Origin of the sequence: Nocardia puris (genome assembly GCF_036051655.1) — a bacterium.
In the GTDB taxonomy this organism is placed as follows: domain Bacteria; phylum Actinomycetota; class Actinomycetes; order Mycobacteriales; family Mycobacteriaceae; genus Nocardia; species Nocardia puris.
In genome coordinates this window covers 6,236,874-6,350,491 of the sequence record NZ_CP107943.1, presented here as the reverse complement: position 1 = coordinate 6,350,491, position 113,618 = coordinate 6,236,874, and the positions used below count along the sequence as shown (strand labels likewise).

113 protein-coding genes and 1 pseudogene (1 of these 114 only partly in view) are annotated in these 113,618 nt (G+C 69.7%); 63 read left to right on the top strand and 51 right to left on the bottom strand.

Annotation, left to right across the window (positions count from 1 at the left end; all coding sequences use genetic code 11):
- Positions 1-469: 469 nt before the first annotated feature.
- Complete coding sequence (locus tag OHB21_RS29405) at positions 470-1,135, bottom strand: hypothetical protein (protein ID WP_328436198.1); 666 nt, start codon at positions 1,133-1,135, stop codon at positions 470-472.
- Positions 1,136-1,561: 426 nt separating this feature from the next.
- On the opposite strand from OHB21_RS29405, the gene OHB21_RS29400 reads away from it, so the two are divergent.
- Positions 1,562-2,727, top strand: a protein-coding gene (locus OHB21_RS29400; protein ID WP_195124259.1) for an IS3 family transposase whose coding sequence is annotated in 2 segments (ribosomal slippage) — positions 1,562-1,846 and positions 1,849-2,727 — 1,164 coding nt in all. Because the reading frame shifts where the segments join, the coding sequence is not laid out codon by codon here.
- A gap of 696 nt (positions 2,728-3,423) precedes the next feature.
- Entirely contained in the window at positions 3,424-4,764 is a 1,341-nt protein-coding gene (locus tag OHB21_RS29395; RefSeq protein ID WP_195124258.1) for a competence protein CoiA family protein, read from the top strand.
- Between the two features lie 465 nt (positions 4,765-5,229).
- Here OHB21_RS29395 and OHB21_RS29390 read toward each other — a convergent pair whose 3' ends face one another.
- A complete protein-coding gene (locus OHB21_RS29390; protein ID WP_195124257.1) occupies positions 5,230-5,658 on the bottom strand; it encodes a hypothetical protein in 429 nt (142 codons plus the stop codon).
- Between the two features lie 304 nt (positions 5,659-5,962).
- Here OHB21_RS29390 and OHB21_RS29385 point away from each other — a divergent pair, with 304 nt between their 5' ends.
- Genes OHB21_RS29385 through OHB21_RS29370 form a run of 4 tightly spaced genes read left to right on the top strand, consistent with a single transcriptional unit; the run spans position 5,963 to position 8,535 of the window.
- Positions 5,963-6,715, top strand: a complete 753-nt coding sequence (locus tag OHB21_RS29385; protein WP_170160717.1) for a GTP pyrophosphokinase — start codon at positions 5,963-5,965, stop codon at positions 6,713-6,715.
- 46 nt (positions 6,716-6,761) lie between these two features.
- The gene (locus OHB21_RS29380; RefSeq protein WP_067501430.1) at positions 6,762-7,652 is read left to right on the top strand and encodes a siderophore-interacting protein; all 891 of its coding nucleotides are present in this window, start codon (positions 6,762-6,764) and stop codon (positions 7,650-7,652) included.
- Between the two features lie 38 nt (positions 7,653-7,690).
- Complete coding sequence (locus OHB21_RS29375) at positions 7,691-8,083, top strand: ankyrin repeat domain-containing protein (RefSeq protein ID WP_067501433.1); 393 nt, start codon at positions 7,691-7,693, stop codon at positions 8,081-8,083.
- A gap of 38 nt (positions 8,084-8,121) precedes the next feature.
- Positions 8,122-8,535 carry a nitroreductase family deazaflavin-dependent oxidoreductase gene (locus OHB21_RS29370; protein ID WP_195124256.1) on the top strand — a complete coding sequence of 138 codons (414 nt, stop codon included), beginning with the start codon at positions 8,122-8,124 and terminating at the stop codon, positions 8,533-8,535.
- Positions 8,536-8,823: 288 nt separating this feature from the next.
- Here OHB21_RS29370 and OHB21_RS29365 read toward each other — a convergent pair whose 3' ends face one another.
- Complete coding sequence (locus tag OHB21_RS29365; protein WP_067501439.1) at positions 8,824-10,197, bottom strand: FAD-dependent oxidoreductase; 1,374 nt, start codon at positions 10,195-10,197, stop codon at positions 8,824-8,826.
- A 165-nt stretch (positions 10,198-10,362) separates the two neighbouring features.
- Between OHB21_RS29365 and OHB21_RS29360 the strand changes: the two genes are divergently transcribed.
- Positions 10,363-10,671 (top strand): hypothetical protein, encoded by a 309-nt coding sequence (locus OHB21_RS29360; RefSeq protein WP_067501442.1) that lies wholly within the window; start codon positions 10,363-10,365, stop codon positions 10,669-10,671.
- A 122-nt stretch (positions 10,672-10,793) separates the two neighbouring features.
- Positions 10,794-11,483 carry a hypothetical protein gene (locus tag OHB21_RS29355; protein WP_067501445.1) on the top strand — a complete coding sequence of 230 codons (690 nt, stop codon included), beginning with the start codon at positions 10,794-10,796 and terminating at the stop codon, positions 11,481-11,483.
- 3 nt (positions 11,484-11,486) lie between these two features.
- On the opposite strand, the gene OHB21_RS29350 is transcribed toward OHB21_RS29355, so the two are convergent.
- Positions 11,487-11,966 (bottom strand): carboxymuconolactone decarboxylase family protein, encoded by a 480-nt coding sequence (locus OHB21_RS29350; RefSeq protein WP_067501448.1) that lies wholly within the window; start codon positions 11,964-11,966, stop codon positions 11,487-11,489.
- Positions 11,963-13,042 (bottom strand): NAD(P)H-dependent amine dehydrogenase family protein, encoded by a 1,080-nt coding sequence (locus OHB21_RS29345; protein ID WP_067501451.1) that lies wholly within the window; start codon positions 13,040-13,042, stop codon positions 11,963-11,965. Before OHB21_RS29345 ends, OHB21_RS29350 begins: the two co-directional genes overlap by 4 nt.
- Positions 13,043-13,460: 418 nt before the next feature.
- On the opposite strand from OHB21_RS29345, the gene OHB21_RS29340 reads away from it, so the two are divergent.
- From OHB21_RS29340 to OHB21_RS29330, 3 genes are all read left to right on the top strand, one after another.
- The gene (locus tag OHB21_RS29340; protein WP_195124255.1) at positions 13,461-15,743 is read left to right on the top strand and encodes a hypothetical protein; all 2,283 of its coding nucleotides are present in this window, start codon (positions 13,461-13,463) and stop codon (positions 15,741-15,743) included.
- 312 nt (positions 15,744-16,055) lie between these two features.
- On the top strand, positions 16,056-16,865 hold the full coding sequence (gene erm / locus OHB21_RS29335; protein WP_195124254.1) for an ErmE/ErmH/ErmO/ErmR family 23S rRNA (adenine(2058)-N(6))-methyltransferase: 810 nt from the start codon (positions 16,056-16,058) through the stop codon (positions 16,863-16,865).
- Positions 16,866-16,950: 85 nt separating this feature from the next.
- Positions 16,951-19,197, top strand: a complete 2,247-nt coding sequence (locus OHB21_RS29330; protein ID WP_067502088.1) for a serine/threonine-protein kinase — start codon at positions 16,951-16,953, stop codon at positions 19,195-19,197.
- Between the two features lie 429 nt (positions 19,198-19,626).
- Here the strand turns inward: OHB21_RS29330 and thpD are convergent, their stop codons facing one another.
- From thpD to OHB21_RS29240, 18 genes are all read right to left on the bottom strand, one after another.
- A complete protein-coding gene (thpD, locus tag OHB21_RS29325; RefSeq protein ID WP_407675264.1) occupies positions 19,627-20,520 on the bottom strand; it encodes an ectoine hydroxylase in 894 nt (297 codons plus the stop codon).
- A gap of 19 nt (positions 20,521-20,539) precedes the next feature.
- Entirely contained in the window at positions 20,540-20,932 is a 393-nt protein-coding gene (locus tag OHB21_RS29320; protein ID WP_067501461.1) for an ectoine synthase, read from the bottom strand.
- Positions 20,929-22,239, bottom strand: a complete 1,311-nt coding sequence (ectB, locus tag OHB21_RS29315) for a diaminobutyrate--2-oxoglutarate transaminase (RefSeq protein ID WP_195124253.1) — start codon at positions 22,237-22,239, stop codon at positions 20,929-20,931. Before ectB ends, OHB21_RS29320 begins: the two co-directional genes overlap by 4 nt.
- A 10-nt stretch (positions 22,240-22,249) precedes the next feature.
- Entirely contained in the window at positions 22,250-22,789 is a 540-nt protein-coding gene (gene ectA, locus OHB21_RS29310) for a diaminobutyrate acetyltransferase (protein ID WP_195124252.1), read from the bottom strand.
- 118 nt (positions 22,790-22,907) lie between these two features.
- Positions 22,908-23,618: a response regulator transcription factor gene (locus tag OHB21_RS29305; RefSeq protein WP_067501467.1), complete on the bottom strand. Its 711-nt coding sequence runs from the start codon at positions 23,616-23,618 to the stop codon at positions 22,908-22,910.
- A gap of 135 nt (positions 23,619-23,753) precedes the next feature.
- Positions 23,754-24,098 (bottom strand): hypothetical protein, encoded by a 345-nt coding sequence (locus OHB21_RS29300; RefSeq protein WP_067501469.1) that lies wholly within the window; start codon positions 24,096-24,098, stop codon positions 23,754-23,756.
- A 76-nt stretch (positions 24,099-24,174) separates the two neighbouring features.
- On the bottom strand, positions 24,175-24,570 hold the full coding sequence (locus OHB21_RS29295) for a hypothetical protein (protein ID WP_067501472.1): 396 nt from the start codon (positions 24,568-24,570) through the stop codon (positions 24,175-24,177).
- 110 nt (positions 24,571-24,680) lie between these two features.
- Positions 24,681-25,220, bottom strand: a complete 540-nt coding sequence (locus OHB21_RS29290; protein ID WP_067501475.1) for an AAA family ATPase — start codon at positions 25,218-25,220, stop codon at positions 24,681-24,683.
- A gap of 24 nt (positions 25,221-25,244) precedes the next feature.
- Entirely contained in the window at positions 25,245-25,994 is a 750-nt protein-coding gene (locus tag OHB21_RS29285; RefSeq protein WP_067501478.1) for an FHA domain-containing protein, read from the bottom strand.
- A complete protein-coding gene (locus OHB21_RS29280; protein WP_067501481.1) occupies positions 25,994-27,280 on the bottom strand; it encodes a vWA domain-containing protein in 1,287 nt (428 codons plus the stop codon). The genes OHB21_RS29285 and OHB21_RS29280 overlap by 1 nt, the downstream gene beginning before the upstream one ends.
- A gap of 19 nt (positions 27,281-27,299) precedes the next feature.
- On the bottom strand, positions 27,300-28,457 hold the full coding sequence (locus tag OHB21_RS29275) for a phosphatase (RefSeq protein WP_113975005.1): 1,158 nt from the start codon (positions 28,455-28,457) through the stop codon (positions 27,300-27,302).
- Positions 28,454-30,718 carry a serine/threonine-protein kinase gene (locus tag OHB21_RS29270; RefSeq protein WP_228788645.1) on the bottom strand — a complete coding sequence of 755 codons (2,265 nt, stop codon included), beginning with the start codon at positions 30,716-30,718 and terminating at the stop codon, positions 28,454-28,456. Before OHB21_RS29270 ends, OHB21_RS29275 begins: the two co-directional genes overlap by 4 nt.
- 26 nt (positions 30,719-30,744) lie before the next feature.
- The gene (locus OHB21_RS29265; protein WP_195124250.1) at positions 30,745-31,905 is read right to left on the bottom strand and encodes a hypothetical protein; all 1,161 of its coding nucleotides are present in this window, start codon (positions 31,903-31,905) and stop codon (positions 30,745-30,747) included.
- Between the two features lie 11 nt (positions 31,906-31,916).
- Positions 31,917-32,891, bottom strand: coding sequence for a glutamate ABC transporter substrate-binding protein (locus tag OHB21_RS29260; RefSeq protein WP_067501489.1), 975 nt, complete (start codon positions 32,889-32,891; stop codon positions 31,917-31,919).
- Complete coding sequence (locus tag OHB21_RS29255; RefSeq protein WP_232331575.1) at positions 32,888-34,159, bottom strand: hypothetical protein; 1,272 nt, start codon at positions 34,157-34,159, stop codon at positions 32,888-32,890. The genes OHB21_RS29260 and OHB21_RS29255 overlap by 4 nt, the downstream gene beginning before the upstream one ends.
- Positions 34,160-34,289: 130 nt before the next feature.
- On the bottom strand, positions 34,290-35,150 hold the full coding sequence (locus OHB21_RS29250; RefSeq protein ID WP_195124249.1) for an SDR family oxidoreductase: 861 nt from the start codon (positions 35,148-35,150) through the stop codon (positions 34,290-34,292).
- A 178-nt stretch (positions 35,151-35,328) separates the two neighbouring features.
- Positions 35,329-35,976, bottom strand: a complete 648-nt coding sequence (locus OHB21_RS29245; RefSeq protein WP_195124248.1) for a pentapeptide repeat-containing protein — start codon at positions 35,974-35,976, stop codon at positions 35,329-35,331.
- Between the two features lie 64 nt (positions 35,977-36,040).
- The gene (locus tag OHB21_RS29240; protein WP_195124247.1) at positions 36,041-39,286 is read right to left on the bottom strand and encodes an acetyl-CoA carboxylase family protein; all 3,246 of its coding nucleotides are present in this window, start codon (positions 39,284-39,286) and stop codon (positions 36,041-36,043) included.
- 49 nt (positions 39,287-39,335) lie between these two features.
- On the opposite strand from OHB21_RS29240, the gene OHB21_RS29235 reads away from it, so the two are divergent.
- Positions 39,336-39,956 carry a TetR/AcrR family transcriptional regulator gene (locus OHB21_RS29235; RefSeq protein ID WP_195124246.1) on the top strand — a complete coding sequence of 207 codons (621 nt, stop codon included), beginning with the start codon at positions 39,336-39,338 and terminating at the stop codon, positions 39,954-39,956.
- A gap of 66 nt (positions 39,957-40,022) precedes the next feature.
- On the opposite strand, the gene OHB21_RS29230 is transcribed toward OHB21_RS29235, so the two are convergent.
- Positions 40,023-41,432, bottom strand: coding sequence for an aminotransferase-like domain-containing protein (locus tag OHB21_RS29230; RefSeq protein ID WP_195124245.1), 1,410 nt, complete (start codon positions 41,430-41,432; stop codon positions 40,023-40,025).
- Between the two features lie 63 nt (positions 41,433-41,495).
- Between OHB21_RS29230 and OHB21_RS29225 the strand changes: the two genes are divergently transcribed.
- Complete coding sequence (locus tag OHB21_RS29225) at positions 41,496-41,816, top strand: cupin domain-containing protein (protein ID WP_067501504.1); 321 nt, start codon at positions 41,496-41,498, stop codon at positions 41,814-41,816.
- 260 nt (positions 41,817-42,076) lie between these two features.
- Positions 42,077-42,205 (top strand): SRPBCC family protein, encoded by a 129-nt coding sequence (locus OHB21_RS29220; protein ID WP_267465108.1) that lies wholly within the window; start codon positions 42,077-42,079, stop codon positions 42,203-42,205.
- Position 42,206: 1 nt separating this feature from the next.
- On the opposite strand, the gene OHB21_RS29215 is transcribed toward OHB21_RS29220, so the two are convergent.
- Together OHB21_RS29215 and OHB21_RS29210 are read right to left on the bottom strand one after the other, a co-directional pair.
- Positions 42,207-42,980 (bottom strand): phytanoyl-CoA dioxygenase family protein, encoded by a 774-nt coding sequence (locus tag OHB21_RS29215; RefSeq protein WP_195124244.1) that lies wholly within the window; start codon positions 42,978-42,980, stop codon positions 42,207-42,209.
- Between the two features lie 111 nt (positions 42,981-43,091).
- On the bottom strand, positions 43,092-44,591 hold the full coding sequence (locus OHB21_RS29210; RefSeq protein ID WP_195124243.1) for a flavin-containing monooxygenase: 1,500 nt from the start codon (positions 44,589-44,591) through the stop codon (positions 43,092-43,094).
- Positions 44,592-44,800: 209 nt separating this feature from the next.
- Between OHB21_RS29210 and OHB21_RS29205 the strand changes: the two genes are divergently transcribed.
- Both OHB21_RS29205 and OHB21_RS29200 read left to right on the top strand, forming a co-directional pair.
- Entirely contained in the window at positions 44,801-45,946 is a 1,146-nt protein-coding gene (locus OHB21_RS29205; protein WP_067501516.1) for an LLM class flavin-dependent oxidoreductase, read from the top strand.
- Positions 45,947-46,073: 127 nt separating this feature from the next.
- Complete coding sequence (locus OHB21_RS29200) at positions 46,074-47,483, top strand: amino acid permease (protein ID WP_195124242.1); 1,410 nt, start codon at positions 46,074-46,076, stop codon at positions 47,481-47,483.
- A 275-nt stretch (positions 47,484-47,758) separates the two neighbouring features.
- On the opposite strand, the gene OHB21_RS29195 is transcribed toward OHB21_RS29200, so the two are convergent.
- On the bottom strand, positions 47,759-49,150 hold the full coding sequence (locus OHB21_RS29195) for a phenylacetate--CoA ligase family protein (RefSeq protein ID WP_147265760.1): 1,392 nt from the start codon (positions 49,148-49,150) through the stop codon (positions 47,759-47,761).
- A 213-nt stretch (positions 49,151-49,363) separates the two neighbouring features.
- On the opposite strand from OHB21_RS29195, the gene OHB21_RS29190 reads away from it, so the two are divergent.
- Both OHB21_RS29190 and OHB21_RS29185 read left to right on the top strand, forming a co-directional pair.
- Positions 49,364-49,972: an HAD family hydrolase gene (locus OHB21_RS29190; protein WP_195124240.1), complete on the top strand. Its 609-nt coding sequence runs from the start codon at positions 49,364-49,366 to the stop codon at positions 49,970-49,972.
- A 139-nt stretch (positions 49,973-50,111) separates the two neighbouring features.
- Positions 50,112-50,300 carry a DUF6355 family natural product biosynthesis protein gene (locus OHB21_RS29185; protein WP_067501522.1) on the top strand — a complete coding sequence of 63 codons (189 nt, stop codon included), beginning with the start codon at positions 50,112-50,114 and terminating at the stop codon, positions 50,298-50,300.
- Between the two features lie 55 nt (positions 50,301-50,355).
- Here the strand turns inward: OHB21_RS29185 and OHB21_RS29180 are convergent, their stop codons facing one another.
- A complete protein-coding gene (locus tag OHB21_RS29180) occupies positions 50,356-51,426 on the bottom strand; it encodes a substrate-binding domain-containing protein (RefSeq protein ID WP_324191960.1) in 1,071 nt (356 codons plus the stop codon).
- Between the two features lie 423 nt (positions 51,427-51,849).
- Positions 51,850-52,320, bottom strand: coding sequence for a hypothetical protein (locus OHB21_RS29175; protein WP_195124238.1), 471 nt, complete (start codon positions 52,318-52,320; stop codon positions 51,850-51,852).
- A gap of 211 nt (positions 52,321-52,531) precedes the next feature.
- Here OHB21_RS29175 and OHB21_RS29170 point away from each other — a divergent pair, with 211 nt between their 5' ends.
- From OHB21_RS29170 to OHB21_RS29160, 3 genes are read left to right on the top strand one after another with little or no spacing between them, the layout of a single operon-like run.
- Positions 52,532-52,897, top strand: a complete 366-nt coding sequence (locus OHB21_RS29170; RefSeq protein ID WP_067501531.1) for a GntR family transcriptional regulator — start codon at positions 52,532-52,534, stop codon at positions 52,895-52,897.
- Entirely contained in the window at positions 52,894-53,790 is an 897-nt protein-coding gene (locus OHB21_RS29165) for an ATP-binding cassette domain-containing protein (protein WP_195124237.1), read from the top strand. Before OHB21_RS29170 ends, OHB21_RS29165 begins: the two co-directional genes overlap by 4 nt.
- On the top strand, positions 53,787-54,503 hold the full coding sequence (locus OHB21_RS29160; protein WP_195124236.1) for a hypothetical protein: 717 nt from the start codon (positions 53,787-53,789) through the stop codon (positions 54,501-54,503). Before OHB21_RS29165 ends, OHB21_RS29160 begins: the two co-directional genes overlap by 4 nt.
- A 62-nt stretch (positions 54,504-54,565) precedes the next feature.
- Here OHB21_RS29160 and OHB21_RS29155 read toward each other — a convergent pair whose 3' ends face one another.
- The 5 genes from OHB21_RS29155 to OHB21_RS29135 form a co-directional block, all read right to left on the bottom strand.
- Positions 54,566-56,845: an ATP-binding cassette domain-containing protein gene (locus OHB21_RS29155; protein WP_067502111.1), complete on the bottom strand. Its 2,280-nt coding sequence runs from the start codon at positions 56,843-56,845 to the stop codon at positions 54,566-54,568.
- A 208-nt stretch (positions 56,846-57,053) separates the two neighbouring features.
- Entirely contained in the window at positions 57,054-57,383 is a 330-nt protein-coding gene (locus tag OHB21_RS29150; protein WP_228788445.1) for an LLM class oxidoreductase, read from the bottom strand.
- Positions 57,384-57,459: 76 nt separating this feature from the next.
- Entirely contained in the window at positions 57,460-57,753 is a 294-nt protein-coding gene (locus OHB21_RS29145; RefSeq protein WP_067501543.1) for an LLM class flavin-dependent oxidoreductase, read from the bottom strand.
- 67 nt (positions 57,754-57,820) lie between these two features.
- Positions 57,821-58,021, bottom strand: a complete 201-nt coding sequence (locus OHB21_RS29140; protein WP_067501545.1) for a hypothetical protein — start codon at positions 58,019-58,021, stop codon at positions 57,821-57,823.
- Between the two features lie 10 nt (positions 58,022-58,031).
- Positions 58,032-59,075: an NAD-dependent epimerase/dehydratase family protein gene (locus OHB21_RS29135; RefSeq protein WP_067501548.1), complete on the bottom strand. Its 1,044-nt coding sequence runs from the start codon at positions 59,073-59,075 to the stop codon at positions 58,032-58,034.
- A 108-nt stretch (positions 59,076-59,183) separates the two neighbouring features.
- On the opposite strand from OHB21_RS29135, the gene OHB21_RS29130 reads away from it, so the two are divergent.
- The 4 genes from OHB21_RS29130 to OHB21_RS29115 all read left to right on the top strand — a co-directional run bounded on the left by OHB21_RS29130 (position 59,184) and on the right by OHB21_RS29115 (position 61,790).
- Positions 59,184-59,795: a TetR/AcrR family transcriptional regulator gene (locus OHB21_RS29130; RefSeq protein ID WP_067501551.1), complete on the top strand. Its 612-nt coding sequence runs from the start codon at positions 59,184-59,186 to the stop codon at positions 59,793-59,795.
- Between the two features lie 83 nt (positions 59,796-59,878).
- Complete coding sequence (locus OHB21_RS29125) at positions 59,879-60,193, top strand: nuclear transport factor 2 family protein (RefSeq protein WP_067501554.1); 315 nt, start codon at positions 59,879-59,881, stop codon at positions 60,191-60,193.
- A 42-nt stretch (positions 60,194-60,235) separates the two neighbouring features.
- Positions 60,236-61,378 (top strand): alkaline phosphatase family protein, encoded by a 1,143-nt coding sequence (locus OHB21_RS29120; protein ID WP_195124235.1) that lies wholly within the window; start codon positions 60,236-60,238, stop codon positions 61,376-61,378.
- Between the two features lie 97 nt (positions 61,379-61,475).
- On the top strand, positions 61,476-61,790 hold the full coding sequence (locus OHB21_RS29115; RefSeq protein ID WP_067501560.1) for a hypothetical protein: 315 nt from the start codon (positions 61,476-61,478) through the stop codon (positions 61,788-61,790).
- Positions 61,791-61,808: 18 nt separating this feature from the next.
- Here OHB21_RS29115 and OHB21_RS29110 read toward each other — a convergent pair whose 3' ends face one another.
- Together OHB21_RS29110 and OHB21_RS29105 are read right to left on the bottom strand one after the other, a co-directional pair.
- Positions 61,809-62,231, bottom strand: coding sequence for an MmcQ/YjbR family DNA-binding protein (locus OHB21_RS29110; RefSeq protein WP_067501563.1), 423 nt, complete (start codon positions 62,229-62,231; stop codon positions 61,809-61,811).
- A 118-nt stretch (positions 62,232-62,349) separates the two neighbouring features.
- The gene (locus OHB21_RS29105) at positions 62,350-63,903 is read right to left on the bottom strand and encodes a succinic semialdehyde dehydrogenase (RefSeq protein ID WP_067501566.1); all 1,554 of its coding nucleotides are present in this window, start codon (positions 63,901-63,903) and stop codon (positions 62,350-62,352) included.
- A 316-nt stretch (positions 63,904-64,219) separates the two neighbouring features.
- Between OHB21_RS29105 and OHB21_RS29100 the strand changes: the two genes are divergently transcribed.
- The 6 genes from OHB21_RS29100 to OHB21_RS29075 all read left to right on the top strand — a co-directional run bounded on the left by OHB21_RS29100 (position 64,220) and on the right by OHB21_RS29075 (position 68,551).
- Positions 64,220-66,526 (top strand): sensor histidine kinase, encoded by a 2,307-nt coding sequence (locus OHB21_RS29100; RefSeq protein WP_195124234.1) that lies wholly within the window; start codon positions 64,220-64,222, stop codon positions 66,524-66,526.
- Positions 66,523-66,918, top strand: coding sequence for a roadblock/LC7 domain-containing protein (locus OHB21_RS29095; protein ID WP_067501571.1), 396 nt, complete (start codon positions 66,523-66,525; stop codon positions 66,916-66,918). Before OHB21_RS29100 ends, OHB21_RS29095 begins: the two co-directional genes overlap by 4 nt.
- Positions 66,915-67,289 carry a DUF742 domain-containing protein gene (locus OHB21_RS29090; RefSeq protein ID WP_067501574.1) on the top strand — a complete coding sequence of 125 codons (375 nt, stop codon included), beginning with the start codon at positions 66,915-66,917 and terminating at the stop codon, positions 67,287-67,289. The genes OHB21_RS29095 and OHB21_RS29090 overlap by 4 nt, the downstream gene beginning before the upstream one ends.
- On the top strand, positions 67,270-67,884 hold the full coding sequence (locus OHB21_RS29085; RefSeq protein ID WP_067501577.1) for a GTP-binding protein: 615 nt from the start codon (positions 67,270-67,272) through the stop codon (positions 67,882-67,884). Before OHB21_RS29090 ends, OHB21_RS29085 begins: the two co-directional genes overlap by 20 nt.
- Before the next feature lie 104 nt (positions 67,885-67,988).
- Positions 67,989-68,189 carry a hypothetical protein gene (locus OHB21_RS29080; RefSeq protein ID WP_067501580.1) on the top strand — a complete coding sequence of 67 codons (201 nt, stop codon included), beginning with the start codon at positions 67,989-67,991 and terminating at the stop codon, positions 68,187-68,189.
- Positions 68,190-68,344: 155 nt separating this feature from the next.
- Complete coding sequence (locus tag OHB21_RS29075; RefSeq protein WP_147265757.1) at positions 68,345-68,551, top strand: hypothetical protein; 207 nt, start codon at positions 68,345-68,347, stop codon at positions 68,549-68,551.
- A gap of 11 nt (positions 68,552-68,562) precedes the next feature.
- On the opposite strand, the gene OHB21_RS29070 is transcribed toward OHB21_RS29075, so the two are convergent.
- The 3 genes from OHB21_RS29070 to OHB21_RS29060 form a co-directional block, all read right to left on the bottom strand.
- The gene (locus OHB21_RS29070; protein WP_067501585.1) at positions 68,563-68,979 is read right to left on the bottom strand and encodes an NUDIX hydrolase; all 417 of its coding nucleotides are present in this window, start codon (positions 68,977-68,979) and stop codon (positions 68,563-68,565) included.
- 124 nt (positions 68,980-69,103) lie between these two features.
- On the bottom strand, positions 69,104-69,856 hold the full coding sequence (locus OHB21_RS29065) for an ABC transporter permease (RefSeq protein WP_324191958.1): 753 nt from the start codon (positions 69,854-69,856) through the stop codon (positions 69,104-69,106).
- A gap of 67 nt (positions 69,857-69,923) precedes the next feature.
- The gene (locus OHB21_RS29060; RefSeq protein ID WP_067501590.1) at positions 69,924-70,883 is read right to left on the bottom strand and encodes an ATP-binding cassette domain-containing protein; all 960 of its coding nucleotides are present in this window, start codon (positions 70,881-70,883) and stop codon (positions 69,924-69,926) included.
- A gap of 102 nt (positions 70,884-70,985) precedes the next feature.
- Here OHB21_RS29060 and OHB21_RS29055 point away from each other — a divergent pair, with 102 nt between their 5' ends.
- Positions 70,986-71,738, top strand: coding sequence for a TetR/AcrR family transcriptional regulator (locus tag OHB21_RS29055; protein WP_067501593.1), 753 nt, complete (start codon positions 70,986-70,988; stop codon positions 71,736-71,738).
- Positions 71,739-71,776: 38 nt separating this feature from the next.
- Here the strand turns inward: OHB21_RS29055 and OHB21_RS29050 are convergent, their stop codons facing one another.
- Positions 71,777-72,238 carry a VOC family protein gene (locus OHB21_RS29050; RefSeq protein WP_067501596.1) on the bottom strand — a complete coding sequence of 154 codons (462 nt, stop codon included), beginning with the start codon at positions 72,236-72,238 and terminating at the stop codon, positions 71,777-71,779.
- 97 nt (positions 72,239-72,335) lie between these two features.
- Between OHB21_RS29050 and OHB21_RS29045 the strand changes: the two genes are divergently transcribed.
- Positions 72,336-73,310 (top strand): helix-turn-helix transcriptional regulator, encoded by a 975-nt coding sequence (locus tag OHB21_RS29045; protein ID WP_195124513.1) that lies wholly within the window; start codon positions 72,336-72,338, stop codon positions 73,308-73,310.
- On the opposite strand, the gene OHB21_RS29040 is transcribed toward OHB21_RS29045, so the two are convergent.
- From OHB21_RS29040 to OHB21_RS29015, 6 genes are all read right to left on the bottom strand, one after another.
- The gene (locus tag OHB21_RS29040; protein WP_195124233.1) at positions 73,293-73,502 is read right to left on the bottom strand and encodes a hypothetical protein; all 210 of its coding nucleotides are present in this window, start codon (positions 73,500-73,502) and stop codon (positions 73,293-73,295) included. The two genes, OHB21_RS29045 and OHB21_RS29040, sit on opposite strands and share 18 nt — an antisense overlap.
- A gap of 128 nt (positions 73,503-73,630) precedes the next feature.
- On the bottom strand, positions 73,631-74,737 hold the full coding sequence (locus OHB21_RS29035) for a winged helix DNA-binding domain-containing protein (protein ID WP_067501606.1): 1,107 nt from the start codon (positions 74,735-74,737) through the stop codon (positions 73,631-73,633).
- Positions 74,738-75,148: 411 nt separating this feature from the next.
- Positions 75,149-76,093: a M56 family metallopeptidase gene (locus tag OHB21_RS29030; protein ID WP_067502114.1), complete on the bottom strand. Its 945-nt coding sequence runs from the start codon at positions 76,091-76,093 to the stop codon at positions 75,149-75,151.
- 300 nt (positions 76,094-76,393) lie between these two features.
- Entirely contained in the window at positions 76,394-77,923 is a 1,530-nt protein-coding gene (locus OHB21_RS29025; protein ID WP_067501609.1) for a tripartite tricarboxylate transporter permease, read from the bottom strand.
- Entirely contained in the window at positions 77,911-78,549 is a 639-nt protein-coding gene (locus tag OHB21_RS29020) for a tripartite tricarboxylate transporter TctB family protein (protein ID WP_195124232.1), read from the bottom strand. The genes OHB21_RS29025 and OHB21_RS29020 overlap by 13 nt, the downstream gene beginning before the upstream one ends.
- The gene (locus tag OHB21_RS29015; protein ID WP_067501623.1) at positions 78,546-79,526 is read right to left on the bottom strand and encodes a Bug family tripartite tricarboxylate transporter substrate binding protein; all 981 of its coding nucleotides are present in this window, start codon (positions 79,524-79,526) and stop codon (positions 78,546-78,548) included. The genes OHB21_RS29020 and OHB21_RS29015 overlap by 4 nt, the downstream gene beginning before the upstream one ends.
- Before the next feature lie 159 nt (positions 79,527-79,685).
- Here OHB21_RS29015 and OHB21_RS29010 point away from each other — a divergent pair, with 159 nt between their 5' ends.
- Both OHB21_RS29010 and OHB21_RS29005 read left to right on the top strand, forming a co-directional pair.
- A complete protein-coding gene (locus tag OHB21_RS29010) occupies positions 79,686-80,987 on the top strand; it encodes a sensor histidine kinase (RefSeq protein WP_084537246.1) in 1,302 nt (433 codons plus the stop codon).
- Positions 80,988-81,188: 201 nt separating this feature from the next.
- Complete coding sequence (locus OHB21_RS29005; RefSeq protein ID WP_195124231.1) at positions 81,189-81,905, top strand: response regulator; 717 nt, start codon at positions 81,189-81,191, stop codon at positions 81,903-81,905.
- 4 nt (positions 81,906-81,909) lie between these two features.
- Here OHB21_RS29005 and OHB21_RS29000 read toward each other — a convergent pair whose 3' ends face one another.
- Positions 81,910-82,287 carry a BlaI/MecI/CopY family transcriptional regulator gene (locus OHB21_RS29000; RefSeq protein WP_084537198.1) on the bottom strand — a complete coding sequence of 126 codons (378 nt, stop codon included), beginning with the start codon at positions 82,285-82,287 and terminating at the stop codon, positions 81,910-81,912.
- A gap of 159 nt (positions 82,288-82,446) precedes the next feature.
- Complete coding sequence (locus OHB21_RS28995; protein WP_067501633.1) at positions 82,447-83,322, bottom strand: alpha/beta fold hydrolase; 876 nt, start codon at positions 83,320-83,322, stop codon at positions 82,447-82,449.
- 151 nt (positions 83,323-83,473) lie between these two features.
- Here OHB21_RS28995 and dinB point away from each other — a divergent pair, with 151 nt between their 5' ends.
- Both dinB and OHB21_RS28985 read left to right on the top strand, forming a co-directional pair.
- Positions 83,474-84,706, top strand: a complete 1,233-nt coding sequence (gene dinB, locus OHB21_RS28990; protein ID WP_195126661.1) for a DNA polymerase IV — start codon at positions 83,474-83,476, stop codon at positions 84,704-84,706.
- Positions 84,707-84,857: 151 nt separating this feature from the next.
- A complete protein-coding gene (locus OHB21_RS28985; RefSeq protein ID WP_067501640.1) occupies positions 84,858-85,232 on the top strand; it encodes a PLD nuclease N-terminal domain-containing protein in 375 nt (124 codons plus the stop codon).
- Between the two features lie 252 nt (positions 85,233-85,484).
- On the opposite strand, the gene OHB21_RS28980 is transcribed toward OHB21_RS28985, so the two are convergent.
- Positions 85,485-86,501, bottom strand: a complete 1,017-nt coding sequence (locus tag OHB21_RS28980) for an alpha/beta hydrolase (protein WP_067501643.1) — start codon at positions 86,499-86,501, stop codon at positions 85,485-85,487.
- 128 nt (positions 86,502-86,629) lie between these two features.
- Between OHB21_RS28980 and OHB21_RS28975 the strand changes: the two genes are divergently transcribed.
- The 6 genes from OHB21_RS28975 (at position 86,630) to OHB21_RS28950 (ending at position 91,304) form a co-directional block, all read left to right on the top strand.
- Complete coding sequence (locus OHB21_RS28975) at positions 86,630-87,301, top strand: MFS transporter (protein WP_195124229.1); 672 nt, start codon at positions 86,630-86,632, stop codon at positions 87,299-87,301.
- A gap of 280 nt (positions 87,302-87,581) precedes the next feature.
- A complete protein-coding gene (locus tag OHB21_RS28970; protein WP_232331577.1) occupies positions 87,582-88,130 on the top strand; it encodes a FecCD family ABC transporter permease in 549 nt (182 codons plus the stop codon).
- Positions 88,084-88,221 carry an iron chelate uptake ABC transporter family permease subunit gene (locus OHB21_RS28965; RefSeq protein ID WP_195124228.1) on the top strand — a complete coding sequence of 46 codons (138 nt, stop codon included), beginning with the start codon at positions 88,084-88,086 and terminating at the stop codon, positions 88,219-88,221. The genes OHB21_RS28970 and OHB21_RS28965 overlap by 47 nt, the downstream gene beginning before the upstream one ends.
- The gene (locus tag OHB21_RS28960) at positions 88,221-89,066 is read left to right on the top strand and encodes an ABC transporter ATP-binding protein (protein WP_195124227.1); all 846 of its coding nucleotides are present in this window, start codon (positions 88,221-88,223) and stop codon (positions 89,064-89,066) included. Before OHB21_RS28965 ends, OHB21_RS28960 begins: the two co-directional genes overlap by 1 nt.
- Positions 89,063-90,067 (top strand): ABC transporter substrate-binding protein, encoded by a 1,005-nt coding sequence (locus OHB21_RS28955; protein WP_195124226.1) that lies wholly within the window; start codon positions 89,063-89,065, stop codon positions 90,065-90,067. The genes OHB21_RS28960 and OHB21_RS28955 overlap by 4 nt, the downstream gene beginning before the upstream one ends.
- Before the next feature lie 25 nt (positions 90,068-90,092).
- Positions 90,093-91,304, top strand: a complete 1,212-nt coding sequence (locus OHB21_RS28950; RefSeq protein ID WP_195124225.1) for an MFS transporter — start codon at positions 90,093-90,095, stop codon at positions 91,302-91,304.
- Between the two features lie 44 nt (positions 91,305-91,348).
- Here OHB21_RS28950 and OHB21_RS28945 read toward each other — a convergent pair whose 3' ends face one another.
- Positions 91,349-92,224, bottom strand: a complete 876-nt coding sequence (locus tag OHB21_RS28945; protein WP_228788443.1) for a LysR family transcriptional regulator — start codon at positions 92,222-92,224, stop codon at positions 91,349-91,351.
- Between the two features lie 120 nt (positions 92,225-92,344).
- Between OHB21_RS28945 and OHB21_RS28940 the strand changes: the two genes are divergently transcribed.
- The 5 genes from OHB21_RS28940 to OHB21_RS28920 are packed head-to-tail and all read left to right on the top strand — an operon-like array spanning position 92,345 to position 97,238.
- On the top strand, positions 92,345-93,787 hold the full coding sequence (locus tag OHB21_RS28940) for a form I ribulose bisphosphate carboxylase large subunit (protein ID WP_067501652.1): 1,443 nt from the start codon (positions 92,345-92,347) through the stop codon (positions 93,785-93,787).
- An 11-nt stretch (positions 93,788-93,798) separates the two neighbouring features.
- Positions 93,799-94,221, top strand: coding sequence for a ribulose bisphosphate carboxylase small subunit (locus tag OHB21_RS28935; RefSeq protein WP_067502124.1), 423 nt, complete (start codon positions 93,799-93,801; stop codon positions 94,219-94,221).
- Positions 94,211-95,218, top strand: a complete 1,008-nt coding sequence (locus OHB21_RS28930) for an AAA family ATPase (protein WP_195124224.1) — start codon at positions 94,211-94,213, stop codon at positions 95,216-95,218. Before OHB21_RS28935 ends, OHB21_RS28930 begins: the two co-directional genes overlap by 11 nt.
- Before the next feature lie 16 nt (positions 95,219-95,234).
- Complete coding sequence (locus OHB21_RS28925) at positions 95,235-96,329, top strand: class 1 fructose-bisphosphatase (RefSeq protein ID WP_067501655.1); 1,095 nt, start codon at positions 95,235-95,237, stop codon at positions 96,327-96,329.
- A gap of 30 nt (positions 96,330-96,359) precedes the next feature.
- Complete coding sequence (locus OHB21_RS28920; protein ID WP_067501658.1) at positions 96,360-97,238, top strand: phosphoribulokinase; 879 nt, start codon at positions 96,360-96,362, stop codon at positions 97,236-97,238.
- A 135-nt stretch (positions 97,239-97,373) separates the two neighbouring features.
- Here the strand turns inward: OHB21_RS28920 and OHB21_RS28915 are convergent, their stop codons facing one another.
- Positions 97,374-97,850, bottom strand: coding sequence for a DUF6326 family protein (locus OHB21_RS28915; protein ID WP_067502129.1), 477 nt, complete (start codon positions 97,848-97,850; stop codon positions 97,374-97,376).
- 151 nt (positions 97,851-98,001) lie between these two features.
- On the opposite strand from OHB21_RS28915, the gene OHB21_RS28910 reads away from it, so the two are divergent.
- From OHB21_RS28910 to nuoL, 15 genes and pseudogenes are all read left to right on the top strand, one after another.
- The gene (locus OHB21_RS28910) at positions 98,002-99,141 is read left to right on the top strand and encodes a sensor histidine kinase (protein ID WP_195124223.1); all 1,140 of its coding nucleotides are present in this window, start codon (positions 98,002-98,004) and stop codon (positions 99,139-99,141) included.
- Positions 99,138-99,794 (top strand): response regulator, encoded by a 657-nt coding sequence (locus tag OHB21_RS28905; RefSeq protein WP_195124222.1) that lies wholly within the window; start codon positions 99,138-99,140, stop codon positions 99,792-99,794. The genes OHB21_RS28910 and OHB21_RS28905 overlap by 4 nt, the downstream gene beginning before the upstream one ends.
- Positions 99,795-100,431: 637 nt before the next feature.
- A complete protein-coding gene (locus tag OHB21_RS28900) occupies positions 100,432-100,881 on the top strand; it encodes an Rv3143 family two-component system response regulator (RefSeq protein ID WP_067501670.1) in 450 nt (149 codons plus the stop codon).
- Positions 100,882-101,331: 450 nt separating this feature from the next.
- Positions 101,332-101,712 (top strand): NADH-quinone oxidoreductase subunit A, encoded by a 381-nt coding sequence (locus tag OHB21_RS28895; protein ID WP_067501673.1) that lies wholly within the window; start codon positions 101,332-101,334, stop codon positions 101,710-101,712.
- A 40-nt stretch (positions 101,713-101,752) separates the two neighbouring features.
- On the top strand, positions 101,753-102,307 hold the full coding sequence (locus OHB21_RS28890; RefSeq protein WP_067501676.1) for a NuoB/complex I 20 kDa subunit family protein: 555 nt from the start codon (positions 101,753-101,755) through the stop codon (positions 102,305-102,307).
- A complete protein-coding gene (locus OHB21_RS28885) occupies positions 102,304-103,029 on the top strand; it encodes an NADH-quinone oxidoreductase subunit C (RefSeq protein ID WP_067501680.1) in 726 nt (241 codons plus the stop codon). The genes OHB21_RS28890 and OHB21_RS28885 overlap by 4 nt, the downstream gene beginning before the upstream one ends.
- A gap of 59 nt (positions 103,030-103,088) precedes the next feature.
- Positions 103,089-104,411 (top strand): NADH-quinone oxidoreductase subunit D, encoded by a 1,323-nt coding sequence (locus OHB21_RS28880; protein WP_195124510.1) that lies wholly within the window; start codon positions 103,089-103,091, stop codon positions 104,409-104,411.
- Entirely contained in the window at positions 104,408-105,157 is a 750-nt protein-coding gene (gene nuoE / locus OHB21_RS28875) for an NADH-quinone oxidoreductase subunit NuoE (protein ID WP_084537206.1), read from the top strand. The genes OHB21_RS28880 and nuoE overlap by 4 nt, the downstream gene beginning before the upstream one ends.
- Positions 105,157-106,479 (top strand): NADH-quinone oxidoreductase subunit NuoF, encoded by a 1,323-nt coding sequence (gene nuoF / locus OHB21_RS28870; RefSeq protein ID WP_067501681.1) that lies wholly within the window; start codon positions 105,157-105,159, stop codon positions 106,477-106,479. Before nuoE ends, nuoF begins: the two co-directional genes overlap by 1 nt.
- Positions 106,480-106,544: 65 nt before the next feature.
- Positions 106,545-108,965: an NADH-quinone oxidoreductase subunit G gene (locus tag OHB21_RS28865; RefSeq protein WP_113975037.1), complete on the top strand. Its 2,421-nt coding sequence runs from the start codon at positions 106,545-106,547 to the stop codon at positions 108,963-108,965.
- Positions 108,958-110,202 (top strand): annotated as a pseudogene (gene nuoH, locus OHB21_RS28860) (NADH-quinone oxidoreductase subunit NuoH); the annotation flags it as partial. The gene OHB21_RS28865 and the pseudogene nuoH, both read left to right, overlap by 8 nt.
- Positions 110,194-110,781: an NADH-quinone oxidoreductase subunit NuoI gene (gene nuoI, locus OHB21_RS28855; protein ID WP_456153870.1), complete on the top strand. Its 588-nt coding sequence runs from the start codon at positions 110,194-110,196 to the stop codon at positions 110,779-110,781. The pseudogene nuoH and the gene nuoI, both read left to right, overlap by 9 nt.
- Positions 110,781-111,602, top strand: coding sequence for an NADH-quinone oxidoreductase subunit J (locus tag OHB21_RS28850; RefSeq protein ID WP_067501685.1), 822 nt, complete (start codon positions 110,781-110,783; stop codon positions 111,600-111,602). The genes nuoI and OHB21_RS28850 overlap by 1 nt, the downstream gene beginning before the upstream one ends.
- Positions 111,599-111,898, top strand: a complete 300-nt coding sequence (nuoK, locus tag OHB21_RS28845) for an NADH-quinone oxidoreductase subunit NuoK (RefSeq protein WP_067501688.1) — start codon at positions 111,599-111,601, stop codon at positions 111,896-111,898. Before OHB21_RS28850 ends, nuoK begins: the two co-directional genes overlap by 4 nt.
- 1 nt (position 111,899) lies before the next feature.
- Positions 111,900-113,618, top strand: partial view of an NADH-quinone oxidoreductase subunit L gene (gene nuoL / locus OHB21_RS28840; RefSeq protein WP_067501691.1) — the 5' portion only. Its footprint extends 168 nt past the window's final position; the window shows 1,719 of its 1,887 coding nt (coding positions 1-1,719); its start codon is at positions 111,900-111,902; the stop codon falls past the right edge of the window.

Genomic DNA, 113,618 nt, shown 5'->3' with positions numbered 1-113,618 from the left:
CATCGTCCGTTGCGCTGAGATAGTGGCGCAAGTAATCCGGCGCGGCTGTTCGCGTATCTGTCGAAGTCCTCCAGAACATCAGCATGCATCCCGGGAAACAAACGCTGGGCCCATTGCGATAAGGCTGGCAGACCGGACAGTAGCCAAGGCGGTGAAGGACGCACCGGAGACCGGCGGGCGCGCATCCTGTCCCGTGACCTGTGTTCGGCCGATGCCGCTGCACCGACGGATGCGCCAGTCAGCCACTCAAGCCAAGGTCAGCACCTGGCGTCGACGAAGCACGTGCGCGTAGTGGCCCGACTCCCCTCTCGTGCGATACCCCTCCGGACCGTAACGTCATCGCCGGGAAGTCGATGTACCACAACTTCCGCATGACATTTCACCTGTGGCTGTGCGTCATCGGACAGTGCACTGTCCGGGCTCGTCTCATGCCTGCCTGCGTGCCATCGGCGCCTCAGAGGTCTCGAGTTCATTCCGGGACGGCGCGGAACGCGCTCCACCGGTGCAGGACCTCGCGATCGATGCCACTGGGAAGTTCGGCGATCAACGATCCGTCGATAAGATCCAATGTCAGTCTCCCGGGTCGGCTGTCACGGCTGACCATGCTCCACATCCCGAACCCGATATACATCCGTGCGCTGATCGCACGAGCACGGCGATCGAACGCCTCGTCCACCAATCCCCGCGCCCCACAGACGAACAACATCTCCGTCCCGTCATCGCCGTCCAGTGTGGCGACATCAGCCCGCACCCACGCCCAGTCACGCCGAGCCACGACGCCGTAAGTTCGGGGCCGGAAGATCACCGCTACAGGGTGGGCCAACTGCGTCCGGCGCATGTTGCGGGCCAGCGTGTGCGTGCGCTGCGGCGTGTACAGGAAATTCGGCCACTCGACGTCGCGGCCGTTGCAGGTGGCACGGAATTCGACCTCCGGGTGTTCGCCCATCTCACGGTACTTGTCGAGGAGTTCGGCGATCTTGGCGGCCGTGTTCAGCAGCTTCGTCCCCCGCTCGGCGAACACCGCACCTTCCGGGCTCGTTGCCTCCGCGACCGCCGTGCGCACGGTAGGTGCGAAGGTCTGCGGCCACGGAAGCCGATACACCGGAACGATCGCACCGGTCTCCGGATTGGTCACCGGCCGATCCCGACGCAACTGCCCACCACTGTTCTCGGTGAGGACCGTGATGATTTGGGTGAGGTTGTACACACAGTGCGGGCTGTGATCGTTGGGGCGGCCACCACGTGAAGGATTGCGGGCGTAGTATGCCGCGCGCCCGTGAGTCTTCTCCGTACGCGGTATCTCGGCGACCGGATGCACTAGCGCTCCGCACCCGATGGTGTAGCAGGCCAATGGCTTCGGCCACGAATCCCCGAACTCGGCGATCTCGGAGGCGAGCAGAATCCTGCCCGTCCCCGGGTGACGCGCACGCGACATCGCCACCTTCGATGAATGCTTGTCCGCCACCGCCATCACAGTTCACCCACCCCGGTCGGGGGCTGCTGCAGGGGTGGGTGACAACCGAGGTGGCTTGCCGAGCGGCAGGCTTGAGAGGATGTCACAGTGCCCAAGCCGTATCCGAAAGAGTTCCGCGACGACGTCGTGCGGGTCGCTCGCAACCGCGACGACGGGGTGACCCTGGAGCAGGTCGCGGCCGATTTCGGGGTTCATCCGATGACGTTGTCGAAATGGATGCGCCAAGCCGAGATCGATGACGGGAACAAGCCCGGGACCACGCGCAGCGAGTCGGCCGAGTTGCGGGATGCCCGTCGCCGGATTCGCCTGTTGGAGCAGGAGAACGAGGTCCTGCGCCGCGCCGCGGCGTATCTGTCGCAGGCACAGATTCCGGGAAAAGGCTCTACCCGCTCGTGAAAGAGCTTGCCGCCGAAGGTATCCCTGTGGCGGTGACGTGTCGGGTGCTGCAGCTCGCTCGCCAGCCCTACTACCGGTGGTTGGCCGAACCGGTCACCACTGGCGAGGTCGCCGAGGCGTATCGGGCCAACGCCTTGTTCGACGCGCACCACGATGATCCGGAGTTCGGGTACCGATTTCTCGCCGACGAGGCCCGTGAGGCCGGGGAAACGATGGCCGAGCGGACCGCGTGGCGGATCTGCTCGCGCAATCGGTGGTGGAGTGCGTTCGGCAAGCCTCGGCGCGGCAAGAACGGCAGACCCGGGCCACCCGTCCATGACGATCTGGTGCGGCGGAACTTCCGCAGCGACGCACCAAATCGCCTGTGGCTCAGCGATATCACCGAACATCACACCGGTGAAGGCAAGCTGTATTTGTGCGCGATCAAAGATGTCTTCTCCAACCGGATCATCGGCTACTCGATCGATTCACGGATGAAGTCCCGACTCGCGGTCACCGCGCTGAACAATGCAGTCGCCCGCCGCGGTGATGTCGCCGGTTGCATTCTGCACACCGACCGCGGAAGTCAGTTTCGCTCACGAAGATTCGTCCATACGCTCAACCGTCACCACATGATCGGGTCCATGGGTCGTGTGGGTTCCGCCGGTGACAACGCGGCCATGGAAAGCTTCTTCAGCCTGCTGCAACGCAACGTGTTGAACCGGCAGCGTTGGGACACCCGCGAGCAGTTGCGGATCGCGATCGTCACCTGGATCGAACGCACCTACCACCGCCGACGCCGCCAGGCTCGACTCGGCCGGTTGACCCCCATCGAATTCGAAACCATCATGTCCCCAGCAGCCCGACAAGCTGCCTAACCACTGTCACCCGATCCTGCAGCAGCCCCTCGTGGTCACCGTGCTCATTCCAGAATAGGTCCGAAACGATTCATCACCAGGATGTCAGCCAGAACGACGGTCGGGGATAGGCACTGACGTCCTGCCCTGAGGACAGTCGGCTCAAGCGGTCTCTTCCACGCACATCGGCGGCACAAGTGCGAAGCTGTGTCGATGCTGCGGAGCGCAACAGCTCGCTCAGCGTCTGTCACGCGTCCGACTTCACCGCGGTGACGGCAGCTGTTAAGTGCATTGGCTTGCGCCCTACGGGCAGGAGTACGTTCAACGTCGCCTAGTTGGCTTGCCGGCAACGACATCGCAGCACTCGTCACCGCATCGCAGAAGCTCGAGTGACGCCACATCAGCCTCAGTGATGGCCTTCTGCGCCGACCTCGGCTCTGCATGTCTCATAGCGAACCTATTCGGCACTGAGATGTCCTCAACAGCAACCGTTGTCGACAGATGCGTCCGCAGGATCTACCGTGGATCGTAGGCCGCACAGCACAGTCAATCACCCCACCTACTCGGCGATGCATACCCCAAACTGATATTTCAGCCGTTGCAGGCTCCTCGACTTCGAACTCAGCCGAATCCAAATCTTTCTTCGAATAGCGCGGCCACCGTGGCTTTCCCGTGTGCACGGGAAGGCTGACCGTCTATTCGACAAGGATTTTTCGGATGAGTTCCTCCAACCGATTCTTGGTCGCGCTCGATCTCATGGGTGGGCAGTACGTGTCCGCACCGACTGATCCGGCAGACCCCTATGTACGTGCGCTCAAGCGCAAAAGCCTGGCCGGGGACCGCACATTGGTGTGTGCCATGTGCTACGCCGAACTCGGTCGAAGAGTGCCCGTCGTGGTCCGGGCACGGCTGGGCGGAATTCGCCGTCCACACTTCGCTCACCCACCGGGATACGCCCCGCCGGGCGGTGATCATCACCCGGAGACGTTGTGGCACTTCAACGGTAAGGCGATGCTGGCTCGATGGGCTCGGACGCAGCCGGATGTCGTCGAGGCCCGCATCGAGGCATGGCTGCCCGACCATGAGCGCCGCTCCGATGTCCGTGTCGTCTTCGGCGATGGCCGTGAGGTTGCTCTCGAGGTCCAGGGCGGCCCGCTGACCGATGAGGAATGGACCCGCAGGCACGACGACTACCGACGCAACGGTGTGGTCGATGTCTGGTTGTGGCGTCCCGAAAGTCGCCCGCACTGGATAGTATTCAGCGATCCCGACGGTCCCCAGCAGCTGTGGTCGTTCGACCCTGCTCAGCGTTCGGTCACGCTGTCAATCGGCGCGCCGCACCGAAACCAACAGGCAGAACCGCGAAACGGACACGACATCACCTATCGCGTACCGCATCTGCCGCCGTGCGTGGGTGATGAGCTGATCGCTCATCGTTATCGCCTCGAGGATCTCGAGCTGACCTACCAGGGCATCACGGTCCCTGCGGCCATGTGGCGATCGATCGCGCTCGAACTCCGAAGCGAAAACGAGCGTGCCGAGGCACGACGACAGCTCGACCGTCGACGGGAACAAGCGGCATCGTTGTCCGCTCCACGCCGGGTTCCGCAGATGCCTCCCGATGCTCGCATCATCAACAGCGTCACCGAACCTCGCCGGCCCGCCGAGAACCGTGCAGCAGTCGCTCAGCTGAACTGGATCGAACTCGAGAACGCATTCATGCGCGCCGGGCATGTTCCTGCCTATCAGGACTCGCCTCGGCTGCGGCGACCCAGCGGGCCATATCAGCATGTGCAGTGTGGTAACTGCGGCGACACTCTTCTCCCGTACACGGCCCCGGCCGATATCCAGACCTGCGCGCCGACGCGACCACCCACGCCCCGAATCGCCCCACTGTCACCGACAACTGCACCGCCGCCGCGACAGCCACACCACCCCCAGCGCTCCGCAACAGACCGTCCACCCTTCGATCCGAGGAAACCACCAACTCCATCCACCGGTCGCCGACCCACCCGGCGCAGCAGGCCACCGGGCCCGGACCAGCTCCCGCTGTTCTGAGTGAGGCTATCAAGTCCCACACCGAGTCCGGATTGAAGCGGGCACCGCTATTGGCCGATGATCAGGGGACCGGCGGCGAATCCGCAGGTCATCCCCGTTCCCATGTTGGATGTGCCCTGCCAGTGGAACGAACCTGCGACAGCTTCCAGAAGTCAACCGCCGATGACCAACAGTTTCTGCTGATGCAGCACGTGTGCGTAGTGGTCAACTCCCTCTCCGGACACGAAACTCGATGCCAGGCCCATGCTCATGGAGAGCATGGGCCTGGCATCGTTTCGTCGTGTTTTGTGGGGGCGCAGCCCCCACGCCCCGCCCGGCGGGCTGCGCCCCCGGACCCCCGTGCAGATGTGGTCCCGTGTCGGAGTGGTTGCACCTTTTCGGGGAGCCCGCACACGTCGCAGCCCCATCCCCACCCTGCCGTTGGGTAACGGGCGGTGGGCCGGGTGTTCGGTCGAGGGCGCTCGATCAGTCCGCGCAGTCGAGCCGGAGTTTCGTGTATCGGCTGAGTGACCGGCTGAGGTCGGCCGGACTGGCCCACATTCCGGTCTCGCGGTCCCTGCGCAACGCGGTGAGCGAACAGTATGTCGTCCGACCACTGATATCGACCTCAATGGTCCTCGCCCAAAACAATTGGCCGCCAGGTAGTTCCGCGTTGTCTCTCGCACGGATATCCCACTGCTCGGCGAACGCGGCGGCCTGCTCCGCTCGCCATCGATCCTGCCGCCGCTCCTCCGCTGTTCCCGCGACGACCAATGTCAGTAGGAAAACGAGCGCGCCGATGCCCAATACAACGATCGTGGCGGACCGGTTCTTGCCCATGAACCGAATCGCGGTGAAGGCGACGCCCGTCACCAGCATGCCCGTCACGGTGAGGATGACGGGACCGTCGATCACCGATCGACTCAGCTCGAGCTCGGTTTCGTAGGTACGCAGATGATCCGCCGGCGGCTGTCCGAGCAGCAGATGACACCGGAAGTATTCGACCGCACAACCAACAGTGTCAACGCCGTCGTCTCTTGACCATCCACGTGGCCCGGCGAACCCGATCCAGCCACCGACGCCCCGAAGGCCGCAGGTTCACTCCCCCGGGCGGTTGAACCCACGGCACCACCCCCGCGATCAACGCTCGATCCGGCGGACGACTCACCGAACCCCGGCGCGACGTGGGCAAACGCTCGGCGATGGCACAATGGGGTCGATGAAACCCTGGCAGCCCACCTCGACCCCGGACGAAGCACCTGCTGGCAACGGGTGGGTGAGTGTGGACGAGGTACGCGGGCTCCGGGAGCAGTTCGTCGACTTCATGCTCGGCTACAAGTTCGCGATCGAGGAGATCACCACCAAGATCAATATCTTGCGTGAGGACTTCAACAACACCCACGAGTACAACCCCATCGAGCACGTGGGTTCGCGGCTCAAGTCCCCGGAGAGCGTGCTGGAGAAGGTCCAGCGCAAGAACTACGCGATGGATCTGGCCTCGATCCGGGAGAACGTGCTCGACATCGCCGGCGTGCGGGTGGTGTGCAGCTTCATCTCCGATATCCGCAAGATCCGCGACATGCTGGTCGGCCAGGAGGACATCACCCTCCTCGAGGAGCGCGACTACATCACCCACCGCAAGCCGAACGGCTACCAGAGCCTGCACCTGATCGTGTCGATCCCGGTGTTCCGGTCCGACCGCACCGAGCGCGTCCCGGTCGAGATCCAGATCCGCACCATCGCCATGGACTTCTGGGCCAGCCTCGAGCACAAGATCTACTACAAGTACCGGGGCGAAGTGCCGCCGAATCTCCGCACCGACCTGGCGCAGGCCGCCGAGGTGGCGACCCAGCTCGACGAGAAGATGGAAGCCCTGCACCGCCAGGTCGACCGCACCGCGCACCCCCGGACGGACCCGGCCGATTCGCTGGACTTCAGCGTGCTCTACCGGAAGCTTGTCGCCGACCAGTAGGGTCCTCACCACCCACCTCGGCCGAAAGTTAGGTTAGCCTGAGCTGATGAAATGGGATAACTTCGTTGCCGGCCTCCTCGCCCGCGAACGAGTCGCGGCCAACCTGCTGCGCGCCCGCCTCGAGATCGGCCCGGGCACCGGGCGCGGTTACGTTCCGATCCAGCCGGGTGACGAGTCCGTGGCCTTCTACTTCTCCCGCGACGGCGAGGAGCTGCACGCCCGCGCCAGCGAGCGCCCGAATGCCTTGGGCGGCTGGGAGATCGCCGACGAGGAACGCAGCACCGGCCACCGCAACTACACCGTCCGCTCCTACGACCCCGAGACCCGTGAGATGGTGGTCGACTTCGCCGAGCACGCGCACGGTCCGGCGATCGACTGGCTGCGCGCCGCCGAACCCGGCTGGCGGGTGCTGGGCGCCGGGCCGCGGTCCTGGTATTCGCCCCCGCGGGCCGCCCACCACATCCTCGCCGGGGATCTGGCGGCGCTGCCGGCGCTGGCCCGCATCCTCGAGCAGACCGATCCTTCGGTGCGCGTCACCGTGGTCGCCGAGGTGCTGGACCGCAGCGAAATCGCTTATCTCCCCGAGCATCCGAACGCCGAGATCGTGGAGCTCGTCGGCACCGGCAACGGCGTCGCGCGCACGCAGCTGGCCTCGACGCTGGCCGAGATCGACCTGTCCGGCGACGCGTACTGCTGGCTGTCGGGCGAGTCCGCCGACACCCGCGCCGCCAAGAAGCACCTCGAGGCGCTGGGGTGGACCCGCGACCGCTACGACATCGTCGGCTACTGGCGCCAGGACGCCGAGGTGTGGACCGCGCGCTTCGATGAGCGGGGCGAGGAGTTGCTCCAGGTGTTCCAGAACGCCTTGGACGAGGGGCGTTCGCGCGAAGAAGCCACCGACCTCTACGAGGCGGCGCTCGAGGCGGCCGGGCTCTGATCCGGGCTCGACCGCGGCGAACCTGGTAGGAAGGGTGGGTGAGCGCTGACGATCCCGACGCGGAGAAAGTGATCGAACTGGCCGGCGCGGTGTTCGACCTCGCGCGCACGGGCGATGCCGACACGCTGGCCGCCTACCTCGACGCGGGTGTGCCCGCCGACCTCACCAACGACCGCGGCGACACGCTGGTCATGCTGGCCGCCTACCACGGGCGCCGCGACGCCGTCGCCGCCCTGCTCGAGCGGGGCGCCGACCCCGACCGGGCGAACGACCGCGGCCAGACCCCGCTGGCGGGCGCGGTGTTCAAGGGCGAGGACGAGATCGTCCGCCTGCTGCTGGCGGCGGGCGCCGATCCGGACGCGGGCACGCCGTCCGCCCGCGACGCCGCCGCCATGTTCGGCAAGACCGGCTTGCTGGACCCGACGGACTGAGCGGAATATTCTCCGGCCGCAATCCCGTTGGGCGTGGGGTGAACGATTTCAACGCACGCGTGATCGAGGAGTTCCGCGCGAACGGCGGACGGGTCGGCGGCCACTTCGAGGGCCGCGACAACATGGTGCTCATCACCACCACCGGCGCGAAATCGGGACGTCGCATCACGACTCCCCTGGTCTTCCTGCCCGACGGTGATCGCCTCGTCCTCATCGCCTCCAACGGCGGCTCCGACAAACACCCGGCCTGGTATCACAACTTGCGTGCGACCCCGGAACTGACCGTGGAAGTCGGCACCGAAAAGTTCGACGCCGAAGCGGAATTCGTCACCGGCGCGGAACGTGACCGGCTCTACGACCGCATGGTCGCACGGCACACCGACTTCGGCACCTACCGCGAGAAGACCGACCGCGTCATCCCGGTCGTAGCGATCAATCGCCGCGCGGCGTAGCACCCGGCTCGCGCACCGCGTCCGCAACATGCGCTTGCTCGACCGTGCCCAGCGGGAGGGTGCGGCCGCTCAGGGCACCACGGTCGACGATGTCAGCTCGTCAACGGAATCGTGTCGGCGACCGAGTCCCTGCCGAATCCGGTGGCGCGCGCCGAGACCTTGCTGACGATCGCGGCGAACGGGCTGCTCCCCGGAACAGGGCGGCAGCGTCGAGTAGTGCCGCACCGGTTCGATAGTTCACCGTGAACCAGCACGCGCCCGATCGGGGGTCGCCGATCGGGCGGCGCCTCAGCCGCGTTTGGCGACCGCCGCGACAGCCTTGCGCGCCGCCACCAGGACCGGGTCCCACACCGGGGAGAAGGGTGGGGCGTAGCCGAGGTCGAGGGCGGTCATCTGCTCGACGGTCATGCGGGCGGTGAGGGCGACGGCGGCGATGTCGACGCGTTTGGCGGCGCCCTCGCGGCCCACGATCTGCACGCCGAGGAGCCGGCCGGTGCGGCGCTCGGCGAGCATCTTCACCGTCATCGGCGCGGCCTCCGGGAAATAGCCGGAGCGGCTGGTGGATTCGATCGTCACGGTGACGAACTGCAACCCGGACTCGCGGGCTTCGGCCTCGAGCAGCCCGGTCCGCGCGACTTCCAGATCGCACACCTTGCTCACCGCCGTGCCCACCACGCCCGGGAACGTGCCGTAGCCGCCACCGATGCCCGCGCCGATGATCTGGCCGTGCTTGTTCGCGTGGGTGCCGAGCGGGATGTGGCGCATCCGGCCCGACACCAGGTCCAGCACCTCCACGCAATCGCCGCCCGCCCAGATGTTCTCGTGTCCGCGCACCCGCATCGACAGATCGGTCAGCAGGCCGCCGTGCTCGCCGAGCGGCAGCCCGGCCGCACGGGCGAGCGCCGTCTCCGGCTGCACGCCGATACCGAGCACCACCACGTCGGCGGGGTATTCGGCGTCCTCGGTGACCACCGCGCGCGCCCGGCCCGACTCGTCGATGCGGATCTCGGTGACCTCCGCGTCGCAGACGACGTCGATGCCCATGCCGGACATGGCTTTCCGGATCAGCGCCCCCATATCGGGGTCCAGGCTCGACATCGGCTCGGTGCCCCGGCTGACCATCGTGACCTCGTAGCCGCGCGTGATGAGCGCCTCGGCCATCTCGACGCCGATATAGCCCGCGCCCACCACGACGGCTCGCTTGCCCTCGGTGGCCTCCAGCGTCTCGATCAGCGCCTGTCCGTCGTCGAGGGTTTGCACGCCGTGCACGCCGGCGGCGTCGATACCCGGCAGCGGCGGGCGGATGGGCCGCGCGCCGGTCGCGATGACCAGCTTGTCGTAGGCCGTCCACTCCTCCGCGCCCGTGTCGCGGTTCCTGGCGCGCACGCGGCGCCCCGGCACATCGATCTCGACGACCTCGGTGCGGGTGCGCAGGTCGATGTCGCGGGCGCGATGTTCCTCGGGGGTGCGCGCGATCAGATGATCGCGGTGCGCCACGATGCCGCCCACCCAGTACGGAATCCCGCACGCGGAGTAGGAGCTGAAGCCCCCGCGCTCGAACACGACGATCTCGAGATCCGCCGGCCCGGCCATCCGCCGCGCCTGGGAGGCCGACGACATGCCCGTCGCGTCGGCGCCGATGACGACCAGACGTTCACTCATTCTTCCCACGCTACGTGTCCGCTCCGGACCACGGCACCCGTGCGGGTGATCTTGCGGGCCGTGCGGCGGGTGCGATAGGTTGCCCGACGCTGGGGGCGGGGTCGTCCGCGCGACGGCTCCCGAGGGGGCGCGGCGCGATCCGCCGTGACGACAGGGGTTGTGCCGATGGATGGCGTGCAGGATGTGCTCGCGGGTGTGGGGATCGCGCTGACGGTGTTCGCGGCGGTGGCGTTCGTGCTGGCGGTCAGCTGGCGGTGGAGGAATCCGACGGTCGGCGGGGTGCGCCTGGACCGCATCCTCATCGATCTCGGCATCGGATTGGCGGCGGTCGGCATCGTCGCGTCGGTTGCCGGGCTGGTGCCGGTGCGTTCGCCGGGCGGTGACGATGCCGGCGCGCGATGCGGCGCCGCGACCACCCAGGCGCAGCAGTCGGCCGGTGAGTGCGCGTGGGCGGGCGGCGGATCCACGCGCTGAGCCCGGCCGATCGATTAGCGGTGGGCCTAGCCGGGAGTTAGCGGTGGAAACCGCTGCGCTGAGCCGGATTTCACGTTTCGCCAGGGGGTGCGGTGGGCAGCCGCCGGGGCTAGTTTGGTGACGTGAGTTACGAGTACGTCGTCGTACCCGCGGGGGCGGTTTCCACGCCGGGCGAGGTCGCCCAGTATGTCCGGTCGCAACGCGATCTGCCACTGGACGGCGACCTACGCCTCCTCCTGGTGCCCGGACTGACGGCGTGGAATGCGGCCGTGCCCCCCACGCGCTCACACGCGAGGGTGCGCATCGAGGCGGCGGGCAGCGTGGTGCGGGTGACGGCCGCCGACGAACTCGACCGCAGGCGCAGGGATCCCGCGGTGGCCGACGCCGGGGGCCCGGTGCGGCAACTCCTCGAAGATCTCCTCACCGGCTTCGACTACGAGATCTACGACGCGCGCGCCCACACCTTGCGCTCCGCGCCGGGGTTGCGCGTCGCCGACGTGGACATCGGCGGCGAGCGGCAGTACACCTCGGTCACCGAACATCAGCTGTACGCGTGGGTGCCGAGTCTGTCCGGACTCGCCGCGACGCCGTTCCTCATCATCAGCCGCACCGGCGATCCGCAGACCTTCATCCAGACCTACCGCGACGGCTCCGACAACTACACCGTCGAGATTCACGACAGCGCCCACACCGATCACTTCTTCGCCGCGCAGCTGCGCGACCCGCAGCTGGTCGCCCGCCTGCTCTGGGAGTGGGCGGGCAACGACTGGACCACCCTCGGCCGCGTGGACTGGACGCGCGAGGGCAAATAGGGGTCAGTGGCCGGGCAGCACGCAGACCGCGTCGAGTCCGAGCACATGGTTGAGCCTGCCGAACGCCAGCCACGAGCCGATGCTCATGCTCAGCTCCACGATCTCGGCCTGGCTGTAGTGGGCGCGCATCCGTGTCCAGAACTCCTCGTCGAGGTTGTGGTGATCGGTCGCGTAGCGCTCGGCGTATTCGGCGGCCAAACGGGTGCGGTCGTCGAACAACTCGGTGGTGCGCCACTCGGTCACGGCGTCGGCGAATTCGGTCTCGACCTTCTGTCCGTCGCGCTCGGTGCGCCAGTCCAGGCAGAACAGGCACCCGTTGATCTGGGCGATGCGCAGCCGCGCCGCCTCGAACTCGCGCAGCCCCAGCGTGCTGTGCTCGTACACGGCCAGCGAGAAGCTCGACGCGGCGATCCCGATGCCGGGGACCATCTCTCCCCACACATAGCCGATCGGGTCCTTGCCCTCGGGGACGTCGATGATCATGGGTTCTTCCTTCCGAGTTTGCCCACCGCGGGTCGCAGCGGCACGTCGAGTGCGTCGTACAGTCCCGGTTCCGCGTCCACCAGCCAGTCGATGGCGCCCACGAGACGGCCGACGGCGGTGGCATTGCCGCCCGCGGAACGGTTTCCGTCCTCGTCGGTGGCCTCCACGCTGACCTCGATGCGCGGGCGGCCCTCCACGATCACGCGGTGCGCGCCGTCGCCGTCGGGCGGGGTGGGCCAGTCGGGTGCGGCTGTGGGGTGGATGCGCGTGACGTGCTCGATCACGAGGCGCGGCTCGCCCCCGACGATTCCCTGCACCTCGAAACGCACCGCGCCCTGGGTGCCCGCGTCGAAATCGCCCATGCTCGCGGTGGTGACGGTCTCGTCGAGCGGGCGGCGGTCCAGCGTCTCGCGGATCTCGTCGAGCTCGACGCCCAGCGCCCGCGCCATGAGTCGGACCTGCCCGCCCCACACCATGGTCGGCACACCCGGCAGCAACATCGGAGGCTGGTAGTCCATGGGCTGACCCATGCCGACCAGATAGCGCACGGAGTCGGGCTGGTCATAGGTGGAGTAGTCGAAGATCTCCTGGCAGCGCAGCACGTCGATGGTGCCGGCCAGGCCGCTGATCAGCAGTGGCAGCACATCGTTGCCCCAGCCGGGATCGATGCCGGAGACGAACAGCGAACCACCGCCCGCCGCGATGGCGGCCAGCACCGGATCGCGCAATTCCGGTGGGGCGCTGCGCGGATCGTAGAGCGCGTAGAGGGCGGGGGTCACGACCGCGGCGCCCGCACCGATCGCGCGCAGGATGTCGGCCAGCGCGTCGTCGGGGCGGACGTCGCCGGAGGCCGCGTAGACGATGGCGCGCGGCCGGGTGGCGAGCGCCGCGTCGATATCGTCGGTCGCGGTGACGCCGAGGTCGTAGCCGAGGCCGGCGAGATCGCCCGCGTCGCGGCCGACCTTGGCGGGATTGTGCACGAGCACCCCCGCCAGTTCCAGCGCCGGATGGGATTCGACGGCACGGATGGCGGCACGGCCGACATTGCCCGTGCCCCAGACGAGCGTGGGGATCATCGCGCGAGCGTAGCAAGCGCTTGGTTCGGTGTCCGGGGATCGTGAGAATCCCGCGCCGGAGCTGTGACGCAGGGATCGTCCGAATACCTGGTCGAGGGCGGCGACGTCGGGTAGGGTTGGACGCGTCACGCCGCCTTCGCCGGCGTTCCGCCATTCGGCATCCACGCATCGAAAGAGAAGATATGTGTAACCCAGGGTTACATGTAACTGCGAGTTACGCTTATTCTGACTCGGGTTCGATGCTCCCCGGCCGCCGTTCACGCATCCGAAAAGCATTCGTCTTCGCAACCGGTCGGCGAGTTCCGTTCCACGCCACGGGATTGCGCCGCCTCCACGCGGCGCGGCTAGTACGGTATAGCCCGCCGCAGAGCGCAGACGTGGGTGACGAGCATCCGGCGGAAAGGCGGGACCCCGACATATGAAAGAGCCGTATTCTCCCTGGCAGAACAGGAATTCGGCCGACATCCCCCTCTCCGACCGCTACACCAGCGCCGACCCCATCCGGTGGAACGGCAGCATGGTCTACCCCATGTACACCGAACAGTTCGGTCCCGCACCGATTCTGCTCGGCATGACGCTCCTCTCCGCCGCACCGCCCGCCGGGCTGCGCGGGCACGGCATCGGGCTCTCGGTGGCCGAGGGCTACATCGAGATCGACGGCCGCAGGCTCCCCGGTGTCGACGTGTGGAGCGACGCGCTCGTGCGCGGCATCACCGTCGAACTCACGCCCACCGGGCCAGGCGCCATGTTCACCCTCACGCCGGTCTGGGTGGACCGCACCGGCGTCCATCGTTCGTGGACGGGCAATTACGGCATCCTCATCGAGGACACGCCCGACGGGCGCATCGCGCTGTGGTGCAGCGTCGGGGAGGGACCGCCGAACTTCGCCAACCTCGTCGTCGGCGTGGCGACCGACGCCGGGGACGAGATCGTGCCCGTGCCGCCCGCGCCCGGCAGTGCACTGCCCGCGACGCCCGGCGTGATCCGGACGGACGCGCCGGAAAGTGCCGCGCGCGCCAAGTATTCGAGCCTCGACCCTGTCGAACCGGAGGCCGAGAAGCCGCTGCCGACGTACACGCCCGAACCCATCACGAGCTGGACGCCGACTCGCGCCGTGGTGGAGTGGAGTGCTCCGGTCGTGGAGCCCGCCGCCCGGCCCGCCGAACCGGATAGCGCTGCGCCGCAAATTGATTCGAGCGCGGCCACCGCTCCGATCCAGACGATCACGAAGGCGCCGCCCCACGCGCCGGAACCGGCCCCGCCGGTGCCAACGACCACCGCGCTGCGGCCTGCCCCCGCACCGGAGATTTCTGGGCCGGAAATGTCCGCGCCCGAGCGGCCCGCCGCGAGCAGAGTCGAACCGCCGCCGCGCCTTCCGGCGCCGCCCTCGCCGGAACAGATCGCCGAGGCGTTCGCCCAGCGGTCCCATGGGGACCGGGCCGTCGCACTCGATGCGCCCGTGCCGGTGCGACCGCTTGCCGACGCAGGCGACACCGTAGGCGAACCGGCCTGGCTGCGTCTCGGCGCAGGCGGCATTGTGGATGAGGCGGCTCCGGCCCGGCCGCACCCCGAAGCGGACAGCACCGTAGACAAGCCATCGCCGGTGTGGGAGGCCGGCGTGATCGCCGCAGCGCCGGAACTGCCTGCGCCCGTTGCGGAACCGGTCACCACGCCGAGCGGTCTGCCGAAACAGGTCGAGCCGAGTGCCGACTCGGACGGGCCGGATCCCACGGCGCAGCGCGGAGAGGAGGCACCACCGGAGTGGTTGTCGGATCGCGGTGCTCCACCCCGTCCGGCGGATATGTCCCCGCCGGTTCGCCCGGTGGACGGACGGGACGAATCCCCCGCTCGGCTGCTCCGGCCTGTCACGTCCGAGCCCCCAACTCGTCTTTCGGCACCTCAGACCGCACAGACTCCCCCGAGTGCGCAGGTCCCACCGCCGCCCTCGGGTGACCAGGGCACGTCACGTCCGTCGGGCGCGACTCCACTCTCTGCACCACCGACCAACACCACCGGCTCGCAACCGACGAGCCCGGCTTTCGCGCCGCCCACACCCGCTCCGACCGCCCACGCCCCGCAAGAACCGCCGGGCGCGACTCCCGCGCAGCCCACATCACATACGACCACTCACACCCCGCCCCACACATCAGATGCGGCGCTCGCCCCGGTATCGCAGCCCGCGCGGACGCCGGCGAGCAACCACGTTCCGCTGCCGGAGCCGACCGTGCCCGAAGGTGCCACACCATCGAATTCGCCTGCGCCGCAGAGTCATACGCCATCCCAGGTTCCGGCGTCGGTGAGTCGCCCCTCGGAGCCCACCGTCTCCGAGCCGAGTACACCCTCGCCTCGACCCGAGGCAGGCACCGGGCGTGCCGCTGAGCACGGCTATCGCAACGCCCTCTACGAACTCGGTGTCGCCATGTTCGGGCGCGGTGAGGAGGAGCAGGCGTGTGAGTTGTGGGCGCAGGCGGCGCAGGCGGGGCATGCCGGGGCCGGGTACGACCTCGGCGTGGTGCTGCTGCGGCGCGGTGCGGTGCGGGAGGCCGAACAGTGGTGGCGCACGTCAGCGGAGTTGCGCGATGTGCGCGCGATGTCGGGACTGGCCGACCTGTTGGACCGGCACGGTGACCACGCCGAGGCGCGCACCTGGCGCACCCGCGCGGTCGAGGCGCGGGCCGGGGAGGCCGGTCAGCCGGGCTGAGCGGCGCTTCCCCTTACCCGCGCCGGAAAAAATCGGTTGCGGTGGCCCGGGCGCTCGTGGGTACGGTGACCGGCGTGGCAGTGACAAACATGGTCGCGGCGTACGCGGCCACTTATTTCATCCGGCTGCGTGCGGAAGGCTCGGGCTCGGCCTGCGCACCGCACCGCTGCGTCTCCCGACACCGCTGATCGGGATCCCCGGCGCTCCACGCGCCTGACGCCGACCGCCTCCGCGCGGTCGAGTTGTGCTGCCCCGGTACGGGTCCGGGCGAATCGAACCTGCCGATTCGACCCCACCCTCCGGAGGACACCCATGTCCCGCTCACGGTCCCTGCCGCGCGCCCGCGACGCCCGCAGGCCCTCGGTCAGCACACGCAAACGCTTGAGCCAGAACTTCCTCGCCGACGCCGGCGCCGCCCACCTGCTGGTGCGCTCGTCCGGGGTCGGCGCCGACGATCTCGTGCTCGAGATCGGTCCCGGCGACGGCATCCTCACCCGCCAACTGGCCGCGACCGCCCGCCGCGTGCTCGCCTACGAACTCGACCCGCGCTACGCGCAACGACTGCGCCGCCGCTACACCGGTGACGCCCGGGTGAGTGTCCACCAGGCCGACTTCCGCACCGTGCGCCCGCCGGGCGAACCGTTCGCCGTGGTCGCCAACATCCCGTACGGCAGCACCACCGACATCGTGCGCTGGTGCCTGGCCGCACCGACGATGACCTCGGCGACGCTGCTCACCCAGCTCGAGTTCGCCCGCAAACAGACCGGGGACTACGGCCGCTGGTCCAAACTCACCGTCACCCACTGGCCGCGCACCGAGTTCGCGCTCGGCCCCCGGGTCGACCGCACGCGATTCCGCCCGGTCCCCCAGGTAGACTCGGCCGTGCTGCACCTGCGCAGGCGCGGCGAACCGCTGCTCCCCGCGCGCGCCGATCGCGACTACCGCGCCCTGGTAGAACTGGGCTTCTCGGGTGTCGGCGGCTCGCTGGCGGCGTCGTTGCGCACCCGTTTCCCGCCGCGCCTGGTGCGCCGGGCGTGCGCGTTCGCCGGGGTCGCGCCCGACGAGCCGGTGGGCTTCGTCGACCCGGACCGGTGGCTCACGCTCTACCGCGCGCTCATCTGACCTGACGGTCGGTTTTGCCCCTCGATCGCTGATCTTCGCGCGGAATGTGCCGGTCGCGCGGGTCGGGCGGCGTTACGATGCGCAGATGGCGCACCCCGCACCGGTTCCGGGGGCGACGGTCGGAGCGGGCACGTCGCCGGTCGCGGGACGCGGTACCGGGGTCGCGGAGGTGGTCGCCCGCTTCGTGGAAGCGTGGCGGGAGGCGCGCACCCCGCCCGACCTGCCCGCCTTCCTCCCCGACTCCCCCGCCATCCGCCGCGTGTCGCTGATCGAGCTGATCAAGGTGGACCTGGCCAACCGGTGGTCGCGCGACGCCGAACCGAAACGCCTAGCCGAATACGTGGAGGAGCTGCCGGAGCTGAGCACCTGGCCGTTGCCACCGGATCTCATCTACGAGGAGTTCCACGTGCGCAGGCAGGCCGGGAACTCGGTCGACGTCGGCGAGTACACCGCCGCGTATCCGGCGCAGGCGCAAGAGCTTTCGCAGATGCTGGCGACCGGCGACTACCACAGCACGATGATGGCCGCCGCCACCGAACCGGTCCGGCTCGACGACATCGACGTCGGCCAGCGCATCGACGATTTCGACCTCATGACCAGCCTGGGCCGCGGTGCGTTCGCGCGCGTCTTCCTGGCCCGGCAGCGGTCCATGCAGCGACTGGTCGCCGTGAAGATCTCCCAGGACAAGGGCACCGAACCGCAAACGCTGGCCCAGCTCGACCACGAGTACATCGTGCGGGTCTTCGACCAGCGGGTGCTGCCCTCGCGGCGCCTGCGCCTGCTCTATATGCAGTACGTGCCCGGCGGGACGCTGTTCTCCGTGCTGGAACAGGTGCGCGCCACCCCGCCCGCCGAACGCGACGGCGCGCTGCTGCTGGACGTGGTGGACGCCGTGCTGGCGGCCAAGGGCGAGATCCGGCCGAGCGAGTCCCCGGTGCGGGCGGAGCTGGCCGAGCTGTCGTGGCCGGAGACGGTCGCGTGGCTGGGCCGCAGGCTGGCCGAAGCCTTGGACTACGCGGGCCGCCGCGGCGTGCTGCACCGCGACATCAAACCGGCCAATGTCCTGCTCACCGCCGACGGCGTCCCCAAGCTGGCCGATTTCAATATCAGCTTCAGCGGCAACGTGTCCGGGGACAGCCCGGTCGCGTACTTCGGCGGTTCGCTGGCCTACATGTCCCCCGAGCAGCTGTCGGCCGTGCACCCGGATCGCCCGGCCACCGCCGCCGACCTCGACACCCGCAGCGATCTGTACTCGCTGGCCGTGATGCTGTGGGAGCTGCTCACCGGGCGCAAACCGTTCGGCGACGACGCCGTGAGCGGCGGCGACCGCACCACCCTGGACGGGATGCTGGACCGGCGCGCGGCGGGCCCCGATGCACTGCCCTACGGCGATCTGCCGCCCGACTGTCCCGAGGCGCTGCGCCGCGCCCTGGCGCGCGCGCTCGACCCCGACCCCGACGGCCGCTGGGCCACCGGCGCGGATATGGCCCAGCAGCTCGACGTGGTGCTCGACGCGCACGCCCGCGACCTGGTCGACCCGCCCGAGCGCAGCTGGCGGCGCCGCTCCCGGCTGCTCATGCTGCCGATCGTCGGGCTGGCCATCGGCATCCCGAACGCGCTGGCCATCCTCTACAGCTACAACCACAATCGCAGCCTCATCATCGACAAGCTCGACAGCGAGGCGCAGACGCAGTTCGATCAGATCGCGCTCAACACCTACGGCTTGTGCTTCCTGGTGGGCTTCATCGTCACCAACGTGCTGCTGGCCGGGCTGCTGCCGATCGCCTACGGCCTGCACAAGGGCCGCACCTACGACGCCGAACGCCTGGCGCGGGCCCGCTCCGACACGTTGCGCCTCGCGCAGCGAAATGTGCTGACCTGCTTCGGATTGTGGGCGCTGGCGGGCGTGGTGGTGCCGGTGACCGTGCAGGTGTCGGGCAATCGTCTGGAACCCGACGCCTACGTGCACTTCTTCGTCACCCAGATCGTGTGCGGCGGCATCGCCATGGCCTACCCGTACTTCCTGGTGAGCTTCTACGCGGTGCGCAGCCTGTATCCGATGTTCCTGCCGCACGGCGGGCTCGGCCGCGAGGACGCCGAACAACTCGACGAACTCGACCGCCGCAGCACCTGGTTCCTAGCGATCGCCGCCGCCGTCCCGCTGCTGGGCGTGGCGGGCGCGACGTTCATTCCCGCCGAGGACATTCCGTCGGTGATCGTGGCGCTGCGCGTGCTGTGCGTGGGCAGCGCGCTGGCGTTCGTGGGGGTGTACTGGCTGTTCCGGATGCTGGAGCAGGACATCGCGGCGTTGCAGCGGATCGTCGCGCGCTGATCGGCCCGTTGGCCCGGCGGGCGTTGAGTAGTCTGCCGGTCACGGGTGCGTCCAGGAAGATCACGTCGCGTCGAAGGCCGACCAGCGTGCACAACACGTGCGATCCGGCGGCCGACGCGCGGCGGCATGCTCCTCTCCCTCTCATCGGTCAGGTAGGTGGAGATTGCCGTCGTCGCCTCGACGAGGATCGCCATACCGCCGCCGGGCTCGGCTTGCCGAAGTCGCCGCGCGCAGCTCGTCGCGAAAGGTGACGCGCGCCGATGATCGCCACCGGACCCCGTCGACGCGCAGCCGTACACGGCCCGGCCGCTCCCCGAGTCGTTCGGTGCGGACGCGCAGCGCTACGACCAGGCCCGGACCCGGGTCGCCGTCGGCCGACAGCGCCGCACGTCCCTCGAGGGACGTGCGGCGCTGCGAAACCGCCCGGGTCTACACCGGGGTGAAGTCCCGGCTGCCGATGTAGGTCGGCCGGGGCCCCGGGGCGGCGAACGGCTCCTCGAGGGTGTTCTCGACGCTGTTGAACACCAGGAAGACGTTCGAGCGCGGGAACGGCGTGATGTTGTTCGCCGAACCGTGCATCAGATTCGAATCGAACAGCAACGCCGATCCGGCCCGGCCGGTGAACTGGGAGATCCCGTACCGATTCGCCAAGGCCTCGATGTCCTCGGTGGTCGGCACGCCGATCTCCTGCTCCTGCAACGACTCCCGGTAGTGCTCGGCGGGGGTGCTGCCCTGGCACGGCACGAACGTGCGGTGCGAACCCGGCATCACCATGAGGCTGCCGTTGAACGGGTGGTTGTCGGTCAGCGCGATCGACAGGCTCACCGCGCGCGGGGTCGGCATCCCGTCCTCCGCGTGCCAGGTCTCGAAGTCGGAGTGCCAGTAGAACCCCGTCCCGCGGAACCCGGGCATGTAGTTGATCCGGGTCTGGTGCAGGTACACCTCGGATCCGAGCACCTGGCGGGCCAGGCCCGCGGCGCGCGACTGCCCCACCAGCTCGGCGACCAGCGGGCTCAGTTTGTGCACCTCGAAGATCGAGCGCACCCGCCCCGACGCCCGCTCGGTGATCACGCGGTCGTCCTCGGCCAACGCGGGGTCGGCCGCCAGCCGGTCGATCTCCGCGCCGAAGGCGGTCACCTCACCGGCGTCGAGCAGATCGGGCAGCACCGCGAACCCGTCGCGGTCGAAGGTGGCCAGTTCCTCGGATTCGATCCGCCCGTACACCACCGGGTCGGGGCGCTCGATGTGCGCCACGCGCCCGGCGGTGCGGGTGGGGTACCGATCGACGCGCTCGGCCGATTCGCGTTCGATGGCTTGCAGCACCACTTCCCTGGATTTCCTTTCAGCTCGGCACGGCGACCAACGGGTAGACGCCGTTGCTGTCGTGGACCTCCTGCCCGGTGACCGGCGGGTTGAACACGCACATCATGCGCATCCGCTCGCGCACCTCGAGACGGTGCCGCTCGTGCCCGTCGAGCAGGTACATGGAACCGGGCCCGAGTTCGTAGGTGACGTCGTTGTCGAGATCGGTGAGCGTGCCCTCGCCCTCGACCAGCCACACCGCCTCCACGTGGTGGCGGTAGTGGAACTCGTGCACGGTCCCGGCGTCGATGGTGGTCTCGTGGAAGGAGAACCCGACGCCGTCACCGCCCAGCACGATGCGCTTGCTGCGCCAGCCGGTGCCCGCGACGTCGCGGTCGGTGCCGGTGATCTCCTGGGTGGTACGAACGATCACGCGCGCTCACCCGCCTTGGTCGCGACGCCCTGGCGCAGGCGGCCCCAGCCGGTGCAGACCGTGTCGATCGCGCCGGTCAGGATCTGCAGGCCGTGGTCGAGCTCGTCGTCGGTGATCGTCAACGGCGGCAACAACTTCACCACCTCGTCGGAGGAACCGGAGGTCTCCACCAGCAGACCGCGCTCGAAGGCGACCTGGCAGACCTTGCCCGCCTGCGAGGGATCCTCGAACGCGAGGCCGTGCACCAGGCCGCGGCCGCGCGTGGACAGGCCCGGGAAGTGCCCGGCCACCTCGGCCAGGGTCTGCGCGACGTGCAGGCCCTTGGACCGGGTCGAGTTCTGCAGGGTGTCGTCGGACCAGTAGTGCTCTAGCGCGGTCTGGGCGGTGACGAACGCCGGGTTGTTGCCGCGGAAGGTGCCGTTGTGCTCGCCGGGCGACCACTGGTCCAGCTCGGCCTTGAACAGCACCAGCGCCAAAGGCAGGCCGTAGCCGCCGATGGACTTGGACAGGGTCACGATGTCGGGGGTGATGCCCGCGACCTCGAACGAGAAGAACGGCCCGGTGCGCCCGCAGCCCATCTGCACGTCGTCGACGATCAGCAGGATCTCCCGCTCGGCGCACAGGTCGGCCAAGTGGCGCAGCCACTCGGCCCGCGCGACGTTGACGCCGCCCTCACCCTGCACGGTTTCCACGATAACGGCCGCCGGGCGGTCGAAGCCCGAGGACGTGTCGTCGAGCACCCGCTCCATCCACTGGAAGTCGGCGGTGGTGTTGTCGAAGTAGCCGTCGTAGGGCATGTGCGCGGCGTGCACCAGCGGCACACCCGCACCCGCGCGCTTGGCCGCGTTGCCGGTGACCGACAGCGCGCCCAGCGACATGCCGTGGAACGCGTTGGTGAAGCTCAGGATGGTCTGGCGCCCCGTCACCTTGCGGGCCAGCTTGAGCGCGGCCTCGACCGAGTTGGCGCCGGTCGGGCCGGGGAACTGCACCTTGTAGTCCAGTCCGCGCGGGGCCAGCACGACGTCGCGGATCGTCTCGAGCAACTTGCGCTTGGCGGCGGTGGACATGTCCAGGCCGTGGGTGATGCCGTCGGAGGCGATGTAGTCCAGCAGCGGCTGCTTGAGGACGTCGTTGTTGTGCCCGTAGTTCAGCGAGCCGGCGCCCGCGAAGAAGTCGAGGAAGTCCTTGCCCTCCTCGTCGCGCAGCCAGGCGCCCTTGGCCGTGGTGAACACGGTGGGCCAGGCCCGGCAGTAGCCGCGGACGTTGGACTCGAGCGACTCGAAAATGGTGGTTTCGGCGGTGATCATTCGAAGCTCCTTACTTCTGTGCGATCGGCGCGATGCGGTAGAGGTCTTCGGCGGCGTGCTCGTCGGGGAAGACGGCGGGATCGAACAGGGGGTGCTTGGTCATCCGCGCGCCGCGATGGCGGGCGACCGCGTCGAACATGGCGATCGATGCCGCGTTGTCGGGCGAGACGGTGGTCTCGAGCGTGCTCGCGGGCAGGGCGTCGAGCAGCCACTCGATCATCGCCGTCCCGATGCCGCGCCCGCGCGCGGCGTGCGAGACGGCCACCTGCCACACGAACAGCGTGTGCGGCGCCTGCGGACGGAGGTATCCGATGACGAAGCCGACGACACTGCCGTCCACCTCGGCCACCACCGTGGTGTCCGCGAAATCGCGACACCACAGCAGGTAGGCGTAGCTCGAATTCGTATCGAGCACACGCGAATCCTTGGCGATGCGCCAGATCGCGGCGGCGTCGTCCAGCCGTGGCGCGCGCAGGACCGGGGTGCCGGTCCCGTCGCGCGGCGGGCCGCCGCGCTCGATCGTCTCCGTGGACAAGGTATGCAGTGACATACAACTCCCAGGTCGAGTCTGCAGTACTTATCCAGGCTTACGAACAAATGTTGAGGTGGACCGGTCGAACTCTTTACGGTTGCATTACGAACAGATCACGTGGGTTCGGAAAATGTGATCAACGTTGCACATCGAGACGATATCCGAGGCCGCGCACAGTAACCACGACGGCGGGGTCCGACGGATCTCTTTCGATTTTTGTGCGAAGCCGTCGCATATGGACGTCGACGATGCGTTCATCACCGAAAAATCCGTCGTCCCAGACCCGTTCGAGCAGGACAGAGCGGCTGAGCACGCGCCCGGGAGTTTCCGCGAGTTCGCAGAGCAGCCGAAATTCTGTTATAGTGAGGCGAATTTCCTCATCACCACGGCGGACCGCTCCGCCGTCCCGATCGAGGATCAGCGGCGAATTCTCGTCGGCCTCGAGAATCATTTCCCGGGGCTCCTCGCGTTCGGCCGCCAGGCGCGCGCGACGGCGTAACGCACGCATTCGCGCGGATACTTCCTTGATTTCGAACGGTTTCTTGACGAAATCGTCGGCGCCGGCTTCCAGCGCGGCCACCACGTCGTGGGTGTCGTGGCGCGAGCTGATCACGATGATCGGCACATCGTGGTCGCGGCGGATCTCCCGGATGCAGTCGAAGCCGTCCATGTCCCCGAGCATCAGGTCCACGATCATCACGTCCGGCGCGCCGTTGCTGCGCAGGTAGGTCAGCGCGTCCTCGGCCTCACCGGCCTCGGAGACCTCGTAGCCTTCGTCCTCCATCGCGACGCGCAACGCGTCGCGAATCTCGGCGTCGTCGTCCACGATCATCAGATTCGCGCTCACAACCTCATCCCTTGCCGATGGGCGGAACGGCGCGACGCGACGGACGTCGCAGACACCCCCGGCGACGCGACGGTCCGCTTCGTGCAGCTTGACGAGCTACCGGTTACCCCACTTTACGATCGCGTAAACATCGCCTCACCCGGCGGCGGGATCCCCCACCGACACGCCGACACCCGACGGCGCGGTGACCGGCCCCAGGATGTACAGGTTGAGCTGGGAGTTCGTCTCCTTCGCCTGCTGTGCTCCCTCGGCGATCGTCTGACCCAGCACGTATTTGCCGTGCGGGGTGTAGTTCGGCGGCAGCGAGCCGATCGCGGGCCCGAGGTTCCAGTCGGCGACGGCGCTCGCCTCGCCGTGGTTGAGTTCCACCCGGGTGCCGCCCGGGATCTGGTCCACCGCGATCGCCGCGGCCGGTCCCGCCGCCAGCGTCAGGGCCGCCGCGCCGGCGGCGAGGGTGGTCAGTGCGGTTGTCGCGCGCATATCACTCCCCTTCCGTGCCCGGTCGGTCCGGGCGCACCGATCGATTCTTCTCCATCGCGTCCGCGGCGACCCCGGTTCAGTCCTCCACGACCCGTTCGATCCGATTGACGTAGCTGGGCGAGCCGTCGGGCCGGTGCTCCTGGAAGCGGAACCACAACCGGCGCGCGTCGAAGGTGGCGAACCATTCCTCCCAGCTCACGTGGCGCAGCACCGCGCCGCCGTAGCCGGGGAAGTCCAGGCGCAGCGCGCCGAGGTGGCCGTCGTACTCGCTGCCCGGCATGGTGGCGGGCCGGGCGCCGCGCTGTTCGGCCCAGCGCCGGATGACCTTGTGGTCCCGGGTGACCCGGGTGCGCGCGTTGCGCTCGGTCCGCAGCGCGCCCGGCGGCCCGCTCTCGCGCACGCGATGCAGCGCCAGCGAATACTCCGGTCCGCCGAGCGGATTCCGGGTGCCGGGTCGCCGCTGCTCGTTCATGACGACCTCCTTCGCGCCCTGGTCTGTCTCCGGATGTCCGGCTCCCCTTCACGTACCCGCGCGACACGCCGGGCAAACCGCCGGGGACCCGAGCCGGAGAGCGACGGATGTCACACCGGCGGGCGGGCGCGGGGACGGGCATCGGCGAGGATCGCCTCGACGGTCTCGCCGACCGTGAGATCCGAAGTGTCGAGCCACAATCCGAGCCGCGGGGTGGTCTCGCGCAGCACCGCGTCCAGCGCCGCCACCGTGAACGCGCCGTACGCGTCCTTGGCGCGGGCCGCCTCGCGCGCGGCCACCGCGTCGGGGCGCGGCGCGAGCACCACGACATACAGCGGGTCGGTGCGGATCTGATCGATCAGGTACGGCAGGAATTCACCCAGCACCACGTCCTGGAGGACGGCGGTGAACCCGGCCTCGGCGTATCCGTCGGCGGCCTGCGCGGACAGCCGGTGCCGCAGCCGCAGCTGGTCCAGCGCCTCCGGCGAAGGCTCGGCGCTCATCTCGGCCCGCCCGCTCACGACGAACCTGCGGAACGCGTCACCGCGCACATGCGCGGAGCGCGGCAGCCGTTCGGCGAGAGCCTGCGCGACGGTGGACTTGCCCGACGCCTGGATTCCGGTGAGGAGGTAGACCGACACGGCGGGCATCGTGGCAGAGGCCGCGCGGCGGGCTCAACCGAATTCCGCGGTGACCGTGATGGTGGTCCAGGCGCCGACATGGATGCGGTCGCCGCTGCGCAACGGCACGGGACGGTCGGCGGGGATGAGGTCGTCGCTGTCGTTGAGGCTGGTGCCGTTGGTGGAGCCGAGATCGGTGACCGTCAGCCCGGCGGAGTTCAGGTGCAGCAGCGCGTGCGTGCGCGAGACGCCGGCGTCGGCCGGGGCGAGGCCGAGATCGATATCCGGTCGCACGCCTTGGGATTCGCTGCGTTTGCCGATCAGCGTGTCGCCTTCGCGCAGGGTGATGCGGCGGGGCGGGTAGTAGGCGGGGAACTCGATGGCGCGCGCGTCGGGGCCCTCGCGGGCCAGCATCCGCTCGTAGCAGCCGCGGTCGGCGGCGATCATCGCGATCCACGCGACGGCGGAAGCCCGCGCGGTGATCTCCGGCCCGTCGAGGCGCCGGGACGGTGGGGTCGTGACCTCCGCGCTCTCGGGGCTCCGGGATTGCGGTGGAGTGCTCGTCGTGCCCTCGGAGCGCGGCGGTGCGGTGCTTGCCGCGCCTACGGGGCGCTGCGGTGGCGGGGCGGGCAGGGCCGAGTCGTGGCCGCACGCTTCGCAGAAGCGGCCGTCGGCGGGCGCGCCGCAGGCCGGGCAGCGCGGGAGCGCCGACGCCACCGGCGGGGCGCCCGAGGCGATCGGCACCCCGCACACGTCGCAGTAGTCGGTGGCGTCGGAGCGGTGTCCTTCCGGGCAGGCGGGCATCACGCCTCCTTGCGGACCCGGGCGGTCTTCGTGGACCGGACGTCGAGGGCCATCTCGTCGGCCGCCGCGACCGAGGAGCGCAAGCGCACGGTGCCGTCGCGCTCGTCCACCTCGACCACGCCGCGCAACAGTTTCGCGGTGCTCTCGTTGCCGGACTCGGCCGCCAGCTGCACCGCCCGGCGCAGCTTCGCCGTCGCGGTCTCGACATCGCCGCGCTTGCGCGCCGCCAGACCCGACTGCACGGCCTCGGCCAGCTCGGCCTGCCCGGTGTAGTGCGCGACGCGGGCACTGATGCGGGCCGACAGCTCGGTCTCGGTGGTCCACACCGCCCGGACCAGGCCCTGCCCGACCACCTCGCCGTCGGCGATCACGCTGATCCGCGCCGCCAGCTTCTCCCGGCCGGGCGCGGCCGGTTCCAGGCGCACCTGGAGGTGATAGTCGCGGTCCTCCGCGCCCCACGCGCCGAGCGGGTACTCCCCCACCTGCGGGCCCGTCTCGGCGCGTCGGCCCGTGAGGTCCTCGATCGTGGGCGCGACCTGTTTGACGAACCGCACCGCCGCGCCCGCCGGCGTCCACACCCGCAGGGTGAGTTCGGGGATCGCTTTCGCCAGCGAGTCGTGGGTCATGGCGGCGAAGTCGGCGGCCAGATGCGCCGGATCGGCGACGATATCGGCGGTGCCGTGCAGCGCGGCGGCGATGGTGCGCAGCTCGCCCACCCGCCAGTCGGTGCCCACACCGCGGCAGTCGCAGGTGAACGCGCCCTCGGATTTCGCGATCTCCTCCGCCAGCGCCTCCGGCGACTCGTGCTCGTTCTTGCCGTCGGTCAGCAGGATCGCGTGCACCATGGTGTCCTCGTGCTTGGCCGCCAGTTGGCGGGCCAACCCCAGCCAGGTGCCCATCGCGGTACCGCCGTCGGGCTTCAGCTTCGCCAGCGCCCGGCGCGCCGCGGCCCGGCTGCTGGCGTCGGCCACGACCGAGGGCACCTCGGCGGGAAACACCAGCCGGCCCATGGAGGTGCCCGCGACGATCGCGAAGCGCGTGCCGTCGGGCAGCGCGTCGATCGCGGCCAGGGTCGCGTGCCGGGCGCCCTCGAACTTGCCCGCGTTGCCCATGGATCCCGAACAGTCGATGATCAGGATCTCGAGCCGCTGCGGCGGGGGCCCGGCCGCCACGTAGTCGGCGCCGGTCTCCACGGTGAGGACGGCGTCCACGACGTCGGCGCCGTCGGCCAGGTACTCGTTCTGGTCGACGGTCACCGAGATGCCGCTGTCGGAAACAGGATTCACAGTGCTCTCCCGTGGTGGTTCAGGTGATCGGCGCCAGCGCGACGGTGATGTTGTCACCGCCGCCGCAGCGCAGGGCGAACTCGACGAGTTCGCGGGCCGCGACCATGGGATCGGCCGCGCCCGCCAGTTCGGCCAGCCCTTCTGCCTCCGGGCGGTAGTTCCAGAGGCCGTCGCTGCACAGCAGCAGCAGACCCGGTCCGCGCACCCGGTAGGTGTGCAGGCTGTTGTCCGACCAGGGCTGTTCGCCGGAGTCGGCGCCCAGCCAGCGCAGCAGGGTGTGGGCGCGCGGGTCCTTCATCGCCGCCTCCTCGTCCATCGCGCCCGCGTCGACCAGGGCCTGGGCCCACGAGTCGTCGACGGTGAGGCGGCGGGTGGGCGGCGAGCCGGGGGTGCCCGGCGCGGCGAGCCAATACGCCCGGCTGTCACCGACATTGGCGACGGTGATCTCCACGGTCTCGGCGTCGCAGCCGCGCACGATGGCCGATACGAAGGTGCACGAGGGCGCGTGACTCTCGTGCCCGCCGATGGCGGCGACCGCCTTCGCCGCGGCCGCCAGACCCGCCAGCGCCGCGGTGGGCGCGTCCAGGCCGTCGGCGAGCGCGGCGAGTCCGGCGTCCACGCCGGTCCGCGACGCGGTACCGGACGCGGCCTGCGGATCCTCCGAGGAGGACACGCCGTCGCACACCACGATGACCACGGCCTCGGTGCCCTCGGCGCCGTCCACGACCGCCGCCGCGACCGAATCCTCGTTGCGCGCGTGGGCGATACCGCGATCGGTCACCAGGCACACCGCGCCCAGATCGGCCTCGAAGCGGTCGCGGGGCGCGCGGAGCTGGCCGCAGCCCGCGCAGTAGCCGTCGGCGTCGTACCGCCCGCCGCACGCGGCGCAGTCGGCGACGGGGTCGGTCTCCGGATGCGGCAGCGCGACCCGTCGCGCGCCCAACTCCCGCCCGCATGCCTCGCAGAACCGGTGCGCGATGCTCACCGCCGCCCCGCACGCCGGGCAACGCCGCCCCTCCGCCCGCGCCGCCGGTGTCACGATGGGCATCGGCATCGTCGGCGCTACCCGCGCCGGGTCCATGGGCACGGTCGGCGCGGCGCTCGCGGGTGGGTTCATCTCGGCTCTCACGATCGGTTCGGTCGGCAGGTTCGGGTCGGGGGCGGGCTCGGGGTTCACAGGGTGGTCCTCGGGCGGATGGCGTTGGCTCGGTCGACCAACTCGAATCTGGTCCACATATCGTCGGTTTCGCGGGCCAGGTCGCGGTAGCACCGTTCCGAACCGGTGCGTACCCCGTCCTGATCGAAGGTCACGCCCAGCAGCGGCGCGTGCCGCGCGGGCACGTTGCCGCCCGACAACCACGCCAGCGCGGCGTCGAACACGCGCAAACGGGCATGCGCCGCACGGCGTTTGGAGTCCAGGCGCAGCGCCCCGACCCGGTCGCCCGCCTCGCGCAGCACGTCCTCGGTGACCTGCGCCGGATCGCGGTCGGCGAGCAGCGCGTCCACGGCGGCCAGGCGCGCGTCCACGTACAGCGCCGAGGTCGCGTCCACCTGATCGAGCGCCGCGACGGCACCCGCCCGGTCGCCCGCCGCGCGGCGCACCCGCGCCAGCCCGAACGCGGCGCTGGGGTAGCCGCGATCGGTGCGCCACACCATCTCGTAGTAGCGGGCCGCCGTCGCGCGATCACCGGCGAGTTCGGCGACCACGGCCAGCGCCAGTTTCGGCGCGGCCTCGCCGGGCAGCGCGGCGTAGACGGCGTCGAATTCCGTGGTGGCACCGGGGAAGTCGCGGGTCAGCAGGCGGGCCTGGCCGCGATACCAGGACAGGCGCCAGTCGCCGGGGTCGGTCCGCTCGAATTCGGCGATGCGCCGTTCGGCGTCGGCGGGGTCGCCGGTCTCGAGCGCGGCCCGGATCAACCGCAGCGGGATCTCGATCGACTCCCCGCCGCCGGTGACGACCGCGCGCAGGCCGTCGGCGAAGGCGCGTTCCATCTCGGCGGGCGGCGCGGCGGCCGTGGTGGCCAGCAGGCGCGCGCCGCTGTCGGACGGGTCGGCCAGCGGCACCGGCAGACCCGCGACCACCGCGGACGGCGCGACCGCCTCGTCCACCCCCACGCCGAAAACCGTGCGGGGCGGGCCGAAGTAGGCCGACATCCCGGGGCGCGGCACCGCGTCGTCGGTGGCCAGGACCTCGCGCAGCACGCCGGTGAGCTGGTCGGTCATCTCCTCGGTGGAGGCGAACCGGGCCTCGGCATCGGCGTCGGTGGCGCGCAGCAGGAACCGGTGCAGCGAGTCGTAGCGCGCGAGCAGCGGCTCGGCCTGCGGACCGGGCAGCGCTCCGAAATGCCCGTCCTCCTGGGGAACCCGCATGATGAGCACCGCGAGCGTGCGTCCCACCGTGTACACCTCGGTCGCCACCGTGGGCCCGGTGGTGGCGATCTCGGGCGCTTGGTAGCCGAGCGTGCCGTAGATGGCGCTGTCCTGGTCGTCCATCGCGATGACGGCGCCCAGGTCGATGAGCTTGAGTTGCTCGTCGGTCTGCATCACGTTGTCGGGCTTGAAATCGCAGTACGCCAGGCCCAGCGAATGCAGGTGCCCCAGCGCGGGCAGGATCTCGAGCACGTAGGCGATGGCCTGCGGCACGGGCAGATAGCCGCCCTCGGCGTCGCGGCGGGTGCGCAGGATCTGCTTGAGCGAGGTGCCGCCGACGAACTCCATCACGATGTAGCCGACGGTGACGCCGTCGGCCCCCGTGTGCTCGACGAAGTTGAAGATCTTGACGATGTTCGGGTGCTCGACCTCGGCGAGGAACCGCTTCTCGGCGACGGCGGCGGCCATCGCGTCCAGGTCGCCGGAGTTCAGCAGACCCTTGAGCACCACCCAGCGGGAGCCGACGTTGCGGTCGGTGGCCAGGTAGATCCAGCCGAGCCCGCCGTGGGCGAGACAGCCGACCACCTCGTACTGCCCGCCGACCAGATCCCCGGGCGACAGCTTGGGCGCGAAGGAGAATCGGGTGCCGCAGTTCGGACAGAAGCCCTCGGCGCGGCCTGGCACGCCGTCGCGGCCGCGGCCCACCGGCTGAGCGCAGGCGCCGCAGAACCGCTTCGACTCGGCCACCACCGGATCGGCCATGACCGCCGAGGCCGGGTGGATGCGCGGCACCCGGGGCACGTCCACCAGCCCGGCACCGAGCCGGCCGCGTCTGCTCGAGGACGACGACGTGGAACGCCCCGTGCGCACCGAACGTCCCGACGCCCTGGTGGCCACCGACACCGCCGAAGCGGCGGCGGGCGCGGTGCCGCACGTGTCGCAGTAGCCGTCGGAAATCGTTCCCGTACAGCCGGGTTCGCCGCAGCGCTCGGGACCGGCCGCCGCAGCGGGCGGCGGTGCGGCGGGTGGCGCGGTGCCGCAGACGGCGCAGTAGCCGTCCTCGATCATACCCCCGCAGCCCGGTTCCGCGCAGATCATGAGCCCCTCCCCGATTTCTCCGCGATGAGCTGTTGGTAGTCGGTGACGGCCCGGGTGACCGCCCCCAGATCGCATGGTTTGCGCGCCAGCAGGCCGGCGGCGATGCGGTGGCTCGCCATCACGTCGCGGTCCTCGGCGATCCCGAGCCGGGCCGCCTTCACGCGGTACGCGTCGAGCCGCCCGCGCAGTTCGGCGCGCCGGTCCAGCAGGCCCTGCGCGAGGTCGGTGGCGCGCACGGCCGCGCCGAGCGCGGTGTCGATGTGCTCGCGCAGCGCGAGCAGGCCCTCGGGGTCGCGGGCGAGCCCGGCCAGCGCGGCGGCGAGAGCGGCCGACTCGTCGGTGACGGTGGGCAGCGGCGCCGTGTGGACCTTGGCCTCGGCCTCGGCTCGCACCCGCTCGGCGTGGGCCGTCGCGACGCGCAGGGCGGTCAGTTGTTCCTCGGTCAGCGCGACGGCGGCGTCCCAGTCGGCCAGGATCGCCTCGAGTTCGGCCACGGACCGCGCCGATTCCTCGAGCCGCGCGCGCAGATCGATCAGCTGTGCGTCGATCCCGTCCGCCGCCACCGCGAGCGGGTCGGTCGCGGACCGGCGCAGCAGTTCGTCCACTTCCGCGGCGAGGGAACGCAATTCGGGGGTGCGCGTGCCCACCCGCTCGAGCCGCTGCTGCATCGGCGCGAGCCCGGCCACCACGCGGTCGCCGGCGACCGCGACCTCGTCGAGGAAGGCGGCGATGCGCGGGAAGGTGGCCCGCATCCGGTCGATGGTGTCGGCGAGGCCGACGAACAGCACCTGCTCGCTCGGCCCGGTCAGCGACCGTTCGCCCAGCGGTATCGGCGTCCGCGCCGCCTCGTGCGGCCGCCCGCGCAACAGCCTGGTCAACTCGGCGCGCTCGGCGAGGTCGAGCCGGCCGCGGGTGCCGCGCACGGTGCGGGCGGCGTCGAGGATCGCGTTCAGCCGCGCGTGGTCCTGCCACATCAGGTCCAGGTCGGCGCTCAGCGGCCGCCAGCGGCGCTCGGTGAAACCCGTGGGGCCGAAGCGGCGCAGCAGCCCCAGCCCGGGGTGGCGGTCCAACTCCAGCAGCGTGCCGGTGATCGTATCGAATTGCGCCGTGCGCGTGGCCAACTCACGGTCGATCTCGGCGAGGGTGAGCGGCTCCATGACGGCCGGCCTCACGCGGTGTACCGGGGTACGGGCGGGCCGGGCGAGGGACCGAGGGCGGCCAGGTGGGTGTCGTAGAGCCGCTGCCAGGTGCCGTCGGCGCGCATCCGCTCCAGCACCGCGTTCACGAAACGCACCAGATCGGTCTGGTCCTTCGCCATGCCGACGGCGTAGGAGCCGGTCCAGATCGGCTCCCCCACGACCTCGAGGTTGCGGTCCTGCTGGACCAGTCCGTACAGGATCGGATCGTCACCGCTCACGGCGTCCACGTGGCCCTGCTGCAACGCCACCAGGCAGTCGGTCCAGTTGGTCACGCCGAACACGGTGGGCGGGGTGGGCAGCGCGAACAGCGGGGCCGCCGCGGTGGTGCCTTTGGTGACGCAGACCCGCTTGCCCGCCAGATCGGCGCCCGCCCGTATGCCCGAACCCTTCGGCGCCAGGATGCGTTGCGCCGCACGGTAGTACACGGCCGAGAAGTCGGCTTCGCGGCGGCGGTCGCAGGTGGCCGAGAAGGTGCGCACGATGAGGTCGACCTGTTCGTCGCGCAGCGCGGGCAGGCGTTCGGCCGCGGTCACCGAACGCAGTTCGACGCGGTCGGGGTCGCCGAACAGCGCCCGCGAGATCTCCCGCGCGAGGTCGATGTCGAAGCCCTCGATGCGCCCGGAGATGGGATTGCGGAAGCCGAACATATAGGTGTTCTGGTCCACGCCGACCCGCACCCGCCCGTTGGCCACGATCTCGGCCATGCGCGAGCCGGCGGGCATCGCCCCCGGCGCGGGCAGCGGACCGGGCGCGACGGTGGCCTCCGTGTCGCACCGCTGATCGACCTGCGCGTCGTCGGCGGTGAGCTCTTCGAATTCGGGCGGAGCCGGGTGCACGGCCGCGGCGGGCGGTGTCTGCGGCACGGCGCGGTCGCCACCGCACCCGGTGACGAGGGCGCCCACCGCCAGAAGTGCCGAGAGTATCGGCGCGAGCCGTCGTCTCACAGGAACTCCTTCAACCGGGGCCATAGGCCCGCGACGGCGGCGGCCGCCGCGAACAGCATGAGCAGCAGCGTGCCCGACGGGCTGAGCGTCAGCGTGTCACCCGCGCCGTCCACACCGCCGCGCAGATCGCTGCGCACGCGCTGGAGGTCTTCTCGGAGCGTGCGGTCCAGCTCGGCGAAGCGGGTGGCCGAGGTCTGCGGGCCGGTGCCGATGGCCTGGGTGACGGCGGCCGGATAGTCGGCGGACTGGTAGGCGGCGAGCTGCCAGCGGTGCCCTTCGGTCCAGCCCTGCAACCGCTGCGCGGCGGCCGAATCCTCGCCGGTGACCGCGTGGACGCGATCCCGCAGTGCGGTGGTGTGCGTGGTGAACGCCTCCTCGCTCGCGGCGATATCGCCCCGGGTGATGAGCTGCAAGGTCTCGGCCGTGCGCGCCTGCTGCGCGAGAATCCGCGCCTCGGCGAGGGTTTCGAAGTCCGAGGCGGAACCACCCGGGCCCGCCCCGAGCGCGGCGCCCGCGACACCCGTCGCGGCGACCGTCCAGACCAGCGCGACACCCGTGGCGGCGGCCGCGGCGACGAGTCCGGTGTTCACCCGCCGATTGGTCCGCCGCAGCAACACCAGCGAGCCGCCGCCGAGCGCGGCCAGCACCAGCAACTGCGCGGCGATGGTGGTGAAGGGCAGCGCGCCGATGGCCCGCTGATCCTCGTGCAGCGCGGCGAACCGGGCGGAGCTGAGCTCTTCGGCATTGCGCAGCAACGAGTTCTGCATGACGTCGGAGGCCTGCCGCAGATAGGCCGAGCCGACCGGGAAGCCCTGCCGGTTGTTCGCGCGGGCCGCCTCCACCAGGCCGGTGTAGGCGGGCAACTCCGCGCTGATCCGCGCGACGATGCGCCGGGTGCGCTCGTCGGCGGCGCCCGTGGTGGCCTGCGCCAGCGCGTCGGCGGCGTCGGCGAGGGCCTGCTGGTAGCGGACCCGGATCTCGGGCGACTCGACGCCGCCGGAGAGGAATGCCTCGGCCGCGGCGGCGTCGGCCGCCGACAGCGAGACGTACAGATTCTGGGCCGCGTCGGCGAGCGGTTCGGTGCGGGTGAGCACTTCCTCGCCGCGCTCGATCTTGCCGCCGAGCTGGCCCGCGCCGGTGAATCCCGCGAACAGGCACAGCACGACGAGCGCGAGGGCGAGTGCGGCGATGATGCCGGGGGTGGTGCGCGCGAACCGGCGCGCCAGCGCCGCTCCGTCGCGGAGGGTCGCCGGGAGACGAGGTGTCACACCGTCCCCCCTTCTTCAGCCCGGCCGGTGTTCCGAACGCGATAGTACGGTAGCCGATTGGGATGCGCTCCCCCATTCGCCGACCTCGCTTTGCCTGCCCCGCAGCAACTTCCCGGAACCCCCGGCCCGGTCAGTGCGCGCGCTGGCGCTCCGGCGCGTCGACGTAGCGGTGCATGGCCCAGTTGAGGCCGTGCATGGCGGCGGTGTAGCCGGGCGGGAAGTAGCGCTGCGCCCAGTGCCCGAGCCGCACATCGTGCGAGGTGTACACCAGGTACCGGTTGCGTTCCACGCCGCGCACAACGAATTTCGCGGCCTGGTCCGGGGTGACGGCGTGGCGCAGGAACAGCCGCATCCCTCGCTGTACGGCCTCGGCCTGCCGGTCGACGCCCGCGATGTCGACCCGGTCCACCATCGGCGTCGACATGGCCCCGGGGCACACCAGGCTCACGCGGATGCCGTGGCGGCGCAGGTCGAAGCGCAGGACCTCCGAGACGCCGCGCAACCCGAACTTGCCCGCGCTGTAGGGCGCGTGCCAGGGCAGCCCGAACAGGCCGGCGGCCGAGGAGACGTTCACCAGGTGCCCGCCGCGCCCCGCCGCGATCATGGGCGGTACGAACTCCTCGATGACGTGGATCGGTCCCATGAGATCGATGTCCACGGTGCGCCGCCACTGCTCGTGGCTGAGCCGGTCCACGCTGCCCCAGGTGGCGATGCCCGCCACGTTCATCACCACGTCCACGCTGCCGGTCTCGGCGTGCGTCTTCGCCGCGAGCGCGACGACGGCCGCGTGGTCGCTCACATCGGCCGCCTCGGCGAGGTGCACGGTGGCGCCCGCGGCCCGCAACTCCTCGGCGGTGCGCCGCAGACCGGTCTCGTCGACATCGGTGAGCACCAGCGATCCACCCCGCTCGGCCACCGCGAAGGCGGTGCTGCGGCCGAGTCCGCTCGCCGCCCCGGTGATCAGGCAGCGCTTCCCGTCGAACTTCGTCATACGGCGACCCTAGGCTTTGCGAACACCCTTGTCTATAGATGGGCGGTTACAGGTCCGCACCTGGTTGTCGACGTGTTCGTGGGGTGGCCTGCGCGGGCTCCGCACCTGGGTTCGTACGGGTGCGGCGGCGATCAGCTCTCCGGAGCCGCACCCGGCGTAGACGTGCGGGGCCGTGGACTCATTCCTCCGCGATGCTGATACCCAGCGCGGCGGCGAACGTGGGCGCCAGATCCATCAGCTGGAGCGGGGTGATGGTGACCCCGCGCATCCCGTCGATGCCCTCGGCGATGCCGACGCGGGCGGCGCCGCGCATATCGACCTTGCGCATGCGGGTGCGGCTGAGTGCCAGATCCGTCAGGGCCGTGCCGGGGAAGGTGACTGAGGTGAGGTCGGCCTCGCCGAAGTCGGCGTTGCGCACCACGCAGTCGGCGAACGTCACGTCGCGCAGCTTCGCCGACCGGAAGTTGACGTAGTCGAACTTGCACCCCTCGAAGCGCACCCGCCGCAGCACGGCACCACCCGCGTCGACACCCGAGAACGCGCCGTCCACGAACTCCACGTCCTGCCACGCGGTGTCGGCCAGTTCGGTCCCGATCCACGCCACGTTGCGCAGCCACACATCGGTGAAGCGCCCGTAGCGCAGGCTGCCGCGCTGGAAGGTGACCGCGCTGAAGGCGGATTCGCCGAAGCGGATGTGCTCGGCGCGCGGCTTCTCGAACTCGAGCCCGTCCACGTGGACGCATTCGTGATCGTCCTCGACAGCGAGTTCCCCCTCGAACGGGCGCAGGTAGCGGGCGAACGGCAGTGCTTCCAGCTCTCGGGCCACGCCCGACCTCCTCTGCGACGACGGCAAGCGGTGCCGACCTGTCTACCAGCGCCGTCCGACAGGCTCAGCGCAGCGTGCGCAGCCAGCGGCGGGTCTCGGCCGGGTCGATCACGTCGTCGAGTTCGAAGACGGTGGCCGCGGTGAGCGCCTTGCCGCTGGCATAGGCGAGTCGCACCAGATTGTCGAAGGCGGCCTGGCGTTCGACCGGATCGGCGATGGCCGCGAGTTCCTTCGCGAATCCGAGCCGCACCGCGCCCTCGAGCCCCATGCCGCCGATCTCCCCGGTCGGCCACGCGATCACGAACCGCGGCGCCCGGAACGATCCGGCCGCCATGGCCTGCGCGCCGAGCCCGTAGCCCTTGCGCAGGATCACGGTGCCCCACGGCACCGACATCGCCGCCGCGTCGATGAACAGTCGGCTGAACTTGGTGACGGTGGCCTGTTTCTCGGCCTCCGGGCCGACCATGAATCCCGGTGTGTCGCACAGCGACACGATCGGCAGGCGGTGGGCGTCGCACAGCCGCAGGAACAGCGACAGCTTGTCGGCGGCGGGCGCGTCGATCGCGCCGCCGAGGTGGTGGCAGTCGTTGGCGATCAGCCCGAACGCGCGGCCCTCCACCCGCACCAGGGCGGTCACCACGCCGACACCCCAGTCGCGGCGCAGTTCGAGCACCGACCCGGTGTCGGCGACCGTCGCGATCGCCTCGCGAATGTCGAAGGCGCGCAACCGGTTCTCCGGCACCACGTGCCGGGCGGCGCGCGGGTCGGGCGCGGTCCAGTCGCGGTCGTCGCCTTGGAAGTAGGCCAGGTAGCGGCGGGCCAGATCGACGGCGTCGGCCTCGTCGGCGGCCACCAGGTGCACCACGCCGTTGCGGCGCTGCACGTCCACCGGGCCGATGTCCTCCGGCGCGTACACGCCGAGGCCGCCGCCTTCGATCATGGCGGGCCCGCCCATGCCGATATTCGCGTCGGGGGTCGCGATCACCACGTCGCACATGCCGAGCAGCGCGGCGTTGCCCGCGAAGCACCGGCCCGACACGATCCCGATCAGCGGCACCTGTCCCGACAGCGCGCCCATGGCGCGGAACGTGGTGACGTCGAGCCCGGAGATGCCGGAGTGGTCGGTGTCGCCGGGGCGGCCGCCGCCGCCCTCGGTGAAGAACACCACCGGAAGCCGTTGAGCGCGAGCCAGTTCCAGCATGCGGTCGGTCTTGGCGTGGTTGCGCATGCCCTGGGTGCCGGCCAGCACGGTGTAGTCGTAGGACAGGATCACCGCGCGGGCGGCCTCCGCGCCGAAACAGTCGGCGTTGACGGTGGCCACGCCGGTGATCAGCCCGTCGGCCGGGGTGTTGGCGATCAGATCCTCTTGGCTGCGCCGGGATCGCTGGGCCGCCACGGCGAGCGCGCCGTACTCGACGAAACTGTCGGCGTCGACCAGGTCGGCGATGTTCTCGCGCGCGGTGCGGCGGCGCAGCTTGCGGCGCTTGGCCACCGCCTCGGGGCGGCCGCCGTCGGACGCGGCGCGGCGGCGCTCCAGCAGTTCGGCGAGGTCGTCGCGGACGGCGTCGAGGTCGACGGCCGCCTCGGCTTCGGCGACGCCGTCATGATCGGTGGCGGTCCAGGTGATCAGCGGCGCGCCCGGGTCCACCACGTCGCCGGGGTGCACCAGGTGCCGGGCGACGAGCAGAGCTTCGGTCGCGCGCACGACGTGCTGCATCTTCATCGCCTCCAGCACCGCCACCTCGCCGTCCGCCGGGATCACCGACCCCACCGGCGTGAGTGCGACGACCGTGGCGCCCATGGGTGCGCCGAGCACGGATTCGCCTGCGCTCAGGGCAATTTCGAGCGCGGGAGTGGAATCGGTGGTCGCGAAGTCGCCACCCGCCTCCTCGTTACGCGACCGCCCCCGTGATCCACGCTTCGGCGCGTCGCCGCCGTCTGCGACGACCCGGTCCGCGGTGTCCGCGTACTGTGCTGCCCGCGCGAGCAGGTCACCTCGATTCGACTCGAACCACTGCGTCGTCACCACTCCCCCGTCGGCCAGCGCATCCAGCACTGCCCGCAAGACCGTGACGTTGGTGCCCACGCCCTCCACCACGGTCTCCCCCAGCGCCTGCGCGCATCGGCGCACCGCGATCGGGAACGTGTCGCCGCGCGTGATCACCTTGGCCAGCAGCGAATCGAACCGCACGCCGTGCCGCATCCCGGCGTGCAGGGCGGTGTCGACCCGCACGTGCGGTCCGGTCGGCGGTTCGAACCGGGTGACGACGCCCGACGCGGGCAGCACATCGCCTTCGGCCGTGAGATTCTCGGCATTCACCCTGGCCTGCACCGCGTACCCGCGCGGGGCGGGGAACTCCGGCAGCGGCCGGCCGCTCGCCAGTTCGAGCTGGACGGCCACCAGATCGAGACCGGTCACCTCCTCGGTGACCGTATGTTCCACCTGGAGGCGGGGATTCACCTCGAGGAACCACCATTGCGCGCCGCTCACCAGGAACTCGACGGTGATCACGCCCCGGCACCCGGCCGCCTCCGCCAGCGCGACGGCGTCGCGGTGCAGGCCCGCGCGGACCTCGTCGTCCAGGTCGGGCGCCGGGGCGATCTCGATCAGCTTCTGATGACGGCGCTGCACGCTGCAATCGCGGTCGCCCACGGCCGTCGCGCGGGCGCCGTGGGCGACGATCTGCACTTCGATGTGGCGGGCCTTCGGCGCGAGCGCTTCCGCGTAGACGCGGTCGTCCCCGAATCCCGCCGCCGCTTCGGCCCGGCACGCGGCGTGCGCGGCGCCGAGGTCGTCCGGATCGCGCACCACCCGCATACCGCGCCCGCCACCACCTGCTGCGGCTTTGATCATCACCCCGTCCGGATGTGCCGCCAGGAGCGCGGCGATCTCCTCGATGTCGCTGCCGTGCGCGGTCGCGGGCAGGACCGGTACGCCGATCCGCTCGGCGGCCGCGCGCGCCGAGACCTTGTCGCCGAACGTCCGTAGCGCGTCTGGTTCCGGGCCGACGAAGACCAGTCCTGCCGCGCGGCACGCTTCGGCGAATTCGGCACTCTCGCTGAGGAATCCGTAGCCGGGATGTACCAGAGTCCCGGCACCGGCGGTGCGCGCCGCCGCGATCACCCCCGCGATGTCGAGGTAGGCCGCGGCTCCTTCGCCCTCCAGCGCCACGGCCTCGTCGGCCAGGCGCACGTGCGCCGCCTCCCGCTCCTCCGGCGTGTACACCGCGACCGTACGAAACCCGAGCTCTCGGGCGGTACGAAGAATCCGGACGGCGATCTCGCCCCTGTTGACCACGACGACGTGCATGCGCCCAGTGTGATTGACATTGACGTCAACGTCAATCACGATGGTTCGCGTGACCTCCGCTTCCTGGTCCGTGCGCGGCGCGCGCGAACGCTCCCACACCGACCGGCACCGCGCCCTGCTCGACGCCGCCGCCGAGGTCTTCGTCGCGCGCGGCTACGCCGAGACCACCGTCGCCGCCATCACCGCCGCGGCCGGCGTCTCGCGCGCGACCCTCTACGTCTACTTCGCGTCCAAGGACGAGATCTTCCACGCCTTGGCCGCGCGGGTCCGCGACGATTTCCTCACCGCGCAGCAACCCGATCTCGACGGCGACGACCCCCGCGCCATGCTCGGCGCCACCATCGACGCCTACTCCACCTCCGCCCGCACCGCCGGTCCCCTGCTGCGCCTCATCGACGAACGGGGCGCCGTCGATCCCACCGTCGCCGCCCTGGCCCGCGAGATCTCCGAGCGCCCCCTCCACCGCTTCACCCGCTACCTCGAACGCCACCGGGCGGCGGGCACCCTCATCCCGGTCGCGGCCCCCCGCGTCGTCGCCGAGACCATCGGCTACTCACTCACCCGAGGAGCGCTCGACCGGCGCTCCGCCTCGGACGCCGAGTGGGACAACTACCTGAAAGACGTGTACGCGATCGCCGAAACCCTGGTCGGACTGCCGCCGAAGAGCTGAGAGCCGCAAGCCTTTCGGTGAGAGCGCGCCGGAACTCACGACCCGATCGCCGAACTCCGGATTCGCTCACACGGCAAGTGGCGGTGCGGCCGGGGCCGGCCGCTCGGGTGGCCGGTAGCCCCGCCACGCCCGAGCCAAACGGCGTGCGGCTTCGCGCAATTCGGCGGGATCGGCGACGAAGCTGATGCGGATGCGGTCGATGCTGCCGCCGGAAGCGTCGAGTCCGGCGCCCGGCAGGATCGCGACCCCGTGCCGCAGTGCGCGCTGGGCGAACGACGTACCGTCCCCGTACGGCAGCCGGATCCACAGGGTCTGGCCACCGGAAACCGCCGGGATCTCCCAGTCCGGCAGTCGCGTGGCCAGCTCGTTCACCAGCACGTCATGAGTTTCCTTGCGCTGCTGCGTGATCAGTCCGCGCAGCCCGTCCAGATCATCCAGCAGCCGCGCGGCCGCCAACTGGGCCGGGATGTTGCCGCCGAGGTCGTGCACGGCACGCGCTCGCGCCAACCGCGAGATCAACGCGACCGGTGCCCGCACCCAGCCGACACGCAGCCCGCCCCAGACGATCTTGCTGAGCGAGCCGACCGAAATCACCGACGGGTCGTAGTGCGCCAACGGCGGGGGTGGCGGCTCGGTGCCGGGGAAGGTGAGGTCGGCCAGCACCTCGTCGTCGATCAGGGCCACGCCGGACTTTCGCGCCGATTCCACCAGGAAGCGCCGGGCCGGTGCGGAAAGTACTGCGCCCGTGGGGTTCTGACATGTCGCGACGACGTAGGCGAGCGCCGCCGCGTCCACCTTGCCCAGGCCGACCGGGGCTGTCCGCGGCACCGCCCCGGCCTCCCGGAAGGCCTCCAGGGCGCCGGGGTAGGTCGGTGCCTCGACCAGGACCCGGTCGCCGGGCCGCAGCAGCACGCGAGCCAGCAGCGACAGGGCTTGTTGCCCGCCGCCGGTCACGAGGATCTGCTCCGGATCGGTCGGCACACCACGGGCGCGGTACCGGTCGGCGATCGCGGTGCGCAACGGCAGATACCCGGTCGGGTGGTAGCCGATGTCGCCGTCCACGGCGGTGAGTTCGGGCAGGATTCGGCGATATGCCCGGGTGAGCTCGGGTGGCGGCGCGGTCGGCGCGGCGCAGGCCAGCGCGATGACCTCGGCGTCGGGCTCCAGCAACTGCAGGAAAGCCGGGGAATGGGTGCTCTCGCGAGCCGGGAGTGCTTCGGGCCCCGCGACCCGGGTGCCACTGCCCTGTCGGCGCACCACTCGACTCTCCGTGACGAGCAGATCGTAGGCGGCGACGACCGTACTACGCCCGACCGCAAGGGCTTTCGCCAACGCGCGGTCGGGCGGCAACAGCGTGCCCGCCCGAAGTTCTCCGTCATCGATCAGCGTGCGCAGGCGCCGCGCCAGTAGCAGATAGAGCGGGCCTCGGTCCGCTGACCAGCGACCGAGCCGGTCGGCGAGTTCCATTGGCTCCATAAGCAAACCAATTCTAGCCGATTGGCTCTGGGTCCACGACCCAGGCGGCGCGAGGATGAACCCATGAGCAAGATCTCCATCACCGATGTCATCGGCGATCTGACCGACCCCTGGCAGCCCCGAGACCTGGCCGTCGCCAACGACGCCGTGGTGCGCATCGCCCGCTTCCACGGCGCGTTCCCGTGGCACCATCACGACGAGGACGAGCTGTTCCTCTGCTGGAGCGGCACCTTCCGCCTCGAGCTCCAGGACCGCGAGTCGGTGACACTCGCCGCGGGCGAGATCTTCGTCGTACCCCGCGGTGTCGAGCATCGACCGGTGGCGGAGGATCCGGCGTATGGCGTGATGATCGAACGGCCCGAGACCAAGCAGTACGGCAACTGAGTTCGTGCGCTATCCGCCCTCCTGTGTGAGAAGGGTTCTCCTCCTCTTCGGCGAAGAAGAGGGCAATGCCGGTACCGCACCGAAACCCGCATCGACGCGCCGCTGTCCACCATCCGGAACCTCCAGGCCGACGTGAAACGCCGGCCCGAATGGCAGCAGGCGGTCGCCACCATCGCCCGCCTGGACGACGGCCCGCTGCGCCCGGGTTCGCAATTCCGCATCCACGTCTGGACCTTCACCGTGGTCGACGGCGCGTCCTGGTGCGCACCGAGGAGAACTGGTCGGGCGCGCAGGTGGAGGCCGACGTCCCCACCTCCACCGCGTTCCTCGGCGCGGGCCTGGAAACCTGGCTGAAGGACCTGAAAGCCACCGCCGAGGCGCGGTCCTGAATCAGCCGCCCACTCGCGGATACCGGTCGCTGTCGAACACCTGCCCCGGCGCGACGTCCGTCGTCGGGTCGTAGTACTCGGCGCCGGCCTGCGGCCGGTACACCGCCTCGGCGTCCATGTAGACGGTGGTCAGCGAGATCCGCGTTCGATCGGTCGCGTTCACACCGGCCGAATGCACCAGGCGAGCGTCATGGAAGGTGCAGTCCCCTGCCCGCAGCGGCACCGTGACGCGCGGGAACCAGCGCAGCGAGGGCCGGGCCTGGAACGGGTCCTCGAACACCGACGGCGCACCGTCGGGCCACTGGTGCGAGCCCGGCACGAACGTCATGCACCCGCGCTCCACCGGCACGTCCACCAGCGCCACCCACGCCGTCAGCGTGACCGGCGCGGAGTCGATGGGGAACGCGGGTGCGTCCGCGTGCGGCGGCGTCGGCGCCGAGCCGGACGTCTTCTTGCGCAACAACTCCGACTTGTACAGCCGCAGCGGCCGCCCCGCCAGCCGCGCCCCTATGCCGGTGATGCCCGGATGCAGCGCCAGCCGCCGCAACACCGGGCTCACCCGTTCGGGCTCCACCACCCAGTCCATGACATTGCCGTCCTCGGCGTCCCACGACGCCACGGACTGCGCGTCCAGCTGCGCCGTCGCCTCCGCCAGGAACTCCGCCACTTCGTCGGCGCTCAACACCCCGGGCACGTGCACGTACCCGTCCCGGCGATACCGCGCCACCACGTCCTGGGACACGTGCTCCACCGGCGTCTGCGCGTTTCCAGTCATGCTTCCACGCTAGGAGCCGGTTAGGACGCCCGGCTTCCTAACTGGAGAATCCCTTTCCGGCAACGCGAACGGCCCGCCGGAATCCGGCGGGCCGAGGCGGTCGGGACGAACTCAGGCGGAACGCGTGGCCGCCAGATCCTTCTTCCGCGCCTGCTTCGCGGTGAAGGTCAGCACCCCGTCTTCGATGGGGGCCTTCTCCAGCAGTGCGCGGTCGCGGAAGTAGTTGTTGATCACCTTCCACGGGCCGTTGGTGCCCTGGCGCGGCATCACGGCGTCGCCGCGCTTGATGTAGCCGGAGGTGAGCGCGCCGCCCATGAGCGAGTCGACGCCGCGGTCCTCGGGCCGGGCGGTCACCTCGAACTTGGTGAATCCCTTGTCGCGCATGCGGTTCAGCACCCGGCACAGGAACTTCGCGGCCAGATCGGCCTTCAGCGTCCAGGACGCGTTGGTGTAGCCGAGCACCATCATGAAGTTCGGCAGGCCGTCCAGCAGCGCGCCCTTGTAGACCACGCGGTCGCGCGTCACGACGGGCTCGCCGTCCACGGCCAGCGTCGCGCCGCCGAGCATCTGCACGGTCAGGCCGGTCGCGCTGATGACGATATCGGCCTCGAGCTCCTCGCCGGAGGCCAGCCGGATGCCGTTCTCGGTGAAGGTCTCGATGCGGTCGGTGACGATGGACGCCTTCCCGCTGCGCAGCACCTTGAACAGGTCACCGTTGGGCACCACGCAGAGGCGCTGGTCCCACGGATCGTAGGACGGCGTGAAGTGGCGCATGTCGATATCGGAACCCACCTGCAACCGCACCGCCGCGAGCAGCAGCTTCTTCGCCGCCTCCGGATTGGTGCGCGAGAGCTGGAAGCTGGCCCGCTGCAACGCGATATTGCGGGCCCGGCCCAGGCGGTAGGCGATCTTCGAGGGCACCTTCGCCACCTTCAGGCCCACCGCGACCGGGTCGTCGGCCGGCAGCGCGGTGATGTAGGTGGGCGAGCGCTGGAGCATCGTGACGTGCGCGGCGTCGGGGGCCATCGCCGGGATGAGCGTGATGGCGGTGGCGCCGCTGCCGATCACCACGACGCGCTTGCCGGTGTAGTCCAGATCCTCGGGCCAGTGCTGCGGGTGCACGATCCGCCCGCGGAAATCAGCTTCACCGGGGAATTCCGGGCGGTAGCCCTTGTCGTAGTCGTAGTAGCCGGTGCAGCCGACGACGAAGTTCGCGGTCCACACCTCGGTCTCGCCGGTGCCCTCGTCCAGCGCGGTGACCGTCCACAGTTCGTCCGCGGTGGACCACTCGACGGTGGTGACCTTGCGGCCGAACCGGATGTGCTCGGTGACTCCGTATTCGGCGGCCGTGTCCTCGACGTACTGGCGGATGTTGGGCCCGTCGGCCAGCACCTTGGTGCCGATCCAGGGGCGGAACCCGTAGCCGAAGGTGTACATGTCGGAGTCGGACCGGATGCCCGGGTACCGGAACAGGTCCCAGGTGCCGCCGATGGCGGTGCGGCGCTCCAGGATCGCGTAGCTGCGTCCGGTCCGCTCGCGCGTGAGGTGGCAGGCCATGCCGATTCCGGACAGGCCCGCGCCGATGATCAGTACGTCGACATGCCGCGTCATTGGGGTACTCGTTTCGTTCTGGTCCACCCGGCGCACTCGTCCGAGCGTATTGGCGAGATTACATGTTAATGGAAGTTACGCATAGGGCACCAATCGCCCCCGTCCCGGATTGAAACCACGGTGAGTACAACCCGTGACGGAGCCCGCGGCGCGCGTCAGGATCGACGGTCGGCCCCGCACCCCGGTCTCGTGAAGGAAGTGACGCCCGTATGAGCTTGTCGTTCCACTGGTTCCTGCCCACCTACGGCGATTCGCGGGGGCTCATCGCGGGCGGCCACGGCACCTTCATGTCCGGCGACCGCCCGGCCACCCTGCGCTACCTCAATCAGATCGGCGCGGCCGCCGAGGACAACGGTTTCGAGGCCGTGCTCACCCCCACCGGCGCGTGGTGCGAGGACGCCTGGCTCACCACTGCCATGATGGTCGAGACCACCGAGACGCTGAAGTTCCTCGTCGCGTTCCGCCCCGGCCTGGTCAGCCCCACCCTCGCCGCCCAGATGGCCGCCACCTACCAGCGGCACTCGCGCGGCAGGCTGCTGCTCAACGTCGTGACCGGCGGCGAACCCCATGAACAGCAGGCCTACGGCGACTTCCTCGACAAGACCCAGCGCTACGCCCGCACCGGTGAGTTCCTGCACGTGGTGCGCGCGCTGTGGGAGTCGGCCGAGCCGGTGAGCTTCGAGGGCGAGCACATCCGGGTGCAGGACGCGCTGCTGGCCAACCGTCCCGATCCGCTGCCGCCGGTGTTCTTCGGCGGCTCCTCCGAGGCCGCGGGCCCGGTGGCCGCCCGTTACGCCGACACCTACCTCACCTGGGGTGAGCCGCTGCTCGCGGTGAGCCGCAAGCTCGAGTGGATCCGCCGCCTCGCCGTCGACCACGGCCGCATCCTGGACTACGGTCTGCGCATCCACGTCATCTCCCGCGACACCTCCGAGGAGGCCTGGACCGAGGCCGACCGCCTGCTGCGCGGCATCGACCCCGCCGACATCGAGCGCGTGCAGGCCAACCTGGCCCGCAGCGAATCCGAGGGCCAGCGCCGCATGCAAGAGCTGCACGGCGGCAGCACCGACCGCCTCGAGATCGCGCCGAACCTGTGGGCCGGTGTGGGTCTGGTCCGCGGCGGCGCGGGCACGGCGCTGGTGGGTTCGCATCACGAGGTGGCCGAGCGGCTGATCGAGTACTCGCGCCTGGGCATCAAGCACTTCATCCTGTCGGGCTACCCGCACCTCGAGGAGGCGTACTGGTTCGGCGAGGGCGTGCTGCCGATCCTGGAGCGCAAGGGGCTGTGGCAGCACCCGAACCGCGCCGCAGCGGTGCGGGCCGCGACGCCGTTCGCGGCGTCGTCCTCCAGCTGACGCGACGGCAAACCCCCGGTTAACAGACGGGAAGTCGCACCTACGACAATGGCTCTTCGGTCCCGACCGGGATCGGAGAGCCATTGTCGTAGCTGGGGCGCGTGACCCGCGCCCCGAGAGGAACCCGATGACCAGCCCGACAGCCCAGCGGTGGCGCCGCCGCACGCCCGACGATCTCGCGACACCGGCGGGCACCCTGCACCGGCGGCTCGGGCGGCTCGACCTCACCGCCATGGGCGTGGGCACCATCGTGGGCGCGGGCATCTTCGTCATCACCGGCGTCGCGGCCGCGGAGAAGGCGGGCCCGGCGATCGTGCTCTCCTTCGCGCTGGCCGGGCTGGTCTGCGTGCTGGTGGCGCTGTGCTACAGCGAGCTGGCCGCGATGACGCCGGTCTCCGGCAGCGCCTACACCTACACCTACGCGACGCTGGGCGAAGGACCCGCGTTCCTGGTGGGGTGGAACCTGCTGCTCGAATTCGTGATCGCCGGCGCGGCGGTGGCGATCGGCTGGTCGGGCACCACCGTGTCGGCGCTGGACTCGATCTTCGGGATCACGCTGCCGCACGCGATCACGGCGAGCCCGAGCGAGGGCGGGGTGGTGAACCTGCCCGCCGTGCTGATCATCGGCGCGATCGTGGCGGTGCTCGTCGGCGAAGTATCGCTCACCGCGCGCATCACCAAGGTGCTGGTCGCCGTGACCATCGGCGTGCTCGTCCTGGTGGTCGTGGTCGGCGCGCCGCATATCGACCCGGGCAATTGGACGCCCTACGCCCCGTTCGGGTGGAGCGGCGTGATCGGCGGCGCGGCGGTCGCGTTCTTCGCCTTCCTCGGCTTCGACGTGGTCGCCACCTCGGCGGAGGAGGCGCGCGACCCCAAGCGCGACATCCCGTTCGCCATCATCGGCACGGTCCTCGTCGCGACGGTGCTCTACGCGCTGGTCAGCGCCGTGCTCACCGGTGTGGCGCCATTCGAGTCGCTGAACAACGGCGCCCCCATCGCCACGGCGTTCGGCGCGCTCGACATCGGCTGGATCGGCACCGTCATCGTGGTCGCGTCGGTCATCGCGCTCACCAAGGGCCTGCTGCTCATCGTCTACGCGCAGGTGCGGCTGAGCTTCGCCATGTGCCGCGACGGGCTGCTGCCGCGCTCGCTGGCCGCCACCGGCAAGAGCGCCACACCGGTCAAGCTCACCCTGGTGCTGGGCGTGTGCTGCGCGGCCATCGCCGGCCTGCTGCCCATCGACATCGTGGTCGAGCTGGTGAACATCGGGGCGCTGTCGGCGTTCGCGGTGGTGTGTGTCGGGGTGCTGGTGCTGCGCAAGATCGAACCCGGTCGCGAGCGGCCGTTCCGCACGCCGCTGGTGCCGCTGGTCCCGATCCTGGCGCTGCTGGGCTGCGCGCTGATGGCGTTGACGCTCGACGAGCTGACCTGGGTGCGGTTCGCGATCTGGGTGGCGATCGGCGTGGGCGTGTACTTCTGGTACGGGCGCAGGCATTCGGCGTTCGCGGAGGCGGAGACCGTGAAGGTGACGGACTGAGGCTGTTGTTGCACTCGATGCACGTTTGCGGCGAGTGCTTCTTGAGTCCTCGCCCTTGGGAGTGCTTCCCTGGTTCGGAACTTCCCGCAGGTCGAGCGGGGGAACTGTCGCGGACGAGCAAGGGCGCACGCGAGGTCTGACCCACCCCCGATTCGAGGCACTCGATGCCGAAAACCGGTGCGGGATGGCAGTTCTGCGCCATTCGGCATCGAGTGCATCGGCAGTTCCACGTGAATCAAGGCGTGCGACAGGGGTTTTCGCTCGCACCGTCACGCTCAGCGCGTGTACCGGTGCTTCACGCCGATCGGGAAATAGTCGGGGTCGCCCGCCGGGCGCAACTCGACGTGCGGGGTCCGGCGTTCGGCGGGCACATAGTTGGCGTATTCGCTGCTACGCGTGACCAATTCGTCTCGGATGCGCGTCGCGACGAGTGCGGTGCGGTCGGGTGTCGCGGACTCGCCGGGAGCGAGTTCGACGGTGATGCGGAGCATGCGGTCGCTGTCGGCGTTCTCCCAGGCTTCGAGCACGAACTTGCCCGTCACCCACTCGCTGATGTCCGGCCCTTCCAGCGCGATCGACACGGTCTCGGGGTAGACGTTGGCGCCGAAGATCGAGACCGCGTGCAGGGAGCGGCCGAAGACGTAGACGAACGGCAGGTCCGGTCCTGTGTCGTCGTCCGGGTCGAATCCGTAGGCGCGGCAGTACTCCACCATGCGCTCGTTCGGGATGACGCCGCCGTCGTCGGCGATGTGGTACCGGATCAGTGGCACACCGGTGTCGGCGGTGAATACCAGTGTGCCGTCGACGGTTTCGAAGTACCGGTCCGCCGGGTTGTACTGCATCAGCGTGGGCAGGCGCTCACCGCCGAACAGTTCGCGCGCGCAGCGCGGATGCTGCGCCAGGAACCGGCGGATGCGCACGCTCAGCGGTGTCTCGTTGCCCAGCACGCCGCCGTCGGCGGTGCCGTACAGGGCAGCCACGTCGTGGACCGGGTCCAGCCCGGCGCGCACGCCCATCAGGTCGCGCCACTGTTCGCTGAACACCTCCCCCGCGCACACCAGCTTCACCGCGTAGGACTTCCAGTCGACACCCTCGCGCAGGCCGGTGTCGATCACGTCCTTGAGGAACGGCGGATACCCGAACAGCACCACCTGATCGAAGTGCGCGCCCAATTCCGGTACCACACGCAGGATCTCGGCCTTGTTATTGCCGGGCGCGACGACCGTCATGGACAGCTCCCCGGCCAGTCCGCGCAGGCACGACAGCGTGTAGAGCCCGCCGACCCAGGTGCCGAGCGGGAAGCACACCACGGCCAGCGTGCGCCGGTGGGTGGCGTCGAAGCCGTGCACCAGGACCTGCGTGAAGCGGCGGGTGGCGGCCGCTTCGTCCTCGGAGGTGCGCGGCCAGTACGTGGGTGTGCCGGTGGAGCCCGACGACACCGCGATCACGTCGCATTCGGTGAGGTCGCCGCCGCGACAGCGGTCGGGCAGCGGGTAGCGATGGTGGTAGTTCTCCTTCGTGATCAGCGGCAGCCGCGCGAAGCCCGCCGCGTCGGTCACCGCGTCCGCGTCCACCCCTTCGGCGTCCAGGAACGCGCGGTAGGCGGGCACGGACGCCGCCGTACGGCGGAACAACGTCACGAGCCGGTGCTGCAGATCCGAATCCATCTCCGGGGAGGCCCTTCCGCGAGACAAACCTGCGTCGCGGTCCAACGTACCGCCGCGCGAGGCGGTCTCGACGGCGATCGGCACGGATCGCGCGCCTCGAATTCCGCGGGGGTGTGACGGTGAACACACCGCGAATCCTGGGCATACGCAGGGCAACTCAGCGATACCCGGCGAGGCGGTGGGCAAACCTGACGGCCGGTTAGAGTCGAGGTCGTGACCTGGACCGTCGGCTTCGACCTCGACATGACCCTGATCGACTCCCGCCCCGGGGTCTCCCGCGCCATCGACCTGGTCGCCGCCGAGTTCGGGCTCCCGCTGCGCGGCGCGGATCTCGCCGAACACCTCGGTCCCCCGCTGGGCATGCTCCTCGCCCGCTTCGGCACGCCCGAGGACCTGGTTCCCGCCGTGATCACCCGCTACCGCGAGCTGTATCCGAGCATCGTCGCCGACATCCCCGCCATGCCCGGCGCCGCCGACGCGCTCGCCGCCGTCAGCGCCCGCGGCGGGCGCGTGCTGGTGGTCACCGGCAAGCACGAACCGCACGCCCGCCTGCACCTCGACGAACTCGGCTTCCAGGTCGACCACCTCGCCGGTGACCTCTGGTCCACCGACAAGGCCGCCGCCCTGCGCACCCACGGCGCCGACATCTACGTCGGCGACCACGTCGGCGACATCCACGGCGCCCTCGCCGCGGGCGCCCTCGCCGTCGGCGTCCCCACCGGCCCCTGCACAGCAGGCGAACTGCGCACCGCCGGCGCCCACACCATCCTCCCCACCCTCACCGCCTTCCCCACCTGGCTCACCGAATACGCCGCCGCGTAGTCGCGTTCGGGCGCGTTAACACGCTGTCGGCCATCACTTTCCGGGGCTGTCGCCCCCCGGTGCTCGCGCGCTGCCATCGTCGTGGTGCTTGGGGAAGCCACTGGTTCGTATCTCGATAGGGGAGGTCATTCGAACGAGGATGCGAAAGGTCGTTGAGTCCGACACCGCCTACTACCGGCACTGCGGTGACAGCACCGTGCTCGTGCGGGTCGAGTACAGCTGGATCGTCGGCGGGGGTGACCATCACTTCTGCGCCGGACCGTGGACGGTCTCGGTGCTCGGCCACGAGGCCCACGTCGACTACGCGGTCGCCATCGCCACCTGCTGAGTTCGATCGCTGAACGATTCCGTCCCCGCACGCCGCGTGGTGGGACGGAACCGTTTCAGGCGGAGAGTTCGGCGAGGACGCTGAAGTGGAGGGCGTCGGCGTCGGCGAGGAAGACGGGTTGGGTGGTGTGGGCGCCGCGGACGCGGACTTCGCCGCGCGGGCCGCCGTAGCTGACGTGGTGGGCGTGGCGTTCGATGTCGCGCAGGTCGAGGCTGCGGGCGGCTTCGGCGAGGGAGGCGAACAGGAGCAGGCCTTCGTAGCAGGATTCGCCGATATTGTTCAGGGCCGGGGCGAAGGTGCCGAAGCGGCGGGTGTAGCGGCTGCCGAAGTCCATGCCTTCCGGGGAGACGACGCTCTCGAAGTAGCCGGAGGCGGTGTAGAGGCCGCGGGTGCTCTCGGCGCCGCCCGCGTACAGCACGTCCTCGCCGATCATCATGCTCAGCCGGATGCGCCGCTCGTCCAGCCCGGCCCGCGCGAACGCCCGGTTGAACGCGGCGCAGTCCGCCCCGACCATGAACAGCAGCACGCCCTGCGCCGAGGACTCGCGCACCATGTCCAGCGCCGCGCCGAAATCCCGCCCGCCCAGCGGCACGTACGACTCACCGACGACGTCGATCCCACCGCCCCACGCGAACTCCCTTGTCACGCGGGCGGTTTCCCGAGGCCACACGTAGTCGTTGCCGACCACGCACCACCGCGTGATCCCGAGTTCGGACCGCAGCCACCGCAGCGCCGGGAACAGCTGCTGGTCGGGCGTCTCCCCCACCATGTACACGCCGTCGGAGTCCTCGCCGCCTTCGTAGAACGTGGTGTACACGTACGGCACGCGCCCCGCCGTCACGGGCGTCACCGCTTTGCGGGCGTTGGACAGGTGCCACCCGACCACGCCGTCCACCCGCCCGGTGCGCACCAGCCGATCGATCTCGGCGGCCACGGTGGGCAGGGGCGCGCCCGCGTCCACCGGGTGCAATCGCACGGGACGGTCCAGAATCCCGCCGGCCGCGTTGATGTCCTCCACCGCCAGCGTGGCGCACGCCTCGGTCGACGGCCCGAACAACCCCGCGGGCCCGCTCGACGGAATGAGCAGCGCGATATCGACGGTCTCCCGTCCCCGCGAGCGCGCCACCGGCCTCACCACCGCACTTCGTCCGCCCGTTCGCGGGCTCCCACCTGGTCCCATTCGGACCATAGCACCGACTACGGACCGGCGACCCCGTCGTACACCACACCGTGGGACCACTGCCTCCGGTCACGCCCGAGCGGATCGACGCCGACTTCTCCCGAGCGATTCGTCCGCGCGGCGCGGGCCGGATACCAGCAGACCGACCAGCGCCGCGAACCGGATTCGTCCGTGCGGGCGCACCGGATCCGGGCGAGCTGGAGGTGATCCAACAACCCGATTCGTCCGCGCGGGCAAGCTACCACCGAGACGATTCCGCGCCGCCCGAATTCACGCCAGGCCTGCGCGTGCCGGTAATTCATGGCACCCACACAACCGGGCGGGAACCCAGGCGAAACGCGGCGACCCCGGTCCCGGATCGGTCGGACCTCAGGCGGTCGCCGCGACTTCCGACACCCGAACGTCCGGCCGATGCTTCCGGATCGCGTCCACGATCCGCGACAGCGGCGCGTCGACGGATACGAGCGGAATCGAGGTGAGCGTCGCGAGCGCCGCCTCGGGATCGGGATGGCGCAGCACGATGTCCACGCCCGGCTTCCCCGCCCGCCGCACGCGCACGTGGTCGACGGTCTCCCACGCGACCCGGCCGAACGCGCGATGCTCGACCCACCGATCGGTCACCACCAGGTCGGGCCGGTTCCGCACCGTCCCCCAGGCGAATTCGACCGCCGAGCCGGCGAACACGACCGCGCCCACCACGCCTGCGATCACCGCCGCCCCGCTCGCGACCGCGATCCCGCAGATCGCCGCGACCACCAGGCACACCGCCGCCACCCGCAGACCCGTCCAGGTCGAACGGAACACGGTGGCCCGCCGGGACGCCCCCTTTCGCACACTCACGCCGCGAATGGTAGTCGCCCGCACCGGGTTCCGCTGCGACCGGTCGATCCCGGATCGGTGGATCCGGTTGTTCCCCACTGCATTTCGCCGGACTTCTCGCACACCCGCCTTCCGTCGCTTGACGCCACCGGTTCCCCACCCCTATGGTTCATTACATCAGTAATGAACCACTGAAGTGGCGCGAGCCGCGATGAGAATCCTTTGGAGTGCCGTGTTCGACAACCGGAGTCCGATCTATCAGCAGATCGCCGACCAGATACGCACCGACGTACTCCACGGGACGCTGCAGGAGGGCGGCCAGATCATGTCCACCAACCAGTACGCCGAGATGTTCCGGATCAACCCGGCCACCGCGGCGAAGGCTTTCCAGGAGCTGGTCACCGAGGGGGTCATCTACAAGCGCCGCGGGGTCGGCATGTTCGTCGCGTCCGGCGCGCGCGAGCAGCTGGCCGAGCAGCGGCGGGCGCGGTTCTTCGCGGAGGTCGTGGACCCGATGATCACCGAGGCGGCCGCGCTCGGCATACCCGTGGACCAGGTCATCGCCCACATCCGGGGCGACGAGGGAGGAGAACGGTGAGCACGCTCGAAGTCGACGGGGTGACCCTGCGCTACCCGGACAACGACGAAAACGCCCTGAACGACGTCACTTTCACGCTGCGGGGTCCCGGAATCCACGGTGTGCTCGGCCGCAACGGCGCGGGCAAGTCGAGCCTGCTGTCGGTGGCCGCCGCGTTCCGCAAGCCCGACGCGGGCGAGGTGCGCGTCGACGGCGCGCCGATCTACGAGAACCAAGCCGTCACCGAGCGCGTATGCCTGATCCGGGGCGGCGGCGATTCGGTGACGAACAACTGGCCCGAAGACCGCATCGCGGACGCCTTCGACGTGGCCGCCCTGTTCCGCCCGCACTGGTCGGCCGCCTACGCCGACGAGCTGCTGGCGAAGTTCGGCCTGAAAGAGTTCCGCCGCAAGCACATCGGCTCGCTGTCCAAGGGCCAGCGCTCCCAGGTGGGCGCGATCCTCGGACTCGCCTCCCGCGCACCGGTCACCATCTTCGACGAGTGCACGGCCGGTATGGACGCGCCCGCCCGCAGGCTCTTCTACGACGAGGTCCTGCGCGACTACGCCGAACATCCGCGCCTGGTCGTGCTGGCGTCGCACCTGATCGACGAACTCGCGCCACTGCTCGAGGACGTCGTCATCCTGCACGAGGGCCGGGTCCTGCTGCACGAGCAGGCCGAAGTGCTGCGCGGGCGCGGCGCGACCATCACCGGCCCGGCCGAGCGCGTCGACGCCGCCACCGACGGGCTGATCGTGCTGCACAGCCAGCGCCTCGGGCCGACCGCGCGGGTCACCGTGCTCGCCCACGAGGCCGACCGGCAGGCGGCGCAGCGCGCGGGACTCATGGTGGAACCCGTTGCCCTGCAAGAACTCTTCGTCCATCTCACGACCTCGGAAGGGGCCCTTCGATGACCAGGTACCCGGTGTTGCGGCACCTCTGGCGCAGTGCGGGAATCGTCTGGCTCTGGGCGGGCCTGCTGGTGTTCATGCTCGCGGTGACGTTCGTGGTGAGCCTGTTCCGCGATATCGAGATCAGCGGGTGGGGCGCGGCCGTGTACATCGCCCCGTGGTACATGCTCGCGATGGGCATCTACCTCACCACGGTGAACGTCCCGCTGTACGTGACGCACGGCGTCACCAGGCGCACCGTGATCACGCAGGCGTTCGTGTACGCGGTGGCCCTGGCGCTCACCGGCGCGGCGCTGATCGTGGCCGGCTTCCTGATCGAGCGCGGCGTGTACAGCGTGCTGGACTGGCCGCAGAAGCTCGGCGACGACGCCACCGGCCTGTTCACCTCCGCCGACCAGTACGGCTGGATCTTCCTCGGCTTCCTGCTGAGCTTCGCCCTGTTCTTCGCGGTCGGCGCGGCCATCGGCGCCGCCTTCTACCGCAAGGCGTGGGGCGGGCTCGGCGGCCTCGTCGCGATCGTGGCCGGCCTGGCGCTGATCACCCCGGCCTCGATCGCGGGCGCGGCGAGCGTCCCGCCGAGCGGGCTCGCCGATCTCATCGCCGAGGACTGGGCCACACCGGTCATCCTGGCGACCTGCGCGGTCGCGGTCTGCGCGGCCACGGCGCTGGCCTGGAGTCTGGTGCGCGACATCCCCGTCCGTAGCGAAACCACCTGACCCACGGGAAGATTGTGCCCGCGCCTCGAAAGGGGCGCGGGCACAACCGCTTTCCTCGGGATCTAGGCCGCCTTGTACTTGCGCAGGTATTCCCCCGTCAGCGACGACGGATGCTCGAGCAACTCCGCGGGGGTGCCGGTGAAGACGATCTCGCCGCCGTTCTTGCCGCCGTCCGGACCGAGATCGATCACCCAGTCGGAGTGCGCGACCACGTCCAGGTTGTGTTCGATCACCACGACCGTGTTGCCCCGGTCCACGAGCCCGTCCATCAGTGCGAGCAGCGTGTCCACATCCGACATGTGCAGCCCCGTGGTCGGCTCGTCCAGGACGTACACCGAGCCCGTGTTCTGCAGCTGCGTCGCGAGCTTGATCCGCTGACGCTCACCACCCGAGAGCGTGCTCATCGCCTGGCCCAGGCTCAGGTATTCGAGCCCGACCTCGTTCATGGTGCGCAGCTTGGCGCTGAGCCCCTTCTCCGGGAAGAACGCCAGCGCCTCCTCCGCCGAGAGCTCGAGCACGTCGGCGATCGACTTCCCGCGCAGCGTGTGGGCCAGCACCTCGTCGGAGAACCGCCGCCCGTCGCAGGAATCGCAGTGCGTGGTGACCGGATCCATGTAGGCGATCTCGGTGATGAGCACGCCGCGGCCCCCGCACATCGCGCACGCGCCGTCGGAATTGAAGCTGAACAGTCCCGGTGAGGTGCCCGACGCCTTGGCGAAGAGTTTGCGGATCGGGTCCATCAGGCCCAGGTAGGTGGCGGGCGTCGAGCGCGACGACGCGCCGATCGGCGACTGGTCCACGAAGATCGCCTCGGGATGCTCGCGCACGAACACGTCCCGGATCAGGCTGCTCTTGCCCGATCCCGCCACACCCGTGATGGAGGTGAGCACGCCGGTCGGGATGCCGACCGACACGTCCTTCAGGTTGTGCACCGACGCGTTCTCGATGCGCAGCTCGCCGGTTGCGGCGCGAAAGCTGTTCTTGACGGCGAACTTTCGCCGCAGGCCCGCACCCGTCGGGGTGTCGGCCGCGCGGAGGTCGGCGAACGTGCCCTGGAACACGACCTGCCCGCCGTGCACACCGGCGCGCGGGCCGACGTCGACGATGTGGTCGGCGATCTGGATGACGTCCGGATCGTGTTCCACCACCAGCACCGTGTTGCCCTTGTCGCGCAAGGCTTTCAGCAGATCGTTCAGCCTGCCCACATCGCGCGGGTGCAGGCCGACGCTGGGTTCGTCGAAGATGTAGGTCATCCCGATCAGCGTGCTGGACAGGTGCTTGACCATCTTCAACCGCTGGCCCTCACCGCCCGACAGCGTGGACGTGGCGCGGTCCAGGCTGAGGTAGCCCAGGCCGATGTCGGCGACCCGCCGCAGCGCGGTGCGGATGGCGTCGGCCAGGCCGAGCGCGGCCGGGTCGGTGACCTCGTCGAGCACCTCGAGCAGATCGGTGATCTGCAGGCTCGACCAGTCCGCGATGGTGCGTCCGTCGATCTCGGTGGCCAGCGCCGCCGCGTTCAGCCGCGCGCCGCCGCAGCTCCCGCACACGCCCTCGGTGAGGAACCGCTGGATCTGCTGACGGGTCTTCTCGGTCAACCCCGAGGTGTCGCGCTGGAGCTTGGTGCGGGTGAATTTCGCCGCCAGCCCTTCGTAATTCGCCTTCCAACTGCCCGTTGGGAAGACGAGTTCGACCTTGCCGCCGGAGCCGTGGAGGAATTCCGCCCACTCCGCCTCGGTGTAGTCGGCGAGTTTCTTGTCCGGATCGAAGCGTCCCGAGGCGCCGTACATCTGCCATTCCCCGCTGCCCACCGCGTAGCCCGGCAGCAGGATGGCGCCCTCGTTGAGCGACTTCGTGCGGTCGACGAGCCGGTCCGGGTCGGCGCGCACGCTCACGCCCAGCCCGTCGCAGTCCGGGCACATGCCCTGCGGCACGTTGAACGAATAGTGGTACACCGCACCGGCCGACGGGCTGCCGAACCGCGCGAACATGGCCCGCACCATCGAGTAGATGTCGGTCATGGTGCCCACCGTGGAACGCGGCCCGCCGCCGACCGGCTGCTGATCGATGATCACCGGCGCGGTCAGGTTCTCGATGGCCTCCGCGTGCGGCCGCTCGTAGCGCGGGAGGAAGTTGAGGATGAAGGCGGGAAACGTCGCGTACAGCTGGCGCTGCGACTCGACCGCGATGGTGTCGAACACGATCGAGGACTTCCCGGACCCGGACACGCCGGTGAACACGGTGATCCTGTTCTTGGGGATCTCCAGCGACACGTCGCGGAGATTGTGCTCACCGGCCCCGAGTATTCGGATGACGTCGGTGGCGGGGGATGCGAGGGCAGACATGCCGACCACCATGCCACCACGGGACCCCCGAGCACCCACTGCGTAGTGATGCAAATCACATTACGACAGGTGCATGGAAAACTCCCGGCGCCGACGCGTGGAACGCCCCGGACGGCGCGCCGCAAGCTGTTCCGGGGCCACCGCGACAGACTCGAAACAGCTTGCGGCACAGGCTCTTCGAGTACGAGCAGTGCCGTGGCGCGGCCGTTCAGCGGAGGCGATCGAGGATCGGGCCGAAGGCATCGATGCTGTCCTCGAGCACGGTGATGTAGGTGATGCCGAAGCGGTCGCGCAGGTCGCGGAGGCGGTCGGCGGCCTCATCCGGGGAACCGATGAGCAGGGTGGGGATCTCTTCGGGGGTGTCGACCAGTTCCGGCGGCAGGGAGGGGCGGAACGCCTCGGCGAGCGCGGGCCATTCCGACGGATCGATCACCCGCTGGATGAGCAGGTTGAGCTCGACCTCGCCCGCGCGGGCGCCGAGCAAGCCGTCGACGTAGGCGACGCGTTCGGCCAGCACGTCGGGTCCCGCCAGCACCACCGGGCCGCCCTTGCGCGACCCGCCACCGGCGAACGCGACGATGTCGGCCCGCTCGGCCGCGAGCTTCAGCAGCCGGTCACCCCAGGCCCGCCAGCAGCACGGGCGGGCCCGCCTGCGCCGCCGGGCGTGGCTGGTACTCGGGGTCGGCGAACAGGCGGCGCAGGGTGGCCACCGCCTCCTCGAGCCGCCCGACCCGCTTGCCGCCGCTCTCGAACGGGATCGCGGCGGCCTCGAATTCGGCCTCCACGTAGCCCGCGCCCAAGCCCAGTTCCAGCCGCCCGCCGGTGAGCTGGTCCACCGACGCCACGTCGCGCGCCAGCAGCGCCGGGTTGTAGAACGGCGCGTTGAGCACGAATGTGTTGAGCCGCACCCGCTCGGTGGCCTATCCGGACCGTCGCGCCACATGCGTTGGCGGCCTACCGAGGGCCGCACGCGATTCAGCACTGGGTGAACAACCCCGCCGCCACCAGCAACGCCAGCACCGCGCCCGCGGCGGGCACCGGACGGCGCAGCGTCCGCGTGATCAGCTCCCGAACCGGCACACGCTCGCGCGGCGCGCCGTCGGCCGGGCGGTTCCGGCCTCGGAACCGTCGGCGCAGGAAGGCGACGATCGTCACCACCAGGGTCGCGATCAACACGGCGAACTCCTCACGCCCGCACGGGTTTCGGTGCGGCGGATGCCCCACGGGGCGCCTTCACCACACCGACGTTGATCAAGCTCTCCGCCGTGTCCACCACGGAGTCGCGCACCGACCGCATGCTCCACCCGAGTTCCCGCTGCGCCTTCCCCGCGCTCACCGTCTCCACCCGGCCCAGCGTGGGCACGACCAGCCGAACTCCCTTGTCGAACACCGCGAGTCCCCGGATCAGCCAGTCCGGCAGCACCCTGGTGGGCACCCGGAATCCGCGCGGGTTGTACTCCTCGGCCAGGATGCGGGCGATCTCCGCCATCCACAGCGGTTCGCCCGCGAGGATGTAGCGGTTGCCCGGCGCCACCGGCGATTCCATCGCCAGCCGGTGCGCCACCGCGAGATCGCGCACGTCCACCGGGGCCCAGCCGGTGTTGACCGAACCGGGCACCGCGCGATTGAGCAACCGCAGGATCGGTTCGTGCGACGTGCTGGTCTCCGCCGACAGCACCGGACCGAGGATCATGCCCGGGTTCACCGCGACCAACTCCAGGCTCCGGTCGGCGGGCAGCGAGTGCGCGAAGTCCCAGGCGGCCCGTTCGGCGAGGGTCTTGCTCTTCTGATAGGCCGGAACCTTGTCCACCACAGACCAATGCGCCTCCGTGCGCACTTCATCGCGGTCGTGCCCGTGGGCGACGGCGGCGATCGAGGAGGTCAGGACCACCCGCCGCACCCCCGCGTCGGCGGCAGCGCGGAGCACTCGCAGCGTGCCCTGGACGGCGGGTTCGACCAGTTCGCGGTCCTCGCGCGGCGGCGTGGACGGGAACGGCGAGGCGACGTGCACGACGAACGCGCACCCGTCGACCGCGGCGGCCCACCCCGCGTCGGAGCCCAGATCGGCGGCGACGAATTCGACGCCCCGGCCTTCCAGGTGGGCGCGTTTGGCCGTCGCGGACAGATCGCGCACCGTCGCGCGGACCGCGTAGTCGTGGTCGAGAAGTTCGGCGATGACGTGTCCGGCGACGAATCCCGTTGCGCCGGTGACGAGTACCCGTGTGCTCATGTGCTCACCCGTTTCGATGGGGAATGACCGGCGCCTATCTGAGCGCCGCTCAGATCATCTAAGCACCGCATAGATAGCTTGTCCAGTGGCGTCGCATACGCTCGGAGGGTGAAGCGGACCAGATACCACCACGGCGCCCTGCGGGACGCGCTGATGGAGGCGTGCCTGCGCCTGATCGAGACCGAGGGCATCGCGGCGGTCAGCCTGCGCCGGGTGGCCAGGGAGGCGGGCGTGAGCACCGCGGCGCCCTACCACCATTTCGCCGACCGCTCGGCGCTGCTCGCGGCGCTGTCCACGCAGGGGTACCAGTTACTCGCCGCCGAACTGGGCGCCGCCCGCGACGCGTCCACCGGCTCCCCCATCGAGACGCTGCAAGCGCTCGCGGCCGCCTACGTCCGCTTCTCGCGGGAACACCAGGCCCAGTTCCGCCTGATGTTCCGGCCCGAGCTCTCCCAGCCCGAGAAGCACCCCGACACCATGGCGGCCGGCGACGCCGCCTTCGCGATCCTCACCGACGCCATCGCCGACTGCGTCGCCGCGGGCCAGCTGCCCGCCGACAAGGCCGATCTGCTCGGCATCACCTGGTGGAGCATCGGCCACGGCCTGGCCTCGCTCTGGCTCGACGGCCACCTCGACAAGCGCAGCGCCCAATACGGCATCGACACCCCCGACCTCGTCGCAGGCACCCTGGCGACACTCGCCTCCCTCATCGCCCGGTGAGCACGGAGCGCTGTCCTACAGTGGGTGTCGCTTCACACGGCACGGCCGCATGTCCTGTTCGACCACGCGAGAGGGAGGCTCAGATGTCCGATCAGCAGCTCGATCCCACGGTGCGGGAGTTCGTCGACGCGGTGAACGCCGGCGACCGCGCTCGGTTCCGCGCCGTCCTCACCGACGATGCCACCATGTCCGACGACGGTGTGGAGCGCGACCTAGCGCAGTGGACCGACTCGGAGATCTTCGACAGCGACGGCCGGATGACCATCGAGTCGGTGACCGACGGCGGCACCGCATTCGTCGCCGACTACGCCAATTCCCGGTGGGGTTCGATGCGCACGGCGTGGCGGTTCGAGCTGCGCGACGGCAAGGTGCGCCGATTCGAGACCGGACAGGCGTGAAAGCCCTTGCCGCGCGACCGTTGATCTTGACATCCTGACCCGGTGTTCGACGCGCCCCGGTACGGCTCCGGTTCCCTGGCCGATCTGCTCCCGTCCGTCCTGGCCGGTCTGGGGGTGCCCGACGAGATCGACCGGCTCGGCCTCGGCCTGTCCGCGCGCCGGGTGTGCGTGCTGCTGATCGACGGTCTGGGCGCGGAGGCGCTCGCCGTGAACGCCGATGTCGCGCCGTTCCTTTCGAGCCTGCCCGACCATCCGCTCACCGCGGGGTTCCCCAGTACCACGGCCACGTCGATCGCGTCGCTGGGCGTGGGTGTGCCCTCGGGCGAGCACGGCATCGTCGGCTATCTCATGCGCGTGCCCGGCTACGACCACCCGGTCAATTCCCTGGCGTGGCAGCTGCACGGCGACGCCGCCAAACGCGATCTGCGCACCGAACTGGTGCCGGAACAGTTCCAGCCGTTGCCCACCGCCTTCGAGCGCGCCGCCCGCGCCGGGGTGTCCACCGCGCAGGTGGCGCCGATGCTCCAGGCCGGGTCGGGACTGACCCGAGCGGTGTTGCGCGGCTGCGATTTCCGCCCCGGGTTCTCGGTGGGCGATCTGGTCGACGGCGTCACCACCGCCCTCGGCGCGGGCGAGCGCTCCCTCGTCTACGCCTACCACGCCGACCTGGACACCACCGGTCACGTGCGCGGACCCTCGTCCTCCGCGTGGCGGCTCGAACTCGCCCACGTCGACGGGATCGCCGCGAGCATCGCCGAACACCTCCCGCCCGACGCCGCCCTGCTGGTCACCGCCGACCACGGCATGGTGCAGCTCACCGGCACCGTCGATTTCGACACCGTCCCGGCACTGTCCGAGGGCGTGGATCTGCTCGCCGGCGAACCCCGCGCCCGCCACGTCTTCACCCGCGACGGCGCCACCGGCGAAGTGGCCGCCGCGTGGCGCGAGACCCTCGGCGCCGACTTCGCGGTCCTGACCCGCGCGGAGGCGATCGACCTCGGCTGGTTCGGCCCGACCGTCACGCCGACGGTCGCCGAGCGGATCGGCGATCTGGTGGTGGCCGCACGCGGCACCCGCGGCGTGATCCGCAGCGGCGCCGAACCTTTGCTGTCCTCCATGCCCGGCCACCACGGGTCGCTGACCCCGGCGGAGCTGAACATCCCGCTGCGCGTGCACGCCGCCTGATCGACACGCCGAGCGCGGGAGCCCGGCCGTCACCGGCGTGTCCTACCCTCGACAGTGTTCGGCGGCCGACCCGTCCGACGCGACCAGGAGGAAGTACATGAACGCCACCCTGACACGGACCGGCCTCGGCGTGGCGGCCGTCGCGCTGGTACTGGCGGGCTGCACCGACATCGAACGCGCGCTGAACAAGGGCGGCGACACCCCGTGCAGCGAGTACGTCACCCAGGACCCCGACACCAAGCGCACCACCATCACCAAGTTCGTCAAGGAGCAGACCGGCGACGACCGCGAACCGGCGGGCACGGTCGTGGACGCGACCATCATCTCCGCCGACCTGCTGTGCGCCACCCAGATGAACGCCGACACCCCCATCAAGAACGCCGACGTGGCGGGCATCTTCATGAACAAGTGAGACTCGGCAATACAGAACTCAGCGCGGCGGGTGGCTCGCCAGCCAGTCCGCGCCGCGCTTGTGCGAGGCCCGCGCCAGCCAGGCGTCCTGGATGATCTCGGTCAGCTCCCCCACCGAGATCTCCCCGAGGCGGGAGGCCCGCACCAGCACCGACAGGTGCCCGTCGAAGTGGGGAGTGGTGAAGAACGGCGACTCCGGATCCTGCACCAGCGCCAGCTTGTCCGACTCCGAGGGCACCCAGACGACGATCACGTCCTCGTACCGCTCCCCGGTGTCCGGATCGACGGCGTCGGGCCGCGGATTCCGGAAGAACACGAACGATTTCCCGCCGACCTGGTAGACCGCGTTGCCCTTCGGCCCCGGCACCTGCGTGACGTGCGGCATCGCCCGCGCGATGGCGTGCACGTCCGCGACCCGGGCCGGTCGATCCCGCCTCCGCATACCAGCCAGTATGAACCCCGGCCCGTGCGCGATGCAGGAAGCGCGGCTCGGCCGAATTCACCGGCGGACGACAACGGCCCGGCCGGAACCCCGGCCGGGCCGATTCGTTCGACGCGGGTCAGCGCCCCGGCAGGAACCGCAGGCTGCGCGCGACCGTCATGAGGAACCGCTGCCACTTCTCGTGCGGCACGAGCGGGGGCGGGTCGAGGTTCAGGAACCGGGTGACCACCACGGTCTGCGGCTCGGTGAACTTCAGCAGGCCGTCGGGGCCGTGCCTGCGCCCGACGCCGGAGATGCCCATGCCGCCCATCGGCGCGCCGGTGGTGCCCCACGCGGGCGCGTAGCCCTCGTCGACGCACACGGTGCCGGCGTGCAGTCGCTGCGCGATCGCCTCGCCCTCGGACTTGGTGCGCGCCCACACGCTGGCGTTCAGGCCGTACTCGGTGTCGTTGGCGAGCCGGATGGCGTCCTCGACGGAGTCGACCGGGTAGATCGAGACCAGCGGGCCGAAGGTCTCCTCGCGGCCGCACTCCATCTCGTCGGTCACGTCGGCGAGCACGGTCGGCTCGTAGAACAGCGGGCCCAGATCGGGACGCGCCTTGCCGCCGGCCAGCACCGTCGCACCCTTGGACGTGGCGTCGGCGACGTGCTTGGTGACGGTCTCGAGCTGCGATTCCGAGATCAGGCTGCCGATATCGGCCGAGTAGTCGTAGGCCGCACCGAGTTTCGCGGTCTGCACCGCGGTGACGAACTTGGCGGTGAACTCCTCGGCCACCGCCTTCTCCACGTACAGGCGCTCGATCGAGATACACAGCTGCCCGGCGTTGGAGAAACAGGCGCGCACCGCGGCCTTGGCCGCCTTGTTCAGGTTCGCGCCGCGCGTGACGATCATCGGATTCTTGCCACCCAGTTCGGCGGAGAAGCCGATGAGCCTGCGCCCGCACTGTTCGGCCAGCGTGCGGCCGGTGGCCGAGGACCCGGTGAACATCATGTAGTCGCACTCGTCCACGATCGCGGTGCCGACCACGGCGCCCGGTCCGGGCACCACCGCGAGCAGGTCGCGGGGCAGGCCGGCCCGGTAGAGCAGTTCGGCGGCGGCCAACGCGGAGTACGGGGTCTGGCTGTCGGGCTTGACCACTACCGCATTGCCGGCGAGCAGTGCGGGGATCGAGTCGCCGATGGACAGCACCATCGGGTAGTTCCACGGCGCGATCACGCCGACCACGCCCTTGGGCTGGGTGCGCACCGAGGCGCGGTTCAACACCGGGAACGCGCCGGGCACGCTGTGCGGCTCGAGCAGTTTCGACGCGACGCGCGCGAAGTAGCGCGCCGCGAACATCATGCCCATGATCTCTTCCTGGGCCGCCCAGCGCGCCTTGCCGGTCTCGGCCTGGATGACGTCCATGAGCGCCTCGCGCTCATCGATGATCAGGGTGCGGAACCGGTCGAACACCGCGCAGCGCTCGCCGGCGGGGCGCGCGGCCCAGCGCGCCTGCGCCGCCCTGGCCTTGGTGAACGCCGCGGCCACGTCCTGCGCGTCGCCGACGGGCACCGTGCCGAGGGGTGTGCCGGTGAACGTCTCGGCGATCGTCTTGCGCGGGCGGGCGGCGGGGTCCTCGATCGCGGCGAGCGCGCTCAGGCGGTCGAAGACTCCGGCTTCGGGCGCGGGCATCCTTGCCTCCTACTTGTGGGTAACCACGGATTACACACAATCTACGCCGCCGCTGCCCTCCCCCGCATTCGGTTCGGCGTTCACGCGCACAGCGGTCGTTTCAGATGTCCCGCGGCGGGGCATTCCGCGACGTAGCGCGGGTCGCGCTGTCCCATTCGGTAGCGAAACGCGAATTGACCTGCCGGGCACAGAAATTCGGCCGACCGACCAGTCCGGGCGGTCATGCGGATCAACTCTCGCTCCCCGCTGTCAAATCCGGTCCCGCTGAGCGGGACACTCTCGACAGCTGTCTCGCACAGTGGATTACGTTGTGCCGATGTTCAGAGCGAGGCTCGGGGTCCGGACCCGGATTCTGGCGATCGCGCTCGTGCCGAGCCTGACATTGCTCGTGGTCGGCGTGGGCGCGGCGGGATACCTGGTCGATCAGGGCAGAACCGAGCGGGACTGGGCGGTGCAGATGCAGGCCGCCATCCCGTCCACCAGGGAGTTGGTGGAGGCCGTCCAACAGGAACGCCATCTCGCGATGGTGTATCTGGCCGGTGACGACAGCGTGGTGCCCGCCCTCACGGCGGCGCGGACCCGGTTGGACGCCGCGTTCGCGCGCCTCATCGAGATCTCCGACGACATCCGCGCCGTGGACGACACCCGCATCGGCGACGATCTGGCCGGATTCGCCACGCTCGGACAGCATCTCGCCGGCGTGCGGGGCGGCACCGACGCGCGCGCACTCCCGCCGGCCGACGCCTACGGCTTCTACAACCGTCTGCTCGACGTGGTGTCGGTCGGCGCGCAGGTCGCCCACGACTCGGTGCCCGATGCCGAGATCGGCAAGCAGCTCACCGAGGGCATGCGCCTGTTCTACGCCGTGGACGCCATGTCGCGCGCCCAGACGCTGGCCTTCGCGACCGTCACCGCGGGGGACGAACCGCCGGTGCCCGTGCAGGAGTTCCTGGCCCAAACCGGCTTCTACCGCACCGAGCTCGCGATCATGGCGGCCGAGCCCGACGCGGGACAGCGCGAGGCGATCCAGGCGTTGATGGCCACGCCGGCCTGGCAGCAGCTGGGCGCGGTGGAGTCCGCCCTCACCGAGCGCCTGTTCACCCCCGAAACCGATACCACGGCAAGCACATCCAGTACGCGCCGCACCACCTCCGCGCCCGCGCCGCTGCCGCTGTCCCTCGAGGACTGGCGGCGCGCCGCCGAGGAGGTGAACGGTGCTCTGCTCGACATCTACACCGGCCAGAACCAGCGCACCCAGCGCACCGCCGAGGAGCGCGCCAACGACTCCGCCCTCACCTCCCTCTACGGCGGCGGTGGCGTGCTGCTGGTGAGCATCGCGGCCTTCCTCATCGCCCTGGTGCTGGCCAACCGCGTGATCCGCAGGCTGAAGCGGCTGCGGGGCGAAACGCTCGCGCTGGCCGACGAGAACCTGCCCGACATGCTGCGCAGGCTGCGCGAGGGCGAATCGGTCGACCCGGCCGCCGAGACCCCGCGCCTGGACTACGGCGACGACGAGATCGGCGAGGTGGCCAAGGCATTCGAGCACGCGCACGCGGCCGCCGTCACCGCCGCCGTGGACGAGGCCCGCACGCGCGAGGGCGTCAGGGCGGTGTTCCTCAATATCGCGCACCGCAGTCAGGTGGTGGTGCACCGCCAGCTCGAGATCCTGGACGAGGCCGAGTCCCGCCAGGAGGACCCGGTGCTGTTGGAGACGCTGTTCAAGCTCGACCACCTCGCCACCCGCGAGCGCCGCAACGCCGAGAACCTCATCATCCTCGGCGGCGGGCAGCCGGGACGGCAATGGCGCCAACCGATTCCGCTCATCGACCTGGTGCGCTCGGCGGTCGCCGAAACCCTCGACTACGCCAGGGTCCGGGTCACGAAACTGCCCGACGCGCACGTGCTCGGCACCGTCGTCGCCGACCTCGTGCACCTGCTCTCCGAACTGGTCGACAACGCCACCTCGTTCTCGCCGCCGCAGTCCAAGGTGGAAGTCTTCGGCAACGTCGTGGGCCGCGGCGTGGTCGTGGAGATCAGCGACCAGGGCATGGGCATGCCCGAGCCGGAGCTGGCCAAGATGAACGAGATGCTGCGCAACCCACCGGACTTCGGCGTCGCGACACTCTCGGCCGATTCACGGCTGGGGTTGTTCGTGGTGGCCCAGCTCAGTCAGCGTCACGGCGTAACCGTGCGGCTGGCCGACTCCGACTACGGCGGCATCCGCGCCATCGTGCTCATCCCGACCACGCTGCTGGCCCCGGCCGAAGCACCGGCCGCGCCGCCGCGGGCCGAGCCGGTGCGCAGGCCCCGTCAGCCGGCCCCGTCTGTGGAATCCGGTGCGGCGGAGGCGGGTGCACTGCTCACCGTCGCGCCGCCCGCGCCGGAGCGGACGGTGTTCGCCGAGGAGCCCGAGACCACTCCCGACGGCAGGCCCGCGCTGCCCAGACGCAACCGGCAGGCCAATCTCGCTCCGGAGCTGGCGAATCCGGCGTCGGCCGCATCCGCGACCGGCGAGCGGGAACGATCGGCCGAACAGGCCAGGGACCTGATGTCGGCCATCGAGAACGGAACACGGCAGGGCCGCCGCGCGCAGCCCACCGACGAACAGGAAGGCGTGCAGTGACCGCTCCCCAATCCGGCGACCTCAACTGGCTCCTGGACGATCTGGTGGATCGGCTGGCCGGTGTGCGGCACGCGGTGGTGCTGTCCACCGACGGGCTGCTGCTCGGCCGCTCGACCGCCTTCAGCCGTGACGACGCCGAGCATTTCGCCGCGATGTCATCGACGCTCTACGGTCTGGCGCGCAGCGCGGGCAGCCGCTTCGACGGCGGCGGCGTGCGCCAGGCCGTGATCGAACTCGACCGCGCCGTCCTGTTCGTCACCGCCGCCGGCGACAACGCGTGTCTGGCTCTGCAGGCGTCGGATTCGGCGAACCTGGGCATGGTGGCCTACGAAATGAACGTCACCGTGCAGCGTGTCGGTACTTATCTCTCCACCCCCGCGCGCTTGCCATGACGCGCCGGGGGGAGCCGTGGTTCGACGAGGCGGCCGGACCGCTGATCCGGCCCTACGCCCTCACGCGCGGCCGCACCATGGGCACGGCCCATGATCTGGACATCGCCACGGTGGTCACCGCCGCGGTGCCCGCACCCCCGCTGCGCAGGCCGGAGCCGGAGTACGGGCGCATCATAGCGCTGTGCCGGGAGCCGCAATCGGTGGCCGAAGTCGCGGCGAACTTGAAACTTCCTCTTGCGGTGACAAAGATTCTCGTCGGCGACCTGATCGGCGAGGGACACTTGATCTTCCGGGCTCCGGCACACACGGAGGCCGGCCCCGGCGATCTCAACATATTGCGAGCGGTACTGGATGGCATCAGAAAACTTTGACCCCGCACGGCTCGACCCGCAGGGGCCCCAACACTTGGCCGCGTCGGTCAAGATCCTCATCGCCGGTGGTTTCGGCGTCGGCAAGACCACGATGGTCTCGGCGATCAGCGAGATAGCCCCGCTGCGCACCGAGGAACTCATCACCGAGGTCAGCTCCGGCGTCGACGACCTGTCCGGTGTGGAGTCCAAGCAGACCACCACGGTCGCCTTGGATTTCGGCCGCATCACCATCGACCGCGATCTGGTGCTCTACCTGTTCGGCACGCCCGGACAGGACCGGTTCTGGTTCCTGTGGGACGAACTCTCGCGCGGCGCGCTGGGCGCGGTGGTGCTGGCCGACACCCGCAGGCTGGGCAGTTCGTTCGCGGCGGTGGACTTCTTCGAACGGCGCGGGCTGCCGTTCATGGTGGGCGTCAACTGTTTCGACGGCGCGCCCCGCTACACCGAACAGGAAGTGCGCGAGGCGCTCGACCTCGAACCGCACACCCCGGTGATGCTCTGCGACGCCCGCCACCGCGACTCGGCGAAGAACGTCCTGCTCACGCTGGTGCAGCATCTCATCGAACTGGCGGGGCGCGAACCGGTCACCACCTGAACCACACCGCTCCCCCCCGTTGGTGGTGCCCGCGCGATTGGGGTCTGCCTCGCTCCCCCCTCACGGCCGATACTCAGCGTGTCGCGTGTCGAAGGAGTGTCGAAATGAAGATGTCGTCCAGGTTCAGCAAGGGCGTAGCGGCGTTCGCCGTGTCGGCCGCTCTGGTGTGCGGTTCGGGCGCGGGCGTGGCCGCGGCGGACCCCGGTCCGGGTACCGGGTCCGCCGACGCGGCGCGCTCGGTCGTGGAGCTCATCGTGTGCTTCTTCCGCGGCGAGCTCGTCGGGTCCAAGTACCCGCTCTGCTGAGTCGTGCGCGGCGAGGCCGCACCGTGCGATCCTCGCGTGGAAACTTCCAAAGGCGTTGCGCCCCAACGTCTCCCAACGCTCTTGGCCCAATGATTGGGGGCTGCGATTCCCGCTCCTTCGCGTCCGATACTCATCGCGGAAAGAAGGAGAACACCGTGAAATCATCCCCGGGAATCAGTCGAATCGTCGCCGTCTGCGCGGTCACCGCCGCCCTGTTCGGCGGTGTCGCCGCACCCGCGTCGGCGGCACCGACCGACTCCGGCTCGTCCAGCGCGTCCGCGACCTACCCCCGCGAAGCCCTCGAGGCCCTGGTCTGCTTGCTCACGGGCCGGTTCCTCGGATCGAGCTATCCGTACTGCTGAGCCCCACCCATTCAGCTCAGCAGTTCCCGGCCGACCAGTTCGTCGAACAGCAGCTGGTCGACCGGGGGCACCAGGGCACGATCCGCCGCGGTGAACCAGGCGGTTTCGGCGATCTCGCTGCTCGGGGTGAGCGTGCCCTCGTATTCGGCGGTGTAGCAGCTCATCCGGACCGTGACGCCGTTCGGCGGCACCTGCGCCGGCGCCTCGTAGGTGCCGACGTGGCGCACCGTCTCCGGCCGCAACCGCACGGTGAGCTCTTCCTCGATCTCGCGCACCAGCGTTTGCAGATCCGTCTCGTCGCCTTCGCGTTTGCCGCCGGGGATGAAGAAGACGTCCTTGCCCGCCGGCCGCCCGCACAGGATGCGGCCTTGCACGATGTGCACCCAGGCCACGGTGTCGATCAGCGTTTCCACACGGGCTTCCGTCACGTGCGCAGCATAGTGGGCCGGGGTCGCCGCCGTTCGAGGGCGCCCGCCAGGCGCATTCACCCCGCACGACGACTGATTCGGGAGACGGCGATGGGCCGGACCCCGAAGAGTCCGGCCCACATCCTCACCGCGACAAGCGCTGGAACCTGCGCACCGCGAGCGGCACGAAGATCGCCGTGATGAGCAGCGGCCACACCACCGACATCAGCGCGGCGTTCTGCTCGATCCAGGACTCGCCACTGCCCGCCGGTGTCTCGAACAGCTCGCGGGTGGCGGTCGCCGTGGACGAGATCGGGTTCCACGCCGCCACGTGTCCGAGCCACGTCGGCATCAGCTGCGGCGCCACGAAGACGCTCGAGATCATCGTCAACGGGAACGCCACGGCGTAGAGGCTGCCCGCCGCTTCGGGGTTCGGCACCATCAGCCCGAGCCACACGCCCACCCAGATCAGCGCGAACCGCAGCCACAGCAGCAGCACGAACGCGGTCGCGATGGCGACGACGCCGCCTTCGGGCCGCCAGCCGATCACCAGCGCCGTGATCATCAGGATGCCCAGTTCCGCGCAGGCCAGCAGCAGATCGGTCACCGCGCGCCCCGACACCACCGCCGAGGGCGACATCGGCATGGAGCGGAACCGGTCGATCACGCCCTTGGTGGAGTCGTAGACCACCAGCGTGGCGGTGTTCATGAAGCCGAACGCCATGGTCATCACGAACATGCCGGGCATCAGGAAGTCGCGGTAGTCGCCGCCGCCCGGCACACTCATCGCGCTGCCGAAGACGTAGCCGTAGAGCAGCACCGACACGATCGGGAACCCGAGCTGCCACAGGATGTTCACCGGCTGGCGCTGGTAGTGGGTGAGCCCGCGGCGCACCACGTTCAGCAGTCGGCCAGCACCCAGTAGGCGCGCGAGCGCTGCTGCGGGGCGAGATTCACGGTGGTCATCAGGCGGCCTCCTCGGCGAGCGTGCGGTGTCCGGTCAGATGCAGGAAGACGTCGTCCAGGCTCGGCCTGCGCAGGCCCAGGTCCTCCACTTCGAGGCCTTCGTCCTGGAGGGTGCGGGCCACGTCGGTGAGCGCGGCGACGCGATCGGCCACCGGCGCGTAGACGCGGCGTTCGGCCTCCACGATCTCCGGCTCGCCCGTGCACACCCGGGAGACGATCTTCGCGACAAGGCGCAGATCGCCGGGCACCGTCGCGACGACCTCGATCATGTCGCCGCCCACGGTGGTCTTGAGCCCGTCGGGGGTGTCGTCGGCGATGGCGCGGCCCTGGTCGATCACCGTGATCCGGGAGGCGAGCCGGTCGGCCTCCTCCAGGTACTGCGTCGTGAGCAGAACCGTGGTGCCGTCGGCGACCAACTGCCGCACCGACTCCCACACCTCGCCGCGGCTGCGCGGGTCCAGGCCGGTGGTCGGCTCGTCGAGGAACAGGATGTCCGGCGACAGGATCATCGAGGCCGCCAGGTCGAGCCTGCGCCGCATGCCGCCGCTGTACTTGCCGACCCCGCGGTTCGCGGCGTCGGTCAGGTCGAAGCGCTCGAGCAGTTCGGCGGCGCGGGCACGGGCGCGCCGGCCGCCGAGATGGAAGAGCCTGCCGAACATCTCGAGGTTCTGCCGCCCGGTCAGCACCTCATCGACCGCCGCGTACTGACCCGTGAGGCCGATGCGGGAGCGGACCTCGCGGGCCTGGGTCGCGACGTCGAGCCCCGCCACCGTCGCGTGCCCGCCGTCGAGGGTCAGCAGGGTGCTCAGGATCCGCACCGCCGTGGTCTTGCCCGCGCCGTTGGGTCCGAGCAGGCCGTGGACGGTGCCCCGGCGCACCGTGAGGTCGAACCCGTCGAGGGCGTACTTGTCGCCGTATTTCTTGCGCAACCCTTCGGCCCGCACCGCGTATTCGGTCACCCGAGTCCTCCCTCATATAACTGGGTACGTTGTACCCAAATGAGAGTACAACGTACCCAGTTTTTCGTCCAGTCCGGATTTCCACGGGTTAACCTGAACGACATGACGACTACGGAGGCCAGCGGCAGCGGCGATCTCGCGCGCACACTCGACCTGCTGTGGGATACCGCGCCGCGTCCGACGCGCGGCCCGAAACCCGGCCTCACCTTGGACGGCATCATCGCGGCGGCGGTGAAAGTCGCCGACGAGGAAGGGCTGGCCGCGGTCACCATGCGCCGGGTCGCGACCGAGCTGGGCACCGGCACCATGTCGCTGTACCGGTACGTGCCGGGCAAGGCCGAGCTGCTCGATCTCATGCTCGACCGGGCGCAGGCGCCCGCGGGGCCGCTGCCCGAGGACGGAGGGTGGCGCGCCGCGCTCGAGGCGCTGGCCTACGAACAGCTCGAGATGTTCCGCGCCCACCCGTGGCTGTTGCAGGTCGACCAGTCACGCCCGGTGATCGGCCCCGGCGCGGCGATGGGCATGGAACTGGTGCTGGCGCGTATCAAAGCGATGGGCCTGCCCGACGTGGAACTCGTCTCGGTGGTCGTCACCATCTCCGGCTACGTCACCGGCCTCGCGCGCAACCAGCTCTACGAACGCGAAGCCGAGCGCAGCTCCCGCATGACCGAGGACGAGTTCTGGAACACCCAGGGCCCCTACCTCACCAACGCCATCTCCAGCGGCCGCTTCCCCACCCTGGCCTCGCTGTCCGAGGATGCGTTCGGTTCGGAGTTCGACCACTTCGCCTTCGGTCTGCACCGCCTTCTCGACGGACTCGAAGCGTATGTGCGGCAGCGGAATACGAAGGATTGACACGATCGTGGCGCGCCGGGTCGCGCCACGGCCGCCGGTCAGTCGAGGCAGAACTCGTTGCCCTCGGGGTCGGTCATCACGATGAATCCGGCGCTCAGCGGCGGCTCGGGCTCGAACCGGCGCACCCGCTTCGCGCCGATCGCGACGAGCCGGTCGCATTCGGCCTCCAGCGCCGCCATTCGCTGCTCACCCTCCAGTCCGGGGGCGGCGCGGACGTCGAGGTGCACGCGGTTCTTGGCGACCTTGTCCTCCGGCACCTGCTGGAAGAACAGGCGCGGGCCGGTGCCGTCGGGATCCTCGACAGCCGAACTCGTGTTGCGCTGATCCTGCGGCACGCCGAGGCGGTCCAGGAACTCGTCCCACGCCGCCAACGGGTCGGTGCCGACGGGCAGCTCGACGCCGGGCGGGGCGGGGTGGACATAGCCGAGGGCGTCGCGCCAGAAGGTCGACAGTGCCCGCGGGTCGTGCGCGTCGAACGTGATCTGGATGTGGCGGCTCATGCGGAGTGCTCCCGTCGTGTCGAAGTGCGTGTGCCCCCACTCTGTCACGCCTCGCGGACAGGATCGGTCCGCTATTTCTGGCAAGCTCGAAGACGTGATGGGCGATACGGAACGCGGGACGACCGAGCGCGTGCTCACCCTGCTCGGGCTGTTGCAGCAGCGCCAGGTGTGGACGGGTCCCGAACTCGCCGGGCGGCTCGGCGTCACGGCGCGCACGGTCCGCCGCGATGTGGAGCGGTTGCGGGCGCTGGGCTATCCGGTGCACGCGAGTCAGGGTGTCGGCGGCGGATATCAGCTCGGCCGCGGCCAAGATTTGCCCCCGCTGCTGCTCGACGACGAGGAAGCGATCGCGACGGCGGTCTCACTCCTCCTCAGCGCGGCCACCGGCGACGCCGCGCTGCGCGCGCTCACCAAGCTCGACCAGGTGCTGCCCACCCGATTGCGCGGCGAGGTCCGCACGCTGGCGAACTCGGTCGAGTCGTTCGCGGGCGGGCACCGGCCGGTCGACTCCGACGCGCTGCTCACGCTGGCGCGCGCCTGCCGCGACGAGGTCGAGGCCGGGTTCGATTACCCGTCCGCCGGCGGTACCGCCCGACGACGCGTCGAGCCCTATCGCCTGGTCACCTCCGACCGGCGCTGGTACCTGCTCGCCTACGACCTCGATCGCGACGACTGGCGCAGCTTCCGCGTGGACCGCATGAGCGACGTATCAGCGCGCACCTGGCGTTTCCACCCGCGCCCCGGGCCCGACGCCGCCACGTACGTGCAGGAAGGGGTGGCGAGCCGCGTCTACCCCCACCAGGCCCGCTTCCTCGTCCACGCGCCCGCCGACACCGTGCGCGCCCAGGTCTCCCCGGCCGCCGCCGTCGTCCGCGAGATCGACGCGAGCAGCTGCGAAGTCCGCAGCGGCGGTGCGAATATCGACGCCATCCTGATGCACACCCTCCTCCTCGGCCACCCCTTCGAAGTGCTGGAACCGCCGGAATTGGTGGAGCGATGCGAGGTGCTGGCGCGGCGGTTGATGAACGCGGGAGCGAAGAGTGTGTCAAGGCCATCACAGGGGATGCCGTAAACGATCGCGCCACCCCATGCATGAGGCCTGTTCGGCTTGGCAACCGCCGTCCGGCCGCTCGCTGTCGTCGGGCCGAGCGATCGAATCGAACAGTGGGCGGTCCGCTTCGAAGCGTCGGACCGGATCGTCGACCTTGGTCGCGAAGCCGAGACCAAGTCGGCGGCCCGGTCCGGTGTCGCGCTGATTGATCATCGAGCTCGAACACTGAGCTGGAGCGGTTGCCGACAGGAGTCCGGCACCAGGGCGCACACCGAACGAATCGGCACCGACAGCCGGGCGCATACTTCTCATTGTCGCGGCCGCACTACTCCGGGCCTATCTCACGCGGCCCGCGCGGTCACCTTCTCCGATCCGGCGGCCGCCGCCACGCGCGCCAGTGCCGGGTCCAGCTTCTTCGGCAGCGGCGCGTTGTCGAACATCGCGAGCACGACCTCGGTGCCGTCGAGTTCCCAAGTGCCCACGATGCGGCCGTTCACCACAACGAGCGGCGCGATCCATCCGGCCGTGCGGCTGACGGCGGAGCGGTGTTCCTTCGGGAGCAGATCGGTGTCGGCGGTGGTAGGACCGAGCACGTATTGGTCGAACGGGCCGAGCAGGTAGGCGGACTTGTCGGGTTTCGCGGCGGCGAGGGCGTCGAGGTGTTCGGTGAGGGCGTAGGCGGCGCGGCCGTCGATGTCGACGGGCGTGAGCGCGTCCCCCAGCTCCGCGAACCATCCGCGTACGAGCGTCTTACGCAAATTTCCACGGGTCAGCCAGGCGTCGAACACCTCCGGCGTGGCCGGACCGTATGCGCCGAGATAGGCGGTGATCGCCGTGGCGGCGGCTTCGTCCACGTCGGCGAGACCGCGCCAACCGGGCACCGCCCGCGCCGGGGCGGTGAACGTGACCTTGGTGCCGCGCATCGGCCCGTGACACAAAGCCCCTTGCCAGGCAAGAGGTTTCAGCAGCGCGCCCCAACCGGAACGCAGCTGCTCCCCCATCTTGTGAAACGCGCGATCGGCGAGCAGCGCCTCCACCAGTTCCTCGCGCGTGAGCGCCGCATCGGCCAGAATGCCGCCGACCGCCTCGGTGAGCGCGGCGACCTCGGCGGGCGTCGCGCCGAATGTCTTCTGCCACGAGGGTTTCTCCCAGTTCCTCGTCGCCGCCATGAGCGGCAGCACCGCCGCCGCGTCGCTCGGCAGCAGGGCGTGCAGCGTCCCGCGCATGGCCCAGGTCTTGATCAGCGCGCCCTTCTCGAGCGCGCCGACCACCGCCCCTTCCTCTGGCTTCGCGCTCCGGACCGCCACGGCCATCTCCGCCGACGACGTCACCTGCGCCTGCACCCCGGCCAGCCGCCCGACCACTTCGCCCACCCCGCCGCGCGCCACTCGCGAGACGAACTGACGCTCCAGCCGCCACGCGAACACCTGATCCCAGCCGAGCCGCACCGCACCTCCCGAACAACCTGTCAACCCTTGACGCCCGCACGCTACACCCGCCCGCCGACGCCTCCCTGAAGTCGGCGACCGTCCCGAGATGATTCCGCGTGCCGCCGCGCCATATGCCTGACGATCGGGCACCTCGGCTCGAGCTCATACCGGGCCATCATCCTCAGACCGGCATGCTCACATGATCGGTGAAAGCGCCGCCTTGACGACGAACGATCGCCGACGCCCGGCCCGATGGGCAGCGACAACCACGCCCGCGAAGGCTATTTCCGAGGGAGGCGATCCGTTTCGAGTTCGCCGAGAGCCCTACTCGGACACGCGCCGACACCGTGACCGACGACGCAGGCGCAAGAGCCGATGAAGCGCGCCAAAAGCCCGAGCACAGCACGCGTTCACCGAATGCCCAGCCCCTCAGCGAATCAGCACGCTGCACATCATGATTCCGAGCGCGATCTCCACCAACCCGATCACCGTCGCCGCGATCACCCCGAGCAGCGCGGTCCGGTTGGTCACCCGGTGCATCCGCCCCACCGGCGTCGCGAGCCGTTCGGCGCGCACCAGCACCGCGGTGCCCGCCGCACCGAGCGCTCCCGCGGGCATCGCCCTACCGCCCGCGAGCGCGAGCATGCCGCCGAGCAACGGTTCGCGCCCGTGCGCGCGGGCCGCGCGGTCGTCGGCGCACATCTCCAGCAACCGGCCGATCTCCGCGCTGCCCTGCCGCAGCAACCGCAACGGCAGCGTCGAGGAGAGGGCGCGCAACAGGGCGCTCAGCGGCGCGTGCCGCCCGCGCAGGTGCGCGTGTTCGTGCGCGAGGACGGCGTCGAGTTGTTCGCGGGTGAGCGCGTCGACCGCGGCACTGGTCACCACGATGGTGTCGGGCCGTCCCGCCACGCAATACGCCTGCCGCTCGGGCGAATCCAGTACGAGCGCCCCGAGCCCCGGCACCCGCCGCCCCACCATGCGGACCGCCGCGCCGTAGGCGATCGTGCGCCGCCGCATCCGCCAAGCCACCCACACCGTCCGCAGGGTCGCCGCCACCGCGCCGGTCGCGACCGCCCCGGCCAACGCGTACAGCGCGATTCGCTCCCACCAGACGCTGTCGAGCAGCACGGGCGTCGACAGCACCGAGAAGCAGGCGCGCAGGGCCGCCGCCGAATGTCCTTGCACCGTCGTGAATTCCACGACGAGCAGCACCGCCGCCAGCACCCACGCGGCGAGCGCACCGCCGATCGCGACGAGCCAGGCGGCCACGCTCAGCCGGGGCGCCACACCGCGACGGGTGAGCCCGCGCAACACCGGCGGACCGAACACCGCCACGGTCGCGCCGTACGCCATCAGACAGAGCGCGACGTTCACGGCGACCCGGACCGGAGAATCGCGATCCGCGCGGCGAGCCCAGAGTTCGCCGACGTCGCCCCGGCATCGCACAGCACCGGTGCCGTATACGTGGCAGCCATCAACCACTCCCCATCCCGATAACCCACTGTGCTCGGCTCTACGGCAGCCCAGCATACGGGCAGGGCCGCCGCGCCGGAACCCGGACAATCGCGCGATGTCCCGCCGCGCACGCGCGACGGGGCATCGCATCCTGGAGCCCGACAGCATCGAGGACAAGCGGCCGCCGCGCACGCGCGACGGACCTCACCCGTCGACCGGCTACACCGCCGCCTTCTCCGCGCCCCGGGCTCGCTGCCGATGCCGCAGATGCTGCACCAAGCTGACCGCGATCGCGAGCCCCATCACCGTGTAGAGCACCACCGTGATGTTCGAGCCCACCAGAATCGACGGGTCACCCTCCGACACCGCCAACGCGCGCCGCAACTGGGTCTCGGCCAGCGGCCCGAGGATCGCCGCGATGAGCACCGGCGCCAGCGGAATCGAGTACCGCCGCATCACGAATCCGGCCACGCCGACAGCCAGCAGCAGCCACAGATCCATCATCGACGACGCGATCGCGTACACACCGAGCATCGCCACCACGGTGATCCCCGCGTACAGGTACTGCCGGGGAATCAGCAGCAGCTTCGCCCACACCGCCGCGAACGGCAGGTTGATGATCAGCAGGATCACCAGTCCCACGAACAGGCTCGCCAGCAGCGGCCACACCAGGTCACCGCTGCGCTCGAACAGCAGCGGACCGGGCTGCATGCCGTACTGCTGGAACGCGGCCAGCATCATCGCGGCGGTCGCCGAGGTCGGCAGGCCCAGCGCCAGCAGCGCGCCCATCGCCGTGCCCGCCGTCGCGTTGCCCGCGGCTTCGGGCGCGGCCACGCCCTGGATCGAACCGCGTGTACCGAAGTCGGGATCGTTGCGCCGCTGGGCCAGCTTCTTCTCGGTGCCGTAGGCCAGGAAGGTCGGCACCTCCGAGCCGCCGACCGGGATCGCGCCGAACGGCAACCCGAACGAGGTGCCGCGCAGGAACGCGGGCAGCGCCGATCGGAATTCCCTGCGGCTCGGGAACGGCGAGCCCTCCGCCTCCACCGGCACTTCGGGCCCGCCTTCCCGACGGATGCGCGAGGCCACGTGCAGCACCTCGCCCAGCGCCAGCAGCCCGACGGTGATCACCACGATCGAGATGCCGTCGAACAGCGCCGCGCTGCCGAGGGTGAATCGTTCGGCGCCACTGGCACTGTCGATGCCGACCAGCGCCAACGCCAGCCCGATCCCCAGTGCGGTCAATCCGCGCACGACCGATTCCGCGACCACGGCCGAGATCGCTGCGAACGCGAAGATCGCCAGCGCGAAGTACTCGGCAGGGCCGAAAAGCGTTGCCAGCTTCACCAATTGCGGCGAGAGGAACACCACCAACGTGGTGGCGATCAGACCGCCGGTGAACGCGCCGATCGCGGAGATGCCCAGCGCCTTGGCGGCCCGGCCGCTCTTGGCCATCCGGTGCCCCTCGAACGTCGTCGCGATCGCCGAGGAATTGCCGGGCGTGTTGAGCAGGATGCCCGACGTGGAATCGCCGAACAGTCCGCCGAAATAGATGCTGGCGAACATGATGAACGCGCCGGTGGGATGCAGGCTGAACGTGACGGGCAGCAGCAGCGCCACCGCCATGGCCGACCCGAGTCCGGGCAGCACGCCCACGGCGGTGCCGAGGACCGCGCCGATCACCAGCAGCGTCAGGTTCATCGGGGTGAGCACCCCGGCGAACCCCTCCATGAGCAGGGTCAGCTGGTCCATGACAGCGCTCCCGCGAAGATCCCGGCGGGCAGGGTGAGCCCGAGCGCCGCCGAGAAGGCCAACTGGATCACCGAGGCGACCAGCGCGGCGACGGCCAGATCGAAGACCGGCCTGCGGCTGCCGAAGACGTAGCAGATCGCCCAGAACAGGAAGGTGGCCGAGATCAGCCAGCCCGCCGGCACCAGGATCAGCACGAACACCACCAGTGCGCCCAGCGTCAGGCCGACGGTGCGCAGATCGGGCTCGGCGTCCGCGGCGGGTTGCGGAGCCGGCTCCTCGGCCCGGACGACGCGCATCTCACCGGTGTCGTCGAGGTGGCCGATGTCCTCCAGCATCAACGTCGACACCTCGGCCGACCCGTGTTCGCGGTCCGCGTGCTCGGGGTGGCGCAGCACCTGGACGGTGAGCAGCACCGCCAGGACATACAGGAATCCGGCGACCAGGATCGGGAAGAATCGCGGTCCCGGCGTCCCGGCTCCGTCGGGCACCTCCATCCGGATGGTCTCGACCGTCAGGAAGACGGCCAGTGCCAGCACGCCGGCGACGACGATCAGCTCGCTGTGCCTGCGCAGCCAGCCGGGGCGCGGGGGTGGCCCGACCCGGTCGGCCACGGCGGTGGTGGTCATAATCCCAGCTCCTCGATAATGGTGCGGATCCGGTCGGACTCCGTGGCGAGGAACGCCTCGAACTCGTCACCGGACATGTATTCGTCGGTCCAGTTGTTGCGCCGCAACGTGTCTCGCCATTCGTCGGTGTCCCGGTACTCCTCGACGATCGCGATCAGCTCGGCCCTGGTCTCGGCGTCGATGCCCGGCGGGGCGACCAGTCCGCGCCAGTTCGACATGGCGACGTCGGTGCCCGCCTGCCGGAACGTCGGGATGTCGACGTCGGGCAGGGGTTCGGCGGCGGAGAGGGCCAGCGCCCGCAACGCACCCGCCTCGATCTGATCGCGGAAGTCGTTGTAGCCGGAGATCCCCGCCACCGCGGTGTGCGAGAGCAGCGAGGTCACGGCCTCGCCGCCGCCGGCGTAGGCGAGGTAGTTGACGGCCTGCGGGTCGATGTTGGAGGACTGGGCGAGCAGACCGGTGAGCAGGTGGTCGATGCTGCCCAGCGAACCGCCCGCGATGGCGTGCCCACCCGGATCGCGCGCCCAGGCGGCCAGGAAATCGCCCAGCGACTGGAACGGCGAGTCGGCGGGCACCACGAGCACGTTGTAGTCGTCGGCGAGGCGGGCGATCGGCGTGGTGTCGGCGAGGGTGTCGCCCGAGCCGGACAGGATGGTGCCGCCGATCATCACGCTGCCGGTCACCAGCATCACGTCGTGGCGGTCGTGCATGCGGACGACCTGGCTGAGCCCGATGGTGCCCGCGGCGCCGGGCGCGTTCACCACCTGGACCATGTTGACCACGCCGTTGTCCCGCATCGCGTGCTGGGATTCGCGGGCGAACGAGTCCCAGCCACCACCGGGCGCGGCGGGCGCCACCAGAGTGAGCTTGGTTCTCGGGTTCGCCACCGTCCCGGCGCGGCTCGCGTCGAGGGCGGCCGAGGCGAACAGGGCCACGGTCACGACACCGAGGGCGACCGCGAGGATGCGGCGGTTCATCGGAGCCTCCTTTCCTGCCGTCGCGCGGGGCGGGTGCTGTCGGCGTCGAGCGGCGCTCATTACGATGACAGCGAAGAATGTGATGCAGAGCACGTCCGCTGTTTGTGCTCATAAGTGCACACGGCGAGCGGTCCGCCCGGTGCCGAGGAGGTGGGTGTCATGCCTCTGGCAGACAGGGTGCGCTCGCCGCGACTGCGCGGCGCGCTGATCCTGCTCGTGCAGTGCGGTGTGGTGCTCGCCTGCGTGGCGGCCACGACGCTGGCCGCGTCGGCGGTGCAGGAGCGCCACATCCGCACGGCCACCGAGGAACGCGTGCTGGCGGTGTCGCGCAGCCTCGCCGAACTCGATCAGGTGCGCGCCGCCCTCGGCTCCCCCGCCGCCGCGGCGGAACTGCAACCGCTGGCCGAGTTGATCCGGCAGGCGTCGCGGGTCGACTACGTGGTGGTCACCGACGCCGAGGGCATCCGGCTCACCCACCCCGATCCGGCCGAGCGCGGACGGCCCGTCTCCACGGACCCGTCGGCCGTGCTCGCGGGCGAGACGTTCCTCGGCACCGAGTCGGGCACCCTGGGGCCGACGCTGCGCGCCAAAGTGCCCGTATACCAATCCGATTCGCCGGGAGCCCCGGTAATCGGCATCGCGTCGGTGGGCATCCTGGAGTCCGAGATCGCGGCGGATCACGAGGAGAGCTTGTTCGCGCTGGTGCCATGGATCCTCGCCGCGCTCGCCGTCGGCTGCCTGGCCGCGGGGCTGCTGGCCCACCTGGTGAACCGCCGCGTGCGCCGCCTCGAGGACGAGGTGGTGGAGCTTTCGGTGCAGCGGCGGATCGCGCGGGCGCTGCGGGATCAGACCCACGAGTTCCGCACCCGCCTGCACATCATCTACGGACTGGTCGAGAGCGACGACGCCGCGGGCGCGCTCGCCTACATCGCCGACCTGGCGCCCGTCGCCCACACCGACGGCACCGGACCGGAGCTCGACGACGCCCGCGTGCGCGCGCTGCTCGACGCGGCCGCCGCCGAATTCGCCGAGCAGGGTGGACGTTTGGAGATCGACCCGCTCTCGGAGGTGGACCGGACCGGCATCGACGCCGACGACCTGACGGTGCTGTCCAACCTGGTGCGCAACGCCGTGGAGGCCGCCGGCCCGGACGGCATGGTCCGGGTGCGGATCCACGCCGACGGCACGGAGTTCGACCTCGTCGTCTCCGACAGCGGGCCCGGCATCCCCGACGACGCCATGCCCAGACTGTTCCGGCACGGGTTCACCACCAAACACCCCACCGACGAGGTGTCGTCGCGCGGCGTGGGGCTCGCACTCGTGCTGCGGATCGTCCGCCGCCGGGGCGGGCATATCGACGTCGGTTCGAGTGATCTGGGCGGGGCGCGGTTCGAGGTGCGGATGCCGGCCGGTGGAGCGCGGGACGCTGTGGAGTCGGCCGCGACGAAGGTGAGCACATGAGTGCGTGGGCGGGGTCAGCCGGTGGTTCGCGAGCGAGCGGCAGCCGCGCGGTTCGTGCCGGGGGGGCGCGGCGCGGACGGCGGAAGGGTGTGAGATGAGCGAGCGCTCGGTGCGTCGGCCCATGGTCGTCGAAGGGGAGCCTCCCGCCGAGTCGGACAGGCCCGTCTCGAGGCTCGGCGCGGGCGGCGGAAAGGTGTGGGCATGAACGACCGGCCGATCAGGACGCTGATCGTGGACGACGATCCGGCGGCGTGCCGCCTGCACGCCCGCTACGTCCAGGAGGAGCCGGGATTCACGGTGAGCGGGGCCGTGCACAGCGGTCCGGCGGCGATGGACGCGGTCTCCCGGGTCCCCGTCGATCTCGTGCTGCTCGACATCCACCTGCCCGAGTTCAGCGGGATCGAGGTGCTGCACCGGTTGCGCGCGGCGGCGGGCACGCCGATCGACGTCATCGTCATCTCCTCGGCCCGCGACCGGGTGACGGTGCGTCAGGCGCTGTCCGCCCAGGTCGCCGGGTATCTGGTGAAGCCGTTCAGCCGGGCGGTGTTCGCGGAGCGGTTGCGCGCCTACCGAGCCCAGCGTGCCCCGTTGGCGGCGACCAACGAGGACGCCTTCGGACAGCACGAGATCGACTCGCTGTGGAGCGGCCGGGCCACACCGCAGCGGACCGTCGAGACCGCCCGAACCGAGACGCTGCCCAAAGGCCTGTCGGCGCCGACGATGGAGTTGATCGTCTCCGCCCTGCGCACCGCCCGGACGGCGACCGCCGCCGAAATCGCCTCGGCGGCGGGCACTTCCAGGGCGACGGCACGCCGCTACCTGGACTACTTGAATCAGCGCGGCACGGTCGACCTCTCCCACCGCTACGGCCGTCGCGGACGACCCGAACTCATCTACCGGCTCGCACCGCCCAGTTGAGCGATCACTCCTCGGGCGTCCGCCGGGCCGTGAGCCTGCGCAGCGCCGCCCGCAGCCCGGCCGACTCCTCCGGGCTGATCCGGTCGACGAAGTGGCTCAACACCAGATCCGATCGCCCCCCGGACCCCAGCGCTTCCAGCATCAGCCGGGCACTGTGTTCCTCGCGGGTGAGCGTCGGCCAGTAGCGGTATGCCTTGCCCGCCCGTTCGCGGGCGAGCCAGCCTTTGCGATGCAGGTTGTCCATGGTCGACATCACCGTGGTGTAGGCGATGTCGCGCTGGGCGGAGAGCTCCTCGAAAATCTCTCGCACCGTGGTGAACTCCGTGTCCCTGTCCCAGATGCGGTCCATGATGACCGCCTCCAGGTCTCCGAATCCACGCACCGCACCGACTCCCTCATCGTCGTCCGATCAACTGGGAAACCAGCGTACCGACAACCTTTTGTTCTACGTATCAGAACAGTAGATTCGGGGAACCGGCCCGGATGGCGGAGGAGTTCGCCGACCCATCACTTTGATCAACGCCCCGAGAGACGCCCCTCTTCACACCGGGACGGGTTCGTTCGCGCGCAGGAAGCGGCAGATGCGCGGGACCACCAGGTCGGCGCGGTGGAAGAACACCTCATGTCCCGTACCCGGATAGATCTCCACCTCCGCCCGCGGGACAAGCTCCAGCGCGCGATCGCGGCACTTCACCGGATCGCCCAGCACGGTGTCGGCCCCGAACACCGCGAGCATCGGCACCCGGATCGCGCCCAGTTCCTCATCGGTGAGCGGACGGGGCCACGGCAGGACCCGCTTGTACGGCACGGCCGCGAGCGCGGTGCGGCGCTCGTCCTCGGTGGGCGGACGATTCGGTGTCGCCCATTCGCCGAACTTGCGCATGTTCTTCTCGGTGGGCCGGATCCCGACGCGCATGATCCGCCACAGCACACCCATGCTCACTTTGCCGAAGCTCACCGCGGATTCGACCAGCGTCAGGCTCGCCAGGCGCGAGCTGCTGACGCCCGCCACCGACGCCTGCCAGCCGCCGTCGGAGTAGCCGAGCAGGTGCGCCCGCTCCACCCCGAGCCCTTCCAGCAGCTGGTCCACCCACTTCCCGAAGTCCGCCGCCTCGGTCAACGGCGCGGTCTGCACGCTCAAACCCGGCGTGCCGATCGTGTCGGGCGTGTAGACCACGCGATCGGCGGCGAGCCCCTCGATCACCGGCAACCAGCACGCCCCGTTCCCGCCCATCGGATGCAGCATCACCACGGGCGCCCCCGGCCCGCCCCCGGACTTGCGCACATGCGTCGGCCCATACGCCGTCGACACATCCATCTCCGTCGACTCCACCGGCCATTGCCGCGCCATCGCCTCGTACGCGTCGAGATACGCCCGCCGCTCCGCCTCGTTGCGGAACCCGCCCACCTTCGCCATGTTTCCTCCCTCACTTCTCTTGATGATATGAACGTACCACAAAAACTTCCGGCGAATAGACCCCGGCACCCACGGGATATTTCGCGTGAGCGCCGCATCGACACCCATCACGCCGATGCGCGCCCCACTTGTCGGACCTCGATGCGAACATATGTTCGTGTCCGATATCCGCCCCTCGCCCCGTCCGCGGATCGAGGCGCGCGCGGAGGCGTCGATCCTGCACGCGGATCTCGACGCGTTCTACGCGTCCGTCGAGCAGCGCGACGACCCCCGCCTGCGCGGGAAGCCCGTGATCGTGGGTGGCGGCGTGGTGCTCGCGGCCTCGTACGAGGCGAAGGCGTTCGGGGTGCGCACGCCGATGAACGGCAGGCAGGCGCGGCTCCTGTGCCCGCACGCGATCGTGGTGCCGCCGCGGATGGACGCCTACTCCGAGGCGAGCAAGGCGGTGTTCGAGATCTTCCGCGACACCACGCCGGTCGTGGAGGGCATCTCGATCGACGAGGCGTTCCTGGACGTCGGCGGATTGCGCCGTATCGCGGGCGAGCCGACGGAAATAGCCAAACGTTTGCGTGCCCGCGTACGACACGAGGCCGGATTACCCATCTCGGTCGGCATCGCCCGCACCAAGTTCCTGGCGAAGGTCGCCAGCGCGGTCGCCAAACCCGACGGCCTGCGCCTCGTCCCACCCGACGGCGAACTCGAGTTCCTGCACCCGTTGCCGGTCGAAAGACTCTGGGGCGTAGGCGAAGTCACGGCCGCGAAGCTGCACGAGTACGGCATCGCCCGGGTGGGCGAACTGGCCGCACTCGGCGAATCCGGGTTACGCGGCATCCTCGGACAGTCCGCGGCCCGCCATCTGCACGCCTTGTCCATGGCGCGCGACCCGCGCCGCGTCGAGACCGGGCGCCGACGCCGTTCGATCGGCGCGCAACGCGCACTCGGGCGCCGCCCCCACCCCGACGACGAACTCGAGGCCTACCTGCACGGCCTCATCGACCGCTTGGCCCGCCGGCTCCGCACCGCCGACCGCGTCTGCCGAACGGTGGTGCTGCGCTTGCGTTTCGACGATTTCACCCGCGCCACCCGCTCCCACACCCTGCCCGACGCCACCGACCACACCGACACCCTTCTCCGCACCGCCCGCCGCCTGCTCACCGACGCCCTCCCTCTCATCCACACCCGCGGCATCACCCTGATCGGCCTGTCCCTGACCAACCTCGCCGACACCGACCCCTACCAACTCACCCTCCCCCTCGACCGCCCCACCGACACCCTCGACACCACCCTCGACGACCTCCGCCGCCGCTTCGGCTCCACCGCCGTCACCCGCGCCACCCTCCTCCACCGCGGCGAAGGCCTCTCCGTCCCCCTCCTCCCGGATTGAGGCCATGACCAGCCGTTTCGCGGAGGCACGCCGGTCCCGCGGGGCGTCGCGCTATGATGCTGCCGGGTTGCCAGGCGGGGGGATGCGCTCGTCTTCGGGAAACCGCGGGTGGCCCCGGTGCGATGGCGCCGCCCGTTCCGAGGAGGAATTGATGCCCTACGCCGTGCTCGGCCTGCTCACCCTGGCGCTGTGGGTGTACTGCCTGGTCGACATCATCACCTGCCCCGATGCGGGAATCCGGCACCTGCCGAAGATGGGGTGGATCGTGGTGGTCGTGTTGATCCCGACCGTCGGCGCCCTCCTGTGGTTGTTCGCGGGCCGTCCGCTGCGCGAGTCGCCCCCGAGCAATACCCGGTTCTCCGAGTACGACCGCCCCGGCCGCCACGTCGCCCAGAGCCCGGACGACGACGAAGCGTTCCTGCGCGGCCTGCGCGAACGCGCCGAACAGCAGCGCCGCGAAGCTCGCCGCCAGGAAGAGGAACGCCGCCGCGCGGAGGATGCACGCCGCGAGTCCGACGAAAACTGATCTCGCCGAGCGGCTGCGCCGCACTGGCCCGCGTTCCCGCACCGGGCGGCGGCTGAACCGGGCTCACTGCCCGTAAGACAGCCGCAGATCACCGAACAGCAGCGTGGTCATGCGCTTCGAGAATCACCGGCTCGATCCCATCCTCGAGCAGCACCAACCACGGACGGGCTCCGGCGCGCCTCGGGTACGCCAGCGACTCCCACACCACGCGAGGCGGAGCGGGCAACGTCCCCGCGCGCGAACCGAGTTCGATCAGGCCGGGATCCCCATCCCCTCGGCCAGCAGCGGCCACGACTTGTGCAGCGCCTCTTCCCAATACGGCCAGTAGTGCGTGCCGACGGGGTTGAACTGGTAGGTCGCGGGGATGTCGAGAGAGTCGAGGCGGTTCTTCAAGTTGGTGGTGCAGCCGTTCACGATCGCTTCGATGATCACGCCGAGGGCGAGGCTGGTGGGCCCGTCGCTGCCGGGGTAGGTGCCCAGGTAGTACTGGACGTCCTCGAGCAGCGGGATGCCGCTGCCCGTCGAGATGTAGAGCAGGGTGCCGCGCAGCTTCTCCGCGTTGATGACCGGATCGTTCTCCGCCCACACCGGGCTGTCCGGCGGACCGTACATATTCACGGTGTTGCCGCCCGCGCGCTGCTCGACCACCAGTTTCACGAACTGCTGGCCGAGCGGATCGGCGATCTGCGCGCAACCGCTGTACGCGCCGACGGCCTTGAAGAGTCCCGGTTTGGCCTCGGCCAGTTGCAGCACCGACGTGCCCGAGGTGGACAGACCGCTCAGCGCGTTGCGGCCGGTGGATCCCAGCTCGCGGTCCAGCAGGGGCGGAAGTTCCTCGGTGAAGAACGTCCGCCACTTGTTCACGCCGAGCACCGGGTCGGGCTGCAACCAGTCGGTGTAGTAGCTGGCGTAGCCGCCGATCGGCTGGACGACGTTGACGTGCTTGCCCGCCAGGAACTCCAACGCGTCGGTCTGCGCCGCCCAGCTCGCGTCGCTGAGACCGCCGTCGAGACCGTTGAGCAGGTAGAGATTCGGCGCCGGCGTCGACTCGTCGGCCGGACGCTGGATGTCGACGTCGATCTCCTTGTCCATCGCCGCCGAGTACACCTTCAGGTGCCAGGTGCGCCCATCCTTGTCGATCGAGGTGATCTCGGACGCCTGCCGCGGCTGCGCCGCCGTGGTCCCGCCGACCAACATCATCGACAGTGCGGCGGTGAGTGCGATGGCAGCGACCCGGACAGGCCGGCCACGGCGCGCGGTGAGTTTCATCGGTCAAGCTCTCCCATCAGCGGGCCGTCCCCGGCCCCAGCTATCGGTACACACTCCATCGACCCCTCGAACCCTATGTCATCGACCATGGAGAATCCGTTACCCACCCCCGCATAGGCTCGGCGGGTATGTCGGTGATGGCGGGGGCCCGGCTACTCCGGGGCGACAGTGCGTTCCGCACCTTCCTTCTGGGTCGGCTGGTCTCGTCGACCGGGTCGGCCGTCGCGCCGATCGCGCAGTCCTTCGCGGTGCTCGAACTGACGCGATCCGCCACCTGGTTCGGCGTGGTGCTGGCGGTCGGCTTCCTGCCGCAGGTCCTGTTCGTGGTGGTCGGCGGGGTGGTGGCGGACCGGTTCCGGCGCGGCACCGTGATGGTGTGGTCGAACGCCGTATCCGCCTGCACGCAAGCACTTCTCGCGATACTGGTACTCACCGGGACCGCCCAGATCTGGCATATCGCCGCCGTGGCGGGTGTCGCGGGAACCGCAGCCGCGTTCTTCGGCCCGGCCGCCAACGGCGTGATCCCGCAACCTGTCGACCACCGCGACCTCCACGACGCGAACGCCTTGCTCCGGCTGAGCATGAATCTGGCCAAAGTGCTCGGACCCGGCATCGGCGGTGTCGCGGTCGCAGTCTTCGGTTCCGGATGGGTGATCGGCTGGGACGCACTCACTTTCGCCATCGCCGCACCCGCCGAGGACAAACCACGCACCGCCCTCGAACCGCACACAACTTCAGGCCCGCGAATCGATCAACGCACCCAGCCTGATCACCAACCCCCGAACCCACTCTTCAGGTAAGCCATCTCATCGACCTCGCGAGCGATCCATCGGTAGGGGTGTGCCGCCCAGCAGACGAACCACCGAGTCTCGGAGGGCGACGATCCCCGCTACCACTCCTTCGAACCCCTATATGGTAATGGTGTTCATTACCATTATTGCTCACGTTCGAAGGTCTCCCCGTCTCCTCGCAGTCCCTCTCCCTCCGGCCTCGCCCGGATCCGACGAGTACGCGGGCGCCCTCCGCCGTCGACCACTACACAGCGCACGACCTCTGATCGCGCTGTCGCTCCTGCTGGCCGTGTCGACACTCTTCGCGATCGGCCTCGGCCCCTCCTCGGTGGCACCGTCCGACACCGTGCGCTATCTGTGGGCGGCGGTCACGGGCGGCAGTTTGCCGGTGGAGGAGGTGTCCCGCTACCAGATCATCTGGCAGATCCGAACTCCCCGAGTGCTTTTGGCGGCGGTGGTCGGTGCGGGGTTGAGCGCGGTCGGGGTGGCGATCCAGGCGCTCGTCCGCAATCCCCTCGCCGACCCCTACATTCTCGGGGTGTCGTCCGGTGGCGCGGTCGGCGCGGTAGCGGTGTCGCTGTTCGGGGCCCTCGCGGGGTTGGGCATCTACGCGGTCTCGGTCGGCGCGTTTCTCGGGGCGCTGGGCGCGACCGCGCTCGTCTACGCCGCCGCCTACGGCAGGACCGGGGTGACGCCCTTGCGGTTGGTGTTGACCGGCGTCGCCCTGGCGTTCGGGTTCCAGGCGGTCATGAGCGTGATGATCTATTTCGCGCCGCGTCGGTGCGATCCTGATGGTGTGGGTGGACCTGCTCGCCCGCACCCTGGTCGCACAGCGTGAACTGCCGCTCGGAGTGCTCACGGCCTTGCTCGGCGTTCCGGTGTTCATCGTGCTGATGCGCCGCCGCGGCTACGTCTTCGGCGGCATCTGATGGGGCGCGACGAGAAGGCCTCGAGCCTGTCGATCTCGGAGTTATCGGTGGTGCTCCAGGGCCGCCGTATCATCACCGACCTCGACCTCGACGTGCGCGCCGGCGAGATCATCGGCCTCGTCGGACCGAACGGCTCCGGCAAGTCCACGGTCCTGCGCTGCGTGTACCGGGCGCTCGAACCTTCCGGCGGGGTCGTGAGGGTCGGCAAGGACAACCTGCTCGACTTGTCACTGCGTGACTCGGCGCAACGCGTCGCCGCGCTGACCCAGCAGACCGGAACGGATTTCGACTTCACCGTCGGCGAAGTCGTCGCGCTGGGCCGCGCGCCGCACAAGCGCGGCAACGAACCTCTCACCACCCGCGAGCGCGAACTGTGCCGCAGCGCCATGGACTTGCTCGACATCGGCCACCTCGCCGACCGCGGCATCCTCGGCCTCTCGGGCGGGGAGCGCCAACGCGTGCTCATCGCCCGCGCCCTGGTCCAGGAGCCACAGGTGCTCATCCTCGACGAGCCCACCAACCACCTCGACATCCGCCATCAGATCGAACTGCTCGGCTTCCTGCGCACGACCGGCCTGACGGTGCTGATCGTTTTGCATGACCTGAATCTCGCCGCGGCCGTGTGTGATCGGGTCGCGATACTCGCGAACGGGCACCTGCACACCGTCGGCACGCCCGCCGAGGTCCTCACCGCCGGGCGCATCGCGGCGGTGTTCGGGGTCGAGGTCACCGTCGTCGACCATCCGCTCACCGGAGCGCCCCAGATCCTCTACACACTGCCGACCTCACACCCCGCTTCGCCGCGGGACGCGACGGCGACAATACCGAAAGGAACATCCGCATGAAGTCTCGGATCCACCGGCGCGGCAAGGGTTTCGCCGCCCTCACGACCGCCGCGTTACTGGTCACCACCGGCTGCGGCGCCCAAATCGACGACGCCGCATCGACGACCACCACGACGGTGAACCGCTGCGGCGAGCCGGTCGAGTACACCACGCCCCAGCGCGCCGTCGTCTACGAAGGCGGCAGTGCCGACAAGCTTTTCGCGCTCGGCCTGGTCGACCATGTCCGCGGATATGTCATGCCACCGGCGAATCCGCCGGTCACCGAGTCCCCGTGGGCGGCGGACTGCGAACGCGTCGAATTCCTCAGCGACGACCTCCTGAACCGGGAGCTCGTCGTGGACGCACGCGCCGATTTCGTTGTGGCGGGCTGGAATTCCGGATTCTCGGACTCGCGCGGCATCACGCCCGAAATCCTCGACACCCTCGGCATCCAGAGCTTCATGCACGCCGAATCGTGCTTCAACTACCCCGGCCATCCCGAACGGCACACCCCCTTCGACGGATTGTTCGTCGATCTCGAACGACTCGGCCAGATCTTCGGTGTCCCCGACCGCGCCGCCACCTTGATCGAGCAGTACCGGCAGCGGATCGCGGCGGTCCAGGCGCAGGCGCCGACGGGCCCGCCCACGAAGGTCTTCCTCTACGACTCCGGCACCGACAAGCCGTTCACCGCCGCGCGACAGGTACCGCCGAACGACATCATCCGAACCGCGGGCGGCACCAACATCTTCGGTGACGTCGACGCCCGCTGGACCGAGGTCGGCTGGGAGGCCGTGGTCGCGGCCGCGCCCGAGGTGATCATCATCCTCAACTACCGCGACGCGCCGGCCCAGTCGAAAATCGACTTCCTGAAGGCACATCCGGCCACCGCCACGCTCCCGGCCGTGGCTAACGACAACTTCTTCGTCCTGGACTACAACGAGGCGATCTCGAGCCCGCGCAATATCGACGGGCTGGAGAAGTTCGCCATGTATCTTCGCGAATTCCGTGCGGGCCGATGATGTTTCGACGGAAGGTCCAGCGCGGATGACGGTGTCGCGTCCACCCACCGGCAAACAACCGCTACCCGACCGGCGGATCATCGCAGCCCAGGGGCCGCTGCTGCTCGCGGCGGTCCTCGGGCTGTTTCCCTTCACGGTCTATTCGACCTATCTCGTGCCGATTTCCGACACCGTGGGCGCGGACGAAGCGGCCGTCGGATTTCTGCGCGGCCTCGGCGGCATCACGGCGCTGTTCGTCGGCGTCGCCGCGGCCCCGCTGCTGGCCCGGTGGCCGAAAAGGCGCGTGAGCGCACTCGCGCTGATCACGCTCGCAATATCCGGCCTCGTCGCCACCACCGGCGTCTTCGCGGCGCTGATCGTGTTCTGCGCCGGTGTCGGACTGTCCACCGCCCTGCTGACCCCGGCGTTGCTCACGCAGGCGACCGAGTCCTACGACGATCCCGCGAACGCCGGCCGCACGGCCACCCTGGTGACCGCCACCCAATCGCTGGCGGCGGTGGCGGCCGGACCGGTGATCGGCATGCTGGGGCTCTGGCGCGGATGGCAGGGCACGCTCTGGATCACCGCCGCTCTCGCCGTAGTGCTCGCTACCTGGTTTCTCCGCGCCACTCCCCCGCCCACACCGCCAGCGACGAAGCAGTTGGGCTACCTGGAGGCATTCGACCGGCTCCGCGCGAGACCAGATCTCTTGGCGATCATCGCCATTGCCGCACTACGGACCACCTCGTTCATGGGCTATCTCGCCTTCCTCGCCGCCTTCTATCACGACCGATTCGACTTGAGCGCCCAAGCGTTCACGCTGATCTGGACGGTGAGCGGCAGCGCGTTCTTCGCGGGGAACTACCTCGCGGGCCGATGGTGGCGCGCGGGCGAAGCGCTCGGCGACCGCCCACGCGCCGTCCTCACCACCGGCCTGCTCACCGCACTCCTCGCCGTCCTGGCCATCTTCCACACCACCGCCCTACCCGCCGCCGCGTTGGGCACGGCACTCCTCGGCTTCGCGCACGCGATCGTCGCCGCCCAGCTCACGACCCTCCTCGCGCATCGCGGCGGCGACCTCACCGCCGTCGCCTTCGCCGTCAACACCGCCGGGATGAGCCTCGGAGTGTTCGTGGGTGCGGCGCTCGGCGGGGTCGGACTGGCGCTCGGCGGGCACACCGGGATCGCGATCGCGTTGGCCGTTCCGGTGGTGGTCGCGGTGGGATTGGTCGGTCGAGGGGTTCGGTCGGCGGAGTAGCGCTCCGTCCTGATGGCAGGCTGAGCCCGCCGAGGCCGACATCTTCACCCCGGTAGGAACGCGTCGGAACCGACTTCGGCCGGGTCCATGATGTGCGCCAGGAAGAGCCGCGTCGTCGGGGTGGGCGTGCGGGTGGTGATGGCGTGCCAGGGCCGCGCGAGGGGCGTTCCGGGAACCGGGATCACTTCGAGGGCGCCCGAGTCGAGATGGTCGGCGACAGCGTCGCTGTGGATCAACGTGACGCCCAATCCCTCTCGCGCAGCGGCGATTACGGCACCGTGCGAGCCGAGAGTCAGGGTCGGCGGGGTGATGTTGAGAGTGTCGAGCAGTGTGAGCGTCGCTTCGCGCGTGCCGGACCCGCGCCCCCGCAAGAGCCAGGTGGTGTGCAGCGGGTCGACGTGACGGTGCGGCGAACCGACGACCACGAGGTCGCTCGGTCGGCGCGCGCGGGTGACCAACCCTGCGTCGCGCGGTGGCCGCCCCGCGATGACGAGATCCGTTTCATGGTGCAGCAATTCGGCGAACAGCGCGTCGCGGGGGTGCACCGAGAGGCTGAGTTCCACGTCGGGGAACCGATTGCGGAACTTGGCGAGGGGACGCAGCAGCACCGACTCCCCCGCCGTCGCGACGACCCCGATGCGCAGCCGCCCGATCTCGGCCTGCCGCACGGCCGCTCGCGCCTCCTGCATGAGCCCGAGGATGCGACGGCAGTAGTCCGCGTAGACGCGCCCCGCCTCGGTGAGCGTGATCCCCCGGCCCGCCTTCGCGACCAGTTTCGCGCCGAGCTGTTTCTCCACGTGCGACACGGCCGCCGACACCGCGGCCTCGGTGATGTGCAGCTGGGTGGCGGCGCGCCGGATACTGCTGTGGCGGGCGACGGCCAGGAATGTTTCCATCCGCGACGCGCTCACCATACCCATCCGTCGACGGTAACAAACTTCGACATTCGGTTGAGCATTACCAGGAACAATCAAATTGTTTGTGGTCGCGGGCCCCGTCATCCTGGAATTCGCAAGGCGCACAACGCTCCAGGAGGAACGATGGCCGAAGAATCCGAACGGGACCGGTGGGATCCGGGCGTGCAGTCGTACGCGTCGATGGGGTACTACAACCCGGACTACGTGCCGTCGGACACCGATGTGCTCGCCGTGTTCCGGGTGACGCCCCAGCGCGGTGTCGACCCCATCGAGGCGGCGGCGGCCGTGGCGGGCGAATCCTCCACTGCCACATGGACGGTCGTGTGGACCGACCGCCTCACCGCGCACTCGAAGTACCAGGCCAAGTGCTACCGGGTGGACGAGGTACCGGGCCGGCCCGGTGAGTATTTCGCCTACGTCGCCTACGACCTCGACCTGTTCGAGGAAGGGTCGATCACCAATCTCACCTCGTCGGTGATCGGAAATGTGTTCGGATTCAAACCGCTGCTCGCCTTGCGGCTGGAGGACATGCGCATTCCGGTGGCGTATGTCAAGACCTTCCAGGGTCCGCCGCACGGCACGGTGATGGAGCGCGAATACCTGAACAAGTACGGCAGGCCGCTGCTCGGCGCGACGGTGAAACCGAAACTCGGTCTCTCCGCCCGCAATTACGGCCGGGTGATCTACGAGGCGTGCAAGGGCGGCCTCGATTTCACCAAGGACGACGAGAACATCAACTCGCAACCGTTCATGCGCTGGCGCGACCGCTACCTTTTCGCGATGGAGGGCGTGAATCGCGCCACCGCCGAGACCGGCGAGATCAAGGGCCACTACCTCAACGTCACCGCCGCGACCATGGAGGACATGTACGAGCGGGCCGAGTTCGCCAAGGAACTCGGCAGCGTGGTGATCATGATGGACCTCACCGTCGGCTACACGGCGATGCAGTCCATGTCGCATTGGGCGCGCCGCAACGGCGTGCTGCTGCACCTGCACCGCGCCGGCCATTCGACGTTCACGCGCCAGAAGACGCACGGCGTGAGCTTCCGTGTGCTGGCCAAGTGGTGCCGGCTCATCGGTGTGGACCACCTGCACGCCGGCACGGTCGTCGGCAAGCTCGAGGGCGACCCCGCCACCACCAAGGGCTTCTATGACACGTTGCGGGAGCACCACATTCGTACCGAGCCCGCCAACGGCATCTTCTTCGATCAGGACTGGGCCAGCCTGCCCGGCGTGATGCCGGTGGCCTCCGGCGGCATCCACGCCGGGCAGATGCACCAGCTGCTCGACCTGTTCGGCGACGACGTGGTGTTGCAGTTCGGCGGCGGCACGATCGGCCACCCGCAGGGGATCGCGGCGGGCGCCGAGGCGAACCGGGTGGCGCTCGAGGCCGTGGTGCAGGCGCGCAACGAGGGCCGCGACCTGCTGAAGGAAGGCCCGGACGTGTTGCGCAAGGCCGCCGAGTTCTGCCGTCCGCTCGAGGTGGCGCTGTCCACGTGGGGCGACGTGACCTTCGACTACACCTCCACCGACGCGCCCGACGCGGTGCCGACGGCGAGCCGGTGAAAGGGGCCGAGATGTATCTGCGCCACGGAACGTTCTCCTACCTGCCCGAATTCACCGACGACGAGATCGCCGCCCAAGTGCGGTACGCGCTGCTCAACGGGTGGCCGGTCTCGATCGAGTACACCGACGACCCGCATCCGCGCAACGCGTACTGGGAGATGTGGGGGCTGCCGCTGTTCGATCTGGACGAACCCGACGGCGTGCTGGCCGAGATCAACGCCTGCCGAGCGACATTCCCGCGCCACTACGTGCGGGTGCTCGCCTACGACGCCAGCTACGGCAGGCAGACCACGGCGCTGAGCTTCCTGGTCCAACGCCCGCCCGAGGAGCCGGGTTTCGCGCTCACCCGCACCGAAGGACCGGACCGCCGGCAGACCTACGGCCTGCGCCCCTATGCCACCGATCGCCCACAGGGGCTGCGGTATGGCGGCTGAGGCCAACGGATTCCGCCTGCACCGGCCGGGGGGCGACTCCCGGCCGGTGCGGCCCTCCGCGCCCGAAAGCGACACGGAGGAAACGCTTCTCGGTGACGACGCGGTGCTCGACCTCTCCACCGACATCGCGCGACACGACGTGGAGGACACCCTCGCGCGCCTGGACGCCGAGCTGGTGGGCCTGGCGAACGTGAAACTGCGGGTGCGCGAGATCGCCGCGCTGCTGCTGATCGACCGCGCCCGCCAGCGTTTCGGGCTCAGCTCGACGCGACCCACCATGCACATGAGCTTCACCGGCGGGCCCGGCACCGGCAAGACCACGGTGGCGCTGCGCATGGCGCAGATGCTGCACGCGCTCGGCTACATCCGCAAACCCAAGGTGCACACCGTCACCCGCGACGATCTGGTGGGCCAGTTCATCGGCCATACCGCGCCGAAAACCAAAGAGGCGCTGGCGAAAGCGGCGGGCGGTGTGTTGTTCATCGATGAGGCGTACTACCTGTTCCGCCCGGAGAACGAGCGCGACTACGGGCAGGAGGTGATCGAGATCCTCTTGCAGGAGATGGAGAACGACCGCGCGAGCCTCGTCGTCATCTTCGCCGGCTACCCGGATCGCATGGAGACGTTCTTCTCGGCGAATCCGGGACTCTCCTCGCGCGTGGCGCACCATCTCGAATTCGCCGACTACACCCACGTCGAACTCATGGAGATCGCCGAATTGATGGTGGCGGGCGAGAATTTCCGGTTCGACGAGTCCGCCCGCGGCGCGTTCGCCGACTACCTCACGCTGCGTATGCAGCGGCCCCGGTTCTCCAACGCGCGCAGCGTGCGGAACGCCTTGGACCGCTGCCGGTTACGGCAGGCCAAGCGCCTGCTGGAACTGGACCGCCCGCTCACCAAAGCGGACCTGATCACGCTGGTCGACCGGGATGTGTTCGGCAGCAGCGTATTCGAGACCTCCCAGCCGGACGGGCCGACCGAGAGAGCCCCCGCATGACCGGATGAGTTGAGTTATGCCCGAAGGATTGAAGACCCTCACCCGCTACACGATCGAAGAGGAGCACCGCCACCCCGGCTCGTCCGGGGAGTTCTCCGCGCTGGTGAATGTGGTGGCCACGGCGACGAAGATCGTGGCCAATCAGGTCACGCGCGGCGCGATCGCGGGGTCGCTGGGCACCATGTCGGAGCCGGACAACCTGCCGCCCACCGTGCACCGCCGGTTGGACGCCATCACCAACGACATCGTGGTCGCGGAAACCCAATGGACGGGTCATCTTTCGGCGCTGCTCTCGGAGCAGATGCCCAAGGTGCGGGCGGTGCCGCGGACCCATCGGCGCGGGAAGTACCTGCTGGCGTTCGACGCGCTGGACGGGTCGAGCAATATCGACGTGAACTTGCCGGTGGGGACGATCTTCAGCGTGCTGCGCGCGCCGGAGGAGTTGCTCGCAGAGGACGCGCGCGAGCCGGCGCCCCTGGACTTCCTGCAACCCGGCACCGAGCAGGTGTGTGCCGGATTCACCCTGTATGGGCCCGCGACGATGCTGGTGCTCACCACCGGCGACGGCGTGGACGGGTTCACGCTCGACCGCGAGATCGGCGCGTTCGTGCTCACCCACCCGAGGATGCGAATCCCCGAGGACACTTCGGGTTTCGCGATCAACGCCGCCAACGACCGGTTCTGGGAACGGCCGGTGCGCCGCTATGTGCACGAATGCCTCGACGGCGTGAACGGCCCGCGCGGACGGTATTTCAACATGCGCTGGGTGGCCTCGCTCGTCGCCGACACGTTCCACATCCTCACGCGCGGAGGGGTCTACCTCTATCCGCGCGATACCCGCCCGCCGGCACGTGCCGGGCGGGTATCGCTGCTCTACGGGGCGAATCCGATCGCGTTCATCGTCGAACAGGCCGGTGGCGCCGCCATCACCGGCAGCGAGCGCGTGCTCGAGCTGAAACCGGAAGACGTGCACCAGCGCGTGCCGCTGATCTTCGGCTCCCGCAACGAGGTCGAACGCATCGAGCGCTATCACCGGGAACCCGACGAAGGTCCCAGCTTCGACAGGTCCCTGTTCGGCACCCGGTCGCTGTTCCGGCCGGGCGGCCACTGAATTCCGTTGTCCGACAAGTGAGGAGGTGCGATGTCGGTCAAACACCCCGTGGTCGCGATCACCGGTTCGTCCGGTGCGGGCACGACCAGCGTCACCCGGACCTTTCAGGAGATCTTCCGCCGCGAAGGTATCAACGCCGCGATCGTCGAGGGGGATTCGTTCCATCGCTACGACCGCGACGAGATGAAACTCGCGATGGCCGAGGCGGAGCAGAACCGTAATTTCCGGTTCTCGCATTTCGGTGAGGAAGCGAATCTGCTGAAGGAATTGGAGACGCTGTTCCGCGACTACGGGGAAACCGGCGTCGGTATGGTGCGCCGTTACCTCCACAACGATCGCGAGGCGAAACCCTATGGACAGCCGGCGGGGACGTTCACCCCGTGGGAGGAACTGTCGCCGGGCAGCGACCTGCTGTTCTACGAGGGGCTGCACGGCGCGGCCGTGACGTCCACCGTGAACATCGCCGAGCACGCGGATCTCCTGGTGGGCGTGGTGCCCATCATCAACCTCGAATGGACGCAGAAGGTGATCCGCGACAAGACCGAACGCGGCTACTCCAGCGAGGCCGTCATCGACACCATCCTGCGCCGCATGCCCGACTACGTCACCTACATCTGCCCCCAATTCTCCCGCACCTACGTCAACTTCCAACGCGTGCCCACCGTCGACACCTCCAACCCCTTCATCGCCCGGACCATCCCCACCGCCGACGAAAGTTTCGTCGTCATCCGCTTCGCCGACCCGAAAGTAATCGACTTCCCGTACTTACTATCGATGCTCCACGACTCCTTCATGTCCCGCCCCAATTGCATCGTGGTGCCGGGCGGAAAGATGGAACTGGCCATGCAATTGATCTTCACACCGCTGATCCTGCGGTTGATGGACAAGAGACCCCGACAAGCGCGGTGAGTGTTCAGCACCGCCCGCCGTCCTGATCTTCCGCATCGCGAGCCATCGTGGCCTCCTGCCGGTCCCGCCGCCAGGAGGCCACCACCGCGGCACCGAGGCGGACGGCGCCGAACGGGATGGGGACCGCCGTTGGGTTCAGGCCCGCTGCTGGGCGCGAACCGTTCCACCGCCCGGGTTGGTCGCCGACCCTGCGGTGCGGGGCCAGGTCCAGGCGGACCTGATGATGAAGGCGAGAAGGATAACTTCCAGGACGATGCCGAGGCCGTAGAAGAGCACCCACGACTCGCCCAGCACGTTGAATACCGTGACGGGCACGTAGAGCGCGGCCACGACGAGGTTCGCGAGGCGGGTCACCCCGGCGGGCAGCGTCATCGACAGCACGATCATGAGGATCGGGACGGCCATGAGAATCAGTGCTGTGGTCGAAAAGGTCTGGGAGAGGTCGAATTCGAAGACTTTGCCGTCGAGGATTTCTTGGACGACGCCGGGTGTGAAGAAGTTGAGAATGTCCACGTAGGCGTACAGGAACATGAAGCTCGTCCACGCCGCGGCAATCTTGGCTCGCACCGGGATCGGCTGGTCGTCCAGTGTGGTGGGGTGAGGTGTTCTCATCATGGGCTCCTCGGTTGTGGGTAGGTCCACGATCGCCGAGTGCGGCGGCGGGCACACCGGCCCGGAGGCTGGATTTCTGCCGCCGATGGCATGACTCGCTCTAGTTCTTTCGGTGGGTACGCCGAGGCGCGCCGAACTCTAGGCTGGAGCGGTGGTCACTCTCCGGCGCCCCCTCTGGCATGAGCCGCGGCCCGCGGACGCCCCACCCGTCGGTCGCCTCGACTGGCTGCTGGTGGGCCTGTTCGCGGCCGCCGCCCTGCTCGAAGGAGTCCTTCGACCGGACGTGGAGTGGCGCCTCCTCATGACCGTGCTCGCCCTCGCGGTGACGTCTGCCTTGCTCTGGCGGCGGGACCGCCCCCTGATGGCCGCCCTGGTCGGGTGGAGCCTCGCCGGGCTGCTCTCGGTCGTGCAGTTGGCCGCGCACACCGGGGACCTCGGCCTCCAGTCCATGATGGCCACCCTGATCCTGCTCTACTCCCTGGTGCGGTGGGGCTCGGGACGGGAAATCATCTTGGGGACGGCGTTCGTGACGGTCGTCACCGCGCTGGGGATGTACGCCGCCTCCTCGGGCTGGACCGACGTTTTCGGCGGGACCGTCCTGTTGCTGTTGTTCGTCGCTCTCGCGGCGGTGTTCCGCTTCCGCGCGGACCTCTGGCAACGTCAGCAGCGCGAGATCCGCAATCACGAGCGCGTGGCGCTGGCGCGCGAGCTGCACGACATCGTGGCCCACCACGTCTCGGCCATCGCGGTGCAGGCGCAGGCCGGTGGCGTGGTCGCCGGCACCCAGCCCGAGAAGGCCGCCGAGGTGCTGTCGGCGATCGAATCGGAGGCGTCGCGAACACTGGCGGAGATGAGGTCCATGGTGCGGGTGCTGCGTGCGGACGAAGGCGTCGACTACTCACCTCCCCCGGGTGTCGCGGACCTGCCCGCTCTGGCGCGCGCCGACGCGGCACCCACCGTCGAAGTCTCACTGGACAATTCGCTGACCCGGCTCGCGCGACCCGTCGACGCCGCGCTCTACCGGCTCGCGCAGGAATCGCTGACCAACGCCGTCCGTCACGCCCGGAGCGCGACTCGCGTCGCGATCGACGTGCGCCGCGAGGGCGACGCCGTCAGACTGCGTGTCATCGATGACGGGCAGACCGAACCGGGGCCTGCCCCCGAGCCCGGGTTCGGCCTGCTGGGCATGGCCGAACGCGCCCAGCTCCTCGGCGGATCACTCTCCGCGGGGCCGGGGCCCGAAGGTGGCTGGGTGGTCGAGGCCGTGCTGCCCGCGGAGGCACCGGCATGAGCATCCGCGTGGTCGTTGCCGACGATCAGGACTTGGTCCGGACCGGGCTGGTGATGATTCTCAGCGCGCAACCTGGAATCGAGGTCGTGGGCGAAGCGGCGGACGGGCTCGCGGCGCTCGACCTGGCGACCCGGCTGCGTCCCGATGTCCTGCTCGTCGACATTCGGATGCCCGGGCTCGACGGCGTAGAGGTGACGCGGCGGCTGGCCGGACCGGACGTGCTGGACCCAATGGCGGTCGTGGTGATAACCACCTTCGACCTCGATGAATACATCCTGGGCGCCCTGCGCGCCGGCGCCCGCGGGTTCCTGCTCAAAGACGCCGGACCGGAGCTGCTCGTGCAGGCCATCCACGCGGCGGCCGACGGGGACGCCCTGATCGCCCCCAACGTCACCCGCCGACTACTGGCGACCTTCGCCGACCAAGCCCCGGCGGTACCGGTCCAGCCCATCGACCCACTCACCGAGCGCGAGGAGGAGGTACTCGCCCTGGTGGCCCGAGGCCGGACCAACGCCGAGATCGCCACCGAGCTCTTCGTCGGCCTGAGCACGGTCAAGTCCCACGTCGCCTCCCTGATGACCAAGCTCGGCGCCCGCAACCGCGTCGAGATCGCGATGTGGGCGCACGACACCCGCCGCGTACGAGCCGATTAGCGGGTGGCCCGTCTTCTACCCCGAACACGGCCGCCATTCGACATCGGCCGCTGCTTCTCAGCGACCGTGAGGCGAAGCCGTCGCCACCAACCCAGCTTCCCCGGCAGAAACCGAACACCTCCTCACGGTCTGCACCCGCGCCGCCAACCACCCGTCACTCACTCCCGATGTGGGACAACGGCTTACAACCTGGTGCGTTGATCACGCCACCACTCTCATGCCGGCCGCAATCCGGATCGCAACCCAGGTGGAATCCCCCGCCCCGCTGCTATCAGCAATCGAACACCTCGCCACCCACCTCGATTCCAGTACCGAAACCCTGACGAGGTTGCACGACGACATCCCGTACCCGACACAAGTACTCGCACCTGTCGCCGCCACCCTCACACAGGCGCTTGTTCAGCGATACCGGCGTCCACCCAAGGAGGTCAGCGCCTCAACAATCTCGCGGTCCGGTTGGGTGAGCTGGAACGCCGGGAGGACGGATCGGCCGCCGCCGAGGAAGCCCTCAGCATCTACCGCTCACTGGCCGAAAGACGGCCAGTGGTGTTCACAACCCATGTCGAGCGAGTCCAGCGAATCGTCGACTGGCTTAGCTCAAACCAAGATTGACCCCCACCACGCGATCTCACCGAACATGCCGCGCAGGGGGTGGGGGCGGACGTACCATCCCACCGTGGCTGACTCAACGCGCTCCACCGCCCTGCGGGTGCTGGTCTACAGCAACGACGCCGACACGCGGCAGCAAGTGATGGCCGCGTTGGGGAGGAACCCGCACCCCGAGCTCCCCTCTCTCGAGTACCTCGAGGTGGCGACCGCGCCGGTTGTCATCGAGCAGATGGATGCCGGGGCGATCGATCTCGCCATCTTGGATGGGGAGTCGGCGCCGGCCGGGGGGCTCGGGATCGCGAAGCAGTTGAAGGACGAGATCGCGGAGTGCCCGCCGATTCTGGTGCTCACCGGGCGGCCGGATGACGCGTGGCTGGCGTCGTGGTCGCGGGCCGAGGCGGCGGTGGCGCATCCGATCGATCCGATCCGGTTGACCGAGGCCGTCGTGACGCTGCTGCGCAGCCGTAGCGCCGCCTGATTCATAGCTTTCGCTCATCACCGAGAACAATGCGGCCACCGCCGCCAGCAGAGCGACCGATGAGCAAATCTCACCAACGCGCGGAATCCCCCGCCGCGCACACTCACGCGCGCCCAGCCGCCCGCACGACACGCGCCGGCAACTCATCGGTGACTCAGATACCCAGCGGTAACAACACCGCATAGCAGAACTCCAGCACAGCCCACGAATACGTCACGTGACACCGAAGCCCGATTAGCCCACTTCGGTCATGAATCGTAGTTCCGAATTCGATCAAACATCCGATCTCAAAGGCATCGGCGGCCCCGGCAACGGTTGTAATCTGTGCCGTAGCTCACACCGGCGCGTGTGCGACATCAGCCCGTCGCACCAGGCCGACGGGCCTGGCCGAGGCCACCGTCCACGCCGCCGCCACGGAGCTCCGTGCCCCAAGGAGGGGGAAGTGCTGTCGTGAACCTGGAATCGCCGACCCTGGTACTCGGCGCGATCGCCGCGGCGTTCGCGGTGTTCTCGCTCGTCATGGCCGCCCTGATCGGCCCCAAACGCTACAACCGCGCCAAACTCGAACCCTACGAATGCGGCATCGAGCCCACCCCGCACGCCGTCGCGGGCGGGCCGGGAAGTGTTACCGGACAGCGCTTTCCGGTGAAGTACTACCTCACGGCGATGTTGTTCATCATCTTCGACATCGAGATCGTGTTCCTCTACCCGTGGGCCGTGCACTTCGACGCGCTGGGGCTGTTCGGGCTCGCCGCCATGGCGCTGTTCATCTTCAACGTCTCCGTCGCCTACGCCTACGAGTGGCGCCGCGGCGGGCTCAGCTGGGACTGATCGCAATGAAACGCAGTCCGCGTCACGGGAGTTGGTCGTAATGGGTCTCGAGGAGAAACTGCCCAGCGGGTTCCTGCTGAGCACGGTGGAGGATTTCGCCGGCTACCTGCGCAAGGGGTCGCTGTGGCCGGCCACCTTCGGCCTGGCCTGCTGCGCGATCGAGATGATGGCCACCGGCGGTGGGCGTTTCGATATCGCGCGCTTCGGCATGGAGGCGTTCCGCGCGTCCCCGCGCCAGGCCGATCTGATGATCGTCGCCGGACGCGTGAGCCAGAAGATGGCGCCGGTGCTGCGGCAGGTCTACGACCAGATGACCGAGCCCAAATGGGTGCTGGCCATGGGGGTCTGCGCGTCCTCGGGCGGGATGTTCAACAACTACGCCATCGTGCAGGGCGTCGATCACGTGGTGCCGGTGGACATCTACTTGCCCGGCTGCCCGCCCCGCCCGGAGATGCTGCTGAACGCGATTCTGGCGCTGCACGCCAAGATTCAGGAGATGCCGCTCGGCGTGAACCGCGAGGAGGCCATCCGCGCCGCCGAGCAGGCCGCGCTCGACACCACCCCCACCATCCGGATGGAGGGTCTGCTGCGATGAGCGCCGACGCGAAAGACCAGGCCGCGACCGCGGGCCCGGAAGGCACCCCGCCCGAGACCGGCGGTGAGCTGATCGGCGTGCGGCGCGGCATGTTCGGCATCTCCGGCACCGGCGACACGTCCGGCTACGGCCGCCTGGTCCGCCCGGTCACGTTGCCGGGCAGCTCCCCCGAACCGTATGGCGGGTACTTCGACGAGGTCGTCGACGCGCTGCGCACGGCGCTGGCGGGCGCGGACACCGCGTTCGAGACCGCTCTGGAGAAGGTCGTGGTGTTCCGCGGCGAACTCACCCTGCACGTGCGGCGCGACCACCTCCAGGCGGTGGCGCGCGCGTTGCGTGACGACGCCGCACTGCGTTTCGAGCTCTGCCTCGGCGTGAACGGCGTGCACTACCCCGACGACACCGGCCGCGAACTGCACGCCGTCTACCACCTCATGTCGATCACGCACGGCCGCCGGGTGCGCGTGGAAGTGGCCGCGCCCGACGACGATCCGCACATCCCGTCGCTGTTCGACGTGTATCCGACCACCGACTGGCACGAACGCGAGACCTACGACTTCTTCGGCATCCTCTTCGACGGTCACCCGTCGCTGACCCGCATCACCATGCCGGACGACTGGCGCGGGCACCCCCAGCGCAAGGACTACCCGCTCGGCGGGATCCCGGTCGAATACAAGGGCGCGCGCATCCCGCCGCCCGACGAGCGGAGGGCGTACAGCTAGTGAACGACATCGACACCCAGCCCGGCGCGCGCACCACCGGCGCCGGGCCCGACCCCGCCATGACCGACTCGCGGGAGCCCGCCATGAACAGCTTCGAACCCACCGTCGTCACCGTCGGCGGTCAGGACTGGGACGCGGTCACCGAAACCCTCGGAGCCGTCGGCGAAGAGCGCATCGTCGTCAACATGGGTCCGCAGCACCCGTCCACGCACGGCGTGCTGCGCCTCATCCTGGAGATCGAGGGCGAGACCGTCACCGAGGCCCGCTGCGGCATCGGCTACCTGCACACCGGCATCGAGAAGAACCTCGAGTTCCGCAACTGGACCCAGGGCGTCACGTTCGTGACCCGCATGGACTACCTGTCCCCGTTCTTCAACGAGACGGCGTTCTGCCTGGGCGTGGAGCGGCTGCTCGACATCACGGACCGGATTCCGGAGCGCGCCACCGTGATTCGCGTGATGCTGATGGAACTCAATCGCATCTCCTCGCATCTGGTGGCGCTGGCCACCGGCGGCATGGAACTGGGCGCGCTCACCCCGATGCTGTTCGGGTTCCGTGAACGCGAACTCATCCTCGACGTCTTCGAGACCATCACCGGTCTGCGCATGAACCACGCCTACGTCCGGCCGGGCGGTGTGGCGCAGGACCTGCCCGACGACGGCGTGCAGAAGGTGCGCGACCTGCTGGCACTGATGCCGAAACGCCTGCGGGACATGGAACATCTGCTCACCCAGAACCCCATCTGGAAGGCGCGCACCCAGGATATCGGCTACCTCGACCTCACCGGCTGCATGGCGCTCGGCATCACCGGCCCGGTGCTGCGCTCGGCGGGGCTGCCGCACGATCTGCGCAAGGCCCAGCCGTATTGCGGTTACGAGACCTACGAATTCGACATCCCCACCACCACGGGCTGCGACTGCTACGGCCGCTACCTGATCCGGGTGGAGGAGATGAAGGAGTCGCTCAAGATCGTCGAGCAGTGCCTGGACCGGTTGCGGCCGGGCCCGGTGATGATCGAGGACAAGAAGCTCGCCTGGCCCGCCGACCTGCAACTGGGCAAGGACGGCCTGGGCAACTCCCCCGCCCATATCGGACGCATCATGGGCACCTCGATGGAGGGGCTGATCCACCACTTCAAGCTCGTCACCGAGGGCATCCGCGTCCCGGCGGGGCAGGTGTATTCGGCGGTGGAGTCGCCGCGCGGCGAGCTGGGCGTGCACATGGTCAGCGACGGCGGCACCCGGCCCTACCGGGTGCACTTCCGCGATCCCTCGTTCACGAATCTGCAAGCGGTGGCGGCGATGTGCGAGGGCGGCATGGTCGCCGACGTCATCGCCTCCGTCGCGAGCATCGACCCGGTGATGGGTGGTGTGGACCGATGACGACAGCGGCACGCAGCGATACCACGGGCAACGGCGGCGGATCCCCGATCCTGCTGCGGCTGTCCACCCGGCCGGAACCGTATCCGCCGTTCGTGCGCGACCGGCTCGAGGCCGACGCACAGGAGATCATCGCCCGCTACCCGCACCCGCGCTCGGCGCTGCTGCCGCTGCTGCACCTGGTGCAGTCCGAAGAGGGGTTCGTCTCCGGCACCGGAATCGACTTCTGTGCCGAGCAATTGGGCCTCACCGGCGCGGAAGTCACGGCGGTGGCGACGTTCTACTCGATGTTCCGCCGCGCCCCCACCGGCGACTACCACGTGGGCGTCTGCACGAACACGCTGTGCGCGGTGATGGGCGGTGACGCGATTCTGCGGGCGCTGGAACAGTATCTGGGCATCCACCACGGCGAGACGACCGCCGACGGCGCGATCACCCTCGAGCACATCGAGTGCAACGCGGCCTGTGACTACGCCCCCGTGGTGATGGTCAATTGGGAGTTCTTCGACAACCAGACCCCTGATTCGGTGCGTGCCTTGGTCGACGCGCTGCGCGCCGGACAGCGGGTCACGCCCACGCGCGGCGCGCCGCTGTGCACGTTCCGGGAGACGGCGCGCATCCTCGCGGGCTTCCCCGACCCGCGCCCCGGCGCTCTCGACGGCGCGCCCGGCCCCGCCACGCTCGCCGGCCTCGAGGTCGCCAAGGAGCTCGATATGCGAGCGCCGCAACCGGATTCGGAGGGCCTGTGATGACCACCCTCACCCCGGTGCTGTCCCGCCACTGGGACGACCCCACGGCGTGGACCCTCGACACCTATCGCCGCAACGACGGCTACGAGGGCTTGCGCAAAGCGTTGCGCATGGACCCGGACCAGGTGATCCAGACCGTCAAGGACGCCGGGCTGCGCGGTCGCGGCGGCGCGGGCTTCCCGACCGGCATGAAGTGGGGGTTCATCCCGCAGGGTCCCGGCCCCGACGGCGCGGTGAAGCCGCACTACCTCGTGGTGAACGCCGACGAGTCCGAACCCGGTACGTGCAAAGACATTCCGCTCATGATGGCCACCCCGCACACGCTGATCGAGGGGGTGATCATCGCCGCCTACGCGATCCGCGCGGCCACCGCGTTCATCTACGTGCGCGGTGAGGTGGTGCCGGTGCTGCGCCGCCTGCACGCGGCGGTCGCCGAGGCCTACGCGGCCGGATTCCTCGGCCGCGACATCCTCGGCTCCGGCTTCGATCTGGAACTCATCGTGCACGCCGGCGCGGGCGCCTACATCTGCGGTGAGGAGACGGCGCTGCTCGACTCGCTCGAGGGCCGCCGCGGCCAGCCCCGCCTGCGCCCACCGTTCCCCGCCGTCGCCGGCCTCTACGCCTGCCCGACGGTGGTGAACAACGTGGAGTCCATCGCGAGCGTGCCCGCGATCCTGCACCGCGGCACCGAGTGGTTCCGGTCCATGGGTAGCGAGAAATCACCCGGGTTCACGCTGTATTCGCTCTCGGGACACGTCGCCCGGCCGGGACAGTACGAGGCGCCGCTCGGCATCACGCTGCGCGAACTCCTGGGCTATGCGGGCGGAGTTCGCGCCGGGCACCGGGTGAAGTTCTGGACGCCGGGCGGGTCCTCCACACCGCTGTTCACCGAGGAGCACCTCGACGTGCCGCTGGACTACGAGGGCGTCGCGGGCGCGGGCTCCATGCTCGGCACCAAGGCGTTGCAGATCTTCGACGAGACCACCTGTGTGGTGCGCGCCGTGCTGCGCTGGACCGAGTTCTACGCCCACGAATCGTGCGGCAAATGCACGCCGTGCCGGGAGGGCACGTACTGGCTCGTGCAGTTGCTGAAGCGGGTCGAGCAGGGCCGGGGCACCGAATCGGATCTGGACAAGCTGCTCGACGTGAGCGACAGCATCAACGGCAAGTCGTTCTGCGCGCTGGGTGACGGTGCGGCGAGCCCGATTCTCTCCTCGCTGAAGCACTTCCGCGAGGAATACATCGACCATGTGCGCGGCGGAGGGTGTCCCTTCGATCACTCGCGCTCGACGGTCTGGGCCGAGGCAGGAGGGGTGCAGTGACCACGTCATCGCGCAACGAGCCCGTCGGGGTCACCGGAGGCTCGAAGGAACCCGCCCCCGTCGACATGGTGTCGCTCACCATCGACGGCGTCGCCGTCAGCGTGCCCGCCGGGACGCTGGTCATCCGCGCCGCCGAACTGATCGGCGTGCAGATCCCCCGCTTCTGCGACCACCCGCTGCTCGACCCGGTCGGCGCCTGCCGCCAGTGCCTGGTCGACGTGGAGGGCCAGCGCAAACCGGTCGCCTCCTGCACGCAGACCGTCGCCGAGGGCATGGTGGTGCGCACGCAGCTCACCTCTCCCATCGCCGAACGCGCGCAAGAGGGCGTGATGGAGCTGCTGCTCATCAATCACCCCCTCGACTGCCCGGTGTGTGACAAGGGCGGCGAGTGCCCGCTCCAGAACCAGGCCATGTCCACCGGTCGCCCCGAAACGCGTTTCGAGGGTGAGAAACGCAAGTACCCCAAGCCGATTCCGCTGTCGAGCGCCGTGCTGCTGGACCGCGAACGCTGCGTGCTGTGCGCGCGCTGCACGCGATTCTCCCAGCAGGTGGCCGGTGATCCGTTCATCGAGCTGATGGATCGCGGTGCGCTGGAACAGGTCGGCACCGCGCAGGCCGAGCCGTTCGACTCCTATTTCTCCGGCAACGCGGTGCAGATCTGCCCGGTGGGCGCGCTCACCGGCACCAGCTACCGGTTCCGCGCGCGCCCGTTCGATCTGGTGTCGAGTCCGAGCGTGTGCGAGCACTGCGCGTCGGGCTGCGCGCAGCGCACCGACCACCGGCGCGGCAAGGTCCTGCGCCGCCTCGCGGGCGACGACCCGCAGGTCAACGAGGAGTGGAACTGCGACAAGGGCCGCTGGGCGTTCACCTACGCCACCGAACGCGACCGCCTCGCCACCCCGCTGGTGCGCGGCTGGGACGGCGAACTGCACGCCGCGTCCTGGTCGGAGGCGCTGGCCGCGGCGGCCGAGGGCCTGGCGTCGGCATACGGCAGCGCGGGCGTGCTGGTCGGCGGACGGGTCACCGAGGAAGACGCCTACGCCTACGCGAAGTTCGCCCGAATCGCCCTGGGCAGCAACGACATCGACTTCCGCGTCCGGCCCCACTCCGCCGAGGAGGCCGACTTCCTGGCCTCCTGGGTCGCGGGACACGGCGTCACCGTCGACTACGACACGCTCGAGCGCGCGCCGATCGTACTGCTCGCCGGCCTGGAGCCGGAAGAGGAATCGCCGATCATCTACCTGCGGTTGCGCAAAGCCGCCCGCAAACGCGGCTTGCCCGTGTTCTCCCTCGCTCCCTACGCCTCGCGCGGGCTGGACCGCATGGCGGGCACGCTGCTCGCCGGCGCGCCCGGCGCGGAACCGCACCTCCTGGACGCGCTGCGCTCCGGCGAACCGGCCGACGACGAGTTCACCAAGGTGGGGCGACTGCTGCGCGAACCGGGTGCGGTGATCCTGGTCGGTGAGCGGATGGCGGGTGTGCCCGGCGCGCTGTCGGCCGCTGTCCGGCTCGCGGCCGACACCGGCGCGTCCCTCGCCTGGGTGCCGCGCCGGGCCGGTGAGCGTGGCGCGGTGGAGGCGGGTGCGCTCCCGGGCCTGCTTCCCGGTGGCCGCCCGGTCACCGATCCCCTTGCGCGACACCAGGTTCGCGAGGTGTGGAACGTCGACGACCTGCCCGCCGCGCCCGGACGCGACACCGCCGCGATCCTCGACGCGGCCCCCTCGCTCGGCGCGCTGGTCGTCGGCGGCGTCGACCTCGCCGATCTGCCCGATCCCGCCGCCGCCCTGGCCGCCGTCGACGCCGCCCGCTTCGTGGTGAGCCTGGAACTGCGCGAGAGCGCGGTCACCGCGCGCGCCGACGTGGTGTTCCCGGTGGCGAGCGCGATGGAGAAGTCCGGCACGTTCCGCACGTGGGAGGGCAGGCCGCGCCGTTTCGACGCCGCACTCGGCGCGTCCACGGTCCGCCGCCAAGCCGCCCCGCTCGCGGATCACCGTGTGCTGCACGCCATTGCCGACGAGATGCGAGTGCGCCTCGACCTCCCCGACGCCGCCGCCGCGCGTGCAGAGATGGCCGAACTCGGCGTGTGGGACGGGCAGCCCGTCGCCCCGCCCGCGCACCGCGCGCATCCGCTCACCCAGCCGCCGCCCGGCACCGCCGTGCTGGCCGGCTGGCGGATGCTGCTCGACAACGGCCGCATGCAGGACGGTGAACCCAACCTCGCCGGCATCGCCCGACCCCCGGTGGTGCGGCTGTCCCCCGCCACCGCCGCCGAAATCGGCGCCGCCACCGACGATCCCGTCACCGTGTCCTCCGAACGCGGCCAGATCACGCTGCCGCTGCTGATCACGGACATGCCCGACCGGGTGGTGTGGCTGCCGCTGAACTCGCCCGGCAGTTCGGTGCCCGAACAGCTCGCCACCCAGCCGGGCGGCGTCGTGCACGTGCGCCGCGCCGACGAGAGGATGAAGGAGCACCGCCATGAGTGATCCGGCTCTGTTCATCGCGCAGACCGCCGACCCCGACGGTCTCGCGCTCTTCGGGCACGACCCGTTCTGGCTGGTGCTGGTCAAGGCGCTCGCGGTGTTCGTGTTCCTGCTGATGATCCCGCTGTTCGCGGTGCTCATCGAACGAAAAGTCGTGGCGCGCATGCAGATGCGCATCGGCCCCAACCGGGTCGGGCCGTTCGGCATCCTCCAGAGCGTCGCCGACGGCGTGAAGATGGCGCTCAAAGAGGACATCGTCCCGGCCATCGTCGACAAGCCGATCTACATTCTCGCGCCGATCATCTCGGTGATCCCGGCGTTCATGGCGTTCGCGGTGATGCCGTTCGGCGGTGAGGTGTCGATCTTCGGGCACACCACCGCGCTGCAACTCACCGACCTGCCGGTCGCGGTGCTCTACATCCTGGCCATCACCTCCATCGGCGTGTACGGAATCGTGTTGGCGGGCTGGGCTTCCGGCTCCACCTACCCGCTGCTGGGCGGCCTGCGCTCCACGGCACAGGTGATCTCCTACGAGATCGCCATGGCGCTGTGCTTCGCGGCGGTGTTCCTGCACGCGGGCACCATGGCCACCTCGGGCATCGTGTCCGCGCAGGACCGCACGTGGTTCGTGTTCCTGCTGCTGCCCTCGTTCCTGATCTACTGCGTGTCGATGGTCGGCGAGACCAACCGCGCGCCGTTCGATCTGCCCGAGGCCGAGGGCGAACTCGTCGGCGGCTTCCACACCGAGTACTCGTCGCTGAAGTTCGCGATGTTCATGCTCGCCGAGTACGTCAACATGGCGACCGTGTCGGCGCTGGCCACCACGCTGTTCCTCGGCGGGTGGAGCGCGCCGTGGCCGTTCAACATGATTCCCGGCGCGGACGCCGGCTGGTGGGGCCTGTTCTGGTTCACCGCCAAGGTGTGGACGTTCCTGTTCGTGTTCATCTGGTTGCGCGGCACGCTGCCCCGCCTGCGCTACGACCAGTTCATGAATCTGGGCTGGAAGCTGTTGATCCCGGTATCGCTGCTGTGGGTGATGCTGGTGGCCACCGCGCGCCTGCTGCGCCAGGAGGGCTACGAGTGGGCCACCGGTGCGCAGATCGTGGCCGGCGCGGTGATCACCGCGCTCATGATCGGCATGTTCCTGCGCGCGGGCCGCCGCAAGGGCGCGCCCCCGCCACCGGAGGAACCGGCGCCCAAGGGCGTGTTCCTCGGCTTCCCGACGCCGCCGATCCCCGCCGACGCGCATCGCGTCGACAGTTCGAGTGGCAATCCGCTGGAACCGCTTTCGGGGTTCGCGGTCACCGCGGCGACGATGTTCAAGAAGCCCAACACCGAGCTCTATCCGGAGCAGAAGGTCCCCACCGCGCCCCGCTACCACGGCCGCCACCAGCTCAACCGCTACCCGGACGGGCTGGAGAAGTGCATCGGCTGCGAGCTGTGCGCGTGGGCGTGCCCGGCCGACGCCATCTTCGTGGAGGGCGCCGACAACACCGAGGAGGAACGCTTCTCCCCCGGTGAGCGGTATGGACGGGTCTACCAGATCAACTACCTGCGCTGCATCGGCTGCGGCCTGTGCATCGAGGCGTGCCCGACCCGCGCGCTCACCATGACCAACGAGTACGAGCTCGCCGACGACAACCGCGCCGACCTCATCTACGAGAAGGACCGGCTGCTCGCGCCGCTCGAGCCGGGCATGACCGCCCCGCCGCACGCCATGTATCCCGGCGCGACCGAGACGAACTACTACCTGGGTGAGATTCCGGACGGCGACGAGAGGCGCACCGCCGCGGCGGGCGCGGAAGGAGGTGCGCGGTGATGACCCTGCTGCTGGCCGCCGAACCGCTCACCACGACCTCCACCGCCGAGGCCGTGCAGTTCTGGGTGCTCGCCCCGTTGGCGGTGCTGGGTGCGCTCGGCATGGTGTTCTCCGCCAAGGCCGTGCATTCGGCACTGTGCCTGGCCGCCACCATGATCGCGCTCGCCGTGTTCTACATCGCCCAGGACGCGCTGTTCCTCGGCGTGGTGCAGATCGTGGTGTACACGGGCGCGGTGATGATGCTGTTCCTGTTCGTGCTCATGCTGGTCGGCGTCGACTCCGCCGAATCGCTGAAGGAGACCATCCGCGGCCAGCGCTTCGCGGCCGCGGCGGTGGGGCTCGGGTTCGGGCTGCTGTTCGTAGCCGGGATCGCGACGGGCGTGCGCAACTCCGGAATCGTCTTCCCCGCTTCGGGTTTCGCCGGACGCGACGTGATCGGCGAACTCGCGGAGCTGATCTTCGTGCAGTACGTGTGGGCGTTCGAACTCACCGGCGCGCTGCTGATCACCGCGACCATCGGCGCGATGATCCTCGCGCACCGCGAGCCGTTCGCCCCCCGCCCGACCCAGCGGGAACTCTCGCACCGCCGGTTCCGCGACGGCAACAGCCGCGCCACCCCGCTGCCCACCCCGGGCGTCTACGCCCGCCACAACGCGGTCGACGCGCCGGCCCGGCTGCCCGACGGCTCGTTCGAGGAGCACTCGGTGAGCACGATCCTGCGGCACCGCCGCACCCGGGCGCTCGAGGAGGCGGCCGTGCTCTCGGTCGGCTCCGGCGAGACCAACGGTCACGAGCCCGTCGACGAGGAAGGAAGCCGGTGAACCCCGAGAACTACCTGTTCCTCTCCGCGCTGCTGTTCACCATCGGCGCGGCCGGAGTGTTGTTGCGGCGCAACGCGATCGTGGTGTTCATGTGCGTGGAGCTGATGCTCAACGCGGTGAACCTCGCGTTCGTCACCTTCGCCAGGATGCACGCGAACCTCGACGGTCAGGTGTTCGCGTTCTTCACGATGGTGGTGGCCGCCGCCGAAGTCGTCGTCGGCCTGGCCATCATCATGACCATCTTCCGCGCCCGCCGCTCGACCTCGGTCGACGACGCCAACCTGCTGAAGTTCTGACGTGGATACGGCCATCCTCACCCTGCTGCCCGCCCTGCCGCTCGCCGGGGCGCTCGTCCTGCTGCTCACCGGCCGCTACGCCGACCGGTGGGGTCATCTGCTCGGCTGCGCCACCGCCCTGGCCTCCTTCGGCGTGGCGGTGTGGGCGTTCGCGGAGATGCTGGGCCGCGCCGGCGCCGACCGCGCCGTGCACGCCGACCTGTTCAGCTGGGTGCCCGTCGCCGGGCTCCAGGTCGACTTCGGACTCCAGCTCGACCAGCTGTCGATGTGTTTCGCGCTGCTGATCACCGGTGTCGGCTCGCTGATCCACATCTACTCGATCGGCTACATGAGCGACGACCCCGATCGCCGCCGGTTCTTCGCCTACCTCAACCTGTTCCTCGCGGCCATGCTGCTGCTGGTCCTGGCGAACAACTACCTGGTGCTCTACCTGGGGTGGGAGGGCGTCGGCCTGGCGTCGTACCTGCTGATCGGGTTCTGGTACCAAAAGCCTTCCGCCGCAACGGCGGCCAAGAAGGCGTTCGTGGTCAACCGCGTCGGCGACATGGGTCTGGCGATCGCCATGATGATGATGTTCGCCGCGTTCGGCACCGTCGGCTTCGGGGCAGTGTTCGCCGCCGCGCCGGGCGCGAGCGAAGGCACGCTCACCGCGATCGGCCTGTTCCTGCTGCTGGCCGCGTGCGGCAAGTCGGCGCAGGTGCCGTTGCAATCCTGGCTCGGGGACGCGATGGAAGGCCCCACACCCGTGTCGGCGCTCATCCACGCGGCCACCATGGTCACCGCGGGTGTCTACCTGATCGCCCGCTCGGGCGCGATCTTCGACCTCGCGCCCACCGCCCAGCTGGCCGTGGTGCTCGTCGGCGCGGTGACGCTGCTGTTCGGCGCGATCATCGGCTGCGCGAAGGACGACATCAAGAAGGCGCTGGCCGCGTCCACCATGAGCCAGATCGGCTACATGGTGCTCGCCGCGGGCCTCGGTCCCGCCGGTTACGCGTTCGCGATCATGCACCTGCTCACCCACGGCTTCTTCAAGGCCGGCCTGTTCCTCGGCGCGGGTTCGGTGATGCACGCGATGAACGACGAGACCGATATGCGCCGCTACGGCGGCCTGCGCACGCTCTTGCCGATCACCTACGTGACGTTCGGGCTCGGTTACCTCGCGATCATCGGCGTGCCGCCGTTCGCCGGGTTCTTCTCCAAGGACAAGATCATCGAGGTGGCCTTCAACGAGGGCGGCGTCGGCGGCTTCGCGCTCGGTTCGGCCGCCCTGCTCGGCGCGGGCCTCACCGCCTTCTACATGACGCGGGTCATGCTCATGACGTTCTTCGGCGACCGGCGCTGGCAGCCCGACACCCATCCGCACGAATCGCCCGCCGTGATGACAGGGCCGATGGTCCTGCTGGCCATCGGATCGGTGGCCTCGGGTGCGCTGTTCGTGATCGGGAACTCGCTCCAGAACTGGCTGGAGCCGGTGGTGGGCGCGCATCACGGCGAACACGTGGTGCCGGCGGCCGTGGTCACCGCGCTCGCGCTGAGCGTGGTCGCGGTGGGCGTCGGGATCGCCTACTACCAATACGCGCAACGCCGCATCCCCGAGACCGCGCCGCAGGACGTGTCGGCGCTGACCGTCGCCGCCCGCAACGACCTCTACGGCGACGCCGTCAACGAGGGCGTGTTCATGCGGCCCGGTCAGCACCTGACGCGCTCGCTGGTGTTCGTC

Bases quoted from the DNA above. Each gene is read 5' to 3' on its own strand.
- OHB21_RS29395 (WP_195124258.1), top strand. From the start codon at position 3,424: ATGAGTTCCTCCAACCGATTCTTGGTCGCGCTCGATCTCATGGGTGGG.
- OHB21_RS29385 (WP_170160717.1), top strand. From the start codon at position 5,963: ATGAAACCCTGGCAGCCCACCTCGACCCCGGACGAAGCACCTGCTGGC.
- OHB21_RS29380 (WP_067501430.1), top strand. From the start codon at position 6,762: ATGAAATGGGATAACTTCGTTGCCGGCCTCCTCGCCCGCGAACGAGTC.
- OHB21_RS29365 (WP_067501439.1), bottom strand. From the start codon at position 10,197: ATGAGTGAACGTCTGGTCGTCATCGGCGCCGACGCGACGGGCATGTCG.
- OHB21_RS29360 (WP_067501442.1), top strand. From the start codon at position 10,363: ATGGATGGCGTGCAGGATGTGCTCGCGGGTGTGGGGATCGCGCTGACG.
- OHB21_RS29350 (WP_067501448.1), bottom strand. From the start codon at position 11,966: ATGATCATCGACGTCCCCGAGGGCAAGGACCCGATCGGCTATGTGTGG.
- OHB21_RS29345 (WP_067501451.1), bottom strand. From the start codon at position 13,042: ATGATCCCCACGCTCGTCTGGGGCACGGGCAATGTCGGCCGTGCCGCC.
- OHB21_RS29340 (WP_195124255.1), top strand. From the start codon at position 13,461: ATGAAAGAGCCGTATTCTCCCTGGCAGAACAGGAATTCGGCCGACATC.
- erm (WP_195124254.1), top strand. From the start codon at position 16,056: ATGTCCCGCTCACGGTCCCTGCCGCGCGCCCGCGACGCCCGCAGGCCC.
- OHB21_RS29330 (WP_067502088.1), top strand. From the start codon at position 16,951: ATGGCGCACCCCGCACCGGTTCCGGGGGCGACGGTCGGAGCGGGCACG.
- ectB (WP_195124253.1), bottom strand. From the start codon at position 22,239: ATGATCACCGCCGAAACCACCATTTTCGAGTCGCTCGAGTCCAACGTC.
- ectA (WP_195124252.1), bottom strand. From the start codon at position 22,789: ATGTCACTGCATACCTTGTCCACGGAGACGATCGAGCGCGGCGGCCCG.
- OHB21_RS29300 (WP_067501469.1), bottom strand. From the start codon at position 24,098: ATGCGCGCGACAACCGCACTGACCACCCTCGCCGCCGGCGCGGCGGCC.
- OHB21_RS29295 (WP_067501472.1), bottom strand. From the start codon at position 24,570: ATGAACGAGCAGCGGCGACCCGGCACCCGGAATCCGCTCGGCGGACCG.
- OHB21_RS29290 (WP_067501475.1), bottom strand. From the start codon at position 25,220: ATGCCCGCCGTGTCGGTCTACCTCCTCACCGGAATCCAGGCGTCGGGC.
- OHB21_RS29285 (WP_067501478.1), bottom strand. From the start codon at position 25,994: ATGCCCGCCTGCCCGGAAGGACACCGCTCCGACGCCACCGACTACTGC.
- OHB21_RS29270 (WP_228788645.1), bottom strand. From the start codon at position 30,718: ATGATCGAGGACGGCTACTGCGCCGTCTGCGGCACCGCGCCACCCGCC.
- OHB21_RS29265 (WP_195124250.1), bottom strand. From the start codon at position 31,905: ATGGAGCCGCTCACCCTCGCCGAGATCGACCGTGAGTTGGCCACGCGC.
- OHB21_RS29250 (WP_195124249.1), bottom strand. From the start codon at position 35,150: ATGACGAAGTTCGACGGGAAGCGCTGCCTGATCACCGGGGCGGCGAGC.
- OHB21_RS29240 (WP_195124247.1), bottom strand. From the start codon at position 39,286: ATGCACGTCGTCGTGGTCAACAGGGGCGAGATCGCCGTCCGGATTCTT.
- OHB21_RS29230 (WP_195124245.1), bottom strand. From the start codon at position 41,432: ATGGAGCCAATGGAACTCGCCGACCGGCTCGGTCGCTGGTCAGCGGAC.
- OHB21_RS29225 (WP_067501504.1), top strand. From the start codon at position 41,496: ATGAGCAAGATCTCCATCACCGATGTCATCGGCGATCTGACCGACCCC.
- OHB21_RS29215 (WP_195124244.1), bottom strand. From the start codon at position 42,980: ATGACTGGAAACGCGCAGACGCCGGTGGAGCACGTGTCCCAGGACGTG.
- OHB21_RS29210 (WP_195124243.1), bottom strand. From the start codon at position 44,591: ATGACGCGGCATGTCGACGTACTGATCATCGGCGCGGGCCTGTCCGGA.
- OHB21_RS29205 (WP_067501516.1), top strand. From the start codon at position 44,801: ATGAGCTTGTCGTTCCACTGGTTCCTGCCCACCTACGGCGATTCGCGG.
- OHB21_RS29200 (WP_195124242.1), top strand. From the start codon at position 46,074: ATGACCAGCCCGACAGCCCAGCGGTGGCGCCGCCGCACGCCCGACGAT.
- OHB21_RS29195 (WP_147265760.1), bottom strand. From the start codon at position 49,150: ATGGATTCGGATCTGCAGCACCGGCTCGTGACGTTGTTCCGCCGTACG.
- OHB21_RS29185 (WP_067501522.1), top strand. From the start codon at position 50,112: ATGCGAAAGGTCGTTGAGTCCGACACCGCCTACTACCGGCACTGCGGT.
- OHB21_RS29160 (WP_195124236.1), top strand. From the start codon at position 53,787: ATGACCAGGTACCCGGTGTTGCGGCACCTCTGGCGCAGTGCGGGAATC.
- OHB21_RS29155 (WP_067502111.1), bottom strand. From the start codon at position 56,845: ATGTCTGCCCTCGCATCCCCCGCCACCGACGTCATCCGAATACTCGGG.
- OHB21_RS29135 (WP_067501548.1), bottom strand. From the start codon at position 59,075: ATGAGCACACGGGTACTCGTCACCGGCGCAACGGGATTCGTCGCCGGA.
- OHB21_RS29125 (WP_067501554.1), top strand. From the start codon at position 59,879: ATGTCCGATCAGCAGCTCGATCCCACGGTGCGGGAGTTCGTCGACGCG.
- OHB21_RS29115 (WP_067501560.1), top strand. From the start codon at position 61,476: ATGAACGCCACCCTGACACGGACCGGCCTCGGCGTGGCGGCCGTCGCG.
- OHB21_RS29110 (WP_067501563.1), bottom strand. From the start codon at position 62,231: ATGCGGAGGCGGGATCGACCGGCCCGGGTCGCGGACGTGCACGCCATC.
- OHB21_RS29105 (WP_067501566.1), bottom strand. From the start codon at position 63,903: ATGCCCGCGCCCGAAGCCGGAGTCTTCGACCGCCTGAGCGCGCTCGCC.
- OHB21_RS29100 (WP_195124234.1), top strand. From the start codon at position 64,220: ATGTTCAGAGCGAGGCTCGGGGTCCGGACCCGGATTCTGGCGATCGCG.
- OHB21_RS29090 (WP_067501574.1), top strand. From the start codon at position 66,915: ATGACGCGCCGGGGGGAGCCGTGGTTCGACGAGGCGGCCGGACCGCTG.
- OHB21_RS29085 (WP_067501577.1), top strand. From the start codon at position 67,270: ATGGCATCAGAAAACTTTGACCCCGCACGGCTCGACCCGCAGGGGCCC.
- OHB21_RS29080 (WP_067501580.1), top strand. From the start codon at position 67,989: ATGAAGATGTCGTCCAGGTTCAGCAAGGGCGTAGCGGCGTTCGCCGTG.
- OHB21_RS29055 (WP_067501593.1), top strand. From the start codon at position 70,986: ATGACGACTACGGAGGCCAGCGGCAGCGGCGATCTCGCGCGCACACTC.
- OHB21_RS29050 (WP_067501596.1), bottom strand. From the start codon at position 72,238: ATGAGCCGCCACATCCAGATCACGTTCGACGCGCACGACCCGCGGGCA.
- OHB21_RS29045 (WP_195124513.1), top strand. From the start codon at position 72,336: ATGGGCGATACGGAACGCGGGACGACCGAGCGCGTGCTCACCCTGCTC.
- OHB21_RS29040 (WP_195124233.1), bottom strand. From the start codon at position 73,502: ATGATCAATCAGCGCGACACCGGACCGGGCCGCCGACTTGGTCTCGGC.
- OHB21_RS29025 (WP_067501609.1), bottom strand. From the start codon at position 77,923: ATGGACCAGCTGACCCTGCTCATGGAGGGGTTCGCCGGGGTGCTCACC.
- OHB21_RS29020 (WP_195124232.1), bottom strand. From the start codon at position 78,549: ATGACCACCACCGCCGTGGCCGACCGGGTCGGGCCACCCCCGCGCCCC.
- OHB21_RS29015 (WP_067501623.1), bottom strand. From the start codon at position 79,526: ATGAACCGCCGCATCCTCGCGGTCGCCCTCGGTGTCGTGACCGTGGCC.
- OHB21_RS29010 (WP_084537246.1), top strand. From the start codon at position 79,686: ATGCCTCTGGCAGACAGGGTGCGCTCGCCGCGACTGCGCGGCGCGCTG.
- OHB21_RS29005 (WP_195124231.1), top strand. From the start codon at position 81,189: ATGAACGACCGGCCGATCAGGACGCTGATCGTGGACGACGATCCGGCG.
- OHB21_RS28995 (WP_067501633.1), bottom strand. From the start codon at position 83,322: ATGGCGAAGGTGGGCGGGTTCCGCAACGAGGCGGAGCGGCGGGCGTAT.
- dinB (WP_195126661.1), top strand. From the start codon at position 83,474: ATGTTCGTGTCCGATATCCGCCCCTCGCCCCGTCCGCGGATCGAGGCG.
- OHB21_RS28985 (WP_067501640.1), top strand. From the start codon at position 84,858: ATGCCCTACGCCGTGCTCGGCCTGCTCACCCTGGCGCTGTGGGTGTAC.
- OHB21_RS28980 (WP_067501643.1), bottom strand. From the start codon at position 86,501: ATGAAACTCACCGCGCGCCGTGGCCGGCCTGTCCGGGTCGCTGCCATC.
- OHB21_RS28975 (WP_195124229.1), top strand. From the start codon at position 86,630: ATGTCGGTGATGGCGGGGGCCCGGCTACTCCGGGGCGACAGTGCGTTC.
- OHB21_RS28965 (WP_195124228.1), top strand. From the start codon at position 88,084: ATGGTGTGGGTGGACCTGCTCGCCCGCACCCTGGTCGCACAGCGTGAA.
- OHB21_RS28960 (WP_195124227.1), top strand. From the start codon at position 88,221: ATGGGGCGCGACGAGAAGGCCTCGAGCCTGTCGATCTCGGAGTTATCG.
- OHB21_RS28955 (WP_195124226.1), top strand. From the start codon at position 89,063: ATGAAGTCTCGGATCCACCGGCGCGGCAAGGGTTTCGCCGCCCTCACG.
- OHB21_RS28950 (WP_195124225.1), top strand. From the start codon at position 90,093: ATGACGGTGTCGCGTCCACCCACCGGCAAACAACCGCTACCCGACCGG.
- OHB21_RS28945 (WP_228788443.1), bottom strand. From the start codon at position 92,224: ATGGGTATGGTGAGCGCGTCGCGGATGGAAACATTCCTGGCCGTCGCC.
- OHB21_RS28940 (WP_067501652.1), top strand. From the start codon at position 92,345: ATGGCCGAAGAATCCGAACGGGACCGGTGGGATCCGGGCGTGCAGTCG.
- OHB21_RS28935 (WP_067502124.1), top strand. From the start codon at position 93,799: ATGTATCTGCGCCACGGAACGTTCTCCTACCTGCCCGAATTCACCGAC.
- OHB21_RS28930 (WP_195124224.1), top strand. From the start codon at position 94,211: ATGGCGGCTGAGGCCAACGGATTCCGCCTGCACCGGCCGGGGGGCGAC.
- OHB21_RS28925 (WP_067501655.1), top strand. From the start codon at position 95,235: ATGCCCGAAGGATTGAAGACCCTCACCCGCTACACGATCGAAGAGGAG.
- OHB21_RS28920 (WP_067501658.1), top strand. From the start codon at position 96,360: ATGTCGGTCAAACACCCCGTGGTCGCGATCACCGGTTCGTCCGGTGCG.
- OHB21_RS28915 (WP_067502129.1), bottom strand. From the start codon at position 97,850: ATGAGAACACCTCACCCCACCACACTGGACGACCAGCCGATCCCGGTG.
- OHB21_RS28905 (WP_195124222.1), top strand. From the start codon at position 99,138: ATGAGCATCCGCGTGGTCGTTGCCGACGATCAGGACTTGGTCCGGACC.
- OHB21_RS28900 (WP_067501670.1), top strand. From the start codon at position 100,432: ATGCCGCGCAGGGGGTGGGGGCGGACGTACCATCCCACCGTGGCTGAC.
- OHB21_RS28890 (WP_067501676.1), top strand. From the start codon at position 101,753: ATGGGTCTCGAGGAGAAACTGCCCAGCGGGTTCCTGCTGAGCACGGTG.
- OHB21_RS28885 (WP_067501680.1), top strand. From the start codon at position 102,304: ATGAGCGCCGACGCGAAAGACCAGGCCGCGACCGCGGGCCCGGAAGGC.
- OHB21_RS28880 (WP_195124510.1), top strand. From the start codon at position 103,089: ATGACCGACTCGCGGGAGCCCGCCATGAACAGCTTCGAACCCACCGTC.
- nuoE (WP_084537206.1), top strand. From the start codon at position 104,408: ATGACGACAGCGGCACGCAGCGATACCACGGGCAACGGCGGCGGATCC.
- nuoF (WP_067501681.1), top strand. From the start codon at position 105,157: ATGACCACCCTCACCCCGGTGCTGTCCCGCCACTGGGACGACCCCACG.
- OHB21_RS28865 (WP_113975037.1), top strand. From the start codon at position 106,545: ATGGTGTCGCTCACCATCGACGGCGTCGCCGTCAGCGTGCCCGCCGGG.
- OHB21_RS28850 (WP_067501685.1), top strand. From the start codon at position 110,781: ATGACCCTGCTGCTGGCCGCCGAACCGCTCACCACGACCTCCACCGCC.